This is a genomic window from Streptomyces sp. NPDC031265 (assembly GCF_055570295.1).
Genome location: NZ_JBVIHM010000004.1, coordinates 119,013 through 232,451, shown reverse-complemented (window position 1 = coordinate 232,451; position 113,439 = coordinate 119,013). Strand labels below are relative to the sequence as shown.

The window sequence follows — 113,439 nt, the reverse complement described above, 5'->3', positions numbered from 1 at the left end:
GGGGAGGGGCGGGTCGTTTGCGCGGCGCATCCTTCCCCCCCCCCCCCCCCCTCACCCCCCCCCCCCCCCCCCCCCGCCCGTCGACCACCGCGGCCCCCAGCGCGACCACCACCACGGCGATCACCGCGAGCCACCAGGACGTGTCCATACCGCAGACGTTACCCGGCGGCACGCCCCCCGCACGCCCCCCGCGCGCGCTCCGCCCGCACTCCGCCCGAACCGGTGACAGCGCAGGTGAGTTCCCCCACAACGGCCTGCCACTGAGGAGCGACCGGCAGTGCGGCGCCTTACGCTCGACGGACCGCACGACCTCCCGCCGCCCTCCCCGTTCCCTTGCCGCTCCCGGAGGTTCACGCTCCATGAAGCTCACCGTCGTCGGCTGCTCCGGGTCGTTCCCGTCCGCGGAATCGGCCTGTTCGAGCTACCTCGTCGAGGCCGACGGCTTCCGGCTGCTCCTCGACATGGGCAACGGCGCCCTGGGCGAGCTGCAGCGCCACATCGGTCTCTACGACCTCGACGCGATCTTCCTCAGCCATCTGCACGCCGACCACTGCATCGACATGTGCGGCTACTTCGTGGCCCGGTACTACCGCCATGAGGGCGGACGCTGCGCCCCCCTGCCGGTGTACGCGCCGGAGGGCGCCGAGCAGCGGCTCACCACGGCGTACGCGGACACGCCGTCCAGCTCCTCCATGAGCGAGGTGTTCGACTTCCGCACCCTGAAGTCCGGCTCGTTCGACATCGGCCCCTTCGCGGTCCGTACGGAGCGGGTCTGCCACCCCGTCGAGGCGTACGGCATCCGCATCGAGCACGGCGGCGGGTCCCTCACGTACTCGGGCGACACCGGCGTCTGCGAGGCCCTGGACGAGCTGGCCGAGGGCACCGACCTCTTCCTGTGCGAGGCGTCCTTCACGCACGGCAAGGAGGACGTCCCGGCCCTTCACCTCAACGGCCGCGAGGCCGGCGAACACGCCGCCCGCGCCGGGGCCGGCCGCCTGGTCCTGACCCACATCCCGCCGTGGACGGACGGCGAGGTCAACCTGGCGGATGCCCGTGGGGCGTACAAGGGCCCGGTGGAGCTGGCGGCGCCGGGTGCGGTGTACGAGGTCTGATCCCGCCGGTCGGTACGGGAAAGGGCCCCCGCACCAACTCGGTGCGGGGGCCCTTCCGTACAACCCGTGAGACTTACGCCTTCGTCAGGTCCTCGATCTCCTCCTCGGGCTCACGGCCCGGGGTCATCAGGTTGAACTTCGTGATCGCGAAGCGGAAGACGAAGTAGTAGATCGCGGCGAAGACGAGACCGATCGGAATGATCAGCCAGGGCTTGGTGTCGAGCTTCCAGTACAGCGCGTAGTCGATCAGACCGGCTGAGAAGTTGAAGCCCGCGTGGACACCGAGCGCCCAAGTGACCGCGAGGGACACAGCGGTGAGCACCGCGTGGATCACGTACAGCAGCGGCGCGATGAACATGAACGAGAACTCGATCGGCTCGGTCACACCGGTCACGAAGGAGGTCAGCGCCAGCGAGATCATCATGCCGAGCACGGCCTTGCGGCGCTCGGGGCGGGCGGTGTGCGCCATGGCGAGCGCGGCGGCCGGGAGGCCGAACATCATGATCGGGAAGAAGCCGGACATGAACATACCGGCGGACGGGTCCCCGGCCAGGAAGCGGCCGTAGTCGCCGTGCACGACCTCGCCGGCGGAGTTGGTGAAGTCACCGAGCTGGAACCAGGCCACGGTGTTCACGAACTGGTGCATGCCGATCGGGATCAGCCCGCGGTTGATGGCGCCGAACAGACCGGCGCCCCCGGCGCCCAGGCCCGTCATCCACTTGCCGAAGTCGGCGATCCCGTCACCGATGGGCTCCCAGACCAGGCCGAAGAAGACGCCGACGACGACGCCGACGAAGGCCATGATGATCGGGACGAGTCGGCGGCCGTTGAAGAAGCCGAGCCAGTCGACCAGCTTCTTGCGGTGGTACCGCTGCCACAGCATCGCCGACAGCAGACCCATGATGATGCCGCCGAGGACACCCGGGTTGTTGAACGTCGCCGGGTCGTCCTTGCCCGCCTTGATCACCGCTTCGGTGACCGGGAACGCCTCCAGGACCTTGCTGTAGACCAGGAAGCCGACCAGGGCTGCCAGAGCGGTGGAGCCGTCGGACTTCTTGGCGAAGCCGATGGCCACGCCTATGCAGAACAGCAGGGGCAGGGCGCCGGTGATCGCGCCGCCCGCGTTGCCGAAGACGGCGGCAACCTTGTCCCAGCCGAGGCCGTCCTTACCGAAGACGTCGTCCTGCCCGAGGCGGACCATGATGCCTGCGGCCGGCAGAACAGCGATCGGCAGCTGAAGGCTGCGGCCGATCTTCTGCAGACCCTGGAAAACACCAGAACCCCGCTTCTTCGCGGGCGCCGCCGTAGCGGTGGCCGTACTCATCAACTTCCTCCAGTTGGCAAGGCGCCGCCCGGGGACATGGAAAAGTACGGGGGGACGGCGGTGTCTCAGGGGGGAACGCGGTTAAGCCCGCGTGGTCTACACCATTGAGTGGTGTAGACCAGTTGTAGCACGGTGAGGGTTAGATAAGGAACCTGCAATTTCTGTGTGCTGAGCCATACATTCCGGCATGACGGACAAAGGCCCCGGACCCTGGGGTCCGAGGCCTCTGCCGTACAACCGCTTGGTTATCCCGCCGTTATTACTTCGTGTTCTCCCGCTCGATCTCCTCTTCCAGCTCCTCCGGCTCGCGCCCGGGAGTCGGCAGATCGAACTTGGTGATCGCGAACCGGAAGATCGCGTAGTAGACGACGGCGAAGACGAGACCGATCGGAATGATCAGCCACGGCTTGGTCGCCAGGTTCCAGTTGATGACGTAGTCGATCAGCCCGGCCGAGAAGCTGAAGCCGTCCTTGACGCCCAGCCCCCAGCTCACCGCCATCGAGACGCCGGTGAGGATCGCGTGGATCACGTACAGCAGCGGGGCGATGAAGAGGAACGAGTACTCGATCGGCTCGGTGATGCCGGTGACGAACGACGTCAGGCCGACCGACAGCATCAGACCGCCCACCTGCTTGCGGCGGTGCGGCTTGGCGCAGTGCGTCATCGCCAGCGCGGCCGCGGGCAGCGCGAACATCATGATCGGGAAGAAGCCGGTGGTGAACTGGCCCGCATCCGGGTCGCCCGCCAGGAACATGCTGATGTCACCGTGCACCACGGTCCCGTCCGGCTTGGTGAAGCTGCCGAACTGGAACCAGATGGGCACGTTGAGGAATTGGTGCAGGCCGATGACGAGCAGCGCGCGGTTGGCGACGCCGAAGATGCCCGAACCCCAGGCGTCGAGCCCCGCCAGCCAGTCGCTGAAGCTCTCCAGGCCGTCGCCGATCGGCGGCCAGATCCACAGGCAGATCGCGGCGAAGGCGATGGCGACGAACGACATGATGATGGGGACGAGCCGGCGGCCGTTGAAGAAGCCGAGCCAGTCGACCAGCTTGACCCGGTGGTAGCGCTGCCAGAACCAGGCGGCGAGCAGGCCCATGACGATGCCGCCGAAGACCCCGGGGTTCTGGTACGTGAAGGCCGCGACCGTCCCGTCGTTCGCCTGGCACCCCGCCGAGATCACCTTCGCCCCGGCGGCGCAGTCCTTGGGGAACTGGCGCAGCACGTTGTAGTAGACGAGGAATCCGGCCACGGCGGCGAGCGCGGTGGAGCCGTCCGCCTTCTTGGCCATGCCGATGGCCACGCCGATGCAGAACAGCAGCGGGAGCCCGATGTTGGCGTCGAGCAGCGCGCCGCCCGCACCGGCCATGACCTTGGCGACGTCGGTCCAGCCGAGGCCGTCCTTGCCGAAGACGTCGGGCTGGCCGAGCCGGTTGAGGATGCCGGCCGCGGGCAGGACGGCGATCGGCAACTGGAGGCTGCGGCCCATCTTCTGGAGGTTCTGGAACGCGCCGTTCCACCACTTCGGCCGGTCCACTGCCGCGCCGTCCGCGCTCATCGGCGCCCCTCCGTCCCGTACGTCCCCGCCGGAACAAGCCAGTTCCGGGATGCGTTGCGCACTGGTGTAGACCAGTTGCGGTATCGTCCGGAGCCTGGCCGCACGGGCGCGGTACCGGTGATCGTCATCCTTGGCCAGCGCGTGGACGCCCGCTCGCGTAACTGGGCCAAACGTGCGTTACGGTGACAAAGCGGAACTGCGGTCGGCCGGACCTGCGGTGCGCCGCCACAGCGTTCTTTGAAAGAACAGGGAGACAGACATGGCCAGCAAGGCTGAGAAGATCGTCGCCGGGCTCGGCGGTATCGAGAACATCGAAGAGGTCGAGGGCTGCATCACCCGCCTCCGCACCGAGGTCATTGACCCGAGCAAGGTCGACGAGGCCGCGCTGAAGGCCGCCGGCGCCCACGGCGTCGTCAAGATGGGCACCGCGATCCAGGTCGTCATCGGCACCGACGCCGACCCGATCGCGGCGGACATCGAAGACATGATGTAAGCGACGCGAGTCTTTGAGAGGGGCCCCTCCCGGCGCGGGAGGGGCCCCTCTCGCATGCCCTTTCGCGTGCCCCGCCCCCGCCCGGGGCCCCGGCGCCCACGAGCTAGGCTCGGGGCATGTCTCGTATCGACGGCCGCACCCCCGACCAGCTCCGCCCCGTCACCATCGAACGCGGATGGAGCAAGCACGCCGAGGGCTCCGTCCTCATCTCCTTCGGCGACACCAAAGTCTTCTGCACCGCCTCCGTCACCGAAGGCGTCCCCCGCTGGCGCAAGGGCAGCGGCGAGGGCTGGGTGACCGCCGAGTACTCGATGCTCCCGCGCTCCACCAACACCCGCGGCGACCGCGAATCCGTACGCGGCAAGATCGGCGGACGCACCCACGAGATCAGCCGCCTGATCGGCCGCTCGCTCCGCGCCGTCATCGACTACAAGGCCCTCGGCGAGAACACGATCGTCCTCGACTGCGACGTCCTGCAGGCCGACGGCGGCACCCGCACCGCCGCCATCACCGGCGCGTACGTCGCCCTCGCCGACGCCGTCAGCTGGGCCCAGGCCAAGAAGCTGGTCAAGGCCAACCGCCAGCCCCTCACCGGCACCGTCGCGGCTGTCTCCGTCGGGATCGTCGACGGCGCCCCGCTCCTCGACCTCTGCTACGAGGAGGACGTCCGCGCCGAGACCGACATGAACGTCGTCTGCACCGGCGACGGCCGCTTCGTCGAGGTCCAGGGCACCGCCGAGGCCGAGCCGTTCGACCGCAAGGAGCTCAACGCCCTGCTCGACCTCGCCACCGGCGGCTGCGCCGACCTCGCGGCGCTCCAGGTCGAGGCGCTCGGCCGCACGCTCGGCGAGTAAAGAGGCAACCAAGAGGGCCGCTCCCGGCGTCCCTACCGACACGGGCGTACGGGCCGAACCGTACGCCCGTCCGTACACCCCGGGGAGGACCCGCCCATGCGCCGCAGCCGCCGCGCCCTCGCGCTCGCCGCCGTCACCGCCGCCCTCGCCCTGCCCGCCGCCGTCGGGTGCAGCGCGGTCAGCAAGGCGCTCGACTGCGTCCAGACCGCCGACGCGATCGCCTCCAGCGTCGACGACCTCGGCCGCGCCGTGTCCAACGCCACCGACAACCCGACGCAGGCGGACCAGGCCCTCAACGACATCGACAAGAACCTGTCGTCCCTGAAGAACAAGACGGACAACACCGACCTCTCCAAGGCGGTCGACAACCTCAACAAGGCGGTCGCGAACGTCCGTTCAGCGATCAAGAACGGCGACAGCACGCCGGACATCAGCCCCGTCAAGGATGCGGCGAAGGAAGTCGGCAAGGTCTGCACACCGTGACGCCGGGCCCGCCCCCGATACTGGGGGCATGACCCGCCTGATCCTCGCCACCCGCAACGCCGGCAAAATCACCGAACTCCGCGCGATCCTCGCGGACGCCGGACTGCCCCACGAACTCGTCGGCGCCGACGCGTACCCCGAGATCCCCGACGTCAAGGAAACCGGCGTCACCTTCGCCGAGAACGCCCTCCTCAAGGCCCACGCCCTGGCCCAGGCCACCGGCATGCCCGCGGTCGCGGACGACTCGGGCCTGTGCGTGGACGTACTGAACGGCGCCCCCGGCATCTTCTCCGCCCGCTGGTCCGGCACCCACGGCGACGACAGGGCCAACCTGAACCTGCTCCTGGCCCAGCTCTCCGACATCGCGGACGAACACCGCGCGGCCCACTTCGCGTGCGCGGCGGCGCTGGCCCTCCCCGACGGCACCGAGCGGGTCGTGGAGGGCCGCCTCCCGGGCATCCTCCGCCACACCCCCACCGGGACGGGCGGCTTCGGCTACGACCCGATCCTCCAGCCGGAGGGCGAGACGCGCACGTGCGCGGAGCTGACGGCCGGGGAGAAGAACGCGATCAGCCACCGGGGCAGGGCGTTCCGGGCGCTGGCGCCGGTGGTGCGGGAGCTGTTGGGCTGAGGGCCTGTCAAGGCGTGAAGGTCTGGCTCGCGAGAACTGCGAGCCAGACCTTCGATTTCATGCTCTGTGCGGCCTGAGGGATTCGAACCCTCACGGGATTGCTCCCATCGCACCCTAAATGCGAGGCGTCTGCCGTTCCGCCAAGGCCGCCTGCTGCCAGTCGCACTGCTCGATCGGCGGAGTTCAGTGTACGGGCAGAGCGGACTGTCCGGCGAGGTGCGTCGGCTCTTTCCGGCGACACCACGTCTCCGTCATCGCGCGGCAGTTGGGGCGCAGACAGCGCAGATTCTCCCGGCGGTTGTCCCGCCAGTCCCCATTGATGTGGTCGATCTGCAAGGCGATCGGTCGCCCCGGCCGCTCGCCGGTGTTGCCACACTCAACGCACATCTACGGCACTCCGATTTAGGCCAGGGCTCGATGAGGTTGAGACCTGTTGGTCCGGTCGGCATGTTTCGGCAAGGTCACCAGTTACGGTGGGGCATGAGGGCCTTTCGGGCTGGTGTAGACGTCGCAATCCACACCGAACCCGGAAGGCCCTCACTCGTTCAAGATCCCCAGACGGTGATCACTGTCACCGCACCCAACCTCCGTGGACAGAACACCTAGATCCCCAGATCCTTGATGATCTTGGCGACATGGCCCGTCGCCTTCACGTTGTACAGCGCGCGCTCGACCTTGCCCTCCTCGTCCACGATCACCGTGGAGCGGATGACGCCGGTCACCGTCTTGCCGTAGAGCTTCTTCTCGCCGTACGCCCCGTACGCCTCCAGGACCTCCTTCGACGGGTCGCCCACCAGGGTGACCTTGAGGGACTCCTGCTCGCGGAACTTCGCGAGCTTCTCCGGCTTGTCGGGGGAGACGCCGATCACGTCGTAGCCGGCGGTGGCCAGGACGGCGAGGTTGTCCGTGAAGTCGCAGGCCTGCTTGGTGCAGCCGGGGGTGAGGGCGGCCGGGTAGAAGTACACGATGACCTTGCGGCCCTTGTGGTCCGCGAGCGAGACCTCGTTGCCGTCCGCGTCGGGCAGGGTGAAGGCGGGGGCGGTGTCGCCGGGGACGAGTCGCTCGCTCATGGGATCTTCCTCCGGAAGGGGACGGGGGTGTGGCGTACTCCAGCAGAGCCTAATGGGGGCCTGTGACAGTGCATCGGCGGTAGAGCTGACAGACTGTCGATGACGGAACACCACGGAACACCCTGTACAACACCCCGTACCCCATAAAACGACGGAGGCGGCGCAGTGTCGGAAGCCAGGACCCCTGCGCAGATCGAGGCGGACATCAGGAGCCGCCGGGACCAGCTCGCGGTGACGCTCGACGAGATCGGCGTGCGGCTGCACCCGGGGACGATCGTCGGCGACGCGAAGGCCAGGGTCGCCTCGGCCGTGGACCGCACCGCGGGCCGGGCTTTCGTCGCCGTGAACCGGACCGTCTCGGACGTGAAGGCCCAGTTCGTGAGCGAGGACGGCGCGCCCCGTGTCGAGCGCATCGTGCCGGTCGCGCTCCTCGCCCTCGGTCTCGTCGGGCTGCTCGCCATGTCGTCGGCCAAGAAGCGCCGGGACTGACCGCCGCCTTCTCGTCCTGCTTCTCCCCGGCCCTTCGGCATACGCCGGGGGTCGGGGCAGGTAGGTTCGGTCCGTGAGCGAGAACACCCACGACAAGCTGCCCATCCGGATGCTCCACGACCGCGTGCTGGTCCGGTCCGACACACCCGAGGGCGAACGGCGCTCCGGCGGTGGCATCCTCATCCCGGCGACCGCCGCCGTCGGCAAGAGGCTGGCCTGGGCCGAGGTGGTCGCGGTCGGGCAGAACGTCCGGACAGTCGAGGCGGGCGACCGGGTGCTGTACGACCCCGAGGAGCGTGCCGAGGTCGAGGTGCGCGGCATCGCCTACGTACTGATGCGGGAGCGCGATCTGCACGCCGTCGCCTCGGAGCGGGTGTCGGAGGACTCGACCGGGTTGTATCTCTGACCCTGCTTCCAACCGCGGAGACCAAGGGCTGGTGGCCCTCGTCACCAGCCCTTTTCGCTGCCCTTTCGCGGTCTTTTGCTACCTTTGAGGCACCCCGACGAGACGCGTCGTACCGGGTTACGACAAGACGACGCACCCCGCGCGTGCGGACGTACGCGCGCGTACGTCTCTCGGAGGTGCCTGTCATGGCCTGGGTTCTGCTGCTCGTCGCCGGTCTGCTCGAGGTCGGCTGGTCGATCGGGATGAAGTACACCGACGGGTTCACCCGGCTGTGGCCCAGCCTTTTCACCGGTGCCGGGATCGTCGCCTCGATGATGCTGCTCTCGCAGGCCGCGAAGACCCTGCCCATCGGTACCGCCTACGGCGTCTGGGTGGGCATCGGCGCGGCCGGTGCGGCGGTGCTCGGCATGGTGGTGCTCGGTGAGCCCGCGACCGCCGCCCGGATCTTCTTCGTCTGTCTGCTTCTGGTGGCCGTGGTCGGCCTCAAGGCCACCTCCGGCCACTGACCCGTATCGCTCCTACGTACGCGGTGGGCGGCGCGGGCGGTTGGCGCCCCCGGCCGTCGTCCCCGTCGTCGCGCCGCCCGTGGTGGTGGCGCCGCCGTCGGTACCCGCCGTCGTCCCGCCGTTGGTGGGCCCGCCGTCCGTGGTTCCTCCGGTGGTGCCGCCGTCGGTGGTGCCGCCCGTGGTGGTGCCGCCGTCGGTCGGGCCGCCGGTGGTGCCTCCGTCGGTGGTGCCTCCGTCGGTGGTGCCCCCGGTGGTCCCGCCCGTCGTCGTGCCGCCCGTGGTCGTGCCGCCCGTGGTCGGGCCGCCGTTGGTCGTCCCGCCCTGCGTCTGGCCCTGGGTCTGTCCTTGTGTCTGGCCCTGGTCCTGGCCCTCGGTCTGGCCCGGCGGGTTCGGGGTGTTCGGGTTGGGGGCCTGCGTCTCGACCGGCGGCGGCACGGACGCGCCTTCCTGGAGCTGGAGGTCGAAGTCCTGCGGCTCGGCGTCCTTGAGCGCGCCCGCCGTGTACTGCGCCCACACCTGCGCGGGCGGCCCGCCGCCGTTCATCCGGGGCAGGCCGAGGGCGCCGTACAGAGGCTTCTGGGCGGCCGTGTCGGGGTCCTGGCCCATCACCGCGACCACGGTGGCCAGATCGGGCGTGTAGCCCGCGAACCAGGCCGCCTTGTCGTCCTCGGCGGTGCCGGTCTTGCCCGCGGCCGTACGGCCCGAGGCCTGCGCGGCCGTACCGGTGCCGCCCTCCACCACGCTCTGGAGGATCGAGGTGGTGGTGTCGGCGGCCTCGCGGGTGACGGTCTGCTTGTCGTCCTGTGCGGGCAGATCCACCTTCTCGCCGTCCTTGGTGACGGACTCGACCATCGTGTACGTGCCGTGCTTGCCGTGGTTGGCGAGCGTGGCGTACGCCTCGGTCATGTCCAGGACGGAGGCGGTCGCGGTGCCGAGCGCGATGGACGGCCCGTTGGGCATGTCGGGCGTGCCGGCGGGGATGCCCAGGCTGACGGCGGTCCGGCGGACGCTCCTGGGGCCGACGTCCACGGCCATCTGCGCGTACACCGCGTTCACGGAGAGGTCGGTGGCGGACCGGACGGTGATCGGCCCGTACGACCTGTCGTCCTCGTTCGAGGGGTTGTACGGGGTGCCCGACCAGCCCTGTACGAAGCGCTTGTTGGTGCCGTCGTAGATGGTGTTGGGGGTGATCGTGCGCCCGTCCTGCGTCTTGGAGGCGTTCTCGACGGCCGAGGTGAAGACGAAGGGCTTGAAGGTCGAGCCGACCTGGTAGTCGCGCCGGGTCGCGTTGTTGACGTACTGCTTGGTGTAGTCGATGCCCCCGTACATCGCGAGCACCTTGCCGCTGTCCGGGTCGATGGAGGCGCCGCCCACCCGGACGTTGCGGTCCACCTTGCGGTCGGCGCTGACCTGGGACATCACCTTGTCGTCGACGGCGGCGACGAACGCGTCCTGCTTGGCCTTCTGGAGCGTGGTGGTGATCCGGTAGCCGCCCTTGGCAAGGGTGTTCTCGTCGATGATCTTGTTGTTGGTCAGATAGTCCTTGACCGCCTCGACGACATAGCCGCGCTGCCCGGCCATCCCGGCCGCGGGCCGCGCCTTGCCCGGTACCGGGAAGGTGGCGGCGGCCCGCTCGGCCGGGGTCATCCACTTCTTCTTGACCATGCCGTCGAGCACGTAGTTCCAGCGCGCCACGGCCTTCGCCTTGTTCTCCGGGTGCGCCACCACGTCGTACGCGCTGGGGGCGTTGAGCAGCGAGGCGAGGTAGGCGCCCTCGGCGGTGGTCACCTTCTCGATGTCCTTGCCGTAATAAGCCTGGGCGGCGGCCTGGATGCCGTATGCGTTGCGGCCGAAGTAGCTGGTGTTGAGGTAGCCCTCCAGGATGTCCGACTTGCTGACCTCGCGGTTCAGCTTGATCGCGATGAAGAACTCCTTCACCTTGCGGCTGATCGTCTGCTCCTGCCCCAGGTAGTAGTTCTTCACGTACTGCTGGGTGATGGTGGAGCCGGACTGCTTGCCCTTGCCGGTGAGGGTGTTCCAGGCGGCGCGGACCATCGCCTTGGGGTCGACCGCCCGTTCGGAGTAGAAGTCGCGGTCCTCGGCGGCGAGCACGGTGTGCTGGACGGTGAGGGGGACCTGTGCGAGCCGGACGTTCTCGCGGTTGATCTCACCGTCCCGGGCGAGCTGGCTGCCGTCCGCGTACAGGAAGACGTTGGACTGGGCGGTCGCGGTGGCGTTGGCGGGCGGGATGTGGACGAGGGCGTAGCCGGCGATGAAGCCGCCGATGAGCAGCAGGGCGACGACGAGGACGGTGCCGAGGACCATCCGCCAGGTGGGGATGACGCGCCGCCAGCCGGTCCGCTTGGGCCGCTTCTTCATGCCCTTGCCGGTCTCCTCGCCCGGGCCCTCCGCGTCGCCGCCCGGGGCGGCGGGGGCCTCCGGGCCGGTGGCGCTGAGGTCCCGAGGGGCCCAGCCCTGAGGGGGCCGGGGTGGCTGCTCGTCGTCGCTCATGTCTCTCTCGCCACTGCGCTGTATCGGGTGATTCGCGATGTACGCCCATATTGCACGTCCGGCCGTGGAAAAGCCGTCGCGGCGGACGCCGGACGGCACTAGGGTCGGACGCTTTGGTGCGCCGGCTCTGCGTACGGTGACGCGCACGCGCGCGGTGCGGTGCTCGGGCGCTGTCGGGCACGGTCGGGCATGGCCCCTTCATACACGGACCGGACGGGGAGGTGTGGGGTGCGGCTCTACGCGGTCGTTGCCGCGGGTGGGTTCCGGCGCCATACGACGTACCGGATCGCCACGGCGGCAGGGGTGTTCACCAACACCGTCTTCGGCGCGATCATGGCGTACACCTATATGGCCTTGTGGAGCGTCCGCCCTCGTCTGGGCGGCTACGACCAGGCCGAGGCACTGACCTATGTATGGCTGGGCCAGGCCCTCATCATGACGGTCGCGATGATGGGCGGCGGCTTCGAGGACGAGCTCATCGAACGCATCCGTACGGGTGACATCGCGATCGACCTGTACCGCCCCGCCGACCTCCAACTGTGGTGGCTGGCCGGTGACGTGGGCCGGGCCGCCTTCCACCTCCTGGGGCGCGGGCTGGTGCCGCTGGTGTTCGGCGCGCTCGCCTTCGACCTGGCGCTGCCCGCCGACCCGAGGACGTGGCTGGCGTTCCTGTCCGCCGTCTTCCTCGGCGTCCTCGTCAGCTTCTCGATCCGCTATCTGGTGGCGCTGTCCGCGTTCTGGCTGCTCGACGGGGCGGGCATGGCCCAGATGGCCTGGCTCGGCGGGATCTTCTTCTCCGGGATGCTGCTGCCGCTCAACGTCTTCCCGGGCGCCCTCGGCGAGGTGGCGCGGGCGCTGCCCTGGTCGGCGCTGCTCCAGATCCCGGCCGACGTCCTGCTCGGCCGCCACACCGGCTGGGGGCTGGTGCGGGCGTACGGTTTCCAGCTCGGCTGGGCCGCGCTGCTGCTCGGCATCGGACGCCTGCTCCAGGCGGCGGCGACGCGGCGGGTGGTGGTGCAGGGTGGCTGAGACGGTGGCCGACGGGGTGGCCGGGGCGGCGGCCCGCGAACCCTGGCACGAGGTGCGGGCCGGCCGGCTGCGCGGCGCCGCCGAGGGCATCCGCGCGTACCGCCTGATCGCGGCGATGTGGATCCGCTCCACGCTGGCCTACCGGGCGTCCTTCCTGATGACGGCGCTCGGCAACTTCCTGGCCACCGGGCTCGACTTCGTGGCGATCCTGCTGATGTTCTCGCACATCGACGCGCTGGGCGGCTACACGCTGCCCGAAGTGGCGTTCCTGTACGGCGCGTCGGGCGCCGCGTTCGGGCTCGCGGACCTGGTGATGGGGTCGATGGACCGGCTCGGCCGCCGGGTGCGCGACGGCACGCTCGACACGCTGCTGGTGCGCCCGGTGCCGGTGCTCGCCCAGGTCGCGGCGGACCGGTTCGCGCTGCGCCGCCTGGGCCGGATCACCCAGGGGCTCCTCGTCCTCGGCTATGCGCTGCCGGCGCTCGACGTCCACTGGACGCCGTTGCGGGCGCTGATGATCCCGCTGATGCTGCTGAGCGGCGCGGCGATCTTCTCGGCGGTGTTCGTGGCGGGCGGGGCGTTCCAGTTCTTCGCGCAGGACGCCTCCGAGGTGCAGAACTCCTTCACGTACGGCGGGAACCAGATGCTCCAGTACCCGCCGACGGTCTTCGCCAAGGACATGGTGCGCGGCGTGACCTTCGTGGTCCCGCTGGCCTTCGTGAACTGGCTGCCCGCGATGTACGTGCTGGGCCGGCCGTACCCGCTGGACCTGCCGGGCTGGCTGGCGTTCACGCCGCCGCTGGTGGCGGCGGGCTGCTGCGCGCTGGCGGGGGCCGCGTGGCGGGCGGGCGTGCGCGCGTACCGGAGCACCGGAAGCTGACGGGAGGCAATCATGGGTGAGGTGATCCGACTCGACGGCGTCGAGAAGGTCTTCGAGGTGCGCCGCAAGAACGGGCGGCGGCTGCGGCGCGAGCGCAAGCAGGTCAGGGCGGTCGACGGGATCACCTTCTCGGTGCCGCGCGGCGAGATGGTCGGCTACATCGGCCCCAACGGCGCCGGGAAGTCCACCACCATCAAGATGCTCACCGGCATCCTGACCCCGAGCGGCGGCCGGGTGAGGGTGGCGGGCCTGGACCCCTCGCGCGAGCGCACCCGTCTGGCCCGCCGCATCGGCGTGGTCTTCGGCCAGCGCACCACGCTCTGGTGGGACCTGCCGCTGTACGACTCGTACCGCCTGGCCCACCGCATGTACCGCATCCCGGACGACCGCTTCCGCGAGAACCTGGACCGCTGCGTCGAACTTCTCGACCTGGGAGAGCTGTTGGACGTGCCCGTACGCCAGCTCTCGCTGGGCCAGCGGATGCGGGGCGACATCGCGGCGGCCCTCCTGCACGACCCGGAGGTGCTCTATCTGGACGAGCCGACCATCGGCCTGGACGTGGTGAGCAAGGCGAAAGTACGCACCTTCCTGCGGGAGTTGAACGCGGAGCTCGGCACGACCGTCCTCCTGACGACCCACGACCTGACCGACATCGAACAGCTCTGCAAGCGCGTGATGGTGATCGACCACGGCCGCCTGGTGTACGACGGCGCGCTGGCCGGGCTGCACGAGGTCGGCGGCAGCGAGCGCACCCTGGTGGTCGACCTGGAGCGCGAGCTCGCGCCGATCGACGTCGTGGACGCGCGCGTGGTGAAGGTCGAGGGGCCGAGGCAGTGGCTGGCGTTCCCGGCCACGGCGTCGGCGGCGCCGCTGGTGGCGAAGATCGCGGAGCGGTATCCGCTGGTGGACCTGTCGGTGCGGGAGCCGGACATCGAGTCGGTGATCGCTCGGATGTACGCCGACCGGGGCCTTCATTAGGCTGGCGGTATGACGAGTGAACCTTCGGGGGCTTCGGGGGCGGGTCTTCCCGAGATGCGGGCATCGGACGCGGAACGCGAGCGGGTGGCCGAGGCGCTGCGGGACGCGGTGGCCGAGGGGCGGCTCGACATGGAGGAGTTCGAGGAACGCCTGGAGGCGGCGTACAAGGCGCGCACGCACGGGGAGTTGGCGCCGCTGGTACGGGATCTGCCGGCGCCGGGCGTGCGCGCACCGGCTCCTCCCACGGCCGCTTCTTCGGCTTCCTCGTCTTCTGCGGAGGTCGACTGGCCGTCGAGGATCGGTGGCACGGCGACCTCGCGGGGCGCCTTCGCCTTCTGGGGCGGGTTCGGCCGCAGGGGTACGTGGACGGTCGGCCGGACGTTCACCGCGTTCGCGATGTGGGGCGGCGGCGAGATCGACCTGCGCGAGGCCCGCTTCGAGTCCGCCGAGACGGTGATCCGCTGCTTCACGGTCATGGGCGGTATGGGGGTGACGGTCCCGCCCGAGTTGACGGTGAGGGTCCGCGGCTTCGGCCTGATGGGCGGCTTCGGCGACAGGGCGACGGGCGAGGGCACCCCGGGCTCACCGCGGGTGACGGTGACGGGATTCGCCCTGATGGGCGGCATCGGGGTGGAGCGCAAGCAGCGGAAGGCGGCTAAGCGGAAGGCCGGGGACGCCCCCCGCAAGGAACTGCGCTGAGGGCACGCCGCTGGGCACCCCAGGAGGGTTCACTCTTCCCACGGGAACTCGACGTGCGCCCCGGGAGTCCCTCATGTAGGGACAATTGCGTACGGGGTGGTGTGTGCGCGTGGACGGGCGGAGCGAATGGAACGTACTGATTCGGCCAGGGCGGGGGAGCCGGGCCCTGGCGGTCCGGGCGGCCCTGGCGGTCCGGGCGGCCATGGCGGGCCGGGTGGCCTCGGCGAGTCGGCCGCGGCCGCACCTGGCGCCGGCCTGACGTCCGCGTTCTCGTACACGGCGGCGGACGAGGAGAAGCGCCGGGGCGTGCGCCGTATGAAGGCCACGGCGACGGGCCTGCTGCTCCTGGTGGCGCTGATCTTCGCCCTCGCCACCTGGGCGGACCGCTCCGGCGCGGGCTCCTGGGCGGCGTACGTCGCGGCGGCGGCGGAGGCGGGGATGGTGGGCGCGCTGGCGGACTGGTTCGCGGTGACGGCCCTGTTCCGCCACCCGCTGGGCGTCCCGATCCCGCACACGGCGATCATCCCGAACAAGAAGGACCAGCTGGGGGAGTCACTGGGCTCGTTCGTAGGGGAGAACTTCCTCTCCCCGGAGGTGGTCCGTACGCGACTCGGCGCGCTCGCAATAGGCGCCCGGGTAGGAACGTGGCTGGCGGACCCGTCCCACGCGGACAGGGTGACGTCAGAGCTGGCCACGGCACTGCGCGGAGCGCTGACCGTCCTGCGGGACTCGGACGTCCAGGCGGTGGTGGGCGAGGCGATCACCCGCCGGGCGGACGCGGCGGAGATCGCCCCGGGCATCGGCAAGACCCTGGAGAAGGTGGTCGCGGACGGCGGCCACCGCCGGGTGGTGGACCTGGTGTGCGCGAGGGCGCACGACTGGCTGGTGCTGCATGGGGACTCGGTGATGGACGCGGTCCAGGGCGGCGCCCCCGGCTGGACCCCCCGCTTCGTGGACAAAAAGGTGGGGGAGAGGGTCTACAAGGAACTGCTCCGCTTCGTGACGGAGATGCGGGACATGCCGTCGCACCCCGCGCGCGGGGCGCTGGACCGCTTCCTGGCGGACTTCGCGGCGGACCTCCAGTCGGACACGGAGACGCGGGCGAAGGTGGAGCGCCTGAAGTCGGACGTGCTGTCCCGCCCCGAGGTCCAGGACGTGATCGCCTCGGCGTGGTCCTCCGTCCGCGCGATGATCATCGCGGCGGCGGACGACGAGCGCAGCGAGCTGCGCCTGCGGGCGAGGGCGTCCCTGCTGTCCCTGGGCACCCGCCTGTCGACGGACACCCGCCTCCAGTCGAAGGTGGACGGCTGGGTCCAGGACGCGGCGGCGTACGTGGTCTCCACGTACCGCGCGGAGATCACGTCCCTGATCACGGACACGGTCCGCTCCTGGGACGCGGCCGACACATCGAAGAAGATCGAGGCCCACATCGGCCGCGACCTCCAGTTCATCCGGATCAACGGGACGGTGGTGGGGGCGCTGGCGGGGGTGGTGATCTTCGCGGTGGCGCGGGGGGTTGGGGGGTAGGAGGGCCGTCTCTTGTGGGGCCGGGGTGTGTGGTGCGGGGGCCTGGCGGCGCTGGAAGCGGGGGTTGCCCTCCAGCGGGCGCGTGCGGCCCGGTGGCCGGGAGGCGGTGTGTTGCCCGGGAGCGGGCGGGGTGGCGGGGCGGCGGCTTGAGCGGCCGACGTACGACTCGGCTCCTGGCACGCGGGGCACCCGGCATCCCCTGCTGGGCGCGTGACCGCAGTCCTGTCCCTGCTCTGCGTGGCCACGCACCCAGCGGTCCATCCTGCGGGGAGTCGCAGTGTGCGTTGTTACGTACGTACGAGTCGTTCCCCGCGTTCAAACGGTTCCCGTTCTCGGCTAGGCATTTTTCCTGGTGACGGCCCAGGAGGCCACGGCAACCCCACCCGCCACAGCGAACACGGACGGCCAGGCGCCGACCTTCTTGGCCAGGGGGTGCGACCCGGCGAACGCGGCGACGTAGGCCGTGGTGAGCCCGACGGCCGCCTTGGTCCCGGCCGTCCGCTGCCACTCCCGCGCGGCCACGGCCCCGGCGGCGGCCAGCGCCACCCCACCGAGCGGCCGCTTCTTGGTCCACCGGGCAACCCCGTACCCACCCACGAGCCCACCCGCGGCTATAGCTGCTGCCGGAACCTTGGCCATGCTGTGCCTCCTGCGCCTCTGTGGACTGTCCACTCCGAGGCTAATGCTCGACTGTGTGACGCCTGCACCCGGACCGTCCGCAGGTTCCGTCGAACGCTGTCGCTCCTGGTCTCATACGGATGGGGGCTCGCCTCCGGAAAAGAATCCCGCCGTTGATCCGTCGGGAGTGCCGATGAGGAGTGCCCGGTCCAGGAACGCGTTTTGCTCCACGCAACTGGTTTCGGGCAACAGGACGCAGGAATGGCAGGCCGCCAGATTGAGACTGTCGGCTCCGCTTGCCTCCGACTCCATGCACAACGGGTCCATGGAGCACCATTCGGCTCTACGCAGTGCCGAAGCGAGTGACGTGGCGAGGCGCTCGGGCTCGCCCTGCTGAACGATGCCGCCGAGGCTGCCCGCCGAGTCACTTGTCGCCGTGTAGATCAGGATCCCGGACATGCCATTGTCCGACACGTACAGGCGTTCGCGTAGGGCCGCGGTCGGGTATCCCCCGTCGAGGCTCCACTCGTTGATGAGCACATGCGCCAGGGTGTGCAGCAGCACGTATCGGGCCGTGACATGGGATTCCGGCACAGGTTTCTTGGCGGCCTCGGCACGCTCCCGCAACAGCCGAACATGGTTGTCGTGGATGCGTCGGGCTCGTGAAACAGAGCCGGGACGTTGCTCCCATGCGTGCAGACGCTGCTCGTCCAGGCGGAGAAAGACCCCTTCACCGATGACCTCCATGGCTGGCAACCATGGAATGTCGGAGAGGGACAGCCTGGCATGACGACTGTCGTCGTCGGCTTCCGTCGGGGGGTCGACGCGTGTGAAGGACGCCAAGGCTCGTACTTCGCGTAGGCGCTTGACCAGCATGGTTTGCTCGATGCCCGATCGCCGGACCGGCTTCTCGTCGCCGCGAGGGTGTTCGCAGACGAACTTCTGCTCATCCGGTCCGCCCGTTTCGGGGATCTCGCTGCAGAGGCTTTCGTACTCTTCTCTGCGGAGCCGCGCGTACGCCCCCTCGCGGGGTTGATCGCGGTCTTCGACTGCCGTGCCTTCTCCATGTCGGCGATCGCTCTCCTGCGCAAGGAGATCGAGGGCGGCGTCCAGTTTGTCGTCGGGTACCACCTTTCGGTTGTTCTGCTCTCCCTTGAGGAACTTCAGGAAGTATCGACGTTCCTCGCCGGGGAGCTGCAGTGCCTCGTCGATGTACGGTGCGAGGCGCTGTTGCCAGCCGGAACTCAGCGGAGGGATGGAGATCGCGGATCGTTCGATGGGGTACCAGGCGGCGGAGGAACCACGCTGGAGTGTCCGCGGCTGTCGGTCGCACTTCTCGGTGGGGGCGCCGTTGAGCCAGGGGCGGCGTCCGCGACACGAGACCTTCAGTGTGCGCAGGACGGTGGTTCTGAACGCGCCTTCCAGCGACACCTCGGGAGCGCGGCCGCAGCTGCACGACACCAGAACCGAGCGGAGAGAGGCGGTGCTTCCGCTGGTTCTGATACTCAACTGCCCGCCGCAGAAACCCTCGCCGATGTCCAGATGATCCCTGTGGACCCACTTCCAGTACGGAAAGTCGTCCAAGTGGCCGTTCTCGCAGGCGACTACGAACCGGGACGGGGTCAGGTCCTCGTCGCAGTCCTGGCACACGCTCTTGCCGTTGGGAGAGTTGAATCGGTGCCACGCCTGCAGGACGTGACAACTGGGGCACGAGTACCAGAGGGGAAATCTCTGCATACGGACGCCGTCCTTGGTGTCCTTGTCCGGAGCCGGCGGCAGCCGGAACGATCGCACTCCGAGGAACCAGGCGAGGCGCGGCTCGTAGATCCGCGGTGCATGATCCACATTCCAGGAATCGAGACCGGAGACGATGAAGGACTCGTTCTCGATCGCCACGAGGGAGCCGACACCGTACGTAGTGATCAACTGGGCTCGGCGTACCGAGCCCAGCCGACGGTAGCCGCGTGCGGCGACACCGGCACGGCCGGGGCGTCGACGGGGAGCAGGACTCACTTCGAAGCCTCCAGGAAAAGGGCGGATTCGGCATCGACGTCGCGCAGACTCCACAGGGTCGGCCACCCCTGGGCTTCTTCGTCGTCCGTGAACCCGCTGAGCAGGGCAGACTGCCGCGATCTGCGATGGGCCTCGTAGAGCAGGCCGGGTTGCAGGTCCGCCTCGCCGCACCACCAGTCGAGGAACTCAGCGACGGCGTGGCGGGTTGCCTTCGCCTCGCCCTTGTCGACCTCCTCGACCCGGTGGAGAAGAGCCGCCTCCACGATCGACTGGAGCTCGGGCCGGTGTTCCTTGATCCTTCCGGCCCGGTCGTTCTCCCTCAGACCGGGGATGAGGAGTCGCGCCAGGGCCACGACCACCGCGTGCAGCCCCCGGTCCCTGGCGCCCGCCGAGAAGGGGGTGACACTCGTGGATTCCACTTCCCGATAGAGCGCCGAGTGGAAGTGCAGGAAGCTCTCGTAGTGCGAACGGTCACGGGATCGAGCGGAGTTGAGCATGGCGACGACGAGCCCCGGGTGGCGGCGGCCCACCCGACTGGTGGCCTGGATGTACTCGGCGGTCGTCTGCGGCTGCCCCATGACCGCCATGAGTCCCAGACGGTCGATGTCCACGCCGACCGAGATCATGTTCGTGGCCAGCAGGACATCCAGGGTCTCGGGGTGGGGGAGCGCCCGCTCGACCTGGCGAAGGCGCAGGGGGACGTCACTGGAGTCCGCGCGGCTGGTGAGCTCGGTGAGCTCGCTGACTCGTCGGGCCGCTGCGACGTCCAGGCCGTCCCGTCTCGCGAGGTATTCCAGCCTGTCCTGGACGTCGTCGAGGACTTGGAGTTCGGCTGCGGCCAGCAGCCGCAGACTGTTGAAGTACCCGAGCAACGTCCAGTAGGCGTCCTTCACCGAGTCGTCGGCACCGCTTCGCATGGCGTGGTGCAGCAGTATGGCGTAAGTGCGCACGAGCAGGGTCGCCTGGCTCGTACTGGGGGTCAGGACGCCCACGTACCTGCGGGACGCCTTCTGCTCGCGCGGGGTTTCGACCGCGAACCAGGAGTCGCGGGCATCGAGGCCCGCTGGTGGAAATTGTTGTACCGCTCGATGGAACAGTCTGCCGCCCTGATCAATGGCGCGGCGAATGGTCGCGGTCGAGGCGATGATTTTGGGGTGGTCGGAGAGATGGTCGACCACTGATTCGTACAGACCGGTCAGTGTGCCGAGGGGACCTGAAATCAGATGGAGTTCGTCTTGGACGACGAGTTCAGGGGGTGGGGTCCCGTCATCGGGCTCGCGGTTGAAGAGCGCGGCCGTCTGAGGGCGCCATGGCATGGCAGCGAACTTGTCCACTGTCGCGATCACCAGGGTGGGGCGCTCTGCGTAGACGGTCTCGTCGACGAGATGGACGGGCAGGCCCTCGTGGTAGTCGCATGTGGGTGAGGGGCAGCGGACGGCCATGCGGACCTGGTCCTCGTACACCTCGTAATCGTGGGCGTCGAGCGCCGATCCGCACCAGGGGCAGGCGTGAAGCTGGACGGGATTCATCTCCTGGACGGAACGTCCACCGCGCAGCACCCTCAGGCTCTCGGTCGCCTCTGCCAGAGTGTTGGGCGTCGCGGAGCGACCCACCCACATACCGATTGAGATCGTCTTCGATCCGAAGCTCTGTGGAGCAGCGGCCCGTTCACGTTCCATGGCGCAGATGAGGGCGGCGGCCCGTTGGAATTGCTGCAGGGTCAGCAGACGAAGGGTGTAACGCATCAGCACCGTCACACCGTCGTTCTCCGACTGGCGGTGCAAGCGCCGCAGAAAGACAGTGAAGGCGATGAGCCCGAGGTACGCCTCGGTCTTGCCGCCACCGGTGGGGAACCACAGCAGGTCCGCCACGGACCGATCGTCGCTGTCGGGATCGACGATGCCCTCCAGACAGAGCAGAATGAACGAGATCTGGAAGGGGCGCCATTTGCCGCCGGCGAGTCCTTCGTGGTCCGGCTCTCCCGTTCTTCCCGACTTGATCCACGCCGAACGGGCCCGCTGATGAGCCATGGATCTGTTGGCTGCCCGGAACGCTTCCATGATGCGCGGGCGCTCCGAATCGGCCAGCAGATCAACGCCACGTTCCATGCGCCGGCAGGCAATCCGACACGAGCGCAACTGTTCCTGGGCGGCTGAGACATGGTCCGTGTCGACCAGATGGCGAGCCGCGTCCTCCTGCGTCTCGATCCAGGCCGCGTAGTCGCTGACGAGGGCACGCAATGCCTCGACCACGTAGTCGTTCGACCCTTCGGCGAGGGCGAGCATACGCAGCGCCGAGTCGTCGATCTGCGGGTTGGAGTCGGTGAGCAGCACCTCGTGCGTGGGAACGAACTCGGTGCGCACCGACGAGACAGCGATCGGCCCTGTGGTCGTGGACCCCGGCGCGGGCGGCTGCCAGTCCCAGTGCGCGGAGCAGCCGTGGCCGCTTGCGAATGACGGTGCGTGTCGATGGAGGAGACGCGAGGTCGCCTGCTCCAGGTCGACCGCACCGGATTCGGCCGGCCGTTCCACGAAGGGGGTCGTTCCCTCCGGAGCCACCACTTCCAGTTCCGGCTGGAAGTAGCAGCGGGCGTCCTGCAGGTCGTAGGGGCCGACGGTCAGGGCGTTGACGAGGCTGACTGTGACGGTCACTCTTCCCGGTGTGCCCACGGGTTCGCGTACGCGTGCGTGGAGTTCCAGACCCGGAGCGTTGGCCCAGGACATGCGCAAGGAGCCGGGGCGTGCCACGTCGAGACTGTGACTCTCGAGGTCGAGCGGCCGGCGAACCCAACGTTCCCGCTGCTCCTTGGTGGTACGTGCCTCGCTCCTCTCGACGGCGACCGGTCGACCTTCCTCGTCACGCGGCTCGTAGACGGCGGTGCGCACGTGAACCGTCACTTCGGAGGCGGCATCGAGCTCCACTGCGAAGGTGAGCCCCATGGAGGACGGCTTTCGCCGATTGGCGAGGGAGACGCCGAGCTCGGTCTCTCCCTCCTCCCTGTCTCCTCGGCGCGTCAACGGGGAGGAGTCCTGTCCGTCGAGGGTCGCTTCGTTGTCACTCAGGCCCTCGGCGGGACGCCCTGCGGCCCGCTGCGGGAAGAGCACGCCGACGGGGTACACGGTGACGGGTGCGTCGTCCTCCAACACTTCCTCGCTGCCGCCCAGCGGACCGAGGAGGTCGCGCCGGAGGGCCGCGACGAGGTCTTCCCGCAGGCCGTAGTGTTCCGAGTACCGGTCGACGCTCTCGTTCACTTGGGTCACACCTCTCCCTCTGGCCACTGGAAGCGCCCCAACCCGCTGAGACGGGGGACCAGCCAGACGCCGTGGCGACCGAGGCCGGCTCTGCTGCCGGCGGCGGGGCTTCCGCATACGGTTTCGACCCCGTCGGCTCTGAAGCCCACGATCTCAGCAGGCCAACGCTCGACACGCCAGTTCTTGTTGATTTTCAGCAGTTGGTGCAGATCCTGGCGGAACCTGGCGGACACAACGCCGATCGAGACGCCGTCGTGCAGCACGCTGTAGGGCGGCGTCTCTGCCTCACCCAGTGGCAGTCGATGCTGGAGGCGCAGCGTCAGCTCGTCACCGAGGCGAACGTTATTGGCGAGGTGGTCCTGCAATTCAACAGGGTCACCGTTGTCCGGGAAGGAAACACCTGCGGGCAGCTCGCGCTCGATGTCGAAGGCGCCGGCCTCGATGCCGTTGCGAACGTATGCCTGACGGCCGCCTACGTACCAGCGGTCGATCCGAGGCTCCTTGCGCATGAACCACGTGGTCGGCGGTGCAAGTCGATACAGATCCTCACGAGCCCGGGTCATCGCCACGTAGAGCAGCCGGGCTTCGGACTGCGGGTCGTACTCGCGGCGTAGGGAAGAGCTCGGGCGATCCAGCGGTTCCGGTTCCAAGAGGATCACGCGGTCGAATTCGAGCCCCTTCGCGCGGTGCGTCGTCGACACGACGAGCCGGGCGTCCGGCGCCGCCGTCAACTCGTCGGGCAACCGCCCTTCGGCGATCGCCTGCCGGAGTGCCGCGGTATCGATCACGGCTCGCGGGCCTCTGGCCACACGACGCAGTGCCCTCCACAGCCGGTCGGCGTCGAGGCCGTGGTGCGGAAAGAGGCCCTCGTAGAGCTGTTGGAAGCGGTTCTCCGACAGGTTCGACGTATCAGTCGCACGGAGGAGCGAGGCGATCCAAGCCGGAGCCGGCCTCTCCTGCGCCGAGCGTTGCAGCCGGTGAGGCACGCGACCGTGCTGAAGCAGTTCGGACACCCGCAGTGCCTGCCCGTTGTCCCGGCAGAGAATCGCGCACGTGCCGGGGAACCGGATCAAGGAGTCGCGTACGAAGGAGTCTTCCAAGGAGTCGAGTCGGGGCAAGGTGTCCAAGGCCACGCGCAAATCGCGGTGAATCCGCTCGGCTTCCTTCACCGCCTTCTCGGGGTCGCAGGGGAGGTGCTGGAGAGAGGGGCCGAGTGAGAGAGCGGTGCGGGCTTCGTCCGTACGCGCGCGGAAGTTCTGGCCGAGGTGCAGTTCGACCAGGTCCTCACCGAAGGTGGAGCGCAGCCAGTCGAAGAACCAATTGGTTTCGGCGACCCGCTGTTGGAGGTCGGCCACCTGGAATCCGTAGATGGACTGCGCGGAATCGCCGACGACGGTGAAGCCGCATTCCTGCGAAAACCGGTCGATGAGCACTTCCACCAGCTCCCGACGACTACCGACGAGGTCCTGTACCTCGTCGATCACCACATGAGCCGGAGCGCCGTGCTCCAAGGCCTCGACGGCACCGTGCTCGACAGCATCCACCGCGGCGGTGATGCGGCCTTCGTAGGAGCGTTCGATCCACGTTCCGTTCGGGTCGCCGGCCGACAGCAGGGAGGCGGCCCACGCATCGAAGGTCTGCACTCGAACATGCCGCGCGACCGTCGCATGGCGGTCGATGCGTTCGCGGAGCTCTCGTACCGCGGCCCTGGAGAAGCTGAGGACGAGGATCTCCCTGGCCTCCAGCTCGTCCTGCGACATCAATGCGTCCAGTCGCCGGACCAGGGTGTGAGTCTTGCCCGCGCCGGCTCCTGCCGTGACGAGGGTCCACGCGTTCCACGGCTGGTCGACGACGGCCTGCTGCTCGGCGGTGAGCGGGGGGGAGTCCGAGTAGGCGTCCGTCACACCGGGCTCCAGAGGTATTCGAAGCCCTTGAAAGCGAGGTGCTCCCCGAAGTTGTTGACGGTATCCGCCACGTTGAGGATCAGGCACTTCTCCTTCCCCCCGTTCTTCGGGCCGCGCAGCCCACGACCGATCATCTGCTGGTAGACGTTGGCGCTGTAGACCGGCCTGGCCACCACCACGGTGCGGGTGGCCGGCGCGTCGAACCCCTGGGTGAGAACCCCGTAGTTCGTCAGCACGCGGATGTCGCCCTGGCGAAACGCTTCGATGCGGTTCCTGCGCTCCTGTGTCGGGGTGGCGGAGTCGATCGAGGCCGCCCTCAATCCCTTGCTGTTCAGCTTGGCGGCCATGACCTTTGCGTGCGCCACGGAAGTCGCGAACAGAAGAACCGGCCCCTGGGGTTCCACCTCCGAGATGACCTCGACGAGCCGGCCGTTGCGGTCCTGGTCGTCGGCCAGACGGCGCTCCGCCGACTTCGGGAGCACCTTCATGAGCTGTGCCTTCTCCTGTTCAAGGGCGTTCAGCTGGATGGTGCCGCCATCGAGGACACGGTGCTCGACCTGCGCGAGCATTCCCAGTTTCTGCAACTCCTCGTAAGGGTCGCCCTGGAAGACTCCCTCGTCCAGACGGGGCCGGCCCGGGGTGCTGAAGCGTTGGACGAGGAGTCGGGTCTCCTCCGAGCTCGACCGGAACGGCGTGGCGGTCAACCCCAACAGGTGTCGAGTGGTTTGGCGATGAGTCAGATCCAAGCAGGACAACAGCTCGGTGTATTCCTTGCTCTGGGCGACATGGGCCTCATCCACGATCACCAGCGCCGCCCGGCGGAGCCAAGCGTATTCCGGGGAATTCAAACAGACGCGGAGTTTCGCATCGGTGGCCACGACCAAATGGGGGCGCCCGGTCACGCCGGTGGCTTCGTTCGAGGACCAGAGTCGGTCCACCACCAGCGGCGAGCCGGCGCCGACCTTCGACCAGACGAACATCCAGCTCTGCACCGCCTGTTCGCACAGCTCCTCGGTCTGCGCGATCCACAGCACCGGGGCGTCGTCCGCGCCGCCCTGACGAATCCAGCGGATGACGGCTTCGGCTGCGACGCGCGTCTTTCCCGCACCCGTCGGGAGCGAGAGCATCCGCCGCTGAGGAGTGGACGACTGCAACATCTCGAACAGGTTCGCCGCGAGCTTCTCCTGATATGGGTGCAGGGCGGGGAACTCGCTGGGCCCGTTCACGACCTCTCTCGGGCGGGGAACGGGGGCACGCGCCCCGGCGAACTCCTCCGGGAACCCCAGGCCGGTGACGAAGCGCACAGCCGAGGTCGACCCGCCGAAGGTGGAGGGTGCGTGATCCGGGAAGTTGGCGGCAAGGTCCTTGGCGTGCAGCCGCAGCACCTCGTCGCCGTGTGCGAAGTAGGCGAGTTCGGCCACCCGGAGTCCACTGGGCTCGGCGCCGCTCTCCTGCCGCTCGCTTTCCAGGAGCCCTTCGGGCAGGACGCCGCGCAGTGCTTCCTCGCCGATCAGGAGCAGCAACTTCTCGCTGATGCTTTCCGTGTCGCGGATGGCAGCCAGGCGCGCCTGCGTCTCGCGATCCTCCAGGCGCCTTCGGTGGGTCTCGACGATGTACCGACAGCGGTCGGTGCCCAGACGCCAGCCGAACTCCTTGTCGGCGGCCACGAGGGCGTCGACCGGACTCTGCGGCTCCAGGAGCAGGACCGTGTATTGGTCCGCCAGGGCGCTCTGAAGCGGGTCGGCGCGTGTGCCGTTGGGCGTACGAGTGATCTGTTCCAGCTCGGAGCAGACGACCATCTTGAACGAGTCCGCGCCTCGGCCCTGGATGTCGCGCAACGGCGGGAACTCGTCGACGAGGGACTTGGGTTCCCCCGTCGGTACGTGGCGCAGCTCCTTGGAGATCACCTCCGAGACGCGAAGCATTCCCCATTCTTCGACCATGCGCTCGACGTCTCGTCGGCCCGGCACGAGCAGCGCCGGCACTCGCTCACGGACGAGCGTGTCGTACTCCGTCCTGTCCGAGGTCACGGCGATCTCGCCGTCGGGACGGCTCTCCCAGGAGTTGCCCACTCGGCAGCGGGTCCCCTCGTCCTCGGGGAAGGCCGCCTCGACGAGCATCATCAACGCGTACACGGAGCCGACGAAGGTGTCGTTCGTGCTCTCGGCGACCCGGGCGAAGAGTCCGTCCCAGACCCGCTGCGGCACTTTGTCCAGAGTGGTCGGCATACGCAGCTTCGTTGCCTTGATCGGCGAGATGTTCTCCGCGACGGGCAGCATGTCCCGATAGGCGGAGAGCTGTGGGCCCAGGGCTTCGCGGAGAGGGAGCAGCCCCTCTCGCGTTGCGACCAGGCCGTGCCGGCGCACAAGCCAGCGAAGCGGGGAGATCACCGATGTGCTGTGGGAGGCGTTGCTGCCGATGTGGAGCTTCCAGCTCTCGACCACGCCCTCGTCGGGCAGGGCCGCGACGAAAGCGGCCCGCCCTTCGTCGCTGAGACGCGGAAGGAGGTGGAGGGGCCCCGCGGGCACGCTGCCTTCCAGCCGCATCCGGGACTTGAGCGGACGGCTCGCGGTGTCCGGGAGCATTCTGCAGTACTGGTCGTACATCAGATCGCGGTACTCCTCGAACCACTCCCCGGCGGGGGCGTGGAGCCCCACGGAGGGGCGGTCTCGCAGACCCAACTCGGCGAGGACGGCCCGGTCGTCCGTGTGGAATTGCATGTCCACGGCGACGGCCTGGTCCCGGGAACCGTCCTCCGGGACCACGGCGCCGGGCAGCAGACAGTCGTCCATGGGGCGGAAATGCCCGCTCATCGTCCGCACATGGAGGGTCGACCTCGGGTCCGTCACCACCGAACGCAGCTCGATGAGGGCATCCCTCCCGGCGCTGCGCATGAGCTCCCAGAAGCTGGTCCAGGACTCTGCCGTGTAGTTGTGGAAGCCCTGGGAGAGAACGGACTTGAAGCGGCCGGCTGCGTCTGCCTCGTGGATACCGAGAACGGTGAGCAGGTCGTCCACCCCGGGAAACGCCGTGACCTCCGGGGAAACGTAAACCTGGCTGTGGGGCAGGTCGTCCTCGACGGAACGGCGGAAGACCTTGACGTTCGTGGGTTCGACCGCAACGAAGCCGTCCCGCTCGGTGAGGACGATCCGTGCCGCGCGTATGTCTTGTGCGACGGCGTCCCACTCCGGGCCGGCGGCCCGGTCCGTCGCTCTCTGAAGGATGCGGGCCGCGATCCGGACGGCCGTGGCCGAGGCGTGCGCCGTCCGGTCGCCGACGAGAGCCTCGAGCCAGTCCTTGACGGTCTCCCGCTCCTTCTTGGCGGCGTCGAGGACGTGTTTCACCTTGCCGTGCCGGTCGCGCGTCGCATAGACGGACGGATGGATCCAGTCGGATGGACGGCCCGGGTAGTCGCTCCACAGTTTCAGGCATGTCAGCTGAAGTGAAGCGTCCTTGTCGAAGCCGGGAAGAACGGGGTGGAAGCGCAGGTCGGCGGGGCGGCGCAGGGCGCCGTCCTGGTCGGGAAGCGAAGGGTGGAGGGTGGTCTCCCGCCAGAACGTCTCGACGAGGATTTTGTCGTGAGGATTCGGCGACTCGTTCGTGCGGCCGGGCAGCAGCGTGAGGTAGGCGCCGGGATCGGCTGGTTCCACCAGCTCTTGGAGCGTCTCGGCGATGAACGACGCGGCCGCTTTCAACATCTCGATGTTGTACGGGCTGTCCTCGTACAGGGCGCCGCGGTCCTCGCTGGTCTTCCACGGCGCGTTGAGGTATCCACTCAGGGTTGTGCGCTGTGAGGTCGGAAAGTACGCCCAGAACTGTCCGCGTTCGTTCGGAACAGTGAGCAACCCCTTGTCGTCCGGGACGTACTCCGGAACGGCCCAAGAGATATCGACCTCGGGTCGTCCCTGCAGTTCGCCCGCGTGCTGATGGGCTTCGGCGCTCGGAGTGTGGACAGTGGTGAACACCCTCCACTCGCTCTTCCGCTGTGGCGTGCTGGGCTGCTTCACGGTCAGGAGGTGGCGCACGCCGTCGTGCTCGGCCCGGATGCTGAGAGTTCGCTTGGGAAGCCCCCTTTCATCCCTGAACACCACGTTTTCGACGTGCGGAGAGAAAAGGGGAAAATGCGGAGTGAAACTGCCGATCTCTCGGCCCAGACGTTCAGCCGCACCCGGGAGCAGAGGCAGGCGTACGACTGTGGTGGCGCCGTCGTTGAACAACCCGTCGAGAAGTTCGTCCTGCTCGCGCTCGATCTCCTCGTCCAGCGGACGACCGAGGCGCAACACGGGCGTCTCCGGCACACCCTTCTGCACGTCTTCGATGAGGGTCCTGGACCACTTCCGGTCGAACCCGAAGCTTCCGTTCGTGCTGAAGAACTGTGGAGCGTCGGTGACGGACAGGACCGACTTCACTCCCACACCGAAGCGCCCGACCTGACCGCCACGCTTCCGGGACACCCCCATGCGAAGAATGGTCTCGGCGCCGACGGGGCTCACCGGCTCACCGGTGTTCGCGCAGTACAGATGGGTGTCGGTCAGCACGACACTGATTCGCCCGTTGCGGGAATCGCGCATCTCGTCGAGACCGTTCTGGACGAGCTCTCTCAGGGAGTGCTCGTGATATCCGCCCTGGCTGATGCGACGCTCGCTGTTGGCATCCTCCTCCACGCGCCGTCGCGAGGTTCGATACACATCGAGCGTTTCGTTCGTCAGCTCTTTGACAACGTCGATCACGGAGCGGGAATCGCGTGATGAAGAATTCAAGACGGCCCATTTCCTCTGGCGGGGCAGCACGGTGGGAGGCAGGAGGTCGTTCGGGTGTCCGCCGGCGGGCCGGCGGACACCCGAACGCCAGGAGAAGCTGTCAGGCTACGAGAAGTGGATGGTGACGGTGACGGAGATGGCGAGACCGGGGTCGGCCGCGCGGAGACGTCCGTTGCCGCCCTGCCGCGTGTCACTCCGCCGTGAGACCCGCCCCGCGGGCCTGGTGCGCGACGCGGTGCTGTCCGTCCGCCGGGTCCGGAGCTCCGCGCGCGCCCGCTGGGCCAACGCGTACACGACTCCGGACTCCGCGCGCCAGCTCCTGATGTCGGCTTCTTCGATCCCTTCGTCGTCGAGCACCGTCAGGCGGTCCAGGAACCCGTCCGCCTCGTCGTAGGTCTGGATGATGCGCACCTTGTCCGCCGTGGAGCGGGGTTCGTTGTTCACGTGCGGGCCGACCTTTCTCAAAGCGTGAGCTGTACACCGAGTGGCCCAAAAGAATTACTTTTGGGTATGCCGAACTGCGCCGAGAAAAGTCCCCCAAGGGAATTCCCCGATTGATTTTCGTAGGATTTCCTATCACATGATCGTCGTGGCGGTTAAACCTTTCTGCATCTCGCCGGGTGGTGCGGATTTCAGGCATGACGAATAAGCCCCCGGGGGTTCCAGCTCTTTTGTGCCGGTGATACTCCTGGGCCGTCAGGAACGCTAGTCGGAGACATCGTCATCTGTCAACTGATATTCGATTTCGGGGGAGATGGGCACCTTTCTGGACACTCCGTCGAGTCCGAGAGGAAGGGGAATCACTCCTTCCGTTTTCATGGTTGCTATCGAAACCTCTATGGGGACACCGGAGAGTAGGGTGCGACAATCAAATTTGACAGTCAAATCTGCTGGTAGACTGCCCTGTGCACCCGCACCTGCTTGGAGGGAAGTGGCCATGAACGAGGGCGAGGCATTCGGGCCCTGGCTCGGGCGGCAGCTCCGACGCCGAGGCATGACCCAGGCAGAGCTGGCAGCCGAGCTCGACGTGACTCGCGCTGCCGTCTCGGCCTGGATGACCGGCCGGGCCGAGCCGCGGGAGGAGAAGAAACGGGCCATTGCCCGGGTGCTGGGCACGGACGAGATCACCGTGATCACGAGAACGGCCGACGCGCAGCCGACCCGCCCGGTTCGCTGGTACCACCGACCGGCCCATGCCGATGGGGGCCGGGAATTCGGCAATGCCGCCGCCTTCGCCTTCGATGCGGACGTCGCGGTCCTGGCCCGTGAGGCCACGCAGAACTCCCTCGACGAGCGCTTCGACAGAAACCGACCCGTTCGCGTCCGCTACACCCTGCACGAACTGACCGGCGAGCACCTCAACAGGTTTCTCGGGGCACTCCAGTGGGATCGGCTCCTGCCGCACTACGAGGCTGCGGCTGTCCACAAGCAGAAGGTCGGACGAGTCATCGCCGAGGGGCTGCGAGAACTGCGGGAGACCGGCACGCTGCTCCTGCTTCGGGTGGACGACTACAACGCATCCGGTCTCACCGGGCCCGACTACGGTGACGGTCGCTTCGCCGCAGTGGTGCGGCGGCAGCTCGACAGTCACAAGACGAGCGGTCTTGCCGGAGGCTCTTACGGTCTGGGCAAGGCGACCCTGTGGGCGACCAGCCGTCTCGGACTCGTACTCATCGGCAGCACGTTGAGTGAGCCGCACGAAGGCCGTACCGAACGCAGAGTCATCGGACGGTTGGACCTGCCCTGGCGAGAGGTCGACGGGACTCCCTACGCCGGCCCGGCGTGGTTGGGGGAACCGGACACGGAGCCCGGCTTCGAGAACGTGTCCCGTTCCTGGTGGGCCGACCGGGAGATCCTCGACAGGCTCCATCTTTCGCGCGACAGCACCGATCCCGGCAGCTCTTTCCTCATCGTCGGGGCGCACGACGCGGCGGGTGATGCCGAGTCATTGCCCGAGATGCACGAGAAACTGGTCCGCTCCCTTGCCGAGAACTTCTGGGCCGCGATGACGGCCGGCGATACGGCGGCCCCCATTCTGGAGGCATCCGTCACCACGCTGCGCAACGGCCAAGTGGTGATCAATGAGGAAAGGGTGGACCCGCACACCCACGAACCCGCGCGCTCCCGCGCCCTCAAGGCGTATCTCGACGGCGCCACGACGGATCGATTGACGAGCACGGAGGACGTGGTTTTGGCGCACGTGGCCCTGACGGTGCCTCCCCTTCGGGCGGAAAAGGGACAGGGGGAGCGGCACGATGCCGTACTGCTGATCACCTCGGCCGACGACGCGGACCCCCGCCCCAATCAACTGGTGTGCATGCGGGGCAATCGCATGACCGTCACCACTCGTCGCGTGGGAGACCTACCGCTCGGGTCACATCAGTTTCAGGCGGTGCTGCTCGCGGGATTGGCGGCCGGCGCCCAGGGGAACGCCGACGAACGAGCGGAGGAGTTCCTGCGTGCGGCCGAACCGCCGGAGCACAACGACTGGACCAGGACCGAGGAGCTGGCAACTGCCTACGCCCGCGGTGCGCGGTCCCGTATCGAGGAGTTCCGCCGGGAGATGATGGCCGCGGTGCGGCGGGTCGTCGGGCGCAGGGACGAAGAGAAGCGGCAGGGCGGACCGGCCGTGTTGCGCGAGCTGCTCCGGCTGGACGCAGGCGCGCCGGGTGGGCGGCGCGTCGATGGCCATCCGACCATTCGCCACGTCGAGGGGGAGCTCGAGGCGGGAGGTTCATGGCAGATCCGCGTCGAGGTGAAGCTGCCTGCCCGCGAGGACGGCTGGCTGATGACTCCCGTGGCGAAATTCGACGTGCGGTCCGGCAGCCGTCCGGTCCTTGCCTGGGCGGAGCTCACGGCAGGGGAGAACTGCCGTGTGGAGGACGGAAACATCCGCTTCGACGCGGGAGCCAGATCCGCTTCGTTCGGCGGGCGCACTGATGTCAAAAGCCATCCTGTCGCGGCCGGCATGGCCCGTCTCGTCGTCGATCTGCAGAAGGTGAGGGGGACCTCCGCGTGAAGAGATTGACGCCGTACCCGACTCTGATCGGTGACGTGACGTTCAAGGTCGCCGGCGCCAGGATGGACGGCCGCGCACTCGACCTCGCCCTGCTGTCCCAGCAGGAGAGGGTCGTCGCCCTGCATCTCGCGGGGCGGGCCAACTGGGACGAGGCGCGTCTGGAGATCCACGCGCAGGTGCCTGACCAGGAACTCGCGAGTGGCCGGTGGGAGGATGTCGTGTGCGTCGCCGTGCTCACAGAGGCAGCGACCAACTCTCGGACCGTCGCTCGGCTGCAACCCAAGGATGACCAATGGGTCGGCCATGTGATGCTGTCGCCAACTGCCTACCGCACCCGCGCGGACCTCACTGTTTTCGTCGTCGCAACGGTCGACCAGGTCGCGGGACGTGTCATCGGATCCGCAGTGGACACGTGGCTTGTCGACCTCGTCGCCCGGAGGCCGGTTCGCCAGCGGGAACTCGAGATCGTCGAAGTGGACTTCAGGGACGGTCCGCACGAGTGGCTGCGCCCGTTCAAGGATGCTCCCTGGCTCGTGGAGACCTCCGGCGACATGCCCACGGTCCATCTGAACTCGGGCTTCGAGGGCATCACGGAACTCCTCGGCTCGGGGGGCGGCGCCACCGAGAAGGCTGTACGTGGAATGCTTGCCGCGCAGATCGCCTCGGACGCCTGGACGGCCATGTTCCACTCCGCGGTGAGCGACCTGGAGGTGGACGACGACGGCAGTCCGCAGTGGCCCTCCGGTTGGCGTGACTGGGTCCTCCGCAGCATGCTGCCGGACGTCCTGCCGGATCTCTCTGCCGCCGATGCCCTTCTGGAGATCCATTCGCGCCGGACAGAGAGCTCGGGCTGGAATGAGCTTCAACCGCGTATTCAGTACGCGGCCTTGAGACGCGCGCACGTGGCCAGGAACCTGGGCACGACCATCCGTGTGCTTGACCGATCGGACGAAGGAGGCAAGGCGTGACCCGTCAGGTCATCGATCTTCCGGCGAAGCTCGCGATGCTGCCCGACGCCGTCGCAGTGAAGCATCTGACCCGAGGTGTTCTCTCCGGACAGGAGGATCCACCACCCGTCGTGCTGGCGCGGGCGGGCGTCCCGATCGAAGGCGACGGAGCGCGTTGGAACACGGCGGCACTGCGGGAACTCTTCGACGAGGCGATGCGCCGCCATGCGGAGCTCGGACGCACAACCGCCGATGCCTGGCTCGCTCCCCGGCTGCACGCGACACTCCGCATGACCCGCGCAGAGGCGGCGGACTCCAGGTTGTGGAACTTCGTTGCGCTCGTGGTCGCCCCTGATTACGTCGTGTGGCGGCACAGGCCGAAGCGCGCTTCCGCCGGCGGCCCGTCTGCCGTGCCGGCCGACCGCTTCTGCGGCCCGCACTACAAGCACACCTTTGCCAGGTTGTGGTGGGCGGCGGAGCTTTTTCGGGACGGTGCCGACTACGGTCCGGCCGAGATCGCCTGTCGAAACCAGGACGTGCTGAACACTGTGCTGCGACTGGACGTCGTCGACCACCGACCCACGGCAAGGGCGGTGATCAGACTCATCGAGCAGGGGCTCGTGCGCACCGGCCGGGACGTCAATGGGCTCGCGTCTGCCATCAACGCCGCTGGAAGCACCCTGATGTACGACGTGCTCGCCCCGGACGAGGAGCCGAACGCGGAGGCGCTCAGGTATTGGGTGAGCGAGGCGGACATGGCTCCGCCGACGCCCCGTGAATTTCTCCCCGATGGGCCCGACGACGGTGCCGTGCCATCAATGTCGGTCGAGATCATGACCCGACAGCTGGAGAAGCTGTTCGCCGAAGCACCGGTTCGGGGCAAGGAGGTCGATCAATAGATCCCGCCGCCGTCGAGGGGTCGCAGAAGATGGGGCGTACTCACGACCGTGGGGCACGGAGCTGTCTGTGCAGCGCTGCGGCGATGGCTCGGCCGAGCGGAATGGGCACGGCGTTTCCGATCTGGCGCGCGATCTCGAGCTTCCTTCCGCACCATTTGAAGTCGAGAGGGAAGCCCTGGATCAGCGCGGCCTCGTAGTGCGTGATGGGGCGGTGCTCCTTGGGGTGGAGGTATCGCCCCTTTTCCGGCTTGAAGAATTCGGTGCGAATGGTCACCGAGGGCTCATCGAGTCGCAGCCGGCCCATGACATCGCCCGTGCCGTTGTTGTGCCTGTCCCAGGAAGGCGTGGAGAGCTCCTGCTCCTCGCCGGGGAACTTCGCGTAGTCGCTGTCGGTCGAGATGGAAATGGTTCCCATCTCGTCCATCTTGAAGCGTTTCTGTCGAAGATCCTTGCGGTTCCCGCCCTCGGGGATGGCGCGGTAACGCGCCAGGGAAAGAGGCTCCGGGTGACGGCGCAGGTGCAACTCGTACGTCCAATATGTGGGCGGGAGGCTGTCGCCCTCGTCCGTCCTGCGGGAAGTGCGATAGGGCAGGTCGGAGGACATCGGGACCATCGCGGACAGTTCGAAGATTTCCCGAACCGATTTCCACCGGGCCAGACGACTCTCGGAGAGTGCGGTGGGGGAGAACAAAGTGGCGCTCTCGTCCGCCGCTGCGAGGTGCTCGACCTTCTTCGCGTGGCTCTGCCGGGGGTACCAGAGGTCGGCGAGGGCGAGTGGTGGGATGCTGGGATCGATCCAGTCCTCGTGTACACCGATCACGATCGCTCGCCGTCGCGCCTGACGCGCCCCGTAGTTCGCCGCGTTGAGCAGGAAGCGGCGACGCCGCTTCTCCCACGGTTCACCTGCAATGGAGCCGGGCGGCGCGATCAACTGGTACTTCTTCAGGCTGCCAGATTCGATCTCCTGGTGCAGGTCGATGAATTCATCCGACTGGAGAAAGCGATCGACGTTCTCGATGACGAAAACGGCCGGCTCGATCTCCCGAACGGCTCGAATGTATTCGCGCCACAACTTGTTTCGGGGATCATGCGGGTCCTGCAGCCCCAGTCCCGAAAACCCTTGGCAGGGCGGGCCACCGAGAATTACTTCCGCGTTCAGGGCGTCGCCGCCCGCATTCCAGTCCTGAATGTCGCCGCAGTGTACGTTCTCGCGCGCCTCCTTGGAGGGCGCGAAGTTCGCCGAGTACGTTGCTGCGGCTGCCCTGTCGTGTTCCACTGCCGCGATGGAGCGGAATGCCGGTCCACTTCCTTCGGTCCCTTCGGGGCGGAAGGAGTGGAACCCCTGAGTGAAGCCGCCACAGCCTGCGAAGAGGTCTACGACCTTGATGGGACTGGTGGGAGGGGCGGCGTTCATGGGGTGAAGTCTAGACGGCGGCACGCCGGGCTCACCGTGTGTCCAGAGCGGCGGCGATCTCACGCCCCATGGCCGCCGCGACGGGCGGCGGCCATGCGTGGCCGAGCTGACGGTAGCGTGCCGTCTTCCCCCCGCTGAGCTGCCAGTTCGATGGAAAGCCCTGCAACGTCGCCACCTGGGGCACGGTCAGGGCAGGTAGCTGCTTGGGGTCACCACCCGGTACCCAGGGGAACTCGCGGTCCGGAACCTCGTCGGCGATGGTGCCGCCATTGATGCCGATGCGGGCCCACGCCTTCTTGCTACCGGTGGGCCCCAGGTCTGCCCCGCCCCGGTTTTTGGAGCCCCCGACCACCGCGGGGGCTTGGCGGTCGGCCTGTGCGGCCCATGCCTCGGCGTACGGCCAGCCGCGCGCCTTCATGGACTCGCCGAGGGCCTCCCCGACCGTCTGCGGCGGCACGTCGGCGCCTGCGGGCCAGCGGAAGCGCTCTGCGATGTCACCCCGACAGGCGACGAGCACGCCGTGCCTGCGGTCCTGGGGCACGCCGAAAGTATTGGCGTTCAGGACGCGCCAGTCGAGCCGGTAACCGAGGTGCTCCAGTTCGAGATGTACGAAATTCCTGAGGTCCTCGAATTTGTCCGAGGTGGCGAGGTCCGGGACGTTTTCGACAAGAACGACCTGAGGGCGTACTCCCGCAGCCAGCCACACGGTGGCCTTCAGTAGCTCGCGCGCCTCGTGGTCCTCGGGACGTCTGACCGAGGCCGCGGACTTCACCCTCGGCGGACCGGCGGCCAGCAGGTCCACGTCGTAGAGATACGGATGGTCTGCCGGATCGAGGTCCAGCAGATTCATTTCGAGCACATTCCACGCCGGTCGGTTCGCACGAAGGGTCGATGCGGCGTGGATGTCGTTCTCGACCAGGGCGACCGGGTGGAAGCCGGCGGACTCCAGCCCGTTCGCTTGGCCGCCGGCGCCCGCGCAAACATCGATACAGGTGAGCAGGCGATCGGGCATGGACATCCTTTCGGTCGTCCGTCGGCCGTGACATCGAGCCATTCGTCACGCCGGGACGGAGTCATCGTTCGCTCCGGCTTGGCGCAGCATCTGCAGTCGCCGCACTGGAGACGATCAAGGCAAGTCGTGTTGCGTGGGTGGAACGGCTCGCCCCGCTGATTTCTTCCTGAGCTCGTCCACTGCACGGGCGATGTGTTCCGGGCTTTCGTGTTCCCAGTAGCGCAGGACCGTCCAGCCTGCTGCCACGAGATGCTCGGTCGTCTCGCGGTCCCGTGCCATGTTCTTCTCCAGCTTCTCCCGCCACCAGTCGGCATTGGCCTTCGGCTTTGTGGCGTGCACCGGGCACCCGTGCCAGAAGCAGCCGTCCAGGAAGATCGCGATCTTGGCTCGTCCGAAGGCGATGTCGATGGTGCGCCGGGGCATCCCCGGGACTGGAACGTTCACGCGATAGCGCATGCCTGCCGCATGCAGAAGCTTGCGTACCTCGAGCTCGGGCTTGGTGTCGCGAGAGCCCTGGCGGCTCATGCGGGCCGAGACGGAGGGGGAGGAGGGGACGGCGTCGGGCACGAGGTCATTGTGCCGGCGAGCAACGTCGGTCACGTTGCCCCGTGGCACTCCAAATAAGCCTCCCCAGACCCGCACCAACAAGCCTCCCCCCGCCGAGGCGGCCAAGCCACAGCCCGCCCCCGGGCCGCCAACGTCGTCGCGTACTGCGGCAGCAGGTCCGCGTTCGACGGGGATGAGGACTCCGACGCCGCGAAGGCCTCGTAGGACGGGACCGTGCCCGTCACGATGCCCAGGTTTGCCGTGCCGGTGGCCGACAGTTCGCGCAGGGACGCCTCGATGTCGAGGAGGTGGGCCGCGTGGGTGGGGTATTCCGTGGCCAGGGACGGGTAGGCCGCCAGGAGTTCGTCCAGCTCCGGGGACGGCCAGTGCAGGACCGCTACCGGGAACGGGCGGGAGAGAGCCGCGCGGTACGTGCCCAACTCCGTGCGCAGGCGCGCCAGTTCCGCCTTCAGTTCCGCCGGGTCGTCCGAGCCCAGGGACCACAGGCGCTTGGGGTCGTGGAGTTCGTCCAGGGTGATCTCGGCGCGGTGGAGGCGGTCCGCGAGTTCGTCCCAGGCGTCGTGGTCCATGGCCAGCAGGCGGCGTACGCGGTGGCGGGCCGTCAGCAAGGACTGGGTGGGGTACGGGATGTCCGCCGTCGGGTCGTCGGCGGGGAGCAGGAGCGTGAGCGCCGTCGTCAGGGTCGCGTGCGCCGTGTCCAGCTCGTCGTGCGTCTCCAGCGTCTCCGCCACGATCTCCCAGGGGGCCGGGTCCCGGGGCGCCGAGGCGCGGATGCCCTCGATGATCGCCCGCGCCTCCGCCTCGTGGCCGTACTCCCAGAGGTTCGCCGCCTTGAAGGCCTTGATCCGGGCCGGATGCTCGGGCTCGGCGGCGAGAAGGCGGTCGTAGAGCGTCGTGGCGCGCTCGCGGTCGCCGGCCAGCTCCAAGTGGGCCGCCGCCTGGAGGAGGAGGGGCTCGTGGTCCTCGGGGTACTGCGCTGCGGTGCGCAGCAGACGCTCGGCTTCGGCGGTGTGATCGGTGTGATCGGCAGGCGTGTCGGGGCGCATGAGGGACACCGTACTGCTGTGCGGGGCCCAAGCGGAGGGGTGTTCCGGCCCTGGTGAGTTGACGGGGCAGCCCTTATGGTGCGCGCGTGCGGATCCCGGTGGTGGTGCAGGGGCGCTCGCGCTGGCGGGCGGTTCTGGCGCGCGCCGGCCGGTCCGTACGTGCAGGGCGTGCATGGCTACCCGCGCGCCCCGTACTGGCGCGCCCCACCCTCCGCCCCCTCGGCCGCACTCTCTGGGCCGGCGCCGAAGCCGTCGTCACCCTCGGGCTCGTCCTCCTCCTGCTCGTCGCCCATCAGCTGTGGTGGACCAACCGCGAGGCCCGGCACGAGGCCCGGCAGACCGTACGGACGCTGGAGCGGGAGTGGGGAGGCCGGGTGGAGGAGCGCGGCTCCGGCGTGGGGGCCGCGCCCGTGGGTGCCGTCGGGCCCGCCGCCCCGTCCGCCCCGACCCCGTCCGCCTCCGCCGGAAAGCCCGTCGCCCCCGACCCCGAACCCCCCGCCGCCACCGACCGCGCCTACGCCGTCCTCCGCCTCCCCTCCCTCGGCGTCACCGCCCCCGTCGCCGAGGGGATCAGCAAGCACGGGGTCCTCGACAAGGGGTACGCGGGGCACTACGCCGGGACCGCGCAGCCCGGGCAGGCCGGGAACTTCGCGCTCGCCGGGCACCGCAACACCCATGGCGAGCCGTTCCGTTACATCAACCGGCTCCGGCCCGGGGACCGCCTCGTCGTCGAGACGCGGGACGCCGTTTTCACCTATCTGGTGGACAGGATGCTTCCCCAGACCTCCGCCCGGGACAGCGGGGTGATCGCGCCCGTGCCGCGCAGTGATGTCCGTACGAAGTACGGATACGGCGAGCGCGGCTACTACATCACCCTCACCACCTGCACCCCCGAGTTCACCTCCCGGTACCGGCTCGTGGTGTGGGGGAGGCTCGCCTCGACGCGGCCCCGTTAGTCCGTGCGGCCGCGTTGGTCCCCGCGATCGCGCTGAGTCACCGCGACGAGCCGAGTCCGACCGACCGCATGGCCGCGCCTCCGACCGGCGGTCCCGGTCCGATTGTCCGAGTCGTCGTGTATAACGTCAGAAGAGTCAGAAGTGGACACATGCTCGGGCGACAAACGCTCGGGCGACACGTGCTCGGGCGGGCGCCCGGAGGCTTGGACGAGGGGGGAAGCATGACCGGCAACCGCATGGCGTCGCCGCGGTCGTCCTTCCGCCTGCCCTCGCGCTTGCCTTCGCGCCTCTCCGGACGCCTCTCCTTCGGGCTGCTCTTCTTCCTCCTCTCCGAGCTCCTGCTCCTGGAGGGCGGCACGCTCTCCGGCGCCGTCGCCCTGGCCGCCACCGCCGCGGCCGGCTCGGCGCTCGCCGTCTGCGCGCTGCTCGCCTCCCGCTCGGTGCCCAAGGTGCCGCGTACGCGCATACGCACCGCGATACGGGACCGGGAGCGGCGCACCGCCTTCCTGCCGCAGCGCGATCCCGACGCCTCCGGGCGGCCCAGGCCCCGAGCCCCTGGCCGCCTCGCCATGACGGCCGCGTAGGGCTGCACCACTTCTCCCCTCTCAGTCCTCCGCCGGGCCGTCACGCCGCTCTGTCCCGCGCGCGTATGCACGTATGCCCTGCGCCTTGAAGCGCAGCGCCGTACCGCGCGCCCCCAGACGTGACTCCGGAGGCTTCCATGTCCATATCCGATGTATTCGACGTATTCGCCGGCCTGGTCGAGCGCCTCGCCGACCTGGTCCAGCCGCTCTTCCACGGCTCCGCGGCCGCCGCCGCGATCGTGCTGTTCACGATGCTCGTACGGCTCGCCGTGCACCCCCTGTCCCGGCAGGCGGCCAAGGGCCAGCAGGCCCGCGCCAAGCTCCAGCCGCAGCTGGCCGAGCTCCGCAAGAAGCACCGCAAGGACCCCGAACGGCTTCGCAAGGCGGTCGCCGAGCTGCACGCGGCGGAGAAGGTGTCGCCGTTCTCCGGGTGCCTGCCGAGCCTGCTCCAGCTGCCCGCGTTCTTCCTCCTCTACCAGCTGTTCTCGGACTCCGGCTTGGGTGGCGGACACACCACGCTGCTCGACCACACCCTGCTCTCCGCCCCGCTGCGCGGCCGCTGGGCGGACGCGCTCGGGCACGGCGGGCTCATGGGCGGGCAGGGCCTCGTCTACCTGGCCCTCTTCGTCTTCGTCGCCGGGGTCGCCACCTTCAACTACGGGCGTACGAAGCGGCAGCTCGCCACGCAGTCGCTGGTCCCGGCGGACCAGCAGGAGGGGGTCCCGGGTCTGGGCGCGATGACGAAGTTCATGCCGCTGATGTCGTTCGGCACGCTGATCACGGTGGCGGTGGTGCCGCTGGCGGCCGCGCTGTATGTGGTGACGAGCACCACGTGGTCGGCGCTGGAGCGGGCGTATCTGTACCGGGAGGCGGCTCAGACCCCTGTGGTTACTACCGCGGTGGGGGTCCCCCCTGCTCCTTAAGAGCTCGGGGGAGGTCCGGTGTGTGAACAGGGTCTTGCCTAGTGGACGTCGACCTTGGAGGATCGAACGATCCTTCCGATGGCCGCGACCCATCGGCCGGGCCAGGCTCGACCTAGGGAGACTGACCATGAAGCTGCTGCGCGTAGGCACGGCGGGCAATGAGCGCCCCGCGCTGCTCGCCGCCGACGGGACCCTGCGGGACCTGTCCGGCCTCGTGCCGGACATCGACGGCGACCTGCTCGCCGACGAGTTCGCCCTGGACCGGATACGGGCCGCGGCCGACACCGGTGTGCTGCCCGCGCTCGACGCGGCCGGGCAGCGCGTCGGCCCGCCGGTCGCCCGGATCGGCAAGGTCGTGTGCATCGGGCTGAACTACCACGACCACGCCGCCGAGACCGGGGCGGCGATCCCGGCCGAGCCCGTCGTCTTCTTCAAGGCGGCGGACACGGTCGTCGGCCCGAACGACACGGTCCTGGTGCCCCGCCGGTCGGTGAAGACCGACTGGGAGGTCGAGCTCGCGATCGTCATCGGGCGAACCGCCCGCTATGTGGGCGACGACGAGGACCCGCTGGCGTACGTCGCGGGGTACGCAGTGGCGCACGACGTGTCCGAGCGTGAGTTCCAGATCGAGCGCGGCGGCACCTGGGACAAGGGCAAGAGCTGTGAGACGTTCAACCCGCTGGGCCCCTGGCTGGTCACCCGCGACGAGGTCCCGGACCCGCAGGCGCTGTCCCTGCGGCTGTGGGTGAACGGCGAGCTGAAGCAGAACGGCTCCACGGCCGACCAGATCTTCCCGGTCGCGGAGGTCGTCCGCTACGTGAGCCAGTTCATGACGCTCTACCCCGGCGACGTCATCAACACCGGCACCCCGGCGGGCGTCGCGATGGGACAGCCGGAGCCGAAGCCGTATCTGCGGGCGGGGGATGTTGTAGAACTGGAAGTCGAGGGGTTGGGCAGGCAGCGCCAGGAGTTGAAGGACGCCTAGGCTGAAGTTCGAAGGAGGGCACGATGACCGTTGCGCAGACCGAAGTCACGCTTGAAGAGTTCGAAGCGTTCGAGGCCGCGGCGCCGGAGGGCTTTCACGTCGAGCTGATCACCGGGAGGGTGCTGGTGACTCCTGCGCAGGACGGGGACCATGACGAGAACGTCATGTCCGTAGGGGACCAGGTGCGGGCGCGCCATCCCGAGCTGCGCATGTACCAGGAACGCGGCCTGACTGTGCCTGCCTACCGCGCCGGCCGGGCCCGTGTCGACGGTGCGGTCGCCCCGGTCGGGTACTTCCGGGGTCAGCCGTCCTGGTCGGACCCCGCGGGAGTGCTCATGGTCGTCGAGGTGACGTCCGGGCGGGAGAGCGATGCCGAGGTGGACCGGGTCGACAAGCGCGATGCGTATGCCCAGGCGGCGCTGCCGGTCTATCTGCTCGTCGACCGCCATCGTGGCGAGGTCGTCGTGCACTGGGATCCGGAGAACGGCCACTACCGGCACGAGTCGAAGGCCACCTTCGGCGCCAAACTCGCCCTCCCCGCCCCCTTCGGCTTCGACCTGGACACCTCCGAGCTCGCCTGACGGCTCAGCCGACGGATGCCAGCGCGGACACGGGGCCGGGTCGCCCGGCCCCGTACACACCCCTAACCCTCCCGCCCCTTGAACGCCCGCAACCCCTCCACCACCAGCGCATGGTCCTCCACCTGGGGCAGGCCCGAGACCGTCACCGTGCCGATGACGCCCGCGCCCGTCACCCGCAAGGGGAACGAGCCGCCGTGGGCCGCGTAGGTGTCGGGGTCGAGGCGGGAGGAGGCCTCGAAGGTGGTGTCCTTGGCGCGGAAGCGGGCGCCGACCAGGTACGAGCCGGCCGCGTACCGCTCGGTGACCCGGCGCTTGCGGTCGACCCAGGCGTCGTTGTCCGGGGTCGAGCCCGGCAGGGCGCAGCGGAAGAGCTGCTGGGCGCCGCGGTGGATGTCGATCGTCACCGGGGCGCGGCGGGCCACCGCCAGCTCCCGCAGGAGCGTGCCGAGCGCCCACGCGTCCTCGTACGTGAAGCGCGCCAGCTCCAGCTCGGCCTCCTGCGCCTCCAGTTCGGCCACGGTGAAGGACGGCGTGAAGGACGGCGTGAAGGACGGCGTGAAGGACGGGGGTGGGGTCGTCACAGCGCCACCTCCACCGTCACGCCCTCGCGCGCGGACCTGCGTGCCGCCTCCAGGACGTCGAGGGCCGCCGCGGCCTCGTGCGCGGTGACCGGCGGCTCGCCGCCCTCGCGCAGGGCGGCGGCGATCGCCGTGTAGTACGCGGGGTAGTCGCCCGGCAGGGTCGGCGCGGGGCGGCCGCCGCCGGTCAGCGGGGACTCCCCGGAGCCGACGCGGCCCCACATCCCCTCCGGCTCCAGGCCCCACGGCTCGCCGTCACCCGGCCGCCTGCCCTCGCGTAGGGCGGACTCCTGGGGGTCGAGGCCGTACTTGACGTAGCCCGCGGCGGATCCAAGCACCCGGAAGCGGGGGCCCAGTTGGGCCGTCGTCGCGCTCACGTAGAGGTGCGAGCGCACGCCTCCCGCGTGGGTGATCGCGATGAAGGTGTCGTCGTCGGCCTGGGCGCCCGGACGGCGCACGTCGGCTTCCGCGTACACCCGCAGCGCCGGGCCGAACAGGACCAGGGCCTGGTCGACGAGGTGGCTGCCCAGGTCGTACAGCAGGCCGCCGATCTCCGCCGGGTCGCCCGATTCGCGCCAGCCGCCCTTGGGCTGCGGGCGCCAGCGCTCGAAGCGGGACTCGAAGCGCTGGATCTCACCGAGCTCGCCGGACGCCATGAGTGCGCGCAGGGTCAGGAAGTCGTTGTCCCAGCGGCGGTTCTGGAAGACCGAGAGCAGCAGGCCGCGCTCCTCGGCGAGGGCGGCGAGGCCGCGCGCCTCGGCGGCCGTGCCCGCGAGCGGCTTGTCGACGACGACCGGGATCCCGACCTTGAGGGCGCCGGTGGCGATCGGCACGTGCGTCCTGTTCGGGGAGGCGATCACGACGAGGTCGAGACCGGCGTCGAAGAGCTCGTCGGGGGAGGCGGCGAACCGCAGTCCGTCGCCGTGCTCGGCGCGGGCCTGCTCGCGGCGCTCGGGGCTGGACGTGACGACCGTGTCGAGGGTGAGCCCCTCGGCCGCGGCGATCAGCGGGGCGTGGAAGACGGATCCCGCCAGGCCGTAGCCCACGAGTCCGACGCGGAGGTCGGTTCCGGCGCGGAGGTCGGTGTCCGTACGAGCGTTCATGGACTCCACTTAAGCAACGCTGTTGCCAAAGTGCAAGCGCAGGAGAGAATGGAGAGGTGAACAGGAGTAACTCGGGAGCCAACCTGCCGGCCCTGCGCAGCCACAACGCCGCGCTGGTGCTCGATCTGCTGCGTACGGCCGGGGACGCCGGGATCAGCAGACTGGAGCTCGCCGAGCGGACCGGGCTCACCCCGCAGGCCGTCAGCAAGATCACCGCGCGGCTGCGGGCGGAGGGGACGGCGACCGAGGCGGGCCGCCGCGCCTCGACCGGCGGCAAGCCGCGCACGGTGCTCAAGCTGGTGCCGTCCGCCGTGCACGCCATAGGGCTGCACCTCGACCGCGACGAGCTCACCACGGTCCTGGTCGACCTGGCGGGCACGCTCGTCGGCGTCCGTACCGTGCCGCTCGACCTCGGCGCGGGCCACGACACGGTGGTGGGGGCCGCCGCCGAGCAGGCCGAGTCGCTGATCGGCGGGCGCCCGATACTCGGCGTCGGCGTGGCCAGCCCCGGCCCGCTCGACCACCACACCGGGGTGCTCCACCGGATCACCGGCTTCCCGCAGTGGAACGGCTTCCCGCTGCGTGACGCGCTCGCCGCGCGCCTGGGCCTGCCGGTCGTCCTCGACAAGGACACCAACGCCGCCGCCCTGGGCCTGGCACTGCGCGGCCCGGCCGACTCCTTCGCCTACCTCCACCTCGGTACGGGCCTGGGCGCGGGCCTCGTCCTGGGCGGCACGCTGCTGCGCGGCTCGCGCACCGGTGCGGGCGAGTTCGGCCACCAGACGATCCTGCTCGGCGGCCCCGCCTGCGAATGCGGCGCACGCGGCTGCATCGAGGCGCTGTGCCTGTCGTCGGTGGCCCGTGGCGACATCGCGGCCGCCGCCCGCTTCCTGGGCGTCGGCGCCGCGAACCTCGTCGGCCTTCTCGACATCGACCGCGTACTGCTCGGCGGCCGTACGGTCATGGGCGCACAGGACGGATTCGTACGGGGAGTACGCGCGGTCCTGGAGGAGCGGGCCCGCCGGGGCGGGGACGCGCGGGCGATCCCGGTGTCGGTGGCGCCGGGCGGGCCGCACGCGGTGGCGGAGGGGGCGGCTCGGCTGATTCTGGGGCCGGTGTTCGGGCGTGGGAGTGCGGGCGCGGGCGCCCTGGGCGGCGAGCGGGGCTGAGGGGGCGTGGTGGCCCGCCTCCCGGGGTGCCGGGCGGGGTGCCGGACCGCCGTACGTCGTACTTGCTGATATTGGGCTGTTAGGGCGGACTTCGCCCGCCGGCGCGGCGTGGCGGGGTGCGGTTGCGCAGGGCCGGTGCGTCCGCGTGGCAGGGTCCCGGAGTACGTACGCCCGCGAGCAGCAAGGGGCCCTCATGAGACTGCGCAACGCCCTCGCCATCTCAGTGACCGCGGCCGCGGCGCTGACCGGGACGTCGGGTGCGGCGGCCGACGAGAACGAGCCGCGCGGGCGGCAGGGGCACGCGCCGCTCTCCATCGCCAACCAGCCCGTCTGCGGGGACCGGACCGGTGCCGACTTCCCCGTGGACACGCGGATCCACGGCGGGCCGGCCGAGTACCGCCCCGGCGGGGGCGCGCAGTTCTGGTACGTCGACCTCACCAACACCACCGCTCACACCTGCCGCAACATCCACCCCGTGGTCGTTCTCGTCGACCGGGACCGGACACTCAAGGACTCCCAGGCCAAGCTGGAGTTCTTCGACGCGGCGGGCGGCGGCGGGCGCCCGCGCCCCGTTCCGTTCGAGCGGACCGACGCGGACGAGCACATCGGGGTGTTCGACGACGGGTTCCCCGGGTTCGTGATCGGCGCGGGGGAGACCGTCACCGTGAAGGTCCGGCTCGGGTTCACGGCCGACACCCGGCCGAACGAGGTCACGGCGAACACGGCGGTCGTACAGCGGCGGGGGGACGACGGGCAGTGGGTCGGGGAGTCGGGGGGCTACCGGTTCGGCATCGGCCCGGAGACGCCGGAGCCGCAGCTCACGGAGACGCCGGAGCCGCAGCTCACGGGGTCGCCGGAGCTGCAGCTCGCGGGGCCGCCGGAGCCGCAGCTCACGGGGCCGCCGGAGCTGGCGGACACGGGTTCTGGCTCGCCCCTGGCCCCGGCCGTCGTCGGCGCGCTGGTTCTCGGGGGCTTGGCGCTGCTCGTCGGGGCTCGGCGGTTGCGGCGGAGCTGAGGGCGGTTGGGGCTGGGGGCAAGGCGGGGTTGCGCAGCCCGGCGGGACGGGGGTGCCGCGTGCCCAGCCTCCCCCAAGCTCTTGAGGAGCAGGGGGACCCTCAGCCCCTGGCGGCACGATGGCCCACAGCGGCGGGGGAGGCAGGAAGCAGCCCACAGGGGCGGCACGCATGCCCACAGCGGCGGCGGGTGGGGGCGGGAGCGGCGGGCATCCCACAGCGGCGCTGAGGGGGCCGCGCCCGTGGTCCTCGCCGCGTGCAACCGTCCCCCGTGGACTACCCGAACGACCGAGCCCCCGGTGCCCCCATTCGGTCCGGCATCCCGGAACACGGGCGCATCCCCAAGTACTACGCCGTGAAGGCCCAAGTGGCCGCGCTGATCGACGAGTCGGGCGAGGGCGGGCTGCTGCCCACCGAGCGCGATCTGACCGGCTGGGGGCATGACGCTCCCGCGCTGTCGAACCTGGCGCTGGAGCACCGAGTGATGGTCGGGCGGAAGCATGACGGGAGTTGGGTCTGGTCAGCCGACCAGTGCAGGCTACTGACCGAATTCCGCAGCGACCCGGATGAAGCGGTCGATATGCCCGGGGAGCGGCGTCACCGGCTTGAGTACAAGACCCGCCAGTACGGTTCTGAGCTGCGTGGGGTGCCTGCGGACGGCACTTCGCAGACGTGTCCGGCATGCGGTGTGCGGGACCCTGAGAACCGCGTCGGCTGCGGCCGGGAGTTCGCGTGTGTGCACTGCGGATTTACCGGCCATGCCGACAAAGCTGCCTCGATTGAGATCGAGGCCCGTGCCCGCCGGGCAGGCGGCACAGGTATCAAGAGCACGCGCAGGGCCCGCAAGGGGCCGAGTCACCACCGCACCTAGTTGGGAGGCGTTCGCGTGAACCAGCGCGCCGAAGCCCGACCTTGTTTGCGGCGCGTCCCCACTCGCCGTGGGCGAGTGGGGAAGTCAATGGTTCTGGGCGATCGACCCGGTTCGAGATCGGTACATCCCGACTAGGCTTGGACTTGTCGGCGACGCACAGCGCGGTGCCACCGGCGTGTCCCCAGCTCACCGCTCACACAGCGCACACCGCAGGAGAGTCCGCCCCATGGCAGAGCGCAAGCCGATCGAATCCTGGCTCACCGACATGGACGGGGTCCTCATTCACGAGGGCACGCCGATCCCGGGTGCGGACGCCTTCCTCACGGGCCTGAAGGAGTCGGGCAAGCCCTTCCTGGTCCTCACCAACAACTCCATCTACACCCCCCGGGACCTCCAGGCCCGCCTCGCCCGTATGGGCCTGCACGTGCCGGTCGAGAACATCTGGACGTCGGCGCTCGCCACCGCCAAGTTCCTGGACGACCAGCGGCCCGGCGGCACGGCGTACGTGATCGGGGAGGCGGGACTCACCACCGCGCTGCACGACATCGGGTACATCCTGACCGACCACGAGCCGGACTACGTGGTCCTGGGCGAGACCCGCACGTACAGCTTCGAGGCGCTCACCAAGGCGATCCGGCTGATCAACGGCGGGGCGCGGTTCATCTGCACCAACCCGGACGAGACCGGTCCTTCCGCCGAGGGCCCGCTGCCCGCGACCGGCGCGGTCGCCGCGCTGATCACCAAGGCGACCGGCAAGAAGCCGTACTTCGCGGGCAAGCCCAACCCGCTGATGATGCGGACCGGGCTGAACGCGATCGGGGCGCACTCGGAGACCAGCGCCATGATCGGCGACCGGATGGACACGGATGTCCTCGCGGGGCTTGAGGCGGGGATGCAGACCTTCCTGGTGCTGACCGGGCTGACCCGGCCCGACGACGTCGAGAACTTCCCGTTCCGTCCGTCCAAGACCGTCGACTCCATCGCTGACCTGGTGAAGCTGATCTGAGCGTCCCTCCCCGGGCCCACCGGATGGCGCGCCCGGGATGCGGAACGGCCCCAGGCGCGTGAATCTTCTGTACAGGAGGTTCACGATGCGCTTTCGACAGGTCACTCTCTGCGCGGCCGTGGCGACCGCCACCGCCCTGATGCCCGTGGCAGCCGCCACGGCGGAGTCCGATTCGCACGGCTCACTGACGGTGACGCCGTCCACGACCGCCCCGGGCGGTGAGGTGGACCTGCGGGTCAGCGTGTGCAGAGGCCGGCAGGCCGTCGGGACCTCGGAGGCATTCGTCTCGCAGGCGCAGTTCGCGCCGGCGGCGGACGGGGGCCTCTTCGCACAGGCCCGCATCCGCTCGGACGCCCAGGCGCGCACCTACGACATCTGGGTGAACTGCAAGGACAGCTCGGGCCAGGCCTCCGGCCGCGTGACGGTCGTCCACGGCGGCTCAGGCCACCAGGACGGCCACCAGGACGGCAACCGCGACGGCAACCACGACGGCAACCAGCACCCGGACGAGCACCCCGACCACCACGCCACCCCGCACGCCCCCGTCCACGCGGGCGGCGGCGGCGCCGCGCAGCTCGCGGAACGGCAGGCCACCGAGCAGGGCCCGGGCACCCGGCACGCGGTGATCGGCCTGGCCCTGGCGGCCGTGGCGGCGGTCGCGGTGGCGGGCCGCAGCGTGCGGCGCCGGCGCCGCAGCGACTGAGTCGGCCGGGGCGATGTCCTCCGAGCACACGTCCGGCACCGGACGGCTGCTGACCGGGGTGGCGTGGGCGGTCCTGCTGCTCGGCCTGTGGCTGTGGGGCCGCGAGGCCACCGACGGCCCCGGCAGCAGCTCGGCGCCCACCACGGGTGACGTGGCGGCCGTGGGGCGCCCGCTGGGCGTACCCCTGCCGCCCGCGCACGACCCGGTGAAGGCGGCGCCGCCGCAGCGTGTCGAGATCCCTTCCATAGGCGTGACCGCGCCCGTCGTGCCGCGTGGCCTCGACACCTCGGGTGCGGTCGATCCGCCGCCGTACGACCGGCCGGGCACGGTCGGCTGGTTCGGCGCCGGGGCCCAGCCCGGCGGACCGGGCGCGGCGCTGCTCGTCGGTCACGTCGACACCGAGAGCAAGCCCGCCGTCTTCTACGGCCTGAGCGCCACCCGGCCCGGCCAGAAGGTGCGGGTGACCAGGACGGACGGGTCGGTCGCCGAGTTCACCATCGACGACGTGCAGGTCTTCGGGCGGGACCGGTTCGACGCGCACAAGGTGTACGGGCCGCGTGAGGCGGGGCGCGCGGAGCTGCGGCTGATCACCTGCGGGGGCACCTACGACCGCAAGGCGCGTACGTACACGGCGAACGTGGTGGTGTCGGCCTATCTGACGGACGTACGGCCCGCGGCGGCGGCCAGGTCCTGAGCGCACGGCAGGTCCTGGGCGCACGGCGGGGCGCCCCTTCGTACCTGGCCCGGCCGACGGCCCGCTCCCCCGGAGCCGCCGGCCGGGCTGGTCCTCGACCGCGGGCGCACGGGCTGCGGGAGAAGCCCGGCACCTGCGCGGGAGGTTCGGTGGACCGACGTCGAAATGCGGCCGCGGGCTGGGGCCGGTGCGACCACTGTAGAACCGTTGTGCGCTTTCGGCCTAGGGCCTGTCCGGCGGATCTGGTCGCCCGCGAGGTGCCTCCGCCTTTCGGTCCTGGCGAGCGGGGTCCTGGTGTGTCCAGCTGCAAGGCGGAGGAGGGCGTCGGACGCGATGGGGGTCCCCCTGCTCGAACGAAGTCGAGAGCTTGGGGGAGTCGGCAACCGACGACAACGCCGCTGGGGGTCCCCCCTGGCCCTTAAGGCCTTGGGGGAGGGCGCACCAGGACCCCGCGTCCCAGACAAGATCCGCCGGACAGGCCCTAGGGCCTGACAACGCCAAGTCGCCTTCCGTACGCGCTCGGTGGGCACGGGATCGTGGGGGTGCGCGCGGGTGTGCCACGATGGATCGGGGGAAGCGTCCGGGAAAGTGCGGTTGAGGGGGGTCGGATGTTCCGGAGTGGTGCGCGGACGGGTGCGGTCGGGGTGGCTGTGGGCGCCGTGGGTACGGTGCTGTTGCTGACGTCCTGTTCGTCCTCCTCGGACGGCGACAAGAAGCCCGAAGTGGCGCAGCAGCCGAAGGGCACCGACCCTTTCTGGGTCAATCCGGACGGCAACGCCTCACGGCAGGCCGCCGAGTACCGCAAGAGCGGTGACGACTCCAAGGCCGCGCTGATCGCGAAGATCGCGGAGCAGCCGGTCGGCGAGTGGATCGGCCCGGAGAACCCGGAGTCGGAGGCGAAGGGCTTCACCGAGGCGGCGGCGAAGGCCGACCGCACGGCGCTGCTCGTGCTCTACAACATCCCGCACCGCGACTGCGGCCAGTTCTCCAAGGGCGGCGCGGCGGACGGCGACGCGTACCGGACGTGGGTCGACAAGGTGGCCAAGGGGATCGGGGACCGGGGCGCCACGGTGGTCCTGGAGCCGGACGCGGTGCTGCACCTGGTCGACGGGTGCACGCCGCAGCAGTTCGCGGAGGAGCGGTACGACCTGCTGAAGAAGGCGGTCGAGCGGCTGAAGCGGCAGCCCGGCGTGAAGGTGTACGTGGACGCGGGCAACGCGGGCTGGCAGCGGCCGGACGCGCTGGACGAGCCGCTGCGGCGGGCGGGCGTCGACGAGGCCGACGGCTTCGCCGTCAACGTCTCCAACTTCCAGACGACCGCCGCCAGCAAGGACTTCGGCCACCAGCTCTCCGCGAAGCTGTCGGGCAAGCACTTCGTGATCGACACGAGCCGCAACGGGAACGGCCCCTACACGGGCGGCGACCCCAAGGAGACCTGGTGCAACCCGCCGGGCCGCGCCCTGGGCGAACGCCCGACGACGCGGACGGGGGACGCGCTGATCGACGCGTACGTGTGGGCGAAGCGCCCCGGCGAGTCGGACGGGGACTGCAAGGGGGGGCCCAAGGCGGGGGAGTGGTGGGCGGAGTACGCGCTGGGCCTGGCGGCGAACAAGGAGTAAGCCCCACCCCGCCCCTTCACCTAGACCCTCCGGGGGTTGGTGGGGGTTGAGGTGGGTTTCCCGGGGGCTGCGCCCCCGGACCCCGTTGCGGGGCCTGCGGCCCCTGCACCCCGCTTACGGGGCTTTGCCCCTGGTACCCCTCGCTGGGGCTGCGCCCCTGCACCCCGCTTGCCGTGCCCCTTTAGGGGCGCGGGGAACTGCGCGACCGGCCCCCACCGAACCCGCAGACAAACACCGGGCCAAAGAGGGCCGCGGGGCTGTGACATTGTGCGGCTCCGGCGCGTGGGCGCGCACCCGCCCGCAGCCGAACACGGTCCAGGGGGCGCAGCCCCCTACGGCACCTCCACCCACACCGCCTTCGACGGCACCCCCGCCCCGTCCGTCACGAACAGCATGTACCACCCCGGCGGGACCAGGTTGCGGTTCTTGGGGACCGTGACCTGGACGCCGTCCGCCGTCTTGGCGACGTCCAGCGCGATCGAGCGCTGGTCGATGTCCGTGACGTGCGTGGTCGCGCTCGGGCGGATCAGCCGGGCCGTCTTCACGGCCGCCGCGTCCTTCGACTTGTAGACCCCGCTGCCGCCCCGCGCCAGGGACTTGGGCCCCTCGCCGAGGTCGGGCTGCTTGCCGTCGCCCTTGTACAGGTACGGCGGCGTGTAGATCTCGATGCGCTGCTCGAACACACCCGGCTTGGTGTCGTCCTTGTCCGCGTAGAGCGAGTCCCCGCCGAACGTGACGACCCGCCCGTCGGGCAGCAGGATCGACCCGGAGTGGTAGTTGCGGCCCACCTCCGGGTCCGCGACCCGCCGCATGGTGCCCGTCTTCGCGTCGTAGATCCGCGCCTGGTGGAGGTTGGAGCCGCCCCGGCCCCGGTAGTCCGTGGAGCCGCCGCTGATGAGCATGGTGTCGTCGGGCAGTACGGACGTCATCGGGTACCGCGTCCCCTCGGCGAGCGAAGGGCCGTCCTTGAAGGACGGGTTGGGGTCCTTGAGGTCCACGATGCGGGTCTTCTTCGACGACTTGGCCGACTCGCCGACCCCGCCGCCGCCGATCACCATGTACTTCTCGTCCTGGGCGGGAGGCATGAGCACCGTCCCGGACGTCTCCATCTCACCCGGGTCGCTCAGCCCCGGGATCTTGGTGAACTTGTTGCTGGCGAAGTCCCAGATGCCCGGGTCACGGCCGACGTTGTCCGGCCCGTACCCCGCGTTGGACCCCGAGTAGAACAGCTTGCTGTTCTGGAGCAGGAACACCGCCGGGTAGGTCGGGAACTGCATGATCCCCTTGGCGTACGTCCACTTCTTCGTCTTCGGGTCGTACACCTCGTTCTTGCCCGGCACCAGCTGCCCGATGTCGTCGAGCCCCGAGAGCGCGAGGACCTTGCCGTCGGCGAGCGTCGTCAGCGTCGGGTACCAGCGGGCCTCGTTCATCGGGTCGACGGTGATGTACCGCTCGGCCACCGGGTCGAACTCGTACGCGTCCCTGATCCCCTGGAAGTCCTTCTTGTCCAGGGCGAGCTTCTGCGCGATGCCGTAGACGTTGCGGGTGTCGGAGCCGTTGAGGCCCTGGATGCGGTAGTTGTCCTCGGTGCCGGTCTCGTGCTCGGTGCCGGACTCCTCGGCCTCGACGTAGATCCGCCCGAGCCCGGCCTCGGTGCGCAGGAACCTGCCGGTCTTCTTGTCGAAGACCTTCTTGGCGCGCTGCACGAGCACCGGGTCCTTGGAGACGAACGTCTTGCCGTTGGACTTGCCGGTGAACCGGGTGCCCGCGGGCAGCGTGATCGGCTTGTCCGGGTCCTCGTTGTGGACGATCATCAGGCCGCCGGCCTTGGTGACGTCGCCCTTGAGCTTCTCGTACCGCTTGGTGCCGCCCGCGATCAGCAGTTTGCCGTCGGCCAGCTGGGTGTGGCCGGTGCAGAACAGGTCGTTGGGCGTGGGGATCTTCTTGAAGGTGTTCTTCTCCGGGTCCCACAGCACCGTGTCGAACTTCTTCGCGTCGAAGTTCTTGGCGTTGTTGCCCGACCCGGCGACCAGCAGCACCTTGCCGGTGTGCAGCAGCGCCGCGTGGATCGTGTTGAGCCGGAACTCCTTGGGCATGGCGACCATGTCCCAGTGGCCGTTGTCCGCCTTGTACCCCGGCTGGTTGATCTTGTAGTCGTGGTACTGGTCCGAGGAGAACCGGTACAGCCAGGGCCCGTTGGCGCCCGCGAGCGCGACGACCACCGCCGTACCGATCGCCCAGCGGCGGGTACGGCGGGTCGGACGGTATCTCATGGGTTACGTCCCCCAAGGGCGATCTGTGCGGTCTGGTCGGCGGGCTCGCCGCTCTCCTGGGCGCCGGGCTGCTGGGGCCCGGCCTGCGGCGGCCCCGGCGCCCACTGGGGGCGCTCCTGCTGATGTGGAGCCTGGTGCGGGGCCTGCTGCGGGGCGGCCGGCGGGCCGGAGCGCCTGCGCTTGCCGCGCTTCTTCTCCGCCCGTACGGTCCACCGCCAGCCGATGATCGGCGCGGCCGTGATCAGCATGGCCAGGGTGGCCCAGGTGACCATCGCGGGGTGGCTGTGGCCGTTGAAGAACGACGAGACGAGCGAGCCGCCGAACAGGGCGATGAAGAACAGGTGGATGCGGAAGGTGCCGAAGAGGGTGTCCGGGCTGGACGAGTCGCCCTTGGGGGTCACCACGAAGGAGCTCTTGCGGCGCAGTACGGCGTCCATCAGCGAGCGGGCGTAGATGGGCGCGGAGAGCGCCGACATCACCATGCCGGCGATCCCGCCGGAGCCCTCCGGCTCGTGCGGCGAGACGTTGTGGCGCCGGTTCCAGATGTAGAGCCCGACCTGGAGCGCCGAGGCGTTGCCGTAGAGCATCATCCACACGACCGGGTCGATCTGCACGCCGGAGGCGCCGAGCCCGAGGAACAGGGCGCAACTCAGCGCCGCCAGGATCCAGTTGAGGGCCGACATCGGGTAGAAGATGATCATCATCGTGTAGTTGAAGAGCTTGCCGAAGGGCAGGGTGCCTATGCCCTTCCAGTACTGCTTGAGGATCGTCTCGTACGTCCCTCTGGACCAGCGCAGCTGCTGGGTGAAGAAGTCGGTCCAGGCGGTCGGGCCCTCGCCGACGGCCAGCACGTCCGGGGTGTAGACCGAGCGCCACTTGTTGCCCGTCGCCGGGTTCGCGTGGCGGTGCATCTCGAAGCCGGTCGCCATGTCCTCGGTGATCGAGTCGTACAGACCGCCGATCTGCTTCAGCGCGCTGATCCGCACGGCGTTGCTGGTGCCGACGAACATGGGCGCGCCGTACTTGTTGCCGGCCCGCTGGATCAGCGCGTGGAAGAGGAACTGCTGGGACTCGGCGGCCTTGGTGACGAAGGTGTCGTAGTTGCCGTAGACCTGCGGGCCGATGACGAAGCCGATGTCCGGGTCGCGGAAGTAACCGAGCATCCGCTCCAGGTAGTTGGGCAGCGGCACGTGGTCGGTGTCGACGGAGGCGAAGAAGTCGTAGTCGCCGCCGTGCGCCTCCAGCCAGGCGTTGTAGTTGCCGTGCTTGGTCTTGGCGCGGTGCGGGCCCTTGGGCTGGTTCCAGCGCGCGACGCCCTTGCGGGAGAAGTGGTGCACGCCCAGGCGCGCGCACACCTCCTTGACCGCCGGGTCGTCGCCCTCGTCGAGCAGCCAGACGTGCAGCAGGCCGCGGTGTCGGATGCGGACCGCGGCCTCCAGGGTCCTGGTCACCATCTCCAGCGGCTCCTTGCCGGGCACGAAGGAGGTGAGGAAGGCGACCTTGGTGCCGGTCTCGGGCACCACGGGGATCGGGTCGCGCGCGACCAGCGTGGCGTGCGCGTTGGAGAGCACGTTCATCGTCCGGAAGAGCTCGATCAGGCCGATCGAGACCAGCATCACGATGTCCAGGACCAGCAGGGACTGGGAGGCGTGGTCGCGCTTGGTCCAGTGCTCGGGCTGCATCAGCCAGGCGAACAGACCGAGCGAGACCAGCGGGGCCGCGCCGAGCAGCAGGGCCGCGCGTATCCGGTGCGGCTCCTGCGAGAGCAGCGACCGGTAGCCCACGCGGTACGGCTTGGCCGGGTCCGGCTGGGTGAGCGGGCCGGCCAGCCTGCTGTAGTGCTCGTAGTCGTAGCGCGGCAGCGACTTCTTCAGCCGCTGCCGGGCCCCGGGCCGCAGATGCGGCGGGAGCCGGAGCTGAGTGGTCTGGGACGGGTCGTCGTGGTGCCGGGCGCCGGTCGGCGTCGACGTCATGAGTCATCCCCCCGCACGCAAAGGTCAGCTTGCGTGTGTGTCGTTGTTCCGTCGTCCGCGTCTGTCCCCCTCGACCGCGCGGACGTACTGATGGTCGGTCAAGGGGCGGGCCGCACCCCTTGATCCAGACACGGGAGGTGGCCCTTCCGGTTGCATGATGCCTTCATCGGCACCGATTCATGAACGGGGCCCCCACCCCGAGGTCCGAGCAACCGGGACATTCCCCTCCGAACCGCACATGCGGCCTCCAATTCACGGAGCCGCACACCCCCTTGGAACCGATGGCCCTCAGCCAGGTTTCTACGCCCGGCGGCTTGATCGCAAGGGTGAAACGAGGTGTTTACCGGTCATAGGCGGGCTTTACGGGGCGCTTGTGCAGGGCGTGCGGATTCTGGATGGAGCTCCCGCGGCAGTACCACGCGCTGCACGGCGCGGGAGGCGCTGGCGCACGCCCGGGAACGACCACAGCCCCCTCACCGATGGTGAGGGGGCTGTGGCTGTCTGTGCGCCGCCAGGGACTCGAACCCCGGACCCGCTGATTAAGAGTCAGCTGCTCTAACCAACTGAGCTAGCGGCGCCTGCCGACATCGAGAACTCTACCGGACTCGGACGGGTGGTCCTGACCAGCGCCACGCGGTGAGATGTTCGTTTCATCCGTTTTGATCCGTCACAATGCGATGTATGTGGACGGTTGGAAAGCTGTGGCCCGTGCACAAGCGCAGAAAAGATCTTCAAAGACCACAAGATCGCCGAGAGCGGCAGGTGACGCCCATGACGGTGCCGGTGTTCGAGGAGTACGAGCCGGCGGGCGGGTGCGGGTGTGCCGGGTGCGCGGACCGGCGGCGGACGGTTGCCCTGCCGCTGCGCGCCGGGGGCCATCCGGCCGCCCACGGCGCCCGTCGCGTGCTGGTGCTCGCGACCGCGGCGGGCGTGGTCCTCGGCGCCGGGACCGCGGCCGCCACCGTGCGGCAGCCGGGGCCGGGTACCGGCCACGGCCGGGCCGCCGCGGGAGGCGACCCCGTCGGCCTCGACGCCGGGCCCGCGACCGAGCAGGGGCCCACCGGCGGGCTGCACGGCAGCACCGCCGTGCGGCCCGACGGGCTGCCGCCGCGCAGGCTCCAGCCGATGAACCGGGCCGAGATCATCAACCGGGCGAAGAAATGGGTGACCGCGCAGGTCCCGTACAGCATGGAGAAGTACTGGTCGGACGGGTACCGGCAGGACTGCTCCGGGTTCGTCTCGATGGCCTGGAACCTCGGCACCAACGAGTGGACCGGCAGCTTGGGCAACTTCGCGGTGCGGATCACCAAGGAGGAGCTCCAGCCCGGCGACATGCTGCTCTTCCACAACCCCGACAACCCGACCAAGGGCTCGCACGTCGTGATTTTCGGCGGCTGGACGGACTACACGCACACCTACTACATCGCGTACGAGCAGACGCCCCCGTTCGCCCGGATGCAGGCGACGCCGTACGGGTACTGGACCAATTCCAGCCGTTATCTGCCCTACCGCTACAAGGGCGTCGGCACCGGCACCGGCGGCCCCGCCGTCGAGCAGGTCGCCCCGGCAGCGCTCGCCGTGGACTTCCCGGGCGCGGGCGCCTTCGGGCCCGGCGCCAACAACGCGTACGTCACCCGCCTCGGCCAGATGCTGGCGGCGCGCGGCGGCAAGCGCTTCTACACCAAGGGCCCCGGCCCGCGCTGGGGCGACGCGGACCGCAGGGCCACCCAGGCCTTCCAGCGCGCCCAGGGCTGGACCGGCAGCAGCGCCGACGGCCTGCCGGGCGCCCAGACGTGGAGGCTGCTGGTCCGGGGCGCGGGCAAGGACATCCCGGCGGCGGGCGGAGTGACGGGGGGTCTGACGGCGGCGGTGGCGACCACCCCGCCCCAGCCGGCGGAGGCTGAGGTGCCTGCGACGCAGGTGCCCGCGGCTCAACCTCCGGCGGCGCCGACCCTGGTGGTCCCGGCTCCGGTGGTCCCGGCTCCGGTGGCCCAGCCTCCGGCGGCTCACCCCCCGGTGGTCCCGGCTCCGGTGGCCCAGCCTCCGGTGGCTCCGCTCCCGGCGGCTCACCCCCCTGCGACGCAGGTGCCCGCGGCTCAACCTCCGGCGGCGCCGACCCTGGTGGTCCCGACCCCGGTGGTCCCGGCTCCGGTGGCCCAGCCTCCGGTGGCTCCGCTCCCGGCGGCTCACCCCCCGGTGGTCCCGGCTCCGGTGGCCCAGCCTCCGGCGGCTCCGCTCCCGGCGGCTCACCCCCCTGCGACGCAGGTGCCCGCGGCTCAACCTCCGGCGGCGCCGACCCTGGTGGCCCCGACCCCGGTGGCCCCGGCTCCGGTGGCCCAGCCTCCGGCGGCTCCGCTCCCGGCGGCTCACCCCCCTGCGGGCCCGGCCCCCGCGACCCAGACCTCCGCACCCCCGGTGCAGGGCGCGCCCGGTCCGCTGGGTGCTCCCGCCGGGCCGACCGTTGGCGGTCAGGCGGGCTGGGGGCGGGTGCCCCTCTATCCCGGCCGGGGGTACTTCCGGCCCGGGCAGTCCAGTACGTACGTGACCGAGCTCGGGCGGCAGCTCCTGCGGAAGGGGTTCGGGCGGTACTACGCCTCCGGTCCCGGCCCGCGCTGGAGCGAGGCCGACCGGCGCAACGTCGAGGCGTTCCAGCGCGCCCAGGGCTGGCGCGGCGGCGCGGCCGACGGCTACCCCGGCCCCGAGACCTGGCGGCGGCTCTTCCTCAACCTCCCGACTCCGTAAGCAGGGGAGACCTCAATCATGACGGAGGCGTCGATGCAGACGGCAACGGATCCCACGCCCACCCCCGAGGAGGGGGTGCCTGCTCCCGGCGCCCGCCGGGTCGCGGTGATCAGGGGCGAGTCCACCGCCGAGATCCCGGTGCACCTGCTGTTCCGGGACGACACCGTGCCCACTCCCGTGGTGCCGCAGCCGGGGCCCGAGCCGGCCCGCGCCGCCCCGGCCCGCGCCGCCCCGGCCCGGCGCGCGGCACGGCCGGTGCGGGCGCCGGTGCGGCCCGCCACGCCCGGCGACCCTGAACTCGTGGAGCGGGCCGGGCCCGTGGTGCCGGGGGCGGTGGCGGTCGCGGCGGGGCTCGCCGCGCTCGCGGGGTGCGCGGTGGTGGTCTGGTCGGCCGGGCTGCTCCCGGCGGCGGTGGCGGACGCGCTGCTGCTGCCTTCGTATACGTACGCCGGTGGGCCCGGCGCCATGGGGCCCGCGCGCCGGGCGCTGCTCGTGCTCGGCATGGCCCTCGCGGTGGTCTGCTTCGGCGGGCTCGGACGCGGCCGGGTCGGGTGCGCCTGGGTGCTCTCGCTCTGCGGCGACTACCGGGGGAGCGTGCGGCGCACGGGGCTGGTGTGGATGAACCCGCTGCTGCTGCGCCGCCGGGTCGACGTACGGCTGAGGCACTGGCGCAGCGAGCCGATGCCCGCGGTCGACGCGGACGGCACGGCTCTGCTGGCCGTGGTGCTCGTGGTGTGGCGGGTCAAGGACACCGCGCGGGCGGCCCTGGCCGTCGAGGACCCTGTGGTCTATCTGCGCGACCAGGTGGAGGCGGCGATGGCCCGGGTCCTCTCGCAGCTCCCGGCCGACGCTTTCCACGAGGACGCCCCGACCCTGCGCGACGCGGAGGCCGTCGGGGACGTGCTGACCCGGCTGCTGAAGGCGGAGGCGGAGCCGGTGGGGATCGAGGTGTACGCGGCCCAGCCCGTCCGGATCGAGTACGCACCCGAGGTCGCGGCGGCGATGCGGCGGCGGCGGATCGCGGCGATCGACGCCCGGCACCGGGACGCGGTGCTGAGCTCGGTGGTGGACGCGGTCGACGACACGGTCGCCAGGCTCACCTCGCGCGGTCTGGTCGAGCTGGACGACTACGAGCGCAGGGTGCTGGTGAAGGACCTGACGGTGGCGTTCTACACGGGCAGGGGCGGGGCCGAGGGCGCCTGAACGCGGGGGAGCGGAGGGGCCGAAGCCGCGTGGCGATTGGTCTGGACATGCTCAACTGGCGGGAATAGCCTGTGAGTTGGTCCAGACCAGATTGCACGCGTGCGCCACGGCCCCAGAACTCCCCCACGTTCTCCAGGAGCGTCAGCATGCGAAAGAAGAAGCTGGGCGCGGCCGTGGTCGCGCTCGCGGCCGCGGGTGCCTCCCTGTTCGTCACGTCGAGCGCGAACGGCCACGGCTACACCGACCAGCCCCTCAGTCGTCAGAAGGTGTGCGCCAACGGCACGGTCCAGAACTGCGGCGAGATCATCTGGGAGCCGCAGTCGGTCGAGGGTCCCAAGGGCTTCCCGGCCGCGGGTCCCGCCGACGGAACGCTCTGTGCGGGCGGCAACAGCCGGTTCGCCCAGCTCGACGACCCGCGCGGCGGCACCGCGTGGCCCACGACCAGACTGACGGCAGGTCAGACGTACACCTTCCGCTGGCAGTTCACGGCCAGGCACGCCACCACCGACTTCCGGTACTACCTCACCAAGCAGGGCTGGGACCCGAGCAGGAAGCTCACCCGGGCCGCGCTCGACCCGCAGCCCTTCCTGACCGTCCCGTTCTACGGGAAGCAGCCGCCGCCCACGCTCTCGCACGAGGGCACCGTCCCCACGGGCAGAACCGGCCGCCACATGATCCTCGCCGTGTGGACGGTCGCGGACACGGGCAACGCGTTCTACTCCTGCTCGGACGTCCAGTTCTAGGTCCGGTCCGCACACCACGACCGCCGGGCGGACTCGCAGTGAGCCCGCCCGGCGGTCGTGTGCGTACGTGGCGTACGCGTCGTGGTCACGCGGGTGGTCACGCCACCAGCTCGCCCTCCGGCGCCGGGGCCGGGGCCTGCGCGCTGGTCCCGCGCAGCAGGGCCACCGTGATGCCCGCCGTGACCAGGAGCAGCACCGTCCCGCCGACCGCCGCGTACTGCATGCCGTGCACGAAGGCCTCCCGCGCCGTCGCCAGCACGGTGTGGTCGGCGGTGGCGACGGCCGCGCCCAGGGTCTCGCGGGCGGCGGGCGGGGCCGAGTCGGGCATGTCGGAGCGGTAGACCGCGGTGCCGACCGAACCCAGGACCGCCATGCCGAGCGCGCCGCCGAACTCCTGGCCGGTCTCCAGGAGCGCGGCCGCCGAGCTGGCCTTCTCGGCAGGGGCCGACGCCAGGGCCATGTCCGACACCAGCGCCATCACCGCGACGATGCCGCTGGCGATCACCGCGGCGCCGGTCAGCGTGATCCAGAGGGAGTCGGTGTCGGTGAAGGCGAGGATGCCGTAGCCCGCCGAGCCGATCACGAAGCCGGACGCGATGACCGGGCCCTTGCCGACCTTGGCGGCGATCGCGGTCGACGTCGGCGCCGCGAAGCCCACCGCGAGCGAGGGGGCCATCGACCACAGGGCCGCCTCCATCGTGCCCATGCCGAGCACCGACTGGAGGTACTGCGTGGTGAAGTACGCCGAGCCCATTATCGCGAAGGCGGCGACCGCGTTGAGCGAGATCCCGGCGCCGAAGACCCGGTCGCGGAAGAGCTCGCGGCTGATCATCGCGTCCTTCCTGGTGCGCTGGCGGCGGGCGAAGACCCAGCCGACCACGAGGCCGCCGGCGACGAAAGCCAGCCGCGCCACGCTGAAGCCCTCGGCGGCGAACTCCTTGAGCCCGTACACCACCGGCAGCACCGCGCCCATCGACAGCGGCACGCTCAGCAGGTCGAACTTCCCCGGCGCCGGGTCCTTGAACTCGGGGACCAGGAGCGGGACCAGGACGAGCAGCAGCAGCATCGCGGGCACGTTGATCAGGAAGACCGAGCCCCACCAGAAGTGCTCCAGCATCACGCCGCTCATCACCGAGCCGAGCGCGATGCCGCCCGCCATGGCGCCGGACCAGATGCCGATCGCCTGGCCGCGCTGCTTGTCGTCGCGGAACATGCTGCGGACCAGGCCCATGGTGGAGGGCATCAGGGTCGCGCCGCCGACGCCGAGCAGGGCGCGGGCCGCGATGAGCATCTCGGCGCTGGTCGCGTACGCCGCCGTCACCGAGGCGAGGCTGAACGCCGCCGCTCCGATCAGGAGCAGCTTGCGGCGCCCGATCCGGTCGCCGAGCGAGCCCATCGTGATCAGCAGCCCGGCGAGCGCGAAGGCGTAGATGTCGAAGATCCACAGCTGCTGGGTGGCGCTCGGGTCCAGCTCGCGGGTGATGGAGGGGATCGCGAAGTAGAGGACGGAGACGTCCATCGAGACCAGGAGGAGCGGCAGCAGGAGGACGACGAAGGCGGTCCACTCCTTGCGCCCGGCGCGGAGGTTCGTGCTCGGTGAGTGCGTCATGACAGGAACTGTACGGCTGTTTAATACGCCTGTCTAGAACGAATGTATAAGACATGCGTACGGCCCCTCCGGGGGTCCCGGAGGGGCCGTAACGCGCCCATAGGGGCGCGGGGTTGTGACAGTCTGCGGCTCCGTCGCGATGGGGGTCCCCCTGTTCGAGCGAAGCAGGGAACTTGGGGGAGTGATCAGCCGGAGACGGCCCGCAGCCGCGTCACTTCACTGCCGGGCCCTCAAGCCCTCGGCTGCCACGGCGGGGTCTGGTTCCAGCCCCACTGCGGCACCCTCGCGCCCGTCCCCTCCACCGGCGGCGGGTTCGGGCCCGAGTAGACGAGCGCCATCCGCGTGCCCCACTCGATGTAGTACGCGAACACCGCCCGGAACTCCGGGTCGTCCGGCAGCCCCACCTCGTCGGCCGTGTCCATCAGCAGCTCGACCCAGCGCCGCCGCTGCTCCTCGGTGATGCCGCGGCCGAGATGGCGCCCGGCCATGTGGTCGTGGCCGCCGTGGGCCGCGGTGTAGTCGGCGGGCCCGCCGAAGACCTCGGCCAGCCAGATCGCCACATGGCGGGCGTGCTCGGCCGGGGCGGCCGCGAACACCGGGGCCAGCACCGGGTCCTTGTGCACATGCCCGTAGAAGACCTCGGTCAGGCGGTCCAGAGCCTCCTGGCCGCCCATCCACTCGTAGACGCTGGGGATCCCCGGAGCGTCGCTCATGCGTTTTCCTCCTCGGCGGGCCCCGACGCGCGGTCGGGCCCCTGGGCGCGGACTTCCCGTACCCGCTCAAGGGAGTCGCGCAGCTCCCCGAGCCAGTCGTCGGTGTGACTCTGTACGAGCCGTACGCACCAGGCAAGGGCGTCGCTGCGACTGCGGGCGACCCCGCCGGCCACCAGGGTGTCCAGGACCTGGCGTTCGGGCTGCTTCAGGCGGGTCATCACCGGGGCCGAGACCTGGGTGAACATCGCACGCCGGCCGCCGCACTCGGCGCCCCACGACACCTTGCGCCCGTAGCGGTGCTCGGCCTCGCGGGCCACGGCGATCCGCTCGTCGCGGGTGCGCTCGCGGAATTCCTGGATGCGGCCGTCGAGGGCGGCGGCGCGCTCGGCGGGGGAGGCGTCGTCCGCGAGCTTCGGCTCGGGGACGCGCCCGATGACGGTGATCTCCTCGCGGTCGACCACCACCTCGACCAGACGCTCGTAGAGACCGTCCGGGATGCGGCCGGAGAACCAGCCGCGAAGCTGCTCGTGCTGTTCGGCTGTAATCATGTAACTAGCATTACTCGCGCAGGGCGGGCTGCCAAGCGTGTTCGCCGTGGGCCGGAAACATGTAGGGGCAACGCAAGAAGCCCCTCGCTTTCGCGAAGGGCTCCTGCTGTCTGTGCGCCGCCAGGGACTCGAACCCCGGACCCGCTGATTAAGAGTCAGCTGCTCTAACCAACTGAGCTAGCGGCGCCTGCTGACAGAGAAAATACTACCTGGTCCGTCGGGGTGCTCCTGCCCCCGACGGATTACAGAAACGACACGCCTAGATCGCCAGCGACAGCACCACCGGCGCCGCCCGCCGGTTCAGTGTGTCCGCCGCCGAGCGCAGCCGGTGGGCGTGCTCGATCGGCATCGAGAGCGCCAGGCAGCCGACCGCCGAGCCCGCCGTGAGCGGGACGGCCGCGCAGACCGTGCCCACCGCGTACTCCTGGAGGTCGAGGACCGGGACCGTCGCGGGCTGGCTGTCCAGCTTGCTGAAGAGCACCCGCTCGTTGGTGATGGTCCGCGAGGTGAGCCGGGCGATCTTGTGGCGGGAGAGGTGGTCGCGCCGCCCGTTCTGGTCGAGCTGGGTGAGCAGGCACTTGCCGACGGCGCTGGCGTGGGCCGCCGAACGGAAGTCCACCCACTCGTTCACCTTCGGGGCGCGGGGGCCGTCCGCGTACTGCGTGATCTTCACTTCGCCGTCGATGTACCGGCTGATGTAGACCGCCGCGCCGACCGAGTCGCGCAGTTCGGTGAGCGTGCTCTGGAGCTGGGCCTCCAGGGCCTGCTGGCGCACCACGCCGGAGCCCAGCAGGACGGTGGAGTCGCCGATGACGTACGCCCCGTCGGCGACCTGCTCCACATAGCCCTCGCAGCGGAGCATGAGGAGAAGGGAGGCGAGGTGTGCGGTCGGCAGACCGGTCTCTCGTGCGATCTGGACGTCCGTCACTCCGCCTGCGTGCTTGGATATCGTCTCCAGGACGCGGAAGGCGTACTGCACCGAGTGGAACGGCGCGGTCGGCTCGGGCTTCAGCGCCACGGTTTCCCCCTAGCAGGTCGAGGCTGCGAAGGTGGACAGCTTCACCGTTCCACGATAGCCGCCAAGACCCCTTTCCGGTGGGGGTGTTGACGAGATTGATGATGCGCCCCGGCCCATACGCTGGGGCGCACCCGCATGGCATATGCCAGAGGCATGGTCTCTGACCGGAACGTGAGGTCAGAGCACCGCGCCCAGGAACTCGCGCGTGCGTTCGTGCTCGGCCCCCGCGAAGATTTTCTCCGGCGGACCCGACTCGATGACCTTCCCGGAATCGAACATCATGACCTCGTCGGAGATGTCGCGCGCGAAGTTCATCTCGTGCGTGACGCACAGCATGGTGATGTCCGTGGTCGTCGCGATGTCCCGCAGTACGTCGAGGACCCCGGCCACCAGCTCCGGGTCGAGCGCGGACGTCACCTCGTCGAGAAGCAGCACTTGGGGCCGCATGGCGAGGGCCCGCGCGATCGCCACCCGCTGCTGCTGGCCGCCGGAGAGCTGCGTGGGCCTGGCGTCGGCGCGGTCGGCGAGCCCCACCAGGTCGAGCAGCTCCTTCGCCCGCGCCCCGGCCTCGTCGGGCGAGAGGCCGAGCACCCGGACCGGCGCCTCGGTGATGTTCCGCAGCACGGTCATGTTGGGGAAGAGGTTGAACTGCTGGAAGACCATCCCGATCTTCTTCCGGGCCTCCCGGCGCTCTCTCTCGGCGGCCGGAAACAGCCGGTCCCCATTGACCTGGATCGTCCCGGAGTCGGGCGTCTCCAGCGTCATGAGCAGCCGCAGGATCGTGGTCTTGCCGGAGCCGGAAGGACCGATCAGCGTGACGTGCCGGCCCGGCCGCACCGAGAAGCACAGGTCGTCCAGGACGGTGGTGGAGCCGAAGCGCTTGGTGACGTTGTCGAAGGTGATGAGGGGGCTGTCGGAGTCGGAGGGGGAGGAGGAGGGCGTGGGCGTGGGGGAGAGGTCAGCGGGCAAGGTGGCGCTCCAGGGCTCGTACGAGAAGGGAAGCCGGATAGGCGATGAGGATGAAGGCGATGCCGACCACGGTCAGCGGCTCGGTGTACTGGAAGGTCGACGCGCCCTGAAGGCGCGACTGCTGGAGGAGTTCCAGGACGCTGATCCCGGCCAGCAGCGGGGTGTCCTTGAGCATCGAGATGACGTAGTTGCCGAGCGCGGGCACGATCCGGCGGACCGCCTGCGGCAGGATCACCGCCAGCCAGGTCCGGTGCACGGGCAGGCTGAGCGCGGTGGCAGCCTCCCACTGCCCCTTGGGCACGGCGTCGATGCCGGCGCGGTAGACCTGCGCGGTGTACGTCGAGTAGTGCAGCCCGATGGCGAGGACGCCGGTGGTCAGGGCGGAGAACTTCACGCCCCACTCGGGCAGCACGAAGAACAGGAAGAACAGCTGCACGAGCAGCGGGGTGGTGCGGATGAACTCGGTGACGGCGGTCACCGGCCAGCGCACGAGCCGGGACGGCGCGCGCAGGCCGAGCGCCCACACCAGACCCAGCGAGAACGAGATGAGCGAGCCGAGCGCCAGGACCTGCAGGGTGACGAGCACCCCGTCCCAGAAGCGCGGCATGAAGTCCCAGACGGCGGACCAGTCCCAGGTGGAGTGCGTCACTTGACCGTCACCCCCAGATTGGCCTTGGTGCGGCGCTCCAGCGCCTTCATGCCCCGGGTGATCCCGAAGGCGAGGACGAAGTAGACGACGAGGGTCACGCTGTAGATCTGGGCGCTGTCCTGGGTGGCGAGCCGGACCAGGTACGCGGCGAACGACACGTCGCCGACCCCGAGCAGCGAGACCAGGGCGGTTCCCTTGAGCAGCTCGACCAGCAGGTTGCAGAACGGCGGGATCATCTCCGGCACCGCCTGCGGCAGCAGTACGAGCCGCATCCGCTGCCACGGCGTGAGGCTGAGCGCGATGCCCGCCTCGCGCTGGGCGGGCGAGACGGCGTTCAGCGCGCCCCGGACGATCTCCGCGCCGTACGCGCCGTAGGAGAGGCCGAGCGCCAGGACGGCCGCCCACATCGGCACCAGCTGCCAGCCGACCAGCGGCGGCAGCACGAAGAACAGCCAGAACATCAGGACCAGGGCGGAGGTGCCCCGGAAGACCTCGGTGTAGAAACCGGCCAGGAACCGTACGAAGCGGGAGCGGTGTGTACGGGCCATGCCGATCCCGAAGGCGACGGCGGCGGCCAGTGCCGCGCTGTACACGGTCAGCTGGACGGTGATCCAGATTCCCGGCAGCACCCAGTGCTGCCACAGTCCGGCCGTCATCGGCACAGCTCCTTGGCGGTGAGGGTGGTCATCTCGGCCCGGGTGAAGCCGAACGGCCGCAGGACCCGGAAGAGTTCGCCGCTGGAGCGCATCTTGAGGAGCTCGGCGTTGAACGCGTCGCGCAGGGTCGTGTCGGTGGGCCGGAAGGCGAAGCCGCCGCCGTCGACCTTCTTCTTGCCGTCGACGACGGCGGCGAAGGGCGCGGTGGCCTCGGCACGGCTGCTCTTGCGCACCACGGCGCGGGTGGTGAGCGCGGTCCCGGCGAACACGTCGACGCGGCCGGACTCCACCGCGTTCAGCCCGGCGACCTGGTCCTGGAGGATGACGATGTCCTTCTCCGGGAGCCCGGCGGCCACGGCGTACTCGATCTCCGCGTAGCCGGTCCCGGTGGCGAAGCGGGCGCCGGTGCGCACGACGTCCTCGTACGAGTGCAGCCCCTTGGGGTTGCCCTTGCGCACGATGAACGCGTCGAGCATCTGGTACTCGGGGTCGGCGAAGAGGACCTGCGCGCAGCGCTCCTTGTTGATGTACATCCCGGCCGAGACGACGTCGAACTGCTGGGAGTTGAGGCCGGGGATGAGGGAGGAGAAGTCGGTGGCGACGGGCTGGACACGGTCGATGCCCAGCCGCCTGAAGATCACTTTGGCGAGTTCCGGCGCCTCGCCGGTGAACCGGCCGTCCTCGTCGACATAGCCGTACGGGACCTCTCCGGCGATCCCCAGCCGTACCGTGCCCTGCGATCTGAGGCGCCCGAGCGCGTCGCCGTCGGGCACCCGGGAGCAGCCGGCGGCGGCGAGGGCCGCGCCGACGCCTCCGGCGAGAAACGTTCGTCGTGCAGTTGCTCGAACCATGGCGGCGCCGCTACCCGCGTTCGACGCCGCCATGCCTCCCGATCAGCTCTCCAGTGCGAACGCCGCCCTCAGCACCAGGTCGTCGCGGTGGCGGGCGGCCACCAGCTGGAGGCCGATGGGCAGGCCCGCCGAGTCCGTGCCCACCGGGACCGTGAGCGCCGGCTGGCAGGTCATGTTGAACGGGTACGTGAACGGGGTCCAGCCCGTCCAGCGGCGCAGGCCCGACCCCGCGGGGACCTCCGCGCCCACCTCGAACGCGGTGATCGGCAGCGTCGGCGTGACCAGCAGGTCGTAGGTGCTGTGGAAGCGGGCCATGCGGTAGCCGAGGGCCGCCCGGACGTCGAGCGCGGCCAGATAGTCGAGCGCCCCGTACCGCGCGCCCTGCTCCGCGATCTCCCGCAACCCGGGCTCCAGGGCCGCCCGCCGCTCCGACGGGAGACGGCTCACCGCCCGCGCCGCGCCCGTGAACCACAGGGTGTGGAAGGCGGCCACCGGGTCCGCGAAGTCCGGGTCCGCCTCCTCGACGTACGCGCCGAGCCCGGCGAGCCGGGTCACCGCCGCCCGTACCGCCGCCGCGACCTCGGGGCGCACGGCCACCTGGCCGCCGAAGGACGGCGAGTAGGCGACCCGCAGGCCCTTCACGCCCTCGGCCAGGCCCGGCGAGACCGGCTCGGCGCGCGCGTTCGCCGACCAGTCGCGCCAGTCGGCCCCGCTGATCACGTCGAGCAGCAGCGCCGTGTCGGCCGTGTCCCGCGCCAGCGGCCCGAGGTGCGCGAGCGAACCGAAGGGGCTGGGCGGGAACAGCGGCACCCGCCCGTACGTGGGCTTCAGCCCGACCACCCCGCAGAACGAGGCGGGGATGCGCACCGAGCCGCCGCCGTCGGTGCCGAGCGAGAGCGGCGCCGCCCCGGCCGCCACCGCCGCCGCGCTGCCGCCGCTGGAGCCGCCCGCCGTGCGCGCGGGGTCGTGCGGATTGCGGGTGATTCCCGAGAGCGCCGAGTCGGTGACCGCCTTCCACCCGAACTCGGGCATCGTGGTCTTCCCCACGAACACCGCCCCGTGCTCGCGCAGCCGCGCCACGGCGGGCGCGTCCACGGCCCAGGGACCCGGGCCGGCCGGGGCAGTGGAGCCGCGCAGGGTCGGGCCGCCGGCCACCGGCAGCGCGTCCTTGACGGACACCGGCACCCCGTCGAGCAGCCCCAGCGGCTCCCCGGCCCGCCACCGGGCGGTGGACGCCTCGGCCCGGGCGAGCGCCGCCTCGGCGTCGACCCGGACGAACGCGTTGATCCGGGGCTGCACGGCTGCGATCCGGTCGAGGACGGCCCGGACCGCCTCGACCGGGGAGAAGTCGCCTTTGCCGTATCCGGCCAGAAGTTGACGGGCAGTCAGGTCGGCGAGTGAGGTGAGGCCTGTCGTCGGATCGGTCATGACCGGGTTCGTACCCGCGTTTGCTGATCGACAGCGTCCGGGGCGGTCGGCGGGCGCGCCGGGAATAAAACGGAGACTGCCTCCTGTTGTGGTCCGTCGTATCCGTACGGCCCGAACTGGAGGCGCAGACCGGTGGACGTGGACGACATTCGAGGGACGGCGTTCGGCAGCGCGCCCGTGCCCCTGTCCGTGCTGGACCTGGTGACGGTCGGCAGCGGCTACACCGCGAACAGGGCCCTGCGCGCCAGCGTGGAGATCTCCAAGCTCGCCGAGCGGCGCGGCTTCACCCGTCACTGGGTCGCCGAACACCACTCCATGCCCGGCGTCGCCTCGTCGTCCCCCGCCGTCATCCTCGCCCACCTCGCCGCCCACACCGAGCGCATCCGGCTCGGCTCGGGCGGCGTCATGCTGCCCAACCACGCGCCGCTGGTGATCGCGGAGCAGTTCGGCACCCTGGAGGCGCTGGCGCCCGGTCGGATCGACCTGGGGCTGGGGCGCGCGCCCGGCACCGACGGCGCGACGGCGGCGGCCCTGCGGCGTATGGACCACCTCAACGAAGGTGCGGACGAGTTCCCGCAGCAGCTCGCCGAGTTGACGCGGTTCCTGGACGACGACTTCCCCGACGGTCACCCGTACGCGAAGATCCACGCCGTCCCCGGCCCCGTGCAGGGCCCGGCCGCACGGCCGCCGATCTGGCTGCTCGGCTCCTCCGGCTTCAGCGCCCGGCTCGCCGGGGTCCTGGGCCTGCCGTTCGCGTTCGCGCACCACTTCTCGGCCGCGAACACCGTGCCCGCGCTCGACCTCTACCGCGAGTCGTTCCGGCCCTCGGCGGTGCTGGACGCGCCGTACGCGCTGATCGGCGTCTCGGCGCTGGCCGCCGACGACGAGAAGGAGGCACGCCGCCAGACGCTCACCAACGCCCTGTCGATGGTGCGGCTGCGCACCGGCCGCCCGGGTCTCGTGCCGACCCCGGAGGAGGCGGCGGCGTACTCCTTCAGCCCGCTGGAGCGGGAGTTCGTCGACAGCTGGCTCGCCAATGTGGTCTCCGGGACCGCCGAAGAGGTACGTGACGGGCTCGACGCGCTGCAGAAGCGGACCGGCGCGGACGAGCTGATGCTGACCGCGAACGCGCACGGGCCCGAGGCCCGGCTGCGCTCCTACGAGCTGATCGCGGACGTCTACGGGGCGCCCACGGCGTGACCACCGGGGGCGTCCGCGCGGTGATCACCGGCCGGTAAATCCTGGATTTCGCGGGAGTGGTGGTCCACCCGTCCACCGGCCCGCCCATGATTCATAAGGCACCCTTAAGCCGCTCGTCACCGATGGTGGCGGGCGGTTCGTGCGTCCGGTCCACCTCCCTGACAAGCGGTTTCGCGCTCAAATTGGTCTAGTCCTCAATTTGGTTCAGACCATTGACGCGCGCCCGGCGCGATGGCTATCACTGCTCCAACCGCCGTTCCGCTCAGCCCCCGGAGGCCGACCGTGCCCGTCCGCAGACCTCTAGCCGCAGCCCTCACGACCGCGACGCTCGCCGCCGGCGCGCTGGCCGCCTTCGCGGGCCTCGGCCCGGCCGGCACCGCCTCCGCCGCGGACGCCCGGACCGTCGCCGCCTCCACGGGAGGCGTGAAGATCGCGTACTACGACCAGTGGAGCGTGTACGGGAACGCCTTCTACCCCAAGCACCTCGACACCCGGGGCATCGCGGGCAAGCTGGACGTCATCAACTACTCGTTCGGCAACATCCACCCCACCGACCTCACCTGTTTCGAGGCCAACAAGGCGGCGGGCGACGACAGCAACGCCAGTGCCGGTGACGGCGCGGGGGACTCGTACGCCGACTACCAGAAGTCCTTCAGCGCCGCCGACAGCGTGGACGGCACCGCCGACAAGTGGGACCAGCCCATCGTCGGTGTCTTCAACCAGTTCAAGGAACTCAAGGCCAAGTACCCCAAGTTGAAGATCAACATCTCGATCGGCGGCTGGAGCTACTCCAAGTACTTCTCGGACGCGGCCAAGACCGACGCGAGCCGCAAGAAGTTCGTGGCGTCCTGCGTCAAGCAGTACATCCAGGGCGACCTGCCGGTCGACGGCGGCTACGGCGGCGCCGGCTCCGCCGCCGGGATCTTCGACGGCATCGACATCGACTGGGAGTACCCCGGCTCGCCCGACGGCCACCTCGGCAACCACTACGCCGCCGAGGACAAGCAGAACTACACGCTGCTGCTCGCCGAGTTCCGCAAGCAGCTCGACGCGTACGGGGCGGCGCACGGCGGCAGGAAGTACCTGCTGACGGCGGCGATGCCGGCCGGCCAGGACAAGATCAAGAACATCGAGACCGACAAGGTCGGGCAGTACCTCGACTACGCCAACATCATGACGTACGACATGCACGGCGCCTGGGACGGCGACGGGCCGACGTACCACCAGTCGCCGCTGTACTCCGGCGCGAACGACCCCACCGACGTCATCAAGCCGGGGACCCAGAAGTACTCGATCGCGGGCGCGGTCGACTCCTGGCTGGACGGGAACGCGGCGTACGGGATCGCGGGCGGGTTCCCAGCGTCCAAGCTGACGCTCGGGTACGAGTTCTACTACCGCGGCTGGAAGGGCGTCCCGGCGGGCGCGGCGGGCGGCCTCGCCCAGACCGCGACCGGCCCGTCCGGCGCGCGGCCGCTGAGCCAGCAGCCGGGCATCGCCCACTACAAGGAGCTCGGCGGGATCGTCGACAACGCGGCGACGACGTTCTGGGACGACCAGGCGAAGGCGTCCTACTTCTACAAGGACGGCGAGTTCTTCACCGGCCTGAACCAGAAGTCGATCCAGGCGCGGGCGGATTACGCGCACAGCCGGGGCCTTGCGGGCGCGATGATGTACTCGCTGCTCGGTCTCGACGACAAGACGACGCTCCTGAACCAGATCGCCACGGCGGTCGGCTCGTCCCCGTCCTCGACGCCGGACCCGACGACGCCGCCGACCACTCCGCCCACCACGCCGCCGACCACTCCGCCCACCACTCCGCCCACTTCCGGGTGCACGGCTGCGGCTTGGGACAAGGGGGGCACGTACACGGGCGGTACGCAGGTCTCCTACAAGGGCCACAACTGGAAGGCCAAGTGGTGGACGCAGGGCGAGGAGCCGGGCACCACGGGGGAGTGGGGTGTGTGGCAGGACCTCGGCGCGTGCTGAATTGAGCCCCCTTCGGGGGGAGGCCGCCTCACCCCGTGCCGGGGGTGGGGCGGTTTTCCTTTCCCCCACCCCGCCCGTTCCCTTGACCCTCCGGGGGTGGGGGTGGGTTGAGGTGGTCTCCCGGGGGCTATGCCCCGGACCCCCGTCGCGGGGCCTGCGACCCCTGCACCCTGCTTCGGAGCTTCGCCCCGGACCCCGGCACGGGGGGGGCGGGTTACCTGGGCTTCGCCCCCGGTCCCCGTTCGTCTGCGAGTCGTCGGTGGCTGGCCGCGCAGTTCCCCGCGCCCCCTAAAGGGCGGGAACTCCGCTCCCTGCCCCCGCTCCTCAAACGCCGGAGGGGGCTGAATGTGCCCGGATCCCGTTTTGCCTCAAGGGGCGCGGGGAACGGCGCGACCAGCCCAAGCCGACCCGCACCCGACTGAGGCTCAGCCCCCCGGCGGAGCCCTATGACGCCCCAGCTCCCCATCCCCTTGGGGTCGCGGGGAACTGCGTGATCAGCCCCCACTCACCCGCAGCCCTACCCCGGGTCAGGAAGGGTCGCGGCCCCGTCACGCCCGGCACCGTTCCCCCAGCATTGCCGCGATCAACTCCGGATGCACCGCCCGCGAATACAGCCACCCCTGCCCCGTATCGCACCCGATCCGCCGCAACCGCCCCGCCTGGTGGGACGTCTCGACGCACTCGGCCGTCACCTTCAGGCCGAGCCGGTGCGCGAGTTGGACCATCGCCTCGACGATCGTCTCGTCGGCGGGGTTGGGGTGCGTGCCGCCCTCGTCGTACTGGAAGCCTCGGACGAATGAGCCGTCGAGCTTCAGGACGGAGACCGGGAGGCGGGACAGGTACGCCAGGTTGGAGTAGCCCGTGCCGAAGTCGTCGATGGCGATGCGTACGCCCATGTCGGAGAGTGCCTGGAGCGCCTGGAGCGGGCGGCCCGCCGAGCCCATGACGGCCGACTCGGTCAGCTCCAGCTGGAGCAGATGCGGCGCCAGGCCCGTCTCGGCCAGGATCTCCGCGACGTCCGCGACCAGGTCGGAGTCCCAGACCTGGCGCACGGCCACGTTCACGCTCACGAAGATCGGTGGCACCCCGGGGTGCTCGATCTGCCAGCGGCGTGCCTGCCGGCAGGCCGTCCGCAGGACCCAGCCGCCGAGCTGGACGATCGACCCGTCCTCCTCCGCAATTCCGATGAACCGATTCGGCGCTAGTGTGCCGAACTGCGGATGGTTCCATCGGACAAGCGCCTCGACGCCCTCCACGACCCCGTCCGCCATGCCCACGAGCGGCTGGTACTCCAGCGCGAACTCGCCCCGCTCCACGGCCGGCCGCAGTGTCGAGGAGAGTGCCTGACGGGTCATCCGGTGCGCGTTGCGCTCCGGGTCGAAGAGCGTCCAGCGGGCCTTCCCGTCGGCCTTGGCCCAGTACAGGGTCGTGTCGGCGTCCTGCATCAGGCCCGTCGCCGTCGTCCCCGCGACCGCGCGCTCCACCACGCCGATCGACGCCGAGACCGACAGCCGCTGCCCGGCCAGGTCGAACGGCTGCTGGAGCACGGCCAGTACGGACTTCGCCAGGTCCGCCAGCTGCTCGGTCCCCGTCGAGTCCTCGACCAGGACCGCGAACTCGTCGCCGCCCAGGCGCGCCACCAGGTGCCCGCCGCTGCGGGCGTAGCCGCACTGGTCGGCGCAGTGGGTGAGGCGGGCCGCGACCGCCGACAGGAGCCGGTCGCCGATGCGGTGGCCGAGGGTGTCGTTGACGGCCTTGAAGCCGTCGAGGTCGAGGTAGCAGATCCCGATCCGGCCGGTGCCGCCGCGCCCGTACGTGGAGGCCTCCATGGCGCCCGCGAGCCGCTCGAAGAACAGCGTGCGGTTGGGCAGCCGGGTCACCGGGTCGTGCATCTGGAGGTGGCGCAGCCGCGCCTGGAGCTCGCGGCGGTCGCTGATGTCGGTGATCGAGAGCAGCGCGCCGGTGCTGTCGCGCACCGGCGAGACGGTGACCTCGGCCCAGAGGGAGTGCCCGTCGGGGTGCTTGAGGCGCCGGGTGCAGCGGAAGCGGGAGCGGCTGCCGCTCAGCACCTCCTGGTAGATGTGCCAGGTACGGGCGTCGGCGGCGAGGTCGACGAGGTCGGCGGCGGCCTGGCCGCACAGGGCGGCGGGCTCGGAGCCGAGCAGCTCGGCCAGTGCGGTGTTGGCGGCGGTCACCGTGCCGTCCCGGTCGACGACGGCCATCGCCAGATGGGCCGCCTCGAACGCCGCGAGGTAGTCGCGCGGTTCGGCTGCGATGCGCCCGACCGCGTGACGTTCGGGCGGTGGGCCGACGGGCCGTGCGGGCCCCTCCAGATTACGCTCTGTGACCGGCGGCCGCATGGTCCCGGGGGCTGCTCCCGGTCCTTCGGGGGTTCCGCTCACCGCTCGCTCCCGCTGTGCATTCGAGTCGTACAGAGATGTGGTCGGGGCCGTCGGCCGGGTGGAGGACAGCCGCCGGGGCTGAATCCACGCAGGAAAGTGTGCCGATCATAGAGGCAGGCGCAACGGGCGATCCAGCTCCCCGACCGTGATCATGCGCACCGGGGAGTCAAGGCCGATCGTTTCTGCACACGCCTGGCCAGGGGCGATCCGCGTGTGACCAATTGTGACTTTCTGTAAGGCGTCGGGGTGTCGGGCACGTGTCGGGCCCCTCACCCACCTGGGGCAGCGGAACAGGGCGTAATCACACAAACCACCACATGGTGGGTGAGGTGTCCCGCATTCCGTACCCGGAGGTCGACGTGGAGCGTCAGCTGACACCCGGGGGAGTGGAGCGTGCCCGGCTGCGCAGTGCCGCCGCCGCGCTCACCTCCCTGACGGCGGTCGCCGCCACCACCCTTGTGGCGGGCCCCGCCGTGGCCGCCAAATCCGTGATCCCCTGCGCCCTGCCCCGTACCGCCGCACACCACTCGCTCGGAGTGGACACCTGGAACACCGCCTATCCGCGCCCGGTGCGCACGCTCAACGCGGTGATGGTCTTCCTCTCCTTCCCGGACTCGTCGCCGGTGGCCGCCCCCAAGGACCTCGCCACCGACTATTTCCCCGCCACCAGCGACTTCTTCACCCGTGCCTCGTACGGGAAGTTCCGGCTCAAGGCCCATCCGCAGCCGAACTGGGTGAAGATGCCGAAGCCGTCCACCGCCTACCGCATAAAGCGCGACTGGGACGCCGACCGGCGCACCGAGTATCTGCGCGACGCCGTCGCGGCCGCCGACCCGAGCGTCGACTTCTCCGCGTACGACATCGTCTACCTGGTCGCGGACCCGGACGCGCCGGGCGTCGACTCGGACGCCACGAAGGTCGTCAACTTCGACCAGCCGTTGCGGGTCGACGGGACGGACCTCAAACGGGTCGTCACGGTCTTCGAGCGGCACCCGCCGGACCGCAACGTACTGGCTCACGAGACCGGGCACGTCTTCGACCTGCCGGACCTCTACCACCGCCCGATGGACGGCAAGGGCGACTGGGACACGTACGTCGGCGACTGGGACGTGATGGGCAGCCAGTTCGGGATGGCGCCGGACCTGTTCGGCTGGCAGAAGTGGAAGCTGGGCTGGCTGGACCGGCGCCAGGTGGCGTGCGTGGCGACGCGCGGGTCCTCGCGGCTGACCCTGGCCCCGCTCTCGGAGTCGCCCGCGCGGGTGGGCCCGGGCGGGGTCCGGCTCGCGGTCGTACGGACCTCGGGGGGCAGCGCGGTCGCGATCGAGGCCCGGGACTCGGCGGGCAACGACCGTACGACCTGTGCGGCGGGGCTGCTGATCTACCGGGTCCGCAGCGAGACGGCGTCGGGGACCGGACCCGTCGAGGTCCTCGACACCCACCCGGACACGGGAGCCTGCTGGGAGCGCTCGGTCTACCCGGCGCTGGCGGACGCGCCGCTGAACGTCGGCGAGACGTTCACCGTGCCGGGGGAGGGCATCCGCATCGAGGCGACGGGGCGGACGCGGTCGGGAGGGTGGACGGTGCGGGTCACGCCGTAGGCGTGGTGTTTGTGGAAGGTGATCCTGGACAACCTGTCCGCCCACAAAGGCACCGACATCCGCCGCTGGGCTACAAAGCACAAGGTCGAGCTGTGCTTCACCCCGACCTACGCCTCTTGGGCCAACCCCATCGAGGCCCACTTCGGACCGCTGAGGCAGTTCACCATCGCCAACTCCAACCACCCCAACCACACCGTGCAGACACGAGCCCTGCACGCCTATCTACGCTGGCGCAACGCCAACGCCCGCCACCGCGACGTCCTGGCCGCCGAACGCAAGGAACGCGCCCGCATCCGAAGCGAGAAGGGCATCCGTTGGGGCGGACGCCCCCTCAACACCGCAGCCTGACCAACCGCGAACTTACACAGCCACAGCGCATCATCGGTCCGCTCGTGGCCAAGCGCGGACGACCGAAGCGTTGTGAAGATGATCTCGGCTGGGCAGACCCGGAGCCCCGAACGGGGCCGGTTCAGGAGAAGGACGGCGCCAGAGGAGAATGACTCAGGAGGCGGACGGCTCGATCTCCCCCGCGAAGACGATGACCTGGTCGATGAGGCTCCGCCGCAGATGGACGACGTCCGTTCCCGCCAGGCGGGGGCCTCCATCCGGCGTCGTGAAGACCCACTGGTACCGGGCCCACTCGCCCGGCATGTCCACCGCCGAACAGCGCACCATCGTGCCGGTCCCCGCGGGGTGGCGCCGGATGTCCAGCACGAACCGCTCGACCGCCTCGATCCCCTCACTGCGGCCCAACGGTCCCCAGAAGACCACGTCCGAGGTTAGGGCCTGGGAGAGCAGCGCAGTCACATAGCTGTCGTCCGAGGCGTTGAACGCGGAGATGAACGTGTCGATCGCGGACCGCGCGGTCTCTTCCTGCATGCACCAGTAATACCAGTTGCCTTGCGGACCGCGCTCGTCCCGTGAGCCGTCTCCCGACCACGGTGAACCATCCCGGCCACAGCACAGCTAGAGGACCGCCACTCCATACCGCGTATACGACTGGCCTCAGCGACTCTCGAACATCGGAGGCTCAGTCACGGGCTTCAATGGCTCTTCTGGTGCCTTCTTGACTGCCCACGATCTGTAAGCCGCCACAACGACTCCCAACACGTCAACGAATAGGGCGCCCGAGGCGGCAGCCGTCATCTCAGCTGGGACGGTCTCGTAGTTCATCAGAACGAGCGCGCAGAATAGAGCCATTGCTGGAAGCATCAAGATCCCAGTCCAGCCAGCCGAAACCTGCAATCGCCTAAAGGCGCGCGCCCGTGCAATATTCTCATTAGCCATGAGATGTTCCTGGCGAAGCCGCTCTTCGGCTTGAGCGAGGCGAATCGCATTCTCTGTGCCGAGGCTGTCGCTCTTGGAGTCATTCGACATGCGTGACTCCGGAGGATGCAGGAGAGTCAGCAGGGGTGTCATCCTTGGTGCGACGAGGCTTCCTTGCGGCCAAATATCGGCCAATTCCGTACCCAATCGCCGCTCCCAGAACCCCACCTATAGGACCGGCGATAGTAATTCCGACTACCGTCGCGCTCGCAACCGCTGCGGACGCCTTCGATGCGTCAACCATGGCGTCGTGATCATCGCGCTGCATCTGTCCGATGTCTCGAACTTGCTCCTCTGTTTCGCGTCGAAGTAGTCGTTCTTGGGCCTCGACCTCACCGATCTCACTGACCCGGTCGACAGGAGGCTCATCTATGGTCAGAGCCGCCGTCAGCGGAGCTAAGTAGTCACCTCGATCCGTCCGCTCAGCTAGCTTGACAGATTTGTATACACGCAACACGGCTGGAATCTCTGCGCCTGGTTCGAGGAGAACTGGAACAATCCTGTTGCCTGAATCTAGAGCCTCTGTCAACTCCACGAGAACGCCGTCGCCAGAGAAGTAATCGCTGGTCAGTAGAACGACTACTATGTCGGCGTTGCGTACCTGCCCTCGCATCCAACGGCTCCAGGCGGTGCCGGGAGGAGGTGAAGTGGGGAATACCTTGAAGCCGGATTCCATGAGTCGGTGCCTGATGGGCGCAACGAGTTGCTCCGCCTCGCTAAGGTAACTCAGATAGATCGACGGCTGGTCGTTGTTCCCATCTATCACTTCCGTCTCGGCCATCTGCATCCCCCTAGCCGATAACACCCCACAACTGGGTGGAGGGAGCGTAGCGCTGAGGGGATCTGATCGTCAGGCGCTAGCGCAAAGTTGTGCACATTTGCACGGAACTGACATGATGATCTATGGGGTTCTATCTGAACCGTAGAGATCAGAGATCTCTCTGTGTCATGCCCATGAGTGTTGTAGCGGCCCATGCCAGCCCGCACATCACTTGCGGGAAGCTCCGGTCGATATCTCGATCGAGCTGTAAGGCTCAGGCTCCGACGTCTGCTGTCCGGATGCGCTCAGGTCAGTTGGGAGTTGTCGTCGCTGGGCTGTCTACGGTGCTTGGACGACCGGCAGCAGGTTGTCACGGGAGTCGAGCCAGACTCGTTCGCCGCCGCCGTCCACGACGAGCCCGAAACGATCGAATCCTGGTCGGCCTTGCTCGCCCCACCACCTGTAGGCCGACTCCACTTCATCCCAGAGGCGGCGTGAGCCGGATTGCCAGACACGCGCGTGGTCGCCGTCGCGGAACTGCACGCACGCCCATGAACGATCAGTGAGCCCGTAGAACCACACGGGCCGTGCTCCGTCGTCCTTGGCAGCCACGACGTGCACGCAGTCGTGCACACGTAGACCCAGTGCGAACTCCTGCGGCCTGAACCGTCCGCCCACGAACTGGCTTTCCGTGATCGCCGTGGACGACTCGTCTCCGTCGGCGACGCTGCCCTTGACGTACTCGGCATGGACGACAGCGGGCAGTCGCTGCGCCCGCAGTTTCATGAACTCCACAGGGCCGGTGAAGGCCCCCGACGCGCTCTTGCCGTCATCGGCCACGGTCAGCCGGGCGACGGCGTCACCGTTGCTGTAGTCCGTACCCCAAGGAGCCACGATGACCCCACCGGGCCGGCTCTGCTGCACCCAGGCGAAGGGAATGGACCGGAGCCCGCACGTGGCAATGATCCGGTCGTACGGTGCCTCTTCCCGGTGCCCCTTGAAGCCGTCGCCGTGTACTACCCGGACGGGTAGACCGAAGCGGTCGAGAGCCGCCCGCGCGGTCGCTGCCACAGCCTCGTCTACCTCAACGGTGACGACGTTCTCGGAACCGAGCCGGTGGGCAAGCAGAGCGGCGTTCCAACCCGTACCGGTGCCGATCTCCAAGACCCGGTTCCCGGCGTGGACGTCCAGGTCTTGGAGCATGGAGAACACGACGCTGGGCATGGATGCGGAGCTGGTCGAGACCTCTCCAGGCTCTGTGCCGGAGTGCTTGCCGTCGTCCCACTGCGTGACGATCGGCGAGTCAGACTCGGCGTACTGCTGCCAGACGTCGGGATCACGCTGCTTGTCCACGGCGGTACTGCCGCCCACGTCCATGTTGAAGGGCCACATGAGATCGGGCAGGAAGGCGGACCGCGGCACGGCGGCAAATGCGGGTGCCCAGTCGGAAGACAGGATGCCGCCCTCTTTGAGTATGCGCCCCAACTCCGCCCACTCTGTGGGCTCCCCGTGCACGTCAGCCATCACGGAATGATGCTCGGCTTGGGCGGGTTCGGTACGCCGGGACCTCCGTCAGGGGTAGGCGGCTGGTGCGGGCCGGGGTACGGCTCGCCCGGAAGCTTGTCGCCACCGTTCCCGCTGGCGTTGCGCAGGATGAGATTCACTGTGCGCTCTCCTTCGTCATAGCCAACGCAGGATCGCTTCCCGCGTTGCTGTCCTACCCGCCCCGGCCTGATGGGAACGGATACGGGTTCCCGGCCGTCCGCGTGGTGGTGGGCGGTCGGTCCCTTCGGCAAAGTCGGGGAGGCGAGCGGACCGGCAAAGGCGCTCCCGCTCACCTACCGCCGGGCTAGTGGTCGGTGAGTTCGGTAAGGAAGTCGGTGTTCGCCTTCACGTCGTGGCCGAGCGTGATGCCGTGCCGGGGCAGGCTGCCCAGGGCCTGCGCGAGAACTTCACGCTGGACGCGGCTGTGGGCGGCCTCGGGCGGGATAAGGCGGAAGACGGGTGTCAGGGGAACACCGCACGTCTGCATGAGAGTTGGGGGCATGATCGGCCGAGTGATGTTCAGTGAACGACCGGGTACGGTCCGTGGGGAGGGGCCAGGATGGAGTCCCGCGTAGTCCCGTGGAGTCCAGGAAGAGGGGGTGCGACATGGCGAAGAACGCGGCACTCACCGCCTTGATCCGTCGTGCTGCCGAAGCGCGCGGCTGGGGCCCGAGTGATCTTGCCCGTGCGGTCGGCGTCGCCGAGAGTGGGGACCCGGCGCGTGTACACCGCGCCAACGCTCGCCGCTGGCTGACGGGCGAGCGGGTCCCCGAGTACTGGTGGCCCTTCATTGCCGAAGTCCTGGGCCTGAACTCGGAGGTCATCCCGTCAGCCGACGGGCACACGCCTGCCGTCGCTGGGGACGGCGGAGCGAGCTCACCGCTCGCCGCCCTGGCCACCTTGTCAGCCCCCGCCGAGTTGCCCTGCGAGATCCGTACCGGTGACGTCGAGGAAGTCCAGCAGGCCGCGCTCACCCTGACGTCCCTGCACAACCTCCACGGCGGGGCCGGGCTGGTCCATCAATCCAGCACCGCCCAGCTCGTTTGGGCCGCCCGATTACTCGACGTGCCGTGTATCCCCGTCCTGCACCCCAGACTCTTCGCCGCCGTCGCGCACCTGGGCATGGTCACCGGGGCCGTGTGCTTCGACGCCTTCGCCCACCACGACGCCCGGCGCGCGTTCGCGTTCGCCGCCGCCTGCGCCGAGGAAGTCGGCGAATGGCACCTGCGCGGGAAGATCTACAGCTGGCGGGCCCGCCACGCGGTGTGGCTGGACCAGCCCGACGATGCTCTGACCCACGCGGAAGTCGGGGCGGTCCGCGCCGACCGCCTCACCCCCACCGAACGGGCCATGCTCTCCATCGCCCGCGCCCGAGCCCACGCCAAGACCGGCAACGTCCAGGCCACGCTGATGGCCGTCGGCCAAGCCGACGACGCGTTCAGCCACACGCACCCCGCAGATGACCCGCCGTGGATGGCCTACTACGACCACGCCCAGCACCAGGGCGACACCGGACACGCCCTGTTCGACCTCGCGATGACCACCCGCGACCCGCAGCACGTGAAGGCCGCCAGCGAACGCCTCGCCGCTGCGACCTCATTGCACGCCGACTCCTACGTCCGCTCCCGGGTGTTCTCCCGCACGAAACTGGCGACCCTGACCATGGTCACCGGTGATCCATACGAGGCTGTCCAGATCGGCACCATGGCGGTGGAAGAGGCCGCTCAGGTCCGCTCTGGGCGGGCAGACGCCGGCCTGGTAGAACTCGCCCGCACCACCGCGCACGAGCGCGCCACGGTCGCCGCTGCGACCGAGCTGAGCGAACGTATCGCCCGCACCATCAGCAAGGGGACCATGTGACGGCCACCATCAACGACGCGGCAGCCCAGGCCACTTGGCCGCTCGTCACCGCCGCCTGCCTCAGCGCCGGGCTCGACCCGGCCGGCGCCGAGCCGGTCAGGATCGCCGACAACGCCATCTGGGTGATACCCGGCCAGATAATCGTCCGCGTCACCAGGCCGGGCCGCAGGGCTGCCGCCCACCGCGAACTCCTCACCGCCCAGTGGCTCGCCGATCACCACGTCCCAGCTGTACGCCCCGCCCGCCCGGCGGCCGTCGACCTGCCCGGCAACCGGGCGGCCACGTTCTGGGAGCGGTTGCCTGACCACACCCACGGCCGTCACGAAGATGTCGCCCGGCTCCTGCACCAACTGCACCGCCTGACCGCCCCCGCTCATCTGCCGCCCCTGAACGATCCGGCGGCCAAGGGTCGCGCCCGCCTCGAAGCCGTCCGCGACGCCGGCGTGATCGACGCCCCCAACATGGCCTGGCTCCTGGCCTACGCCGATGACCTCGCCGACTCCTGGCACGCCCTGGACGACGGCCTCGCCCACACCCCTCTCCACGGTGATGCCTGGGCCGGGAACGTCGCCCTGGCCCGCGACGGGCAGGCCTTCCTCCTTGACCTCGACTCCGCCGCCGTCGGCCCGCCCGAGTGGGACCTCACCTCCACCGCCGTGAAAGTCACCACCACCGCGACCATCCCCGTAGCCGAGTACGAGCGGTTCGTAGCCGCATACGGCGGATACGACGTCACCGACTACGACGGCTTCCCCGTCATGCGCGGCATCCGCGAACTCCGCATGACCACCTACGCCATCCAGACGGCCATCGACCACCCGCACACCGCCGCCGAAGCCCGCCACCGTGTCGCCTGTCTGCGCGGCTTCAACGGCCCCCGACCGTGGACGTGGACGGCCGTGCCTCACCCGCCGGGCAGTCCCGGACCCATCGTCTGAACCCAGGAACGTGGCGGGCAGCACTTGTGCGTGTCGATGATGACACCCTGACCACCGATCACAGATGCTCAGACCATGAAGATGGCGGCCCTGGCAGTCTCGATTTTCGCCCTATGCGTTTCAGGGACGAGCCTGTAGTACGCATGGCACACGCTGCGCATTAACCGGGCTCGGCGTCATGAGGAGCTCCAACCTCGATTCGCGACGAGATTGCTTATTGACCGCCCCAGGGGACATCTTCTCCAAATCAACATGGAAACGACGCACAGTTTGTCGAGCTGCCGCGCACGCGTTCTTGACCCAGAGTTGCTGCAGTTCTACCTCGATGGGCAATATGTGTCTGATTTTGATTTCGGACGCGTCGGAGCCAGGGGAAACCAAGAGTGCACCACTTGATGTGAACATCATCCCCATGCCGAAGATCGATTCAGAAGTCCGCTTCCTGGTTGAGTGTGTAGACAAACGCCAAAGGTCATGGACCTTGGTCTGGACGCTGGAGAAGCCTACGAGGCACGTGCCAGAGAAACCTGAACTTCTCTGCTGGTGACAGCGTCATACGTCGTAGGATGCCACGGCCAGCACTGAAACTTCGGGGCCCATCGTCACAGATGGCCCGGTAGTGAATTTCGACCGGCGGGGATGGGTGAGAGGCCAAGAAGACGCAGGAGTGGCGTGGTAGGCACCCGCCACGTAGTTCCGATACGACGCCGGCCTGTAACCCGAGGCGTCAAGCTACTGACGGCTCGTCTGAGCCGTCAGCCCGTCGCCCCAGTCACTTCAGCTTGTATGTAGTCTCGACCGCCGCCGTCTTGCCCTCCGGTACGAGCACCACTCGGATCGTTCCACCGGAACAGCAGACGCTCCGCCCCACGGTGATCTTCTCCGGCCCGATCTCGCCCTTGCTGTTCGCTCGAACGAGATGACGCTCAGCCCGATGCCAGGACAAGGTCGTCCCCGGGCCCGCCATCAGTGACACCCAGACCTCGGCGTCCGGCTCGAAGCCCTTACCGGTCAGGGAGAAGGGTTCGCCGACCGGACCGGCCGCCGGCTCGACCGTGACCTTCGTCAGCGGTGAGCGCTCGCTGTCACGCGACAAGCCGGGGGTTGCAGCGCGCGATCCCGTGTCGTCGGAGCGGCTTGAAGCATGCCCGGTAGAGCCCGACTTCGGTGTCGCTGGTGGGCCGTCGTCCTTGATCCAGTTCGGACCGTTCACGATCAGGGCCACGATGATCGGGACGGTCAGGCCCACGAAGGCCAGCTTCTCCGTCCGCTTCCAGGGCTCCCGAGCATCGTCCTTCACCAAGATGTAGGTCGAAAAGCGTCGCCTCGCGACCCAGGTTGTCAGAAGTACGAGCGCGGAGATGCAGGTGACACTGAGGACTGTCGGCCACCCGGCCGTGACCGACGCGATCAGGATGGCGATGGCCGCCAGGACCGCTTCGACCGGCAGACACCAGTCGGTGAGGCGCCGCATGCGGGCCGGCAGGAGTCGACGCAGCCGAATGGTGCGGGTCCGGAGGATCGCCTGGACCTCCTCGCAGAACCCCACCGGGAAGTGTTGTTCGCCCCCTTCAGCTGTGAACTTGATCCGACCTGGTTTAGCTTCAAAAACAAAGACTTTGTCCCCGACCTTGTCGGAAACGGTCAAGTTATCGACGACAGTTGGTCGGCCTGCTGCTGCCATGACAGTGTCGAGGGACGCGTCTGTGAAGACGCCGTCCTCGTTGGCTATGGAGAACGTGCGCTCTGAAGATGAGGGAAACTCACGTTCTACCGCCTCAACGAGGCGTTCCAGCTGATCCCGGCGGATCGTGCGCCCGGAGAGCTCGCGCGAAACCTTACGCGCCATTGACCCGTTGAACCCTTCGCTCATACCGCCCGTATAACGAGTTTGAGTGGCGCTTCCCCGTGGGAGAAGTCTCCAGGCGCGCACTCGGCAGAACCCCACTCGCGGAGGCACAGAACGCGAGCCGCCTTGAGTCCAATCGAAGGCTAGTGCATCGAGGTCGATTCGGTGCGCGCGCCCCCGGTCGTCGCCAAGCGGGCATATCGATGGGTTGCGCCAGTTCATGCCAGATACGTGAATCTCTGGCCGAAGCAGAATCGTTTCATCCGCAGTCAATATGAGGGCAAACGGGATATTCCTGCTGATCGTTTCGGTGGAATTTCCAACCGGGTGACCTGTCAGCGGATGCATTCGATCATGACGCCTTTGGCCGATCAAGCGGGCCAACACCCTGCGCACCGGTGACACCGGCCGGGCTGTCGAGGACGTTCAAGCGACCCTCGGGCTCCCGGTCGATGGGTGCTTCGGGCCGCTGGCGCGGCGAGCGATGGCCGGCTTCCAGCGGGTCCCGCGGGCTCAAGGCCAACGGCATCGTCGACCCCCAGACCTGGTACCAGCTCTTCCCCGAGCACCCGCTCCGCCCGTACCCGCACCCTGGCTACCTGCCGCCAGTCCGGCTGCATGATCTGCGGCACCTGGCGGCCACCCCTGGCACTGGCTGCCGGGGTCGAAATGAAAGTGGTCTCCGCCATGCTCAGGCACTCGACGATCCAGATCACGGCCGACACCTACGCCTCGGTGCTACCGGAGATCGCCCACCAGGCTGCTGAAGCCGCCGCCGCGCTGGTCCTGCGACCACCGGCCGGGCGGCCGGACGACGGTGGCGTTAGCCCCTCGCTAGCATCTGACCTCGAAAACGACCAAGGGCGTCCTCCCCGAAGGGAGAACGCCCAGGTCACAGACGGTGCGCCGCCAGGGACTCGAACCCCGGACCCGCTGATTAAGAGTCAGCTGCTCTAACCAACTGAGCTAGCGGCGCCTGCTGACGTCGTAGACCTTAGCATCCTGATCGGCGGGAGGAAAAATCGATAAGCGCCGGTCGGCGGGGGCGGTGTCCCGGGCCGCCCGGACGCAGGCCCAGAGCAGTACGTCGGGGCCCGGGAGCCAGGGGTGGCGGGCGTCCGGGGCGACCAGCCAGCGGGCGGCGCCGGGGTGCTCGGGGTGTGCGAGGCCGGGCACGGTGACCGCGTCGCCGGTGCCGTGGCACAGCAGTGGCGGCACCTCGGCCCACTCCTCCCAGTCGAGCAGAGCGGGCAGCCGGTGGGCGGTGCCGGCGGTGGCGAAGAGCAGCATCCGGCCCCGGTGGTGGGCGACCGGCCCGGAGCCGGCCCCCTCGCCCCACAGCCGGTCGAGCATCCGGCGCCCGAAGACGGCGGGCACGCTGACCACGTCGAAGGCCGAGCCGCAGGGGAGGACGACGGGGGCGCCCGGCCGGGCCTCCCACAGCGCGAGGGTGCTGCGCGGATACGGCGCCGCCGAGGCCAGCCAGGCCGCGCCCTCGGGGGTCACGTCCCCGAGGCCGTCACGGGGGAGCAGGGCCTCATCGCGCTGCAAGATGCTCATGTGCACCAGATTCGCGGCCCCCGGCGTCCCGTCTCGCCGGATTGCCGGAAACCGGGACAGGGTGGGGCGTGGGGGAGTATCTTGCGCGGCTTTCGGCATATGCCGGGGGTCTGGTGACCGCCCTTACGGGCGGCCCCCCCTGCGCCTCCCGGCTACTTCGGTTCCGCGCCCCGCAGCAGATCCCGCCCGAACTCCACCATCTTCTTGGCGTAGTCCTCGGTCCACTGCGCCCGCTGCGCGATGTCCGCCGTCGTGAGGCGGTCGAAGCGGCGCGGGTCGGCCAGCTGGGCCGCCGCCATCGCCTGGAACTCCACCGCCCGGTCCGCCGCCGCGCGGAACGCCAGCGCCAGCTCCGTCGAGCGCGACAGCAGCTCCCGGGGATCCTCGATCGACTCCAGGTCGAAGAAGTGCTCCGGGTCGGCGGCGGCCTCGGCCGGCTCGAACAGCAACGGCGCCGGCCTCAGCCGCTGCTCTTTCCGCTCGGGCTCCGCCATCGGTGACTCCTCCTGCCGCAGTTCAGCGGCCCGGAGTTCGCCCCGGGCCACCCTCCATTGTCCCGCGCCCCGCAAGTGGGCCTCCCCCACCCCGCGCGCCCCCTGCCGCGCCCCCGTGTCCGGCGGGGCGAGGGGCGGGCGGGCGGTGCCGGCGCCGGTTCGATGAGGTGGGGGACGTCGAGGACTCGTTCGTCTCGGGTGCGGTCCGGCCGGAGGAACGGCCTGGCCTCGGCAGGTGGATGCGTGAACCTCTCTGGTACGAGTGGGACGCGATCATGGTCACCTCCCTGGACCGCATCACTCGGAACCAGACGCACTGGGAGATGTTCGCCGACAAGTCTTACCAGGGCGGAAAGGACGTCATCTGTCTCGATGACCCGGCCTTGGACATCACTCCTGGCAATGGCCGGATGATCGCTTACATCAAGGCGACACAAGCGCAGGAGTACCGGGAAGCCATCGTGCAGAAGCGTCGTAATCAGACTCAGTACTACCGTGATGAATCCCTGTGGGGTGGCGGGACTTGGCCCTTCGGCTACCGCCCGGTGCTCACGGAGTACCAGGGCAGGCAGCGCTACAAGCTGGTTATCGACCCCGTAACGGGGCCCCTGATCCGTGAGGCGTACGAGCGGATCGGTGTCCAGGGGTGGAGCATGAGTCGCCTCTGTGAGGACTGGAACAAGCGGGGTGTCCTAACGTCACAGGATTACCAGCGGAGCGTGAATGCAGGCGAGAAGAAGGCTGGCGCCAAGACCGACATCAAGGGGACTCGCTGGACCACTGCCACCTTGGGGAAGATCCTGAAGAAGCCGATCCTTCAAGGAATCGCCATGCACAAAGGTGAGCCGCTTCTTCGTGACGGCATTCCTGTGCGATGGGCAGGCCCAATCCTGAGCGGTGAAGAATTTGCCAAGTTGCAGGTGGCCGTTATCGCACTCGGCCGGCATCGTGCGGGCATCAAGTCCAACGCATCTCCCATGGCGGGCGTTCTCCACTGTCCGTGCGGAAAGAAGATGTACGAGAACAGCTCGGTCGGAAAGCTGAACACGGGAGAGATTCGGCCCCACAAGTACTTCCGCTGTTCCTCCTGGTCCAACGGCAAGGCATGTGAATTCTCCGTCTCCTGGCCGCAGGATCAGCTCTACGCCGCGGCGGAGTATGCGTTCCTTGCCAAGTTGGGGAATCAGGAAATCATGGAGCGTCAGTATGTCCCGGGTAGGGACAACAGGAAGCAGATCGAGGAGCTTGAACGCGCCATCGACAATCTGTCGCAATCAATCGCCTTGGCCGCTTCCCCTGTCGTTGTTTCTTCCCTGACCGGCACCATGGAGCGACATGCGGCCAACTTGGAAGATTTGATGGCTGAACCCTTCGTGCCGGGGCGGTGGGAGGTCACCAGCACCGGCCAGACCTACGCGGAGAAATGGTCCACAATGAGAGGCTGGAAGGAGCAGGGGCCGTTCCTTCGTGAAGCTGGCTTTCGGCTCTTCGTCTGGGGGCGCCCCAAGGCGAAGGGGCGAGACATGGCTGTCTACGTCATCTCTCCGAATGATGTTGCCGAGAGGGTGAGTGGTGCTCTGGCTGGATCTGTTGAGCCGAGCGACGAAGAAGCTTGGAATCTTGAAGCCTTGAAAATCTTCAAGGAAGTCCTGGAGGTGGAGATTGACCAGTTGAGGGTCGGCATCTCTTGACTTGGGTCTGGGTCCCCTGTTTAGGCAGGGGGCCCACTTCCCTACTACTTAGATACTAGTGGTAGATATGTAACCAACCGCAAAAATAATGTAGTTCCTCACCGATGTTGCCGGAGCGTCCATAGCTCCGGTGGTCGCCTCGGATCTCCTGTCCAGGGGATTCGCTGCCCGGCTGCAAGGTGGCCCGACAGCGGACGCCTGGGAAAGCAAGCTGGCGACCTACGGCACCGAGTACATGTCCCTGGGAGCCGCTGACATCCAGCGCCGCGTATCCGGCGAACTGGTAGTCGTTCAGCAGCAACTGGAGAACCCGGGGCTGTGGTCTGCCGCTTCTCGTCTCATGACCCTGTACGCCAAGACCTTTCCGGGATCGGATGGATCGAAAGCGGTGCACTGGTACCGCATGGCCGCGAAGGCCGCAGACGAGTCCGGCGACAACGAAGCGAGAGTGTGGGTCCGAGGCCGGGCGGCCATCGCTCTGGGCTATGAAGGTGCTTCCCTGGGCGTTGCCGATGTGCTTGCCGATCAGGCCCTGGCCATAGGGGGACGTCCCTCCCTGGGGTTGCTCAACGCTGTGATGGGCAAGGCCCACGCCGCAGCACTCCGAGGTGACCGAGATTCGGCTCTGAAGCTTGCCGACCACGGGCGGCGCATCTTCGACGGCTCAGGCTCGTACGAACAGACCTCGGACTACGCCGTTCCCTGGTGGCGGATGAACGTCTTCCTGTCACTGCTGCTGGCCCGAATCGGTGATGAGAAGGGAGCCGTCAGCGCACAGGAGGAAGCTCTTCGGGAGCTTCCCGAAACACTTCCTCGCTTCCGTACTCACCTGGAGATGCACCGGGGTCTGATGCTGGCCCGGTCCGGTGACCGAGCAGGCGGAGCAGCGCATGCACGGGCTGCGTTGGCTGCTCTGCCACCGGAGAAGCACTCTCTGACGCTGCGGATGCTCATGGACGAAGTGACCGGCCCCTGAGGTCACCGGTGCCCTACGGCCGCCACGAGACGCGGTGGTTGGACCAGAAGTCCCACGTGGACATCATCGCCTCCCACCCGTCCGGGAACTTCACCGTCACGCCCAGCTGGACCGGCTCGGTCGAGGGGTGTTCGTCGAGCAGGTCCGCCACGCCCGCCCGGCACACCACGATGCAGGCGTGCCGGTGCCGGGAGGCCAGGACGCACAGGCGGCCCGTCTCCAGGTGGAACGCGGTCGCGTCCGGGCGCCCCGACAGCGGGTGCAGGACCACCGTCACGTCGAACTCGCGGCCCTGGAGCCGGTTCGCCGTGTCCACCGCGACCCCCGTCACCCCCAGCTCCGCGAGCGCCGCCCGCACCGCCGCCGCCTGGTCGCGGTGGGCCGTGCCGACCGCGATCCGGGACGCGGTGAGCGGGACGGGGTGCTCGGAGCGCTCGCTGGTGGCCGCGCCGCCCCGGTCCAGGAGCCTGCGGACCACCTGGGCCACCGCCCGTACCGCCTCCGGGTCGGTGCGCGGGGTGTGCCGGGCCGGCAGTTCGAGCAGGGCCCAGCCCGCCTCGGCCGCCTCGTCCAGGGCCCGGTCCGGCGCCGAGCCGTCGGACGGGACGCCGAAGGAGAGCCGCCGGTCGCCGTGGTCCGTACCGCTGTGGAACGGTGTGTACGGGTAGAACGCGTCGGAGACCAACGGCGCCGCCGACGCGGGCAGCCGCCAGGAGACCGGCAGCCGGTGCTGCGGCAGCCCGGGGTTGTGGGCGAGCAGCGTCGTCACCGCGCTCGCCGACGGGTCGTAGGAGAGCCCCGCCCACTGCTCGGAGTCCGCGATCGCGAACGGGTCCAGCTGGCCCGGGTCGCCCACGAACAGCGCCCGCTCGAAGAGCCCGGCGACGGCGAGGAGCGCGTCCGAGCGCATCTGGTACGCCTCGTCCACGATCGCGTGCGCCCATGGCTCGACGTCCTTGACATGCCCCCACTTCGCGGCCGTCGAAAGCACCACGTCCAGGCCCGCCAGATCACCGGCCTTCGACGATTTGCGTACGTTCGCGAGGTCGTCCAGGGCCTTGTCGTACGGGTCGGCGTCGCTGCTGTGCAGGCGGCCCACCGGCAGCTCCGGCTCCTTCTCGGCCAGCCGTACGACGAGGTCGTCGACCTGCGCGTTGGTCTGCGCCACCACCATCAACGGGCGTCCCGCGGCGGCCAGTTCGAGGGCGGCGCGCACCACGAGCGTCGACTTCCCGGCGCCCGGCGGCGAGTCCACGACGACGCCACGGGCCTGCCCGTGCAGCGTGTCGTGAAGGATCTTCCCGGTGGCCTCGGCCGCCGCCGCACCCGGGTCGAAGCCGCGCTCGGCACGGGTCACAGCAGGTCCTCCGGGGTGAGGGGGTCGGGGTGTTCCGCGTCCGCGCCCGGCGGGCCGCCGTGGGTCCACGGGGTGGCCTCGGGGTCGGGCAGTTTGGGGCCGCCGCGCTGGTCGTGCTCGAAGAGCGTCCAGCACACCCGGTCGCCCTTCTCCGGCACCGAGCCGGGCGCCGGGTCCTTGCTCCGGCCCATCTTGTCGAGCAGCCGCAGCACGAGCGCGCCGTCCGCCTCGTACCCCACGAACTCCGCCGACTGGGGCTTGCCGTCCAGCGACCGGAACACCTTCGCCCGCTCGGCCAGGTGCGGCGCGTCGTCGGTGCGGACGGTGACCAGCGGGCGCGGGCTCGGCCGCTTCGACTCCGACCAGGCCATCGCCACATCGACGACCTCCCCCGCGAACGCCTCCCCGGCCAGCCGCCGCCCGGCCATCACCAGCGGGTCGTCCAGCGCCTCCTGCGCCTCCAGCTGCGCTTGCGCGGTCTCGCGCGAGGCGAGCTTGGCCGCCGCCGCCACCGCGTCGTCGTGGCGCGGCTGGGGCGGCTCACCGGCCCGCACCCGGTCGCGGTGGGCGGTGAACGACCAGCGGTCGCGGGTCCAGCGGTCCGCCGCACGCGGCGCCCCGGGCAGCTCCCGCAGCAGTTCAAGGGCCTGCCAGACCGCTTCCCAGGTGGGCCGCAGCTGGTCCGCGACCAGTCGGCGGATCTCCTGCTCGGCCCGGGTCAGCTCGCCCAGGCGCGCGTCGGCCGCCTCGCCGTCCTGCGCCGCGTACAGCGCCTGGCGCGCCCGGTCGTAGCGGTCGATCGCCGGGGCGAGCAGCTTGTTGTCGAAGGCCGGGTCGGTGGCGGGGCCCGCGGGCGGGCACAGCAGCTGTCCGTCCCGGTCCCGGGCGAGCTCGGCCCGCAGCGCCGCCTCCGCGCCGGTGGCGCCCTCGGGCGGGTCGATCCAGGCGAGCAGCGCCCCCAGGTGCTGGTCCTCCAGGCTGGACTGGCCGGTCGCCCAGTGCCTGCCCAGCAGGTCGGTGGCGGCGAGCAGCAGCGCGGAGCCGGGGACGCGGGCGCGCTCCCCGTAGTGCGTCAGCCAGCGGCCGAGCAGCGGGACGCGCGGCGGCGCGGGGTGCGGGGTGTCCGGGTCCTGCTCGGCGGTCCGGCGAAAGCGCATGGACCGGCCGAGCAGCCGTACGAAGTCGATCGCGGCCCGGCCCGGCACGACGATCTGCGGCGCGTCGGCGCACAGCTCGACCTCGACCTTGACCTTCTTGCCGGTCTCCGGGTCGGTCTCGTTGCGCTCGGCGGCCTCCACATCGTCCGCGTAGGTGTCCAGGTGCGGCAGTACGGCGTCGGCCAGCTCGGCGAGGAACGCGAACCGCAGCTCGCGGTCGCGCGGCTGCGGCACGACGAGGAGGCGGGGCGCCTCGCGGTCGGTCCCGACGAGCGCCCCGAGCGGCGCCCCGGCCTCGCCGGAGGTGGTCAGCGGTACGAGGACGAGCGGGCGCTCGGACAGGTGCCGGTGGCGCACGGTGGCCAGCGGCGCGGCCCGCCCGGCCTCCACGGCCTCAAGACGGGCGAGGGTGGTGATCAGCGACATCCGGCGCCTCCCGCTCCCGCGCCTTCCAGCGCCTCGGCACGCAGGGAGGCCGCTCTCCGCAGCGCCGCCACCGCCGGGTCGGACGGGTCGCCCGCGCGGCCGCGCGCGGCGTCCAGGACCGCGCCGACGCTCGTCAATCCGCCCAGCTCGGCCCGCAGACCCCGGCCCAGGGCCGTCACCGCGTCCACGGCGCGGGCCCGGTCGCGGCAGTGGAAGGCCAGCTCACAGGCGGCCAGGCACTCCGGCGCGTACGTCGCCGGGACCGACTCGACCGTGTCGGTCAGCTCGGGGGCCGGCCGGTCCAGCGCGAAGCTGGCGCCCGGCGCCAGGTCGTCGGCGATCTCCTCGATCCGGGTGAGCCGGGCCAGCTGGCGCCGGGTCACCGACAACTGCTTGCGCACGTCGACGAGCGAGGAGGTCGGCAGGTTGGAGAAGTCCTTGGGGCAGACGAGCAGCACGGAGTGCGAGACGGCCGGGGCCGTCGCGTCCGGGTCCGCTCCCTCGCGACCGCGCACCAGCCCCGCCACCCGCTCAAGTGCCAGTACGTACACCGCCGCCTGGCGGGCCGCCGCGCCGACCTTGGACGGGTCGGCGGCCGCGTCGATCATCGGGAAGGACTTGATCTCGACGACCGTCCAGCGGCCGTCGGGGGCGACCACCACCGCGTCCGGCTCCAGATAGGCGGGGGAGCCCGCCACCTCCAGGGCCAGCATCGGGTGGTCCAGGAGCGTCCAGCCGCCGGACGCCGTCGCCTCCCGCAGGGCGAGCGCGGTCCGGGCGGCCCGGCCCTCGGGACCGGCCGCTGCCAGGTCCGGGACGGCCGCGTCCGCGGGGGCTTCGCCGCCGGTGCGCTCGTGCAGCAGGCGCAGCAGCTCCGTACCCCCGTCGGACTTCACCCGGGCCTCGAAGGTGTTGCCGCGGGCGATGGCGAACTGGGACTGGCCGAACGCCGCCGACGGGGAGCCTAGCGCCTCGGCGAGCGCGCCCTTGTCGACGCCCGCCCCGTCGAGCAGCGCGCGCCGGCGGCAGCCCGGGTTGGCGGCGAGGGCCGCCAGCGCCCGCGCGTCCAGCGGGCGCGGCACGGCGGTGGGTCCGCGCAGCTCAGCGAGCCGCTGACGGATGGCTGTCGTCGGCTCCCGCGATGGAGTCTTCGGACGCGCGCTGCCCTGGGATTCGCTCACCCGTGGAAGTCTTGCATCCGGCACTGACAATCGGGGCCGGTGCGCCGAACGAGCCGGGTGCGACGCGGGAGCGCACCGCGTCCGCCAGCCGCATCGCGGGCCGGGAGAGCAGCAGCCCGAGGCCCATCACAACCGCCCCGGCGACCGCGTCGAGCAGATAGTGGTTGGCCGTGCCCATCACCACGAACGTGATGGTCAGCGGGTACGCGACGCCCAGCGCGCGGGTCCAGCGGCGGCCGCCGAACCGCCACAGCATCACACCGCACCACAGCGCCCAGCCCACGTGCAGGCTCGGCATCGCCGCGTACTGGTTGGTCATGCCGCCCATCCCGCGCGGCGCGCTGGCGTCGCCGCCCCACCAGCCGTACGAGCTGTACTGCGCCATCGTGTCGACGAACCCGTGCGAGGCGTCGAGCAGGCGCGGCGGGCACGTCGGCAGCAGCGAGAAGCCGATCAGGCCCATGAGGGTGGAGAGCATCAGCCAGGTGCGGGCGGCGCGGTACTGCACCGGGCGGCGGCGGAACAGCCACACCAGGATCGCGGGCGTCACCAGGTAGTGCAGCGACGCGTAGGCGAAGTCCGCGGGTATGCCCAGCGACGGGGTGCGGGTGAAGAGCCGGTTGAGCGGGTGCTCGGCGTTGATGTGCAGGTATTTCTCTATGCGCAGGATCGCCAGGCCGTGATCCACGGCCTGCGACTCGCTGCCGCTCACCAGGAGCCGGCCCGCCGAATAGGCGGCATAGACGATGGCGATGAGCGGCAGCTCGGTCCACCAGCGGGGCCGAGGCGCGGGGTGCTGCATCTCCGGACCCTCTCCATCTCTTCATCAGGGCCTCTTCGGGCCCCGTTCAGGTGTTCAACCGTACGGTGGTCGTGAGTGCGCGCGTGCACCCACCCCCGAGGACGCGGGGGAGGGCCACAAGGGTGCGCGATGATGGAGGTGAACCTCCGCCGAACTTTCGGCATTCTGCACGCGCACCAGGGAGTGACCTGACATGCCAGCCGCCGAACCGCGCATCCTGCTCGCCCGGCACGGGCAGACCGAGTGGTCGCTCGCCGGCAAGCACACCGGCCGTACCGACATCCCGCTGCTCGAAGAGGGCCGCCGCGGCGCGAAGCTGCTCGGCGAGCGGCTGCACCGGGCGCCGTGGGACGGGCTGGTGGACGTCGAGGTGCGCACGAGTCCGCTGCTGCGCGCGCGTGAGACGTGCGACCTGGCGGGGTTCGGCGAGCGGGCGACCGACTGGGACGCGCTGATGGAGTTCGACTACGGGGCGTACGAGGGGCTCACCCCGCCCGAGATCAAGGCGGGCCGGCCCGACTGGTTCATCTGGCGCGACGGGGTCGAGGGCGGCGAGACGCTGGCCCAGGTGTCGGACCGGGCGGACGAGGTCGTCGCATGGGCGCGGTCGGCCTCACGGGACGTGCTGGTCTTCGCGCACGGGCACATCCTGCGGTCGATCGCGGCGCGCTGGCTGGGCGAGCCGATCGGCTTCGCGGCCCGCATCAAGCTCGACCCGACGTCGCTGTCGGTACTGGGATGGGCGTACGGGGACCCGGCGATCGAACGGTGGAACGACACGGGCCACTTGGAGGCGTAAGCCTCCTTCACCGGGGGCTCCGCTCTACACCGTCGCCCTCCGGTCCAGGAACGTCGCCACCTCCGGGCACGAGGCGTGCGGGGCCAGGATGCGGGCCGTGTCGGCGAGCATGGCCTGGATCCGGGTGGACTGGACTTCCGGGAGGAGGTCGAGGACCTGGTGGCCGGCCGCCGCCGACTCCGTGGGGGCGCCCGCGCGGGCCAGGTCGTCGGCGAGTTCGGCGCGGTACAGGGCCAGGTTGCGGGCGAAGTGCGGGTCCTGGAGGCGGGCCGCGCGGCGGGCGTGACGGGCCGCGCGGGGCCAGTCGCCCAGCGCCGACCAGCACTGCGCTTCCAGCATCTCCAGCTCGGCCTCCACGAAGAACGTCATCCACTCCGGGTCCCGTTCGGCCGGGCCGCGCCCGAACAGCGCGTGCGCCCGGGCGAGCGACTGCTCGCACGCCCCCCGGTCACCGAGCCCGGCCCAGCCGCCCGCCTCCCGCAGGCTCAGCAACGCGAGCAGCCGGGGGGAGCCGAGCCGGCGCGCCGCGCGCCCGCCCGCCTGCGCGGCCCGCAGCGCCTCGCGCGGCCGCCCCGCGTCCCTGGCCAGGAACGACATATTGCAGAAGGCATGCGCCTCAAGGGCCGGGTCGCCCGCGAGCCGTGCGGTGGCGAGCGCCTCCGCGTAGTGCGAGCGGGCCTCCTCGTAGTGGCCCGAGTCATGGGCGAGCCAGCCCACCGAGATGGCGAGCTCCCCCGCGCCCGCCTGCAGCCGGTAGGCCGTGGAGCGGCGCGCGGTGCCCGCTTCGAGCAGCGCGTACGCGGTGCGCAGCGGCTGGGCGGCCCGGCGGTAGAGCCCGTTCGCGCCGTGCCGGTCGTCGAGCAGCCGGATCCGCCGCACCGCCTCCTCGACCGCGCCCACCTCGGCCTCGCCGACCCGCCGTACCGGCTGCCGTACGCGGTCGTGGGGCGCGGCCTCCGCGTGCTCGGGGAGCAGCCCCAGGGAGACGGTCGCCAGGGTGGCGGAGCCGCCGGTCATGAATGCGCGACGCAGCACGTCGCTCTCCTCGTCGTTACGTTCTTCTTCGTGGTCGGTGGTGCCGTCGTCGTGTTCCGGATGCGTTGCGTACGGCGGGGTCGCACCACACACCGCACGCGCCCCCCGGCCCCGTACCGCCTCACGAGCCGAGAACCCCATCTCCGCCATCGTCAAACCCGGGAACATATGGCGGAACACGCGCTCGTACGCGTAGTTGGGGCAGCGGATCTCGCCGGCCTCCACGCGTCCGACGTACCGCGCGTCGCAGGCCACCTGCTCGCCGATCTCGCGCGCCGCCCTGCGCACCGCCGCCGCGAACTCACCCGGCGAGCGCTGCCCCCGAAGCTCCCGGAACGCGGTGTTGGGGCCCTTGGCGGGACCCCGTTCGGGGGCCCGTGCGGCGGAGTTCGCGCCGGCACTGGGATCCGTTGACGTCGCCATGGCTCAACAGCTCTCTTTGGCGGGGTGGTGCGGAGGAAGAACGTACCGGCAATATCGGCGCCCATAACGGAAGTTTGGCTACAAAAGGGATATCTCACCTGCAATCTGCTATGAACTGCCATCCTTTGCGGCGGCATATCGCCGTAGCCGTTGACACGGATCCGCGTTGAACCATGCGGATACCGCCAACCCGCAAAAACCACGTGGGGGTTGCCTTGTTGGAGGCCGGCATGGACATCAATGGCACCGGGACGACCACGACGACCGCGCGGCACCGGCCCACCCTGGACGTCGGCGGACCGCCGGGCGGCGAGGAGCCCTGCGACCTCGTCACCGTGCCCGCGCGCCAGGGCCTGGAAGCGGTGGACATCCTCCGCCGCGCCGTCGCCCCGGCGGCCGTGGGCCCGGTGGTGCACGACGGCGCCTGCGACACCCTCGGCTTCCTGGTGCCGCCCGGCACCGCGGCCGCCTGGGACGTGCCGGGCAGCGCCTGCACCGAGACCAGCGGGCGGGGCCTGCGCATCCCGGGGCTGGCCGCCGAGCCGCCGGTCTCCGGCGGCGGCTGGCTGCTGCCACCGGACGCGGTGACGGTCACCGACCCCGCCGTGCTGCGCGTCGCGCTCGGCGAGGCGGCCCGGCTGATCGAGGCCGCGGACGGCATCACCGAGGCCGGCGGCAGATAATGGTCGGATGGCGGCACGAAGCGGGACGAAGAGCGGGGCGAAGGGCGGGCCGAAGGCCGCGCCGGGCGGGCGGCGCGGTCGCCCGGCCGCCCCGGAGGCCCTCGTGGAGCCGGTCGACGGCGGCCTCGCCGAGCTGATCCCGGACCGGGACCGGCCGCGCGGCTGGACCCTGCTCCTGGACGGCGCCCCCCAGTCCCACGTCGACCTGGACGCGCCGGAACGGCTCACCTTCGAGTACCAGCGCCGCCTCGGCCACGTCATCGACCTCGCCGCCGAGCCGGGCCGCCCCCTCCAGGTGCTGCACCTGGGCGGCGGCGCCTTCACCCTCGCCCGCTACACGGCGGCCACCCGCCCCCGCTCCACCCAGCAGGTCGTCGAGGTCGACGCGGCGCTGGTGGGGCTCGTGCGCCGGGAGCTGCCGCTCGATCCGCAGGCCCGGATACGGGTGCGCTCGCTGGACGCCCGCGAAGGGCTCGCCAAGCTCCCGGACGGCTGGGCCGACCTGATCGTCGCCGACGTCTTCAGCGGCGCCCGCACCCCCGCCCATCTGACCAGCGCGGAGTTCCTGGGCGAGGTGCGCCGGGTGCTGCGGCCCGGCGGGATCTACGCGGCCAACCTCGCAGACGGGCCGCCGCTGGCGCATCTGCGCGGCCAGATAGCCACCGCCGCCCAGCTCTTCCCCGAGCTGGCGCTCGCCGCCGACCCGACCGTGCTGCGCGGCAAGCGGTTCGGCAACGCGGTACTGCTCGCCTCGGACGTGCCGTTGCCCGTGGCTGAGTTCACCCGCCGCATCGCGGGCGACCCGCATCCGGGGCGCGTCGAACACGGCCGTGCGCTGGCCGACTTCACGGGCGGGGCGGCCCCGGTGACGGACGCGACAGCCAAGCCGTCGCCCGTACCGCCGCCGTCGGTGTTCCGATAGGACCGTTCCGCAGGGGCCGTTCCGTAGGACCGTTTCGGCAGGTCCCCGCCGTCAGCCGCGGTCGTCGAGTTCCACGGTCGGGGCGTGGTTGTACCAGGTGCAGAAGACCGAGACCTCGCGCGTGCCCTTGCTGAAGGTGACCCGGATCCAGGTCGGCTGCTTCCACACCTGCATCTGCCAGCCCGTGTCCGGCGTCGCCGTCACCAGCTCCGCCGAGGCGCTGCCGATGTCGAAGACGACACGGCCGCCGGCGACGTTGTAGCCCTTCACGTTCCCCGAAGAGCGGTAGGAAGGGGGCGACTTGGACGGCCCGGCGGGGGAGCGGCTCCCGGACGGCTTCCCGTCCCCCGGCTTCGAGGGCGTGGTGGAGAGGCTGCCCGGTCCTGACGGCGAAGGCGAGTCCTTCGGCCGCTGCGTGGAGGAGGCCGGCGGCCGTACCGCGCCCTGGGTGGTGTGCCCGTCGCCGGTGAGCGGGACCGCGCGCGGAGGGTCGTACGCCGTCCCGGCCATCACCGTATGCACGCCCCACCAGGAGAGCGTGACCGCTGCCCCGGTGGCGAGCGACCAGGCGCAGACGTGGACGATTCCTCGGTGCATGGGGGTCATATCGGGGGCCATACTGCACCACGCGCCCCACGCGTGTCCCCTCTCGCCCGTGCCCGCCCGCTCCCGTCCCGACCGGGACCGGTGTCCTCCGGATGGCGTACGGTGCCGCCCATGGCAAGTGTGCTCGTGGTCGAGGACGACCAGTTCGTTCGCTCCGCCCTCATCCGCCACCTCACCGAGGCCTCCCACACCGTACGGAGCGTCGGCACGGCACTTGAGGCGCTGCGCGAGGTGGCCCATTTCCGGTTCGACGTGGTCGTCCTCGACCTCGGACTGCCCGATCTCGACGGGGCAGAGGCGCTGAAGATGCTCCGGGGCATCACCGACGTACCGGTGATCATCGCGACCGCGCGGGACGACGAGACGGAGATCGTCCGGCTGCTCAACGACGGCGCGGACGACTACCTGGTCAAGCCGTTCTCGGTGGAGCACCTGTCCGCCCGGATGACGGCCGTGCTGCGCCGGGCGCGGGCCGCCGGGGCCGAGCCGCCGCCGACGCTGATCCGGGTCGGCGGCCTCTCCATCGACCCGCTGCGCCGCCAGGCCGAACTGGACGGCCTGCAACTGGACCTCACCCGCCGCGAGTTCGACCTGCTGGCGTTCCTCGCCGGGCGCCCCGGTGTGGTCGTCCCGCGCAAGGAGCTGCTGGCCGAGGTGTGGCAGCAGTCGTACGGCGACGACCAGACCATCGACGTCCATCTGTCCTGGCTGCGCCGGAAACTGGGCGAGACGGCCGCGCAGCCCCGCTATCTGCACACCCTGCGCGGCGTGGGTGTGAAGCTGGAGCCACCACGGGCGGAGCCCGGCCGGTGAGGTGGGCGCTGGTGAAGGTCGCGGTCGCCGTCACCTTGATGGTGGTGCTCGCCTTCGCCGTGCCGCTGGGCCTGGTCATCAAGGAGATGGCGCGCGACCGCGCCTTCTCCAACGCCGAACGCCAGGCCGCCGCGATCGGCCCGACCCTGTCGATCACCTCCGACCGCGACGCGCTCGAACGGGCCGTCGCCTCCACCCAGGCGGGCGCGGCGGGCCGGATGGCCGTGCACATCCCGGCGGTTCCGGGCGCCGCGGACAGCGCGCCCGTCGACATCGGCCGACGGCGGGCGCCGCAGAAGGACCTGGAGGCGACGCGGAAGGTGGTCCGCGCGTACATCTCCGGTGTCCCCGGCGGCTCCACCCTGCTCCAGCCGACCGCGCTGAGCTCGGGCGAGATCGCGATCGTCGAGGTGTACGTGCCCGAGGCCGAGGTCACCAACGGCGTGGCCACGGCGTGGCTGGTCCTCGCGGGCGTGGGCATCGCGCTCGTCATCGGCTCGGTCGCGGTGGCGGACCGCCTGGGCGTACGCATGGTCCGCCCCGCACAGCGGCTCGCGGGGGCGGCGCACGACCTGGGCGAGGGGAAGCTGGGGGCGCGGGTGCCGGAGGAGGGCCCTGCGGAACTGCGCTCGGCGGCGGTGGCGTTCAACTCGATGGCGGACCAGGTGGTCCAACTCCTGGCGAACGAGCGGGAATTGGCGGCGGATTTGTCGCACAGGCTGCGCACGCCATTGACGGTGCTGCGCCTCAACGCCGCCTCCCTGGGGGAGGGCCCGGCCGCCGAGCAGACGCGGGCGGCCGTCGAGCAGTTGGAGCGCGAGGTCGACACGATCATCCGTACGGCGCGGGAGGCCAAGCCGCAGACCCAGCCCGCCGGGGCGGGCGCCGGGTGCGACGCGTCGGAGGTCATCCGGGACCGGATGGCGTTCTGGTCGGCCCTGGCGGAGGACGAGGGCCGGGAGGTACGGCTCGCGGGCGTCGACCGCCCCGTCCGCATCCCGGTCGCCCGGCCCGAACTCGCCGCAGCGCTCGACGCGATGCTCGGCAACGTGTTCCGGCACACGCCGGAGGGGACGGCGTTCTCGGTGGACGTCCACAACGGGGAGGACGCGGTGATCGTCCTGGTCTCGGACGCGGGTTCCGGGATCGCGGACCCCCGGGCGGCCCTGGCCCGCGGGTCCAGCGGCGGGGGCTCGACGGGGCTGGGCCTGGACATCGTGCGGCGGATGGCCGAGTCGACGGGGGGTGACGTGCGGCTGGGGCGGTCGGTGCTGGGCGGCACGGAGATCCGCGTCTGGATCGGCCTCGGCGTCGGGCCTGCCCCGACGTCCCGAATCCGCGCGCGGCGGCGGCCACGCCGCCCGTCCCCGGCGTGAGGGAGCCCTTACCCCCACCCACCCCCGGAGGGTGTAGGGGGAGGGGCTCCCCCGCCCGAAATTAACCGCGCCGCATCCCCCCCTTAAGCGGACCCTAAGAGATCCAACCCCCACCCGCCACACCCCATTTGCCCGTTTCCCAAGAGCTAGCGTGCTGCCCGCACCCCCACCCGCACCACCCCCAACCCCCAAAGGCAGGCGCACAAAATGACCCGCACTCACCGCCGCCGAGCGAGCGGCAAGACGAAGGCGATCGGCGCCGTGGTCGCCGCGGCCGTCATCGGCGGCGCGGCCTTCGCGCTCACCGGCACCGCCCAGGCCGCCTCCGTCGGCGCCGCGTACACCAAGACCAGCAGCTGGGGCGGCGGATACACCGGCCAGTACGTCGTCACCAACGACACCGGCAAGGCCCTCGCCGACTGGACCCTGGAGTTCGACCTCCCGGCCGGGACGAAGCTGTCATCCCTCTGGAACGGCGAGCAGACCGTCAAGGGTCAGCACGTCACCGTGAAGCCCGCCGCCTGGGACAAGAACGGACTCGCCCCCGGCGCATCCGTCACCGTCGGCTTCGTCACCGACTCCACCGGCACCGCCGGCGACCCCACCGGCTGTCTCATCAACCAGGAGAAGTGCTCGGTCGACACCGGCGCGACCCCCGCCCCGAGCGGCCGCCCCACCACCGCGCCGACCCCCACGAGCAAGCCGACCCCGACCGCCACGGCGACCCCCACCTCCCAGCCCACCCCCACCCAGAGCCAGACCATCACCCCCCAGCCCCCCACCACCGGCACCACCACCGGCTTCGCCCCGTACATCGACACCTCGCTCTACCCCGCGTACGACCTCGTCGACACCGCCACCAAGACCGGCGTGAAGGAGTTCCACCTCGCCTTCATCACCTCCGGCGGCGGCTGCAACCCCCTCTGGGGCGGTGTCAGCGATCTGAACAGCGACGCCGTCGCCGCGCAGATAGGCGGCCTGCGCGCCAAGGGCGGCGACGTACGCGTCTCGTTCGGCGGCGCGTCCGGCTCCGAACTCGGCCTCGTCTGCAAGAGCACCGCCGAGCTCGCGGCCGCGTACGGCAAGGTCGTCGACGCGTACAAACTCACCAAGGTCGACTTCGACATCGAGGGCGCTGCCCTGCCGGACACCGCCGCCAACACCCGCCGCGCGCAGGCCATCGCGCAGCTCCAGAAGTCCCACCCGGGCCTCGACGTGGCGTTCACGCTGCCGGTGATGCCGGAGGGCCTCACCCAGCCCGGCGTCGACCTCGTCGCCGACGCCAAGAAGAACGGCGTCGCCGTCTCGGCCGTCAACATCATGGCGATGGACTACGGCCCGGCGTACAGCGGCGACATGGGCGCGTACGCCATCCAGGCCGCGACCGCCACCCAGGCCCAGATCAAGGGCGTCCTCGGGCTCTCCGACGACGCCGCCTGGAAGGCCGTGGCCGTCACCCCGATGATCGGCGTCAACGACGTCAACACCGAGACGTTCAAGGTCGACGACGCCACCCAGCTGGTGGACTTCGCCAAGTCCAAGGGCCTGGGCCGGCTCGCCATGTGGTCCGGCGCCCGGGACAAGCAGTGCGCGGGCGGCGCGAAGAACTCCGCCGACCCGACCTGCTCCTCGATCGTCCAGGAGCCGCTGGCCTTCACGAAGGCCTTCGCCGCCTTCAAGTAGGGCCTGCCCGACCCCGCGTCCCAGACAAGATCCGCCGGACAGGCCCCGGCCCAGCTCCGCCCGGCCCAACCTCCGCGCGCGTCCCGCCGGTTCCTCCCCCACCCGGCCGGGGCGCGCGCCTCTTCCGTACCAGTACGGGTACGAGGGCCCGGACGAGCACGAGCAGACCCAGCGCGAGCGCCGAGGGCGCCGGCGTGAGGTTCAGGGGCCGGGCCCGCCCTCGGGAGCCCTACGGCTCCCGAGGCAACTCCGGCAGCACCCCCGTCCGCGCCAGCTCCCCGTACCAGCGGGCGCTGGACTTGGGTGTGCGGGTCTGCGTCTCGTAGTCGACGTACACCGCCCCGAACCGCTTGCCGTAGCCGTACGCCCACTCGAAGTTGTCGAGCAGCGACCACAGGAAGTACCCGCGTACGTCCGCCCCGTCCCGCATCGCCCGCCGCACCGCCGCGAGGTGGCCGTGCAGATAGCGGATCCGGTCCGGGTCGTGCACCGAGCCGTCCGGGGCGGGCTTGTCGTCGTACGCGGCCCCGTTCTCCGTGATCATCAGCGGTACGCCCGGCGCCTCCCGGGTGTAGCGCATCAGCAGGTCGTAGAGACCGGTCGGGTCGATCGACCAGTCCATCGCCGTCAGCTCGCCCGGCGGCTGGTGGAACTGGACGGAACCGGCGCCGGGCCACGGTGAGTGCGCGCTCTCGCCGTGGCCGTCGGGCCGGGGTTCGCGCAGGTCAGGGCCGTCGCCGGGGTGATTGTCAGTGGCGGCCGATACAACTGAGGGTGTGTAGTAGTTGATGCCCAGCAGATCGAGGGGGTGCTTGATGAGACCGAGATCGCCGTCGTGGACGAACGACCAGTCGGTGAGCCGCGCGGTGTCCCGCAGCAGATCGTCGTCGTACGCGCCCTTGAACATCGGCCCCGTGAACACCCGGTTGGCGAGCGCGTCGATGCGGCGGCACGCGTCCAGGTCGGCGGGCGACTGGGTGCGTGCCCTGACCGCGCTCGGGTTGAGGCTGATCGCCAGCCTGGCGGCCTTCGGCAGCGTGGCGCGCAGGGCCCGCGCGGCGAGCCCGTGGCCCAGGCTGAGGTGGTGCGCGGCCCGCAGCGCGGCCACCGGATCGGTGCGGCCGGGTGCGTGGACGCCCGAGCCGTACCCGAGAAAGGCGCTGCACCAGGGCTCGTTGAGGGTGGTCCACATATCCACCCGGTCGCCGAGGGCCTCGGCGACGAGCCCCGCGTAGTCCGCGAACCGGTGGGCGGTGTCCCGCTCGGGCCAGCCGCCCGCGGACTCCAACTCCTGTGGCAGGTCCCAGTGGTAGAGCGTGAGGGAGGGCCGGATGCCCTGCTCCAGGAGCCCGTCCACCAGCGCGCGGTAGAAGTCGAGCCCGCGCTGGACGACGGGGCCGCGCCCGGTCGGCTGCACCCGCGACCAGGACACGGAGAAGCGGTACGTGTCGAGGTTCAGGTCCGCCATCAGCCGGATGTCGTCCCGCCAGCGGTGGTAGTGGTCGACGGTGACGTCCCCGGTGTCCCCGCCGGACACCTTCCCCGGCGTACGGCAGAAGGTGTCCCAGATGGACGGCGTACGGCCGCCCTCGGCGACCGCGCCCTCGATCTGGTACGCCGAGGTGGCGGCGCCCCAGAGGAAGTCGGGCGGAAAGTCCTCGGGCGCGGACACGGGGACGGAGCCGGAAGCGGGCGCGGGGTCGGATGCAGGCAAGGAGTCAGGCGTGGAGTCAGGCGTGGAGTCGGACATGGAAGCACTCCCATCGTGGTCGTGCGGACGGAGGTTGATGTGAGGCACCCGGTCAGCCCTTCACCGCGCCCTGCATGATCCCGCCCACGATCTGCCGTCCGAACAGCACGAACGCGAGGAGGAGGGGCAGGGTGCCGAGGAGGGCGCCGGCCATGATGACCGACTGGTCGGGGATGTAGCCGCGGCCGAGTCCGGTGAGCGCCACCTGGACCGTGGGGCTGCCGTTCTGGGTCAGCGCGATGATCGGCCAGAAGAAGTCGTTCCAGGCCATCACGAACGTCAGCATGCCCAGGACGGCCATCGCGGGCCGGGCGGCTGGGAAGACCACGTGCCACACCACCCGCCAGCTGCTCGCGCCGTCGACCCGGGCGGCCTCGATCAGCTCGGTGGGCAGCGCCTCGACGAGGAACTGCCGCATGAAGAACACCCCGAAGGCGCTCACCAGGGTCGGCAGGATCACCGCCTGGAGCTGATCGGTCCAGGACAGCTCGGCCACCATCATGTAAAGGGGGACGACACTGAGCTGCGGCGGGATCATCATCGTGCCGATCACCAGCAGGAGCAGCACGTTCTTGAAGCGGAACCGCAGCTTGGCGAAGGCGAATCCGGCGAGCGTGGAGAAGAAGACCGTGCCGAGCGCGATCGAGCCCGCCACGATCGTGGTGTTGAGCAGGGCCGTGCCCATGTTGGCGTCGGTCCAGGCGATCTTCAGGTTCTTGAAGAGGTTGCCGCCGAACCAGAAGGGCGGGGGAGTCTGGGCGAGGCGCTCGTTGGTGCGGGAGGCGGCGATCGCCGTCCACACCAGCGGGAAGAGCGAGCCCGCGGTGAAGAGGATCAGGATCGCGTACGTGAGCCGTCCGCCGTGCAGCTGACGCCCGGCGCGGTGGACGGAGCGGGGGGCGGCGGGGGCCGCGGTCTTGGCGTTCACGTCGTCTCCTTGCGCAGGGCGCGCGAGATGAGCCAGTTCGCCGCGCCGATCAGCAGCAGGATCAGGAACATCGTCCAGGCGATCGCGGAGGCGCGGCCGAGGTGGAGGTTCACCCAGCCCTGCTCGTACAGATAAAGGCCGAGCGTCTGGAACTGGTGGTCGGAGCCGCCCGTGGCGCCCGCGCCGCCGTTGAACAGCAGCGGCTCGCCGAACAGCTGGGTCGCGCCGATCGTCGACACGACGCAGGTGAACAGGATCGTCGGTCGCAGCGAGGGCACGGTGACGTGCCGGAACTGCTGCCAGCGCGAGGCCCCGTCGAGCGCGGCGGACTCGTACAGATCGGGCGCGATGGCCTGCATCGCGGCCAGATAGATCAGTGCGTTGTAGCCGGTCCAGCGCCACACCACGATCGTGGAGACGGCGAACTGCGAGGTCCAGGTGCCGTTCTGCCAGTCGACCGGGCCCACGCCGAGCTGCCCGAGCGCCCAGTTGACCATGCCGTAGTCGCGCCCGAAGAGGAGCACGAAGACCAGGGTCGCGGCGGCCACGCTGGTGGCGTACGGGGTGAGGACGGCGACCCGGAAGAACATCGAGCCGCGCAGCTTGAAGTGGAGCAGATGGGCCACGCCGAGCGCCATCAGGAGCTGGGGGACAGTGGAGATGATGCCGATGGTGAACGTGTTGCGCAGCGCGTTCCAGAAGAACTCGTCCGACAGCAGTCGGGAGAAGTTGCGCAGCCCGACCCAGTGCATCTCGTTCGGCGCGGTCAGCTCGACCTGGTGCAGCGAGGCCCAGCCCGTATAGAGGAGCGGGAAGAGCCCGAACGCGGCGAAGAAGAGGAAGAAGGGCGCGACGAAGGCGTACGGACTCCAGCGCACATCGCGCCGGTAGCGCCGGCTGCGCCGCGCCCGCCGCCGCGCCTCGACGGCGTCGGCGGGGGCGGCGACGGGAGCGCCGACCGCCCCCGTGTCGCTGGTCACCGTCATTGGTCCAGCGCGTTGTCGATGGCCTTCACGGCGGCCTCCCAGCCCGACTGGGGGGAGCGGCCCTTCTGGTCGACCTGGAGCATGCCGACGTCGGCGAGGTTCTGCGCGATGATCAGGTCCTTCGGCCCGAGGATCTGCACCGGGGTGCCCTCGGCGGCCTTGGCGAAGATCTGCCCGATGGGGGCGCCGCCGAAGTAGGCGTGCTGGGCGCCGGAGACGGCGGGCAGGGCGTACGCGGCCCGGGCGCTCGGGAAGCTGCCGCGCTTCTCGAAGAGCGTCGCCTGCTGCGCCGGGGAGGTGAGCCAGGCCACGAGCTCGGCGGCCTGGGCGCGGTGCTTGCCCGCCGACGGGACGACGAGGAACGAGCCGCCCCAGTTGGACGGCTTGGGCGCGGCCGCCACGTCCCACTTGCCCTTCCCTGCCTCGCCCGCCTTGTCCTGGATGTAGCCGAGCATCCAGGCGGGGCAGGACACGGTGGCGAAGGTTCCGTTGGCGAACCCCTGGTCCCAACTGGGCTGGAACTGCTGCAGCTTGGCGGTCAGCCCGTGGGTGGCGAACGAGGCCGCCGTGTCCCAGGCGTCCTTCACGGCCGGGTTCGACTTGTAGACGACCTTGCCGTCACCGTCGTAGTAGCGGGTGGTGCTGCTGCCGGTGATGGCGGCCATGACGCCGGAGGCGGAGTCCACGAACGCCGCCCCCTTGGGCGCCTTCGCCTTGAAGCGCTCACCGGCCGCCAGATACTTCTGCCAGTCGCCCGCCCACAGCTTCCCCACGGCCTCCCGGTCGGTGGGCAGCCCGGCGGCGGCGAACAGGTCCTTGCGGTAGCAGATGCCCTGCGGCCCTATGTCGGTGCCGAGGCCGACGGTCTTGCCGTCCTTGGTGGTGGCCTGCCCCCACTTCCAGGGCAGGAAGGCGTCCTTGTCGACGCCCCGCACCTTGCCGAGGTCCTCCAGGCGGCCCGCCTGGGTGGCGGTGACCTCGGCGATGTTGTTGACCTCGATGGCCTGGATATCGGCGAGCCCGCTGCCGGAGCCGAGGTGGGTGAGCAGCTGCGGGTAGTAGTTCTCGTTCCGCTCGATCGACGTCTGCTTGATCTCGATGTCGGGGTGGAGCTTCATATACGCGTCGTAGAGCCCGGCCTCCTTGAGGCCGAAGGCGCCGAAGACGCCGACCGTGAGCGTCGTCCTGGCCCCACCGCCCCCGCTGCCGCCGGAGGAGGACGAGCCGGACGAGGCGGAGTCCTTGCTGTCGCCGTCGTCGGCGCAGCCCGCGAGCAGCCCGGCGCCGAGCGCGGTGACGACGGCCAGGGCCGCGATCCGCCCGGGCGCGACCCGCCGGGTCGTACTTATTCTTGTACGCATACGCATGGGTGATCCTCCAACTGGCTTGCCGTGCAGAGCGATTGACGGTCAGTCGTGCAGTGGGGGATGGTGCGGAAGGTGTACGGATACCTAGGGTTGGGAGCGCTCCCAGTCGTGATGTGTTGAAGGGTGGCGACTGTCCGGGAGGGTGTCAAGGGAGCGGGCAAAGACAGTCCGCAACCGAGGTCCGGCTGTTAGTTTTCACCCGAGTTCCGCGATGTACGGCAAGACGGGGAGGCAGGCATGAGAGCAGCTCACACGGTCCGGGGCCGCGGGGGCCGCGGGGCCGGGCGGCCCACCCTTGAAGAGGTGGCGGCGCGGGCCGGGGTCGGCCGGGGCACGGTGTCGCGGGTGATCAACGGCTCGCCCCGGGTCAGCGACCGTACCCGCGCGGCCGTGGAGGCGGCGGTGGCCGAGCTCGGCTACGTCCCCAACCGCGCGGCCCGCGCCCTGGCCGCCAACCGTACGGACGCGATCGCCCTGGTCGTCCCCGAGACGGAGACGCGCTTCTTCGCGGAGCCGTACTTCTCGGAGGTCGTCCGGGGCGTCGGCCAGGCGCTCGCGGAGACGGAGATGCAGCTCCTGCTGACCCTGGTGGGCAGCGACCGGGAGCGCCGCCGGCTCGCCCAGTACCTGACGGGCCATCGGGTCGACGGCGTCCTGCTGGTGGGCGTGCACGCAGACGACCCGCTGCCCGAGCTGCTGGAGCAGCTGGACATGCCGGTGGTGATCAGCGGCCCGCGCTCCGAGGACGAGCCGCTGGCCTCGGTGGACTCGGACAACTTCGCGGGGGCGCGGGCGGCCGTGGCCCACCTGGTCGCGCGCGGGCGCCGTTCGATCGCCACGATCACAGGCCCCCTGGACGTGTACGGGGCGCGCCGCCGCCTCGACGGCTACCGGGCCGCCCTCGCCGAGGCCGGGCTGCCCGCCGCCGCGCACCTGATATCCCCGGCGGACTTCACCGAGGAGGGCGGCCGCCGGGCGATGGCCGATCTGCTGGGCCGGGCCCCGGAGGTGGACGCGGTCTTCGCGGCCTCGGACGTGATGGCGTCCGGCGCCCGGCAGGTGCTGCGCGAGCGCGGCCGCCGGGTCCCCGAGGACGTCTCCCTGGTCGGCTTCGACGACTCGGCGATCGCCCGCCACATGGAGCCGCCGCTCACCAGCGTGCGCCAGCCGATCGAGGAGATGGGCCGGGCGATGACGGAGCTGCTGCTGGCCCAGATCGCGGCGGGCGAGCCGTCCCGTCCGCGGCTGGTGCTTCCGACGGAGTTGATCGTCCGGGCGTCGACCTGACACCGGCGCGTGCCCCGCGCGCCCCGCGCGTACGACCGCGTACGACGAAGAAGGCCCCGTCCGCCGAAGCGGACCGGGCCTTCCCGATCAGGGTGAGCAACGGGACTATGTCGCTCAGTGCTGCTGGACACCGTGGACAGAACCAGCGCTCCCTCAGCCGGTCCACCGAATGATCCATCGGGACACGGCAGGCTGGGCAGTCCACTACGAGTCCTCCACGTGCCCGCATGAAGCACAGACCCAGTAGTCGCGCTGCGCCCACATCGTGTGCCGGCAGCGGGAGCACCCGCGGGTCTGGATGCCGTGCGGGCCCAGCGGCGGCGGATCGGGGGTGGTCGTCGCGTACTCGACGATCTGGTCACGGACCCGGTCGTCTGTGGTGGCGGCCATCCGGAGCAGGCGGGCGGTACGGCTGCGGGCCTCGTCGGCGAAGTCGGTCGTCATCTCGCGCAGCACATTACGGGGGGTGAGGTAGGGGGCGGCCCTCGCCCACGGGGTTCACCTGAAGGTGTTGCGCACCCGTTCACTGGGGCGTCGCCTGCGGATCGCACGCGAGCAGGCAGTCCACCAGGACCGAGGCCATCGGTTGCTGTGGGCCTCGACCGGCTTGCGGCACCGAGCCGCCTGGTCCGAGCCGTGCTCGCCGCCGAAGTTCTCCGTCTGCCAGTCCCCGCTCTCACGCCACTTCACCTGATACGTGATCTCGCCCGACTTCTTGGGCCGTTCACGATGCTCGCCATCGCGGGACGCCACGCCCAAATGGGGTGGTGGGGGACCCCTCGGTGTTCCGGCGATGTTCCCAAGTGCGTGGACATGAAGAAGGCCTGACCTGCTTTCGCAGGTCAGGCCTTGATCAATCAGGGTGAGTAACGGGACTCGAACCCGCGACATCCTGGACCACAACCAGGTGCTCTACCAGCTGAGCTATACCCACCATGCGTGACCGGACTGTTGTGGTCTTGGAAGGCCCCTGGGGGTTTTCCTACCGGCCGAGAAAAAGTGTACAGGGTCCGGGAGGGTGCTCGCGCACATGTTTCGCGGCCCCCTCCCGGGGCGCCCGCGGAGATCGCCCGAAGGGTTACTCCGCAGGCAGGACGTGCTTGGCCGCGATCGACTTCGCCGTGTCCGAGTCCGGGCCCGGCTGGGCGACGAAGATCGCCTCGCGGTAGTAGCGGAGCTCCGCGATGGATTCACGGATGTCCGCGAGCGCGCGGTGGTTGCCGTTCTTGTCCGGACTGTTGAAGTACGCCCTCGGGTACCAGCGGCGGGCGAGCTCCTTCACCGAGGAGACGTCCACGATCCGGTAGTGGAGGTACTCCTCCAGGGCCTGCATGTCGCGCGACAGGAAGCCGCGGTCGGTGCCGACCGAGTTTCCGCACAGCGGTGCCTTGCCCGGCTCCTTCACATGCTCGCGGACATACGCCAGGACCTGGGCCTCGGCGTCGGCCAGCGTGGTGCCGCCGGCCAGCTCGTCGAGGAGCCCGGAGGCGGTGTGCATTTCGCGCACCACCTCCGGCATGGTCTCCAGCGCGGCGTCCGGGGGACGGATCACGATGTCCACCCCTTCACCGAGCACGTTCAGTTCCGAGTCGGTGACCAGGGCGGCCACCTCGATAAGTGCGTCGTCCGCCAGCGAGAGCCCGGTCATCTCGCAGTCGATCCACACCATGCGGTCGTTCATGCGCCTCAGCCTACGGGGCCGCTCCGCTGCCCCGGCAGACTCGGACGCATATAACCGGTGGCGTAGAGCTCCGAGACGGACTTGCCCGGGTCCGGCGGCGGCGCGTGCGAGATCGCCGCCGGACCGACCATGGCGCTCGCCGCCGCCGTGCGCCGGGACTGCGGCAGGGACTGCGGCGGCACCGTCTCCAGGGTCGGCGGACCTCCGGACGGCTCCGCCTGCGGCCGGCGCGCCCGGTACGCCGCCCGGTAGGACGCCGGGGACGAGCCGAGCTGGCGGCGGAAGTGCCCGCGCAGCGCGACCGGTGAGCGGAAGCCGCAGCGGCCCGCGACCTCGTCGACCGAGTAGTCCGACGTCTCCAGGAGACGCTGGGCCTGGAGCACCCGCTGGGTGATCAGCCACTGGAGCGGGGCCGATCCGGTCAGCGAGCGGAACCGCCGGTCGAACGTACGGCGTGACATGTACGCGCGAGCGGCGAGTGTCTCCACGTCGAACTGCTCGTGGAGGTGCTCCAGCGCCCAGGACACGACCTCGGCCAGCGGGTCGGACCCGATCTCTTCGGGTAAAGACCTGTCCAGATAGCGCTCCTGGCCGCCACTGCGCCGCGGCGGGACGACGAGCCGGCGCGCGAGGGCTCCGGCGGCATCGCTGCCGTGGTCGGTCCGCACTATGTGCAGACAGAGATCGATTCCGGCCGCCGTGCCCGCCGACGTGAGGACGTCCCCGTCGTCGACGAACAGCTCCCGCGGGTCCACATGGACCGACGGATAGCGCTTGGCGAGTGTCGGCGCGTACATCCAGTGCGTGGTCGCCGGGCGGCCGTCGAGCAGCCCGGCGGCGGCGAGGACGAACGCCCCGGTGCAGAGGCCCACGATGCGGGCCCCTTCTTCGTGCGCCCGGCGCAGTGCGTCGAGCGCGGCCGCCGGTGGCGGCGAGGTGATGGACCGCCAGGCGGGCACCACCACGGTGCCGGCCCGGTTGATGGCCTCCAGCCCATAGGGCGCGGTCAGTTCGAGCCCGCCTGTGGTCCGCAGGGGGCCCTCCTCTCCGGCGCAGACCAGCAGGCGGTAGCGGGGTACGCCCGCGTCCTGCCTGTCGATCCCGAACACGGAGAGCGGAATGGAGCTCTCGAAGATGGGGCCGCCACTGAACAGCAGTACGGCTACGACTTCCCGGCGTCGACGGCCGGCGAGCTTCCTTGTGGCCTCCGGTGATGCGGCAGCGGAGTCCTGGCTCATTTTGCTAAGCCCCCCTCGGTGTTCGCGGCTCCCCGTTCTTGTCGGGCTTGTCGCTCCTGCACTTTTCCCCTTGGTTTCGCACGAGTCCCCCAGCCTTCGATACGCATGATCGAATCTACTGCGTTCTGTGGCGTCGGCGTGACAAGTCCGGTACTCAGCGCTATGTCGACTTGGCAACTTGGCGCGAAGCGTTCGATCACGAAGGGTTTCATCCGGGGCGCCCGTAGGGAAGTGGGCGTCGCATGCATGGCCCGTACCCGTATGGCCAAAGCCGCCACCCCTGCCCGTTTTCCGCTGGTGGCAAGGGGGTTGGCAGGCCATTTCGGGCAGGGGAGAGGGGGGAGGGGAAGTTGGCTGAAAACATATGGGTCCGTGTGTGCGAACGCGTCAGTCCAACGGCGAACTTTCGCCGTTTGCCCGCTTGCGCCGGTGCCGGCCGGGCCCCGGCCGCGCGGCCGCCCGCTCGGACTGCCGCAGCAGCAGTCGGCAGACCGCGGTGACCGCCGCGAGTCCGAGCGCAGAGCCGGCCGCCCCGGCGAACGAGGAACCGTAGACGACGAGCACCACGGGCACCAGGACGCAGCTGAACGCCGCCCAGCGCACGACGTCGCCCGCACCGTCCCCGGCAACTGCGGCGGGCGCCCGCACGCGGTGTGCGCCCCCCTTCGCACTCCCCTCGGCGCACGGCGGCCGTCCGGCGGGCGCGGGCGCGCCGGGCCTCCGGGGGGCGTACGCGGCCCGGCGGGAGCCGCCGGGCGGAGTGGGCTGGGAGGCGTCCTGGGCGAACGGCGGGGCGGGCACGGGCATGGGCTCCCTGGGGGGCGGAACAGCGTCGGAACGGCCGCGTCTCTAACGGGCGGGTACGCGTTCCGGTCACTGCGCGTACACAGCGGAGCCACAGCCGGAGCACAGTCGGGATGTCACCGAAGTGGATCGAATGTGCACAGAATGGTGAAGAAGGGACCTCTGTACCGGCCATCGGCCATTGCCATCCGGGGCGGGCTCGTGCATGCTCCGGGGAACGCCGTGCAGCATCGGCGGCTCTGGGCAGGAGAGGAGTGTCGCCGTACCCTTGGGGGTATGGGCTTGGGAAGATGATTCCCGGACACAGCTCCGCCGCCACCTGTCGCCCTCCCATGAGGATCCAAACGCCGAGACACCCATGGCCGGTCAAGAATTCCCCGAACCCGCGGACCGCAAGCAGGTAGCCGACCCGACGTCGGACCTCCAGGCGGCAGAAGAGCCACGTCTGTCCTGTGACCCCGCCTTCCGGCATGGAGTGGTGGTCGGTTTCGACGGCTCCACGTCGAGCGAGCGCGCCCTCGCGTACGCCATCGGCATGGCCAGACGCTCCGGTTCCGGTCTGATCATCGTGCATGTCGCCAACCGGCTGCCCACCACCGTGTGGGCGGGCTGCGAGCCGCCGGTCTTCGTCGACGTGCCGGATCACCGTACGGAAGTGCTCGGCCTGGAGCTCGCCTGCGCGGACTATCTCACCGAGGTCTCCTGGATCCTGGTCGAGCGCGGCGGGGACATCTGCCACGAACTTGAAGAAGTCGGGCGCGAGTACGCGGCGGACGCGATCGTCGTCGGCTCCACGCACGGCATAGTCGGCAGGATCTTCGGCTCGGTCGCCGGACGCCTGGCCCGGCGCGCCCAGCGCCCCGTGGTCGTCATTCCGTGACCCGGATTCCGTAACCCGGCCGTGTCCGTTTGTTGTCCCAGCTGAGACGTCGTCAACTCCCTTTGTTCCAGGGCGAATCTACCCTCCGGTAGGGGGTGGATTGTGCCCTTGTGAAGGGTACATAAGGGTCGCTGGGAAGCAGCACGACTGCAGCACAACTGCACATGAAGGGAGCCCGTCGTGGACCACGAAGCCCCTGCGGGAAGCATCACTTCCACTCTCGGCCACCTCGCACTCGGACTCACCCTGCTCGCCTTCGGCCTCGGCACCGCCAAGGTCGTCGACGGCGTCACCGTGGCGGACGCCGTGTCGATCGCGACCTATGTCGGCGGTATCGGCCTGTTCGTCCTCGGGATCGTCGCGTTCCGTGACCAGGACGCCTTCACGGGTACCGCGTTCGCGGGCCTGGGCGCCTTCTGGTTCACCTGGGCGAGCGGCGCGGACTCCAAGTTCTCGACCAACGCGGCAGGCCTGTTCCTGCTCCTGTTCGGGCTCCTCGCGCTGAGCCTGGCGGCGGGCTCGGCGGGCTACGGACCCATCCGGCAGGGCTGCTACGCCCTCCTGTTCGTCTCCCTGGTGCTCCTCGCGATCGCCGACTTCGCCACCAACGACGGCCTCGCGAAGGCCGGCGGCTGGGTGGCGGCGGTCGCGGGCGCCGTGTCCTGGTACGGGGCGACGGCGGGCCTGGCCAACTGGCCGACGGCGGTTCCGCGACGCGCTGCCGGCCGGGGGGTGACGGCCGCCGGCTAGGCAGCCGCAGGCCGGTGCGTTGGGCGGCACCGGCAGGCAAGGGAGCGGCCCCGCACGCCTGGTGGCGCGTGCGGGGAGGCTTCCCTGGTGGTGGGGCATGTGCGAAAACCGCCGTGATCCACAGACCACTTAACCATTCCAGCCGTTCCCCCGGTGTTGGGCT

Annotated in this window: 97 protein-coding genes, 5 tRNA genes, 4 pseudogenes and 1 riboswitch; of the genes and pseudogenes, 49 read left to right on the top strand and 57 right to left on the bottom strand. The window is 70.0% G+C overall.

Annotated features, from left to right (window positions below; all coding sequences use genetic code 11):
* The first annotated feature begins 359 nt into the window (after positions 1–359).
* Entirely contained in the window at positions 360–1,112 is a 753-nt protein-coding gene (locus tag ACZ499_RS09550) for an MBL fold metallo-hydrolase (RefSeq protein ID WP_468673473.1), read from the top strand.
* Between the two features lie 73 nt (positions 1,113–1,185).
* Here the strand turns inward: ACZ499_RS09550 and ACZ499_RS09545 are convergent, their stop codons facing one another.
* Together ACZ499_RS09545 and ACZ499_RS09540 are read right to left on the bottom strand one after the other, a co-directional pair.
* Positions 1,186–2,436 carry a PTS transporter subunit EIIC gene (locus tag ACZ499_RS09545; RefSeq protein WP_385539934.1) on the bottom strand — a complete coding sequence of 417 codons (1,251 nt, stop codon included), beginning with the start codon at positions 2,434–2,436 and terminating at the stop codon, positions 1,186–1,188.
* Positions 2,437–2,695: 259 nt separating this feature from the next.
* Positions 2,696–3,991 carry a PTS transporter subunit EIIC gene (locus ACZ499_RS09540; protein WP_468673472.1) on the bottom strand — a complete coding sequence of 432 codons (1,296 nt, stop codon included), beginning with the start codon at positions 3,989–3,991 and terminating at the stop codon, positions 2,696–2,698.
* A gap of 259 nt (positions 3,992–4,250) precedes the next feature.
* Here ACZ499_RS09540 and ACZ499_RS09535 point away from each other — a divergent pair, with 259 nt between their 5' ends.
* The 4 genes from ACZ499_RS09535 to rdgB all read left to right on the top strand — a co-directional run bounded on the left by ACZ499_RS09535 (position 4,251) and on the right by rdgB (position 6,452).
* Positions 4,251–4,484: a PTS sugar transporter subunit IIB gene (locus ACZ499_RS09535; RefSeq protein WP_018517946.1), complete on the top strand. Its 234-nt coding sequence runs from the start codon at positions 4,251–4,253 to the stop codon at positions 4,482–4,484.
* Positions 4,485–4,600: 116 nt separating this feature from the next.
* A complete protein-coding gene (gene rph, locus ACZ499_RS09530; RefSeq protein WP_468673471.1) occupies positions 4,601–5,338 on the top strand; it encodes a ribonuclease PH in 738 nt (245 codons plus the stop codon).
* 96 nt (positions 5,339–5,434) lie between these two features.
* Positions 5,435–5,821: a hypothetical protein gene (locus ACZ499_RS09525; protein WP_468673470.1), complete on the top strand. Its 387-nt coding sequence runs from the start codon at positions 5,435–5,437 to the stop codon at positions 5,819–5,821.
* Positions 5,822–5,849: 28 nt separating this feature from the next.
* Positions 5,850–6,452, top strand: coding sequence for an RdgB/HAM1 family non-canonical purine NTP pyrophosphatase (gene rdgB, locus ACZ499_RS09520; protein WP_468673469.1), 603 nt, complete (start codon positions 5,850–5,852; stop codon positions 6,450–6,452).
* Between the two features lie 67 nt (positions 6,453–6,519).
* On the opposite strand, the gene ACZ499_RS09515 is transcribed toward rdgB, so the two are convergent.
* From ACZ499_RS09515 to bcp, 3 genes are all read right to left on the bottom strand, one after another.
* Positions 6,520–6,602: transfer RNA gene (locus ACZ499_RS09515), tRNA-Leu, on the bottom strand.
* Positions 6,603–6,635: 33 nt separating this feature from the next.
* Positions 6,636–6,839 (bottom strand): HNH endonuclease, encoded by a 204-nt coding sequence (locus ACZ499_RS09510; RefSeq protein WP_468673468.1) that lies wholly within the window; start codon positions 6,837–6,839, stop codon positions 6,636–6,638.
* A gap of 215 nt (positions 6,840–7,054) precedes the next feature.
* Positions 7,055–7,522, bottom strand: coding sequence for a thioredoxin-dependent thiol peroxidase (gene bcp, locus ACZ499_RS09505; protein ID WP_468673467.1), 468 nt, complete (start codon positions 7,520–7,522; stop codon positions 7,055–7,057).
* A gap of 165 nt (positions 7,523–7,687) precedes the next feature.
* On the opposite strand from bcp, the gene ACZ499_RS09500 reads away from it, so the two are divergent.
* The 3 genes from ACZ499_RS09500 (at position 7,688) to ACZ499_RS09490 (ending at position 8,923) form a co-directional block, all read left to right on the top strand.
* A complete protein-coding gene (locus ACZ499_RS09500; RefSeq protein ID WP_468406954.1) occupies positions 7,688–8,011 on the top strand; it encodes a DUF3618 domain-containing protein in 324 nt (107 codons plus the stop codon).
* A 73-nt stretch (positions 8,012–8,084) separates the two neighbouring features.
* Positions 8,085–8,417 (top strand): GroES family chaperonin, encoded by a 333-nt coding sequence (locus ACZ499_RS09495; protein ID WP_468406952.1) that lies wholly within the window; start codon positions 8,085–8,087, stop codon positions 8,415–8,417.
* 72 nt (positions 8,418–8,489) lie between these two features.
* Positions 8,490–8,554, top strand: a riboswitch (guanidine-III (ykkC-III) riboswitch).
* Positions 8,555–8,602: 48 nt separating this feature from the next.
* A complete protein-coding gene (locus ACZ499_RS09490) occupies positions 8,603–8,923 on the top strand; it encodes a DMT family transporter (protein ID WP_101388474.1) in 321 nt (106 codons plus the stop codon).
* Positions 8,924–8,935: 12 nt separating this feature from the next.
* Here the strand turns inward: ACZ499_RS09490 and ACZ499_RS09485 are convergent, their stop codons facing one another.
* A complete protein-coding gene (locus tag ACZ499_RS09485; protein ID WP_468673466.1) occupies positions 8,936–11,434 on the bottom strand; it encodes a transglycosylase domain-containing protein in 2,499 nt (832 codons plus the stop codon).
* A gap of 228 nt (positions 11,435–11,662) precedes the next feature.
* Between ACZ499_RS09485 and ACZ499_RS09480 the strand changes: the two genes are divergently transcribed.
* The 5 genes from ACZ499_RS09480 (at position 11,663) to ACZ499_RS09460 (ending at position 16,547) form a co-directional block, all read left to right on the top strand.
* Complete coding sequence (locus tag ACZ499_RS09480; protein WP_468673465.1) at positions 11,663–12,463, top strand: ABC transporter permease; 801 nt, start codon at positions 11,663–11,665, stop codon at positions 12,461–12,463.
* Positions 12,456–13,343, top strand: a complete 888-nt coding sequence (locus ACZ499_RS09475; RefSeq protein ID WP_468406944.1) for an ABC transporter permease — start codon at positions 12,456–12,458, stop codon at positions 13,341–13,343. The genes ACZ499_RS09480 and ACZ499_RS09475 overlap by 8 nt, the downstream gene beginning before the upstream one ends.
* 12 nt (positions 13,344–13,355) lie before the next feature.
* Positions 13,356–14,321, top strand: a complete 966-nt coding sequence (locus ACZ499_RS09470) for an ABC transporter ATP-binding protein (RefSeq protein WP_468673464.1) — start codon at positions 13,356–13,358, stop codon at positions 14,319–14,321.
* A 54-nt stretch (positions 14,322–14,375) separates the two neighbouring features.
* On the top strand, positions 14,376–15,020 hold the full coding sequence (locus ACZ499_RS09465; protein WP_468673582.1) for a DUF1707 SHOCT-like domain-containing protein: 645 nt from the start codon (positions 14,376–14,378) through the stop codon (positions 15,018–15,020).
* A 126-nt stretch (positions 15,021–15,146) separates the two neighbouring features.
* Positions 15,147–16,547, top strand: coding sequence for a DUF445 domain-containing protein (locus ACZ499_RS09460; protein WP_468673463.1), 1,401 nt, complete (start codon positions 15,147–15,149; stop codon positions 16,545–16,547).
* 336 nt (positions 16,548–16,883) lie between these two features.
* Here ACZ499_RS09460 and ACZ499_RS09455 read toward each other — a convergent pair whose 3' ends face one another.
* The 6 genes from ACZ499_RS09455 to ACZ499_RS09430 form a co-directional block, all read right to left on the bottom strand.
* The gene (locus ACZ499_RS09455) at positions 16,884–17,186 is read right to left on the bottom strand and encodes a hypothetical protein (protein ID WP_385539958.1); all 303 of its coding nucleotides are present in this window, start codon (positions 17,184–17,186) and stop codon (positions 16,884–16,886) included.
* A 111-nt stretch (positions 17,187–17,297) separates the two neighbouring features.
* Complete coding sequence (gene drmB / locus ACZ499_RS09450) at positions 17,298–19,178, bottom strand: DrmB family protein (RefSeq protein ID WP_468673462.1); 1,881 nt, start codon at positions 19,176–19,178, stop codon at positions 17,298–17,300.
* Positions 19,175–22,429, bottom strand: coding sequence for a helicase-related protein (locus tag ACZ499_RS09445; protein WP_468673581.1), 3,255 nt, complete (start codon positions 22,427–22,429; stop codon positions 19,175–19,177). The genes drmB and ACZ499_RS09445 overlap by 4 nt, the downstream gene beginning before the upstream one ends.
* A gap of 5 nt (positions 22,430–22,434) precedes the next feature.
* Entirely contained in the window at positions 22,435–24,333 is a 1,899-nt protein-coding gene (locus ACZ499_RS09440) for a UvrD-helicase domain-containing protein (RefSeq protein ID WP_468673461.1), read from the bottom strand.
* A complete protein-coding gene (locus ACZ499_RS09435; protein ID WP_468673460.1) occupies positions 24,330–29,021 on the bottom strand; it encodes a DEAD/DEAH box helicase in 4,692 nt (1,563 codons plus the stop codon). Before ACZ499_RS09435 ends, ACZ499_RS09440 begins: the two co-directional genes overlap by 4 nt.
* Before the next feature lie 177 nt (positions 29,022–29,198).
* On the bottom strand, positions 29,199–29,537 hold the full coding sequence (locus tag ACZ499_RS09430) for a hypothetical protein (RefSeq protein ID WP_468673459.1): 339 nt from the start codon (positions 29,535–29,537) through the stop codon (positions 29,199–29,201).
* Between the two features lie 493 nt (positions 29,538–30,030).
* Between ACZ499_RS09430 and ACZ499_RS09425 the strand changes: the two genes are divergently transcribed.
* From ACZ499_RS09425 to ACZ499_RS09415, 3 genes are read left to right on the top strand one after another with little or no spacing between them, the layout of a single operon-like run.
* Positions 30,031–32,112 carry a helix-turn-helix transcriptional regulator gene (locus tag ACZ499_RS09425; RefSeq protein WP_468673458.1) on the top strand — a complete coding sequence of 694 codons (2,082 nt, stop codon included), beginning with the start codon at positions 30,031–30,033 and terminating at the stop codon, positions 32,110–32,112.
* A gap of 35 nt (positions 32,113–32,147) precedes the next feature.
* Complete coding sequence (locus ACZ499_RS09420) at positions 32,148–33,080, top strand: hypothetical protein (protein ID WP_468673457.1); 933 nt, start codon at positions 32,148–32,150, stop codon at positions 33,078–33,080.
* Complete coding sequence (locus ACZ499_RS09415) at positions 33,077–33,958, top strand: DUF6339 family protein (RefSeq protein WP_468673456.1); 882 nt, start codon at positions 33,077–33,079, stop codon at positions 33,956–33,958. The genes ACZ499_RS09420 and ACZ499_RS09415 overlap by 4 nt, the downstream gene beginning before the upstream one ends.
* A gap of 40 nt (positions 33,959–33,998) precedes the next feature.
* Here the strand turns inward: ACZ499_RS09415 and ACZ499_RS09410 are convergent, their stop codons facing one another.
* The 4 genes from ACZ499_RS09410 to ACZ499_RS09395 form a co-directional block, all read right to left on the bottom strand.
* The gene (locus ACZ499_RS09410) at positions 33,999–35,372 is read right to left on the bottom strand and encodes a DNA cytosine methyltransferase (RefSeq protein ID WP_468673455.1); all 1,374 of its coding nucleotides are present in this window, start codon (positions 35,370–35,372) and stop codon (positions 33,999–34,001) included.
* Between the two features lie 31 nt (positions 35,373–35,403).
* On the bottom strand, positions 35,404–36,384 hold the full coding sequence (locus tag ACZ499_RS09405) for a DNA cytosine methyltransferase (RefSeq protein ID WP_468673454.1): 981 nt from the start codon (positions 36,382–36,384) through the stop codon (positions 35,404–35,406).
* A gap of 114 nt (positions 36,385–36,498) precedes the next feature.
* Positions 36,499–36,909: a very short patch repair endonuclease gene (locus ACZ499_RS09400; protein WP_468673580.1), complete on the bottom strand. Its 411-nt coding sequence runs from the start codon at positions 36,907–36,909 to the stop codon at positions 36,499–36,501.
* Between the two features lie 71 nt (positions 36,910–36,980).
* The gene (locus ACZ499_RS09395; protein WP_468673453.1) at positions 36,981–37,997 is read right to left on the bottom strand and encodes a hypothetical protein; all 1,017 of its coding nucleotides are present in this window, start codon (positions 37,995–37,997) and stop codon (positions 36,981–36,983) included.
* Between the two features lie 194 nt (positions 37,998–38,191).
* Here ACZ499_RS09395 and ACZ499_RS09390 point away from each other — a divergent pair, with 194 nt between their 5' ends.
* The 5 genes from ACZ499_RS09390 (at position 38,192) to ACZ499_RS09370 (ending at position 42,026) form a co-directional block, all read left to right on the top strand.
* Complete coding sequence (locus ACZ499_RS09390) at positions 38,192–38,953, top strand: class E sortase (RefSeq protein ID WP_468673579.1); 762 nt, start codon at positions 38,192–38,194, stop codon at positions 38,951–38,953.
* Between the two features lie 221 nt (positions 38,954–39,174).
* On the top strand, positions 39,175–39,537 hold the full coding sequence (locus ACZ499_RS09385; protein WP_468673452.1) for a DUF6412 domain-containing protein: 363 nt from the start codon (positions 39,175–39,177) through the stop codon (positions 39,535–39,537).
* A 143-nt stretch (positions 39,538–39,680) separates the two neighbouring features.
* Positions 39,681–40,460, top strand: a complete 780-nt coding sequence (locus ACZ499_RS09380; protein ID WP_468673578.1) for a YidC/Oxa1 family membrane protein insertase — start codon at positions 39,681–39,683, stop codon at positions 40,458–40,460.
* Between the two features lie 127 nt (positions 40,461–40,587).
* Positions 40,588–41,445, top strand: a complete 858-nt coding sequence (locus ACZ499_RS09375) for a fumarylacetoacetate hydrolase family protein (protein ID WP_468673451.1) — start codon at positions 40,588–40,590, stop codon at positions 41,443–41,445.
* Positions 41,446–41,468: 23 nt separating this feature from the next.
* Positions 41,469–42,026, top strand: coding sequence for a Uma2 family endonuclease (locus tag ACZ499_RS09370; protein WP_468673450.1), 558 nt, complete (start codon positions 41,469–41,471; stop codon positions 42,024–42,026).
* 62 nt (positions 42,027–42,088) lie between these two features.
* Here the strand turns inward: ACZ499_RS09370 and ACZ499_RS09365 are convergent, their stop codons facing one another.
* Positions 42,089–42,607, bottom strand: a complete 519-nt coding sequence (locus ACZ499_RS09365; RefSeq protein WP_468673449.1) for a heme-degrading domain-containing protein — start codon at positions 42,605–42,607, stop codon at positions 42,089–42,091.
* The gene (locus tag ACZ499_RS09360; protein ID WP_468673448.1) at positions 42,604–43,707 is read right to left on the bottom strand and encodes a Gfo/Idh/MocA family oxidoreductase; all 1,104 of its coding nucleotides are present in this window, start codon (positions 43,705–43,707) and stop codon (positions 42,604–42,606) included. Before ACZ499_RS09360 ends, ACZ499_RS09365 begins: the two co-directional genes overlap by 4 nt.
* A 56-nt stretch (positions 43,708–43,763) precedes the next feature.
* On the opposite strand from ACZ499_RS09360, the gene ACZ499_RS09355 reads away from it, so the two are divergent.
* The 7 genes from ACZ499_RS09355 to ACZ499_RS09325 all read left to right on the top strand — a co-directional run bounded on the left by ACZ499_RS09355 (position 43,764) and on the right by ACZ499_RS09325 (position 50,782).
* Positions 43,764–44,876 carry an ROK family transcriptional regulator gene (locus ACZ499_RS09355; RefSeq protein WP_468673447.1) on the top strand — a complete coding sequence of 371 codons (1,113 nt, stop codon included), beginning with the start codon at positions 43,764–43,766 and terminating at the stop codon, positions 44,874–44,876.
* Between the two features lie 193 nt (positions 44,877–45,069).
* Positions 45,070–45,891 (top strand): hypothetical protein, encoded by an 822-nt coding sequence (locus tag ACZ499_RS09350; RefSeq protein ID WP_468673446.1) that lies wholly within the window; start codon positions 45,070–45,072, stop codon positions 45,889–45,891.
* Between the two features lie 269 nt (positions 45,892–46,160).
* On the top strand, positions 46,161–46,760 hold the full coding sequence (locus ACZ499_RS09345; RefSeq protein WP_468673445.1) for a zinc ribbon domain-containing protein: 600 nt from the start codon (positions 46,161–46,163) through the stop codon (positions 46,758–46,760).
* Between the two features lie 226 nt (positions 46,761–46,986).
* Positions 46,987–47,766, top strand: a complete 780-nt coding sequence (locus ACZ499_RS09340) for an HAD-IIA family hydrolase (protein ID WP_385539987.1) — start codon at positions 46,987–46,989, stop codon at positions 47,764–47,766.
* A gap of 85 nt (positions 47,767–47,851) precedes the next feature.
* On the top strand, positions 47,852–48,469 hold the full coding sequence (locus tag ACZ499_RS09335) for a hypothetical protein (protein ID WP_468673444.1): 618 nt from the start codon (positions 47,852–47,854) through the stop codon (positions 48,467–48,469).
* Between the two features lie 13 nt (positions 48,470–48,482).
* Positions 48,483–49,163, top strand: coding sequence for a class F sortase (locus ACZ499_RS09330; RefSeq protein ID WP_385539990.1), 681 nt, complete (start codon positions 48,483–48,485; stop codon positions 49,161–49,163).
* 608 nt (positions 49,164–49,771) lie between these two features.
* Entirely contained in the window at positions 49,772–50,782 is a 1,011-nt protein-coding gene (locus ACZ499_RS09325; protein ID WP_468673443.1) for a glycoside hydrolase family 6 protein, read from the top strand.
* A gap of 332 nt (positions 50,783–51,114) precedes the next feature.
* Here the strand turns inward: ACZ499_RS09325 and glxA are convergent, their stop codons facing one another.
* From glxA to ACZ499_RS09310, 3 genes are all read right to left on the bottom strand, one after another.
* Complete coding sequence (glxA, locus tag ACZ499_RS09320) at positions 51,115–53,055, bottom strand: radical copper oxidase GlxA (RefSeq protein WP_468673442.1); 1,941 nt, start codon at positions 53,053–53,055, stop codon at positions 51,115–51,117.
* On the bottom strand, positions 53,052–55,028 hold the full coding sequence (locus ACZ499_RS09315; RefSeq protein ID WP_468673441.1) for a glycosyltransferase family 2 protein: 1,977 nt from the start codon (positions 55,026–55,028) through the stop codon (positions 53,052–53,054). The genes glxA and ACZ499_RS09315 overlap by 4 nt, the downstream gene beginning before the upstream one ends.
* A 504-nt stretch (positions 55,029–55,532) precedes the next feature.
* A tRNA-Lys gene (locus ACZ499_RS09310) sits at positions 55,533–55,606 on the bottom strand.
* A 193-nt stretch (positions 55,607–55,799) separates the two neighbouring features.
* Here ACZ499_RS09310 and ACZ499_RS09305 point away from each other — a divergent pair.
* The 4 genes and pseudogenes from ACZ499_RS09305 to ACZ499_RS09290 form a co-directional block, all read left to right on the top strand.
* Positions 55,800–56,885, top strand: a pseudogene (locus ACZ499_RS09305) (peptidoglycan-binding protein); the annotation flags it as partial.
* Between the two features lie 591 nt (positions 56,886–57,476).
* Positions 57,477–57,770: pseudogene (locus ACZ499_RS09300) on the top strand (peptidoglycan-binding protein); the annotation flags it as partial.
* 18 nt (positions 57,771–57,788) lie between these two features.
* Positions 57,789–58,973, top strand: a complete 1,185-nt coding sequence (locus tag ACZ499_RS09295; RefSeq protein WP_468673440.1) for an SPFH domain-containing protein — start codon at positions 57,789–57,791, stop codon at positions 58,971–58,973.
* A gap of 146 nt (positions 58,974–59,119) precedes the next feature.
* Positions 59,120–59,716: a lytic polysaccharide monooxygenase auxiliary activity family 9 protein gene (locus tag ACZ499_RS09290; RefSeq protein WP_468673439.1), complete on the top strand. Its 597-nt coding sequence runs from the start codon at positions 59,120–59,122 to the stop codon at positions 59,714–59,716.
* A gap of 97 nt (positions 59,717–59,813) precedes the next feature.
* Here ACZ499_RS09290 and ACZ499_RS09285 read toward each other — a convergent pair whose 3' ends face one another.
* The 10 genes from ACZ499_RS09285 to ACZ499_RS09240 form a co-directional block, all read right to left on the bottom strand.
* A complete protein-coding gene (locus ACZ499_RS09285; protein WP_468673438.1) occupies positions 59,814–61,325 on the bottom strand; it encodes an MFS transporter in 1,512 nt (503 codons plus the stop codon).
* Positions 61,326–61,555: 230 nt separating this feature from the next.
* Positions 61,556–62,038 (bottom strand): group II truncated hemoglobin, encoded by a 483-nt coding sequence (locus tag ACZ499_RS09280; protein ID WP_468673437.1) that lies wholly within the window; start codon positions 62,036–62,038, stop codon positions 61,556–61,558.
* Positions 62,035–62,586, bottom strand: coding sequence for a hypothetical protein (locus ACZ499_RS09275; protein WP_468673436.1), 552 nt, complete (start codon positions 62,584–62,586; stop codon positions 62,035–62,037). Before ACZ499_RS09275 ends, ACZ499_RS09280 begins: the two co-directional genes overlap by 4 nt.
* A 113-nt stretch (positions 62,587–62,699) precedes the next feature.
* Positions 62,700–62,773, bottom strand: a tRNA-Lys gene (locus ACZ499_RS09270).
* Positions 62,774–62,845: 72 nt separating this feature from the next.
* On the bottom strand, positions 62,846–63,604 hold the full coding sequence (locus tag ACZ499_RS09265; protein WP_371652862.1) for an IclR family transcriptional regulator: 759 nt from the start codon (positions 63,602–63,604) through the stop codon (positions 62,846–62,848).
* A gap of 177 nt (positions 63,605–63,781) precedes the next feature.
* Positions 63,782–64,573 carry an amino acid ABC transporter ATP-binding protein gene (locus ACZ499_RS09260; protein WP_468673435.1) on the bottom strand — a complete coding sequence of 264 codons (792 nt, stop codon included), beginning with the start codon at positions 64,571–64,573 and terminating at the stop codon, positions 63,782–63,784.
* Positions 64,563–65,180, bottom strand: coding sequence for an ectoine/hydroxyectoine ABC transporter permease subunit EhuD (gene ehuD / locus ACZ499_RS09255; RefSeq protein WP_468673577.1), 618 nt, complete (start codon positions 65,178–65,180; stop codon positions 64,563–64,565). The genes ACZ499_RS09260 and ehuD overlap by 11 nt, the downstream gene beginning before the upstream one ends.
* A 38-nt stretch (positions 65,181–65,218) precedes the next feature.
* Positions 65,219–65,878, bottom strand: coding sequence for an ectoine/hydroxyectoine ABC transporter permease subunit EhuC (ehuC, locus tag ACZ499_RS09250; protein WP_468406881.1), 660 nt, complete (start codon positions 65,876–65,878; stop codon positions 65,219–65,221).
* Complete coding sequence (gene ehuB / locus ACZ499_RS09245; RefSeq protein WP_468673434.1) at positions 65,875–66,729, bottom strand: ectoine/hydroxyectoine ABC transporter substrate-binding protein EhuB; 855 nt, start codon at positions 66,727–66,729, stop codon at positions 65,875–65,877. The genes ehuC and ehuB overlap by 4 nt, the downstream gene beginning before the upstream one ends.
* A 42-nt stretch (positions 66,730–66,771) precedes the next feature.
* The gene (locus ACZ499_RS09240; protein ID WP_468673433.1) at positions 66,772–68,157 is read right to left on the bottom strand and encodes an amidase; all 1,386 of its coding nucleotides are present in this window, start codon (positions 68,155–68,157) and stop codon (positions 66,772–66,774) included.
* Positions 68,158–68,289: 132 nt separating this feature from the next.
* Between ACZ499_RS09240 and ACZ499_RS09235 the strand changes: the two genes are divergently transcribed.
* On the top strand, positions 68,290–69,357 hold the full coding sequence (locus ACZ499_RS09235) for an LLM class flavin-dependent oxidoreductase (protein ID WP_468673432.1): 1,068 nt from the start codon (positions 68,290–68,292) through the stop codon (positions 69,355–69,357).
* 231 nt (positions 69,358–69,588) lie between these two features.
* Positions 69,589–71,343: a glycosyl hydrolase family 18 protein gene (locus ACZ499_RS09230; RefSeq protein WP_468673431.1), complete on the top strand. Its 1,755-nt coding sequence runs from the start codon at positions 69,589–69,591 to the stop codon at positions 71,341–71,343.
* Positions 71,344–71,891: 548 nt separating this feature from the next.
* Here the strand turns inward: ACZ499_RS09230 and ACZ499_RS09225 are convergent.
* Positions 71,892–73,745, bottom strand: coding sequence for a putative bifunctional diguanylate cyclase/phosphodiesterase (locus tag ACZ499_RS09225; RefSeq protein WP_468673430.1), 1,854 nt, complete (start codon positions 73,743–73,745; stop codon positions 71,892–71,894).
* Positions 73,746–74,062: 317 nt separating this feature from the next.
* On the opposite strand from ACZ499_RS09225, the gene ACZ499_RS09220 reads away from it, so the two are divergent.
* Both ACZ499_RS09220 and ACZ499_RS09215 read left to right on the top strand, forming a co-directional pair.
* On the top strand, positions 74,063–75,343 hold the full coding sequence (locus ACZ499_RS09220) for a M6 family metalloprotease domain-containing protein (RefSeq protein ID WP_468673429.1): 1,281 nt from the start codon (positions 74,063–74,065) through the stop codon (positions 75,341–75,343).
* An 18-nt stretch (positions 75,344–75,361) separates the two neighbouring features.
* Positions 75,362–75,691: pseudogene (locus tag ACZ499_RS09215) on the top strand (transposase); the annotation flags it as partial.
* 153 nt (positions 75,692–75,844) lie between these two features.
* Here ACZ499_RS09215 and ACZ499_RS09210 read toward each other — a convergent pair.
* The 5 genes from ACZ499_RS09210 to ACZ499_RS09190 all read right to left on the bottom strand — a co-directional run bounded on the left by ACZ499_RS09210 (position 75,845) and on the right by ACZ499_RS09190 (position 79,476).
* Entirely contained in the window at positions 75,845–76,222 is a 378-nt protein-coding gene (locus ACZ499_RS09210; RefSeq protein ID WP_018088611.1) for a nuclear transport factor 2 family protein, read from the bottom strand.
* Between the two features lie 126 nt (positions 76,223–76,348).
* Entirely contained in the window at positions 76,349–76,720 is a 372-nt protein-coding gene (locus ACZ499_RS09205) for a hypothetical protein (RefSeq protein ID WP_468673428.1), read from the bottom strand.
* Positions 76,710–77,450 (bottom strand): toll/interleukin-1 receptor domain-containing protein, encoded by a 741-nt coding sequence (locus tag ACZ499_RS09200; RefSeq protein ID WP_468673427.1) that lies wholly within the window; start codon positions 77,448–77,450, stop codon positions 76,710–76,712. Before ACZ499_RS09200 ends, ACZ499_RS09205 begins: the two co-directional genes overlap by 11 nt.
* 318 nt (positions 77,451–77,768) lie before the next feature.
* A complete protein-coding gene (locus tag ACZ499_RS09195; RefSeq protein ID WP_468673426.1) occupies positions 77,769–78,953 on the bottom strand; it encodes a methyltransferase domain-containing protein in 1,185 nt (394 codons plus the stop codon).
* Positions 78,954–79,278: 325 nt separating this feature from the next.
* On the bottom strand, positions 79,279–79,476 hold the full coding sequence (locus ACZ499_RS09190) for a hypothetical protein (RefSeq protein ID WP_468673425.1): 198 nt from the start codon (positions 79,474–79,476) through the stop codon (positions 79,279–79,281).
* Between the two features lie 104 nt (positions 79,477–79,580).
* Here ACZ499_RS09190 and ACZ499_RS09185 point away from each other — a divergent pair, with 104 nt between their 5' ends.
* Entirely contained in the window at positions 79,581–80,834 is a 1,254-nt protein-coding gene (locus tag ACZ499_RS09185) for a hypothetical protein (RefSeq protein ID WP_468673424.1), read from the top strand.
* A complete protein-coding gene (locus tag ACZ499_RS09180) occupies positions 80,831–81,772 on the top strand; it encodes a phosphotransferase enzyme family protein (protein ID WP_468673423.1) in 942 nt (313 codons plus the stop codon). Before ACZ499_RS09185 ends, ACZ499_RS09180 begins: the two co-directional genes overlap by 4 nt.
* A gap of 772 nt (positions 81,773–82,544) precedes the next feature.
* On the opposite strand, the gene ACZ499_RS09175 is transcribed toward ACZ499_RS09180, so the two are convergent.
* The 4 genes from ACZ499_RS09175 to ACZ499_RS09160 all read right to left on the bottom strand — a co-directional run bounded on the left by ACZ499_RS09175 (position 82,545) and on the right by ACZ499_RS09160 (position 85,675).
* Positions 82,545–83,645, bottom strand: coding sequence for a hypothetical protein (locus tag ACZ499_RS09175; RefSeq protein WP_468673422.1), 1,101 nt, complete (start codon positions 83,643–83,645; stop codon positions 82,545–82,547).
* 878 nt (positions 83,646–84,523) lie between these two features.
* A tRNA-Lys gene (locus ACZ499_RS09170) sits at positions 84,524–84,597 on the bottom strand.
* Positions 84,588–85,181, bottom strand: coding sequence for a bifunctional DNA primase/polymerase (locus ACZ499_RS09165; RefSeq protein WP_468673421.1), 594 nt, complete (start codon positions 85,179–85,181; stop codon positions 84,588–84,590). The genes ACZ499_RS09170 and ACZ499_RS09165 overlap by 10 nt, the downstream gene beginning before the upstream one ends.
* A gap of 152 nt (positions 85,182–85,333) precedes the next feature.
* The gene (locus ACZ499_RS09160) at positions 85,334–85,675 is read right to left on the bottom strand and encodes a hypothetical protein (protein WP_385826437.1); all 342 of its coding nucleotides are present in this window, start codon (positions 85,673–85,675) and stop codon (positions 85,334–85,336) included.
* A gap of 2 nt (positions 85,676–85,677) precedes the next feature.
* On the opposite strand from ACZ499_RS09160, the gene ACZ499_RS09155 reads away from it, so the two are divergent.
* Positions 85,678–87,366, top strand: a complete 1,689-nt coding sequence (locus tag ACZ499_RS09155; protein ID WP_468673420.1) for a recombinase family protein — start codon at positions 85,678–85,680, stop codon at positions 87,364–87,366.
* 94 nt (positions 87,367–87,460) lie between these two features.
* Positions 87,461–88,342, top strand: a pseudogene (locus tag ACZ499_RS09150) (XRE family transcriptional regulator); the annotation flags it as partial.
* 13 nt (positions 88,343–88,355) lie between these two features.
* Here ACZ499_RS09150 and ACZ499_RS09145 read toward each other — a convergent pair.
* From ACZ499_RS09145 to ACZ499_RS09130, 4 genes are read right to left on the bottom strand one after another with little or no spacing between them, the layout of a single operon-like run.
* Positions 88,356–89,699 (bottom strand): AAA domain-containing protein, encoded by a 1,344-nt coding sequence (locus ACZ499_RS09145; protein ID WP_468673419.1) that lies wholly within the window; start codon positions 89,697–89,699, stop codon positions 88,356–88,358.
* Complete coding sequence (locus tag ACZ499_RS09140; protein WP_468673418.1) at positions 89,696–91,282, bottom strand: hypothetical protein; 1,587 nt, start codon at positions 91,280–91,282, stop codon at positions 89,696–89,698. The genes ACZ499_RS09145 and ACZ499_RS09140 overlap by 4 nt, the downstream gene beginning before the upstream one ends.
* Positions 91,273–92,463 carry a hypothetical protein gene (locus ACZ499_RS09135; protein WP_468673417.1) on the bottom strand — a complete coding sequence of 397 codons (1,191 nt, stop codon included), beginning with the start codon at positions 92,461–92,463 and terminating at the stop codon, positions 91,273–91,275. Before ACZ499_RS09135 ends, ACZ499_RS09140 begins: the two co-directional genes overlap by 10 nt.
* Positions 92,384–93,265, bottom strand: coding sequence for a phosphatase PAP2 family protein (locus ACZ499_RS09130; protein WP_468673416.1), 882 nt, complete (start codon positions 93,263–93,265; stop codon positions 92,384–92,386). Before ACZ499_RS09130 ends, ACZ499_RS09135 begins: the two co-directional genes overlap by 80 nt.
* Positions 93,266–93,458: 193 nt before the next feature.
* Between ACZ499_RS09130 and ACZ499_RS09125 the strand changes: the two genes are divergently transcribed.
* On the top strand, positions 93,459–94,064 hold the full coding sequence (locus ACZ499_RS09125) for a histidine phosphatase family protein (protein ID WP_468673415.1): 606 nt from the start codon (positions 93,459–93,461) through the stop codon (positions 94,062–94,064).
* A 24-nt stretch (positions 94,065–94,088) separates the two neighbouring features.
* Here the strand turns inward: ACZ499_RS09125 and ACZ499_RS09120 are convergent, their stop codons facing one another.
* Positions 94,089–95,522, bottom strand: coding sequence for a tetratricopeptide repeat protein (locus tag ACZ499_RS09120; protein WP_468673414.1), 1,434 nt, complete (start codon positions 95,520–95,522; stop codon positions 94,089–94,091).
* A gap of 230 nt (positions 95,523–95,752) precedes the next feature.
* On the opposite strand from ACZ499_RS09120, the gene ACZ499_RS09115 reads away from it, so the two are divergent.
* Positions 95,753–96,205 carry a hypothetical protein gene (locus ACZ499_RS09115; RefSeq protein WP_468673413.1) on the top strand — a complete coding sequence of 151 codons (453 nt, stop codon included), beginning with the start codon at positions 95,753–95,755 and terminating at the stop codon, positions 96,203–96,205.
* Between the two features lie 7 nt (positions 96,206–96,212).
* Positions 96,213–97,127, top strand: a complete 915-nt coding sequence (locus tag ACZ499_RS09110) for a spermidine synthase (protein WP_468673412.1) — start codon at positions 96,213–96,215, stop codon at positions 97,125–97,127.
* A 51-nt stretch (positions 97,128–97,178) separates the two neighbouring features.
* Here the strand turns inward: ACZ499_RS09110 and ACZ499_RS09105 are convergent, their stop codons facing one another.
* The gene (locus ACZ499_RS09105) at positions 97,179–97,733 is read right to left on the bottom strand and encodes a hypothetical protein (protein WP_468673411.1); all 555 of its coding nucleotides are present in this window, start codon (positions 97,731–97,733) and stop codon (positions 97,179–97,181) included.
* A gap of 111 nt (positions 97,734–97,844) precedes the next feature.
* Here ACZ499_RS09105 and ACZ499_RS09100 point away from each other — a divergent pair, with 111 nt between their 5' ends.
* The 3 genes from ACZ499_RS09100 (at position 97,845) to ACZ499_RS09090 (ending at position 101,605) form a co-directional block, all read left to right on the top strand.
* Positions 97,845–98,546, top strand: a complete 702-nt coding sequence (locus tag ACZ499_RS09100) for a response regulator transcription factor (RefSeq protein WP_385541121.1) — start codon at positions 97,845–97,847, stop codon at positions 98,544–98,546.
* Complete coding sequence (locus ACZ499_RS09095) at positions 98,543–99,922, top strand: HAMP domain-containing sensor histidine kinase (protein ID WP_468406850.1); 1,380 nt, start codon at positions 98,543–98,545, stop codon at positions 99,920–99,922. Before ACZ499_RS09100 ends, ACZ499_RS09095 begins: the two co-directional genes overlap by 4 nt.
* Before the next feature lie 207 nt (positions 99,923–100,129).
* Positions 100,130–101,605: a glycoside hydrolase family 18 protein gene (locus ACZ499_RS09090; protein ID WP_468673410.1), complete on the top strand. Its 1,476-nt coding sequence runs from the start codon at positions 100,130–100,132 to the stop codon at positions 101,603–101,605.
* A gap of 229 nt (positions 101,606–101,834) precedes the next feature.
* Here the strand turns inward: ACZ499_RS09090 and ACZ499_RS09085 are convergent, their stop codons facing one another.
* From ACZ499_RS09085 to ACZ499_RS09070, 4 genes are read right to left on the bottom strand one after another with little or no spacing between them, the layout of a single operon-like run.
* The gene (locus ACZ499_RS09085; RefSeq protein WP_468673409.1) at positions 101,835–103,355 is read right to left on the bottom strand and encodes a glycoside hydrolase family 1 protein; all 1,521 of its coding nucleotides are present in this window, start codon (positions 103,353–103,355) and stop codon (positions 101,835–101,837) included.
* A gap of 52 nt (positions 103,356–103,407) precedes the next feature.
* The gene (locus ACZ499_RS09080) at positions 103,408–104,283 is read right to left on the bottom strand and encodes a carbohydrate ABC transporter permease (RefSeq protein ID WP_385549357.1); all 876 of its coding nucleotides are present in this window, start codon (positions 104,281–104,283) and stop codon (positions 103,408–103,410) included.
* Positions 104,280–105,269 carry a carbohydrate ABC transporter permease gene (locus ACZ499_RS09075; protein ID WP_468673408.1) on the bottom strand — a complete coding sequence of 330 codons (990 nt, stop codon included), beginning with the start codon at positions 105,267–105,269 and terminating at the stop codon, positions 104,280–104,282. The genes ACZ499_RS09080 and ACZ499_RS09075 overlap by 4 nt, the downstream gene beginning before the upstream one ends.
* Positions 105,266–106,636 carry an ABC transporter substrate-binding protein gene (locus ACZ499_RS09070; RefSeq protein ID WP_468673407.1) on the bottom strand — a complete coding sequence of 457 codons (1,371 nt, stop codon included), beginning with the start codon at positions 106,634–106,636 and terminating at the stop codon, positions 105,266–105,268. Before ACZ499_RS09070 ends, ACZ499_RS09075 begins: the two co-directional genes overlap by 4 nt.
* A 237-nt stretch (positions 106,637–106,873) precedes the next feature.
* On the opposite strand from ACZ499_RS09070, the gene ACZ499_RS09065 reads away from it, so the two are divergent.
* The gene (locus tag ACZ499_RS09065; RefSeq protein ID WP_468673406.1) at positions 106,874–107,923 is read left to right on the top strand and encodes a LacI family DNA-binding transcriptional regulator; all 1,050 of its coding nucleotides are present in this window, start codon (positions 106,874–106,876) and stop codon (positions 107,921–107,923) included.
* 204 nt (positions 107,924–108,127) lie between these two features.
* Here the strand turns inward: ACZ499_RS09065 and ACZ499_RS09060 are convergent, their stop codons facing one another.
* The 6 genes from ACZ499_RS09060 to ACZ499_RS09035 form a co-directional block, all read right to left on the bottom strand.
* Positions 108,128–108,367, bottom strand: a complete 240-nt coding sequence (locus ACZ499_RS09060; RefSeq protein WP_468673405.1) for a hypothetical protein — start codon at positions 108,365–108,367, stop codon at positions 108,128–108,130.
* 54 nt (positions 108,368–108,421) lie between these two features.
* Entirely contained in the window at positions 108,422–108,676 is a 255-nt protein-coding gene (locus ACZ499_RS09055; RefSeq protein WP_468673404.1) for a hypothetical protein, read from the bottom strand.
* Between the two features lie 108 nt (positions 108,677–108,784).
* Positions 108,785–108,857, bottom strand: a tRNA-His gene (locus tag ACZ499_RS09050).
* Between the two features lie 144 nt (positions 108,858–109,001).
* Positions 109,002–109,604, bottom strand: a complete 603-nt coding sequence (gene orn, locus ACZ499_RS09045) for an oligoribonuclease (protein ID WP_283143379.1) — start codon at positions 109,602–109,604, stop codon at positions 109,002–109,004.
* A 5-nt stretch (positions 109,605–109,609) separates the two neighbouring features.
* Positions 109,610–110,842 (bottom strand): helix-turn-helix domain-containing protein, encoded by a 1,233-nt coding sequence (locus ACZ499_RS09040; protein ID WP_385826452.1) that lies wholly within the window; start codon positions 110,840–110,842, stop codon positions 109,610–109,612.
* 387 nt (positions 110,843–111,229) lie between these two features.
* Positions 111,230–111,649, bottom strand: a complete 420-nt coding sequence (locus tag ACZ499_RS09035) for a hypothetical protein (protein WP_468673403.1) — start codon at positions 111,647–111,649, stop codon at positions 111,230–111,232.
* Positions 111,650–112,004: 355 nt separating this feature from the next.
* Here ACZ499_RS09035 and ACZ499_RS09030 point away from each other — a divergent pair, with 355 nt between their 5' ends.
* Both ACZ499_RS09030 and ACZ499_RS09025 read left to right on the top strand, forming a co-directional pair.
* Positions 112,005–112,526, top strand: a complete 522-nt coding sequence (locus ACZ499_RS09030) for a universal stress protein (RefSeq protein WP_468673402.1) — start codon at positions 112,005–112,007, stop codon at positions 112,524–112,526.
* A 180-nt stretch (positions 112,527–112,706) separates the two neighbouring features.
* Positions 112,707–113,276 (top strand): GPR1/FUN34/YaaH family transporter, encoded by a 570-nt coding sequence (locus ACZ499_RS09025; RefSeq protein WP_468673401.1) that lies wholly within the window; start codon positions 112,707–112,709, stop codon positions 113,274–113,276.
* The last annotated feature ends 163 nt before the right edge of the window (positions 113,277–113,439 follow it).

Bases quoted from the DNA above. Each gene is read 5' to 3' on its own strand.
- ACZ499_RS09550 (WP_468673473.1), top strand. From the start codon at position 360: ATGAAGCTCACCGTCGTCGGCTGCTCCGGGTCGTTCCCGTCCGCGGAA.
- ACZ499_RS09545 (WP_385539934.1), bottom strand. From the start codon at position 2,436: ATGAGTACGGCCACCGCTACGGCGGCGCCCGCGAAGAAGCGGGGTTCT.
- ACZ499_RS09540 (WP_468673472.1), bottom strand. From the start codon at position 3,991: ATGAGCGCGGACGGCGCGGCAGTGGACCGGCCGAAGTGGTGGAACGGC.
- ACZ499_RS09535 (WP_018517946.1), top strand. From the start codon at position 4,251: ATGGCCAGCAAGGCTGAGAAGATCGTCGCCGGGCTCGGCGGTATCGAG.
- rph (WP_468673471.1), top strand. From the start codon at position 4,601: ATGTCTCGTATCGACGGCCGCACCCCCGACCAGCTCCGCCCCGTCACC.
- ACZ499_RS09525 (WP_468673470.1), top strand. From the start codon at position 5,435: ATGCGCCGCAGCCGCCGCGCCCTCGCGCTCGCCGCCGTCACCGCCGCC.
- rdgB (WP_468673469.1), top strand. From the start codon at position 5,850: ATGACCCGCCTGATCCTCGCCACCCGCAACGCCGGCAAAATCACCGAA.
- ACZ499_RS09510 (WP_468673468.1), bottom strand. From the start codon at position 6,839: ATGTGCGTTGAGTGTGGCAACACCGGCGAGCGGCCGGGGCGACCGATC.
- bcp (WP_468673467.1), bottom strand. From the start codon at position 7,522: ATGAGCGAGCGACTCGTCCCCGGCGACACCGCCCCCGCCTTCACCCTG.
- ACZ499_RS09490 (WP_101388474.1), top strand. From the start codon at position 8,603: ATGGCCTGGGTTCTGCTGCTCGTCGCCGGTCTGCTCGAGGTCGGCTGG.
- ACZ499_RS09485 (WP_468673466.1), bottom strand. From the start codon at position 11,434: ATGAGCGACGACGAGCAGCCACCCCGGCCCCCTCAGGGCTGGGCCCCT.
- ACZ499_RS09470 (WP_468673464.1), top strand. From the start codon at position 13,356: ATGGGTGAGGTGATCCGACTCGACGGCGTCGAGAAGGTCTTCGAGGTG.
- ACZ499_RS09465 (WP_468673582.1), top strand. From the start codon at position 14,376: ATGCGGGCATCGGACGCGGAACGCGAGCGGGTGGCCGAGGCGCTGCGG.
- ACZ499_RS09460 (WP_468673463.1), top strand. From the start codon at position 15,147: ATGGAACGTACTGATTCGGCCAGGGCGGGGGAGCCGGGCCCTGGCGGT.
- ACZ499_RS09455 (WP_385539958.1), bottom strand. From the start codon at position 17,186: ATGGCCAAGGTTCCGGCAGCAGCTATAGCCGCGGGTGGGCTCGTGGGT.
- ACZ499_RS09425 (WP_468673458.1), top strand. From the start codon at position 30,031: ATGAACGAGGGCGAGGCATTCGGGCCCTGGCTCGGGCGGCAGCTCCGA.
- ACZ499_RS09410 (WP_468673455.1), bottom strand. From the start codon at position 35,372: ATGAACGCCGCCCCTCCCACCAGTCCCATCAAGGTCGTAGACCTCTTC.
- ACZ499_RS09405 (WP_468673454.1), bottom strand. From the start codon at position 36,384: ATGCCCGATCGCCTGCTCACCTGTATCGATGTTTGCGCGGGCGCCGGC.
- ACZ499_RS09400 (WP_468673580.1), bottom strand. From the start codon at position 36,909: ATGAGCCGCCAGGGCTCTCGCGACACCAAGCCCGAGCTCGAGGTACGC.
- ACZ499_RS09395 (WP_468673453.1), bottom strand. From the start codon at position 37,997: ATGCGCCCCGACACGCCTGCCGATCACACCGATCACACCGCCGAAGCC.
- ACZ499_RS09385 (WP_468673452.1), top strand. From the start codon at position 39,175: ATGACCGGCAACCGCATGGCGTCGCCGCGGTCGTCCTTCCGCCTGCCC.
- ACZ499_RS09375 (WP_468673451.1), top strand. From the start codon at position 40,588: ATGAAGCTGCTGCGCGTAGGCACGGCGGGCAATGAGCGCCCCGCGCTG.
- ACZ499_RS09370 (WP_468673450.1), top strand. From the start codon at position 41,469: ATGACCGTTGCGCAGACCGAAGTCACGCTTGAAGAGTTCGAAGCGTTC.
- ACZ499_RS09360 (WP_468673448.1), bottom strand. From the start codon at position 43,707: ATGAACGCTCGTACGGACACCGACCTCCGCGCCGGAACCGACCTCCGC.
- ACZ499_RS09350 (WP_468673446.1), top strand. From the start codon at position 45,070: ATGAGACTGCGCAACGCCCTCGCCATCTCAGTGACCGCGGCCGCGGCG.
- ACZ499_RS09340 (WP_385539987.1), top strand. From the start codon at position 46,987: ATGGCAGAGCGCAAGCCGATCGAATCCTGGCTCACCGACATGGACGGG.
- ACZ499_RS09335 (WP_468673444.1), top strand. From the start codon at position 47,852: ATGCGCTTTCGACAGGTCACTCTCTGCGCGGCCGTGGCGACCGCCACC.
- ACZ499_RS09330 (WP_385539990.1), top strand. From the start codon at position 48,483: ATGTCCTCCGAGCACACGTCCGGCACCGGACGGCTGCTGACCGGGGTG.
- ACZ499_RS09325 (WP_468673443.1), top strand. From the start codon at position 49,772: ATGTTCCGGAGTGGTGCGCGGACGGGTGCGGTCGGGGTGGCTGTGGGC.
- glxA (WP_468673442.1), bottom strand. From the start codon at position 53,055: ATGAGATACCGTCCGACCCGCCGTACCCGCCGCTGGGCGATCGGTACG.
- ACZ499_RS09315 (WP_468673441.1), bottom strand. From the start codon at position 55,028: ATGACGTCGACGCCGACCGGCGCCCGGCACCACGACGACCCGTCCCAG.
- ACZ499_RS09295 (WP_468673440.1), top strand. From the start codon at position 57,789: ATGACGGAGGCGTCGATGCAGACGGCAACGGATCCCACGCCCACCCCC.
- ACZ499_RS09290 (WP_468673439.1), top strand. From the start codon at position 59,120: ATGCGAAAGAAGAAGCTGGGCGCGGCCGTGGTCGCGCTCGCGGCCGCG.
- ACZ499_RS09285 (WP_468673438.1), bottom strand. From the start codon at position 61,325: ATGACGCACTCACCGAGCACGAACCTCCGCGCCGGGCGCAAGGAGTGG.
- ACZ499_RS09280 (WP_468673437.1), bottom strand. From the start codon at position 62,038: ATGAGCGACGCTCCGGGGATCCCCAGCGTCTACGAGTGGATGGGCGGC.
- ACZ499_RS09275 (WP_468673436.1), bottom strand. From the start codon at position 62,586: ATGATTACAGCCGAACAGCACGAGCAGCTTCGCGGCTGGTTCTCCGGC.
- ehuD (WP_468673577.1), bottom strand. From the start codon at position 65,180: ATGCCGCGCTTCTGGGACGGGGTGCTCGTCACCCTGCAGGTCCTGGCG.
- ehuC (WP_468406881.1), bottom strand. From the start codon at position 65,878: ATGACGGCCGGACTGTGGCAGCACTGGGTGCTGCCGGGAATCTGGATC.
- ehuB (WP_468673434.1), bottom strand. From the start codon at position 66,729: ATGGTTCGAGCAACTGCACGACGAACGTTTCTCGCCGGAGGCGTCGGC.
- ACZ499_RS09240 (WP_468673433.1), bottom strand. From the start codon at position 68,157: ATGACCGATCCGACGACAGGCCTCACCTCACTCGCCGACCTGACTGCC.
- ACZ499_RS09230 (WP_468673431.1), top strand. From the start codon at position 69,589: ATGGCTATCACTGCTCCAACCGCCGTTCCGCTCAGCCCCCGGAGGCCG.
- ACZ499_RS09220 (WP_468673429.1), top strand. From the start codon at position 74,063: ATGGTGGGTGAGGTGTCCCGCATTCCGTACCCGGAGGTCGACGTGGAG.
- ACZ499_RS09210 (WP_018088611.1), bottom strand. From the start codon at position 76,222: ATGCAGGAAGAGACCGCGCGGTCCGCGATCGACACGTTCATCTCCGCG.
- ACZ499_RS09205 (WP_468673428.1), bottom strand. From the start codon at position 76,720: ATGTCGAATGACTCCAAGAGCGACAGCCTCGGCACAGAGAATGCGATT.
- ACZ499_RS09200 (WP_468673427.1), bottom strand. From the start codon at position 77,450: ATGGCCGAGACGGAAGTGATAGATGGGAACAACGACCAGCCGTCGATC.
- ACZ499_RS09195 (WP_468673426.1), bottom strand. From the start codon at position 78,953: ATGGCTGACGTGCACGGGGAGCCCACAGAGTGGGCGGAGTTGGGGCGC.
- ACZ499_RS09190 (WP_468673425.1), bottom strand. From the start codon at position 79,476: ATGCCCCCAACTCTCATGCAGACGTGCGGTGTTCCCCTGACACCCGTC.
- ACZ499_RS09185 (WP_468673424.1), top strand. From the start codon at position 79,581: ATGGCGAAGAACGCGGCACTCACCGCCTTGATCCGTCGTGCTGCCGAA.
- ACZ499_RS09175 (WP_468673422.1), bottom strand. From the start codon at position 83,645: ATGAGCGAAGGGTTCAACGGGTCAATGGCGCGTAAGGTTTCGCGCGAG.
- ACZ499_RS09165 (WP_468673421.1), bottom strand. From the start codon at position 85,181: ATGAGCATCTTGCAGCGCGATGAGGCCCTGCTCCCCCGTGACGGCCTC.
- ACZ499_RS09160 (WP_385826437.1), bottom strand. From the start codon at position 85,675: ATGGCGGAGCCCGAGCGGAAAGAGCAGCGGCTGAGGCCGGCGCCGTTG.
- ACZ499_RS09140 (WP_468673418.1), bottom strand. From the start codon at position 91,282: ATGTCGCTGATCACCACCCTCGCCCGTCTTGAGGCCGTGGAGGCCGGG.
- ACZ499_RS09130 (WP_468673416.1), bottom strand. From the start codon at position 93,265: ATGCAGCACCCCGCGCCTCGGCCCCGCTGGTGGACCGAGCTGCCGCTC.
- ACZ499_RS09125 (WP_468673415.1), top strand. From the start codon at position 93,459: ATGCCAGCCGCCGAACCGCGCATCCTGCTCGCCCGGCACGGGCAGACC.
- ACZ499_RS09120 (WP_468673414.1), bottom strand. From the start codon at position 95,522: ATGGCGACGTCAACGGATCCCAGTGCCGGCGCGAACTCCGCCGCACGG.
- ACZ499_RS09115 (WP_468673413.1), top strand. From the start codon at position 95,753: ATGGACATCAATGGCACCGGGACGACCACGACGACCGCGCGGCACCGG.
- ACZ499_RS09110 (WP_468673412.1), top strand. From the start codon at position 96,213: ATGGCGGCACGAAGCGGGACGAAGAGCGGGGCGAAGGGCGGGCCGAAG.
- ACZ499_RS09105 (WP_468673411.1), bottom strand. From the start codon at position 97,733: ATGACCCCCATGCACCGAGGAATCGTCCACGTCTGCGCCTGGTCGCTC.
- ACZ499_RS09100 (WP_385541121.1), top strand. From the start codon at position 97,845: ATGGCAAGTGTGCTCGTGGTCGAGGACGACCAGTTCGTTCGCTCCGCC.
- ACZ499_RS09090 (WP_468673410.1), top strand. From the start codon at position 100,130: ATGACCCGCACTCACCGCCGCCGAGCGAGCGGCAAGACGAAGGCGATC.
- ACZ499_RS09085 (WP_468673409.1), bottom strand. From the start codon at position 103,355: ATGTCCGACTCCACGCCTGACTCCACGCCTGACTCCTTGCCTGCATCC.
- ACZ499_RS09075 (WP_468673408.1), bottom strand. From the start codon at position 105,269: ATGACGGTGACCAGCGACACGGGGGCGGTCGGCGCTCCCGTCGCCGCC.
- ACZ499_RS09070 (WP_468673407.1), bottom strand. From the start codon at position 106,636: ATGCGTATGCGTACAAGAATAAGTACGACCCGGCGGGTCGCGCCCGGG.
- ACZ499_RS09065 (WP_468673406.1), top strand. From the start codon at position 106,874: ATGAGAGCAGCTCACACGGTCCGGGGCCGCGGGGGCCGCGGGGCCGGG.
- ACZ499_RS09060 (WP_468673405.1), bottom strand. From the start codon at position 108,367: ATGACGACCGACTTCGCCGACGAGGCCCGCAGCCGTACCGCCCGCCTG.
- orn (WP_283143379.1), bottom strand. From the start codon at position 109,604: ATGAACGACCGCATGGTGTGGATCGACTGCGAGATGACCGGGCTCTCG.
- ACZ499_RS09040 (WP_385826452.1), bottom strand. From the start codon at position 110,842: ATGAGCCAGGACTCCGCTGCCGCATCACCGGAGGCCACAAGGAAGCTC.
- ACZ499_RS09035 (WP_468673403.1), bottom strand. From the start codon at position 111,649: ATGCCCGTGCCCGCCCCGCCGTTCGCCCAGGACGCCTCCCAGCCCACT.
- ACZ499_RS09030 (WP_468673402.1), top strand. From the start codon at position 112,005: ATGGCCGGTCAAGAATTCCCCGAACCCGCGGACCGCAAGCAGGTAGCC.